Genomic DNA, 114,879 nt, shown 5'->3' with positions numbered 1-114,879 from the left:
CAGAGATATTCAGGATCACGCAAGCCATGTAGTAACGGATGTAAATGACATGCGTGAGCTGCTAAGCAGCGCGATGCACGTTAACCTGGCACTGGTTTCAGTGCAGCAAAACGAAGTCGTGAAGAAACTGGCCGGTTGGGGGGCCATCCTCGTGATCCCGACGGTAGTCTTTAGCATGTATGGTATGAACTTCGAACATATGCCGGAACTGAAGACGCTCTTCGGCTATCCGGCTACGGTCGCTGTCACGCTGGGAGCCTGTGTATTACTGTGGCTTCGGCTCAAACGCTCTCGCTGGCTTTGATTGATAAGCGATCTGATAGTTTTTGGTGTCGTGAAGTACAGTAAAGCCTCACGCTTATGTCGATTATGCCACGACACCATACCCTATCCGTTATTTCCCCTGCATATGTCGGTACATTCCTGTTCACCGGGACCCGGTTTCTCAATCCGGGATCGCCCGCTCCACCGTTTATAAAATCCTGAAAAACGAGGCTATCACAGGGCAAGGTCACTCGTTATTCTAAATTATCAAACCACATCGATAATTATTATATTTGTTTATGATTCATTGAGCTCAGATGTGAATTTATATTGACGGACGTAAACATTATTTTTTCACACAAGGATGGTTAATATGAAAAGGGTTTTTATGACGGCTGCATTAACGGGTTTATTTGTCAGTAATAATCCGTATGCAGGAGAAAGCTATCTGGTCTATAACCCACATAATATTGCGGTATTTGAAGTGCGTTTCTTTAATGTTGGCGACGGCCCCTTTATGCCGGACTGGCCGAATGCGTCTGAGTCAACCTGGGATCTTGGCCAGCAACAAAAAGAAAAAATACTCGATGCTATGCGTTACTGGGCTGAGGTTATTACCCCCAGCCCAGGGCAACTGCCTGCCATTATCAATGTGGGGACGTTTAACGACGAGAATGCCGCAGGTTCCAGCGATTCAGTTACCGACGGCATTATAAGTCTGACGCAGTTGCAAGGCGCATTGAACGGTATTGATACCGGAGAGCTGACCTTTGGCTCCCACGCCCAGTTCATCATGGGCAAACTGGATTTTGATAACGTTCCCTATGTGCCCGCGCAATTGCCGCGCACTGGAAAGGCCGATCTGGTCAGCGTCGCTGTTCATGAGCTGGCACATGGACTGGGAATATCCAATATGGTTACCGATCTGCAAGGAAGTGGCACATTCACGCCTGCTTTTGATACCGTGCCTTTTGGCTCCTGGACCAGCCATCTGCGCGATGACCGTGGCAATCCTGCCCGGCCAGGGCAAGTAATATTGTGTAATGGATGCAATAACAGATGGGATCCACAAGGCTTTGATGTACGGCTTGATAAAGGCTATTTCACCGGCAGGCATGTGGATGAAGTCCTTGCAGGCGCCATGCCTGGCGTGCCGGTGAAAATGTTAGCAGACGACGGCTCGGTCGATGATAACTACATGAGCCATATCGAGCTGAAAAACAGCATGATGAGCCATCAGAACTACCGCAATTACACCACGTTTATGGAAGCGGAACTGGCGTTGCTGCAGGATATGGGATATCAGATTGACCGGCGTAACTTTTTCGGTTTTTCGCTATATGGCAACGGGCAAACGCTCGTTAACCGCAATGGCTATTTTCAGCGTAATCAGCAGGCGGATGGCTATCTGGCTGGTCAATACAATACCGCTAATCTGGGAGTTGGCCTGCATGTGTATGGCAGTAATAACCATATCTTTCAACAAGCGGACCTGTTGACGTCAGGGGCTGGCGGCGCGGGCATCCGTATAGATGGGCAAAATAACACCCTGAGCATCGATCCCGGTGTACGGATATACGCCGATGGCGTTAATGGCCGTGGGGTGATGTTTGCCTACGGTAAACAGCACAGCCTTATTCAACGTGGCGACGTTCAGGCACTGGGAGCCAGTGGCGTCGGTATCAGTTTTGATTTTGGCAATAACCTCCTGGGTAACGAGGTGGACTATCGTGGATCCTGGCTTCATATCGTGGACGGCTATTACGATGCGTTATTACCCGAGTTGCAGGGAGCGCTGGTAGACAATGCCGACATCAGCGGACGGGTTGCCGGTAAAGGCGCGGCGATTTATATATCACCGAACGCGCTGGTCGGTAATATAAATATATTAACGGGTGCCCGGCTGGAGGGTGATATTTATTCGGACTACGCCCAGCGGGATGACTATGGCCAACAGCGGTTAACGCTGCTTACCTTCGGTCGGAAGGCAAATGCGTACGGGCAAGCGACGGAAGCTGCCGATGCTGATTTCAGCTTTACGTACCGCGGAAACATTGAAGGTATCAATAATCTGGCACTGGACGCGCACGGAGGGAAAACCTCGCTTAACGGCGATTTCCAGATTTACAGCATGACTATCGCGCCAGGTGCCAGCCTGTCCGGCAACGCCAGCTATACGCTTAATGAGGAAGGCCGCTTTGTAAATAACGGGATCCTTGCGCCGGGTAATTCACTTGGGCAAATCAATATATCCGGTGCTTATCAACAGGGGAATACCGGGCAGTTGTTGTTGGAAGTCGACGGGCGCGGCAGGCATGATACTCTGCAAGTGGACGGTCACGCACAATTTGACGGTCAACTGACGTTTGCGCCGCAGCCGGACTGGTACGCAACAAACTGGCGTCTGAATACGCAAGATTTGCTAAAAACGGACGCTTCCGACGGCAATTTCAGTGCGGTGAACAGCGTGCTCCGTTCACCCACGCTAACGCTGCAAACAACGCCACAGGGAAAGAATGGCTGGCAGCTCTCAATGCTGCGCGCTTCAAACGCATACAGCCGGTATGCGCAGGACGCTAATGCGCGGCAGGTAGGGCAAGCGCTGGATAAAATTGTGGCGGAAGCTAAGTCGGATATACAACCGCTGTACCGTACTCTGGATTTCTCAGCCACTGATGGCGGGAGTATCAGCAATGCCTTGCCGCAACTTTCTGCGGGCGCCTACAGCGCCATGTTCGCAAGTTCCCTTCAGCGTGAACAGCAGATAGCGCGGATCGTTGGCGGGCCAAATCCTGTGGTTATGCCGAAGCAACTGACGGAAGGCGAATGGCGCAGCTTTGCCATACCCTTTGGCGGCGGCTTCTGGCAACAGCGTCAGGGTGACAGTGTAGGGTACGACGCCAGCAGTTATGGCATTGTATTCGGTGCTGAAAAACAAAACGATGAGAATCACAACTGGATTTATGGCTTTCATGGTGCGGTCAGCGGTCAGTCGGTGACGGTGAAATCACCAGAAACCGCAACCGGGAAAACCACTGCTTTCGATCTGGGTATTCATGCTCGTTACGGCGCTGAAAGGTCCGAAGGAATGTATTTATTCGGCACTGGCCGATTGGGTATTGAAGACAGCTGGCTGGACAGAAACATTAATGTAGAAACTTACGGAGCAAGCCACCATGCCACCTGGACCGGATTGTCAGGTTCTGTTACGGCCGGCGGAGGCTATCGATGGGCGCTGAATAATAATGTGAACGCCGGACCGGTAACGTCATTGAATTACACCACATTACATCGTCCCGACGTGAAGGAAAGCGGCAATGACGGCAGCCGACTGATGCTGGGTTCGCAGACCTTCGATTCTCTGAGATCAAGTATCGGGGTGAATGGTAACTGGAATGTACCCCTCGCTTCAGGGGCATCGTTCGCAGCTGAGCTGCAGCTCAGCTGGGATCATGAACTGCTTGATGGCAACGTAGTGCAACAAGCCTCTTTCGCCAACTATCGAAGCACAGGGTTTAGTTCCAGGAATCAGGTGACTGGTCGTGACACTCTGGGTGTTAAGGCAGGTATGAGCTATAAAATCAACGCTGATGTCGAATTGGGCATCGGGGTTGAAAGCGAAATGTTTCGTTCTGGCTATGACTCGATTGCAGGTAATCTTTCAGCCACATGGCGTTTCTGATGCCTGAGGACGAGAAAATAATAGGACTGGCCCTATCCCCGGCGTTGCCGGGGTATTCCTGAAGGCTTTTGATATCAAAAATGGCTTGTGTCGCCCTGGCCATGCTCACCTGAACCTTTAACCCGCTTAAGCTGGATCTCTTCACCACGTTGCCAGGCATCCGCTCCCTTAGCAACTGGGTGCGCCACAATATCCTTACGTTCTTCTTTGATGGCTTGCGTGCTCACGTCAAAGCGTCGATCTCTGTCCGCCAGAAGTTTAGGGTCTAACTGCCCTTCCCCGGTAAAGCCCATCATCAGTGCCGGAATGCCGAGCGGCAGCTTTTTATCGCGGTCGGTGTGCCAGGTATGCCAGGTCTTGCCGTAGGTATTCACAATTTTGCTCATCAATGCTTTGTCAGCCACTGCAGGTAAACCTGGAGCAATCAGGCTGCCGGATTTCACTTCATATTGATGGCTGTGCCACAATTTTTTTTCTTCCGGCGGCAGTGTGTTAAACAAACGCTCACTAATGATGTACTCAACGCCCATTAAACGGGCATCTTTGGTGTTACCGTCGTAGATCACCGCCTGCATCACGTCTTCATTCAACACGGTTACATAATGATGGGCTTCCATCTGGCCATTTTTATCCCCGCTATAAAAATGGAAACCGTCAAGGTAGGCACTCATTGCATCAATGGGCGGACGGGACTGGATAAGCTGAGCACCGGCTTCAAGCGTGCTCGTCCCGACGGAGGTTTTTACACCCGGAAGAGGCGTATTTGAAGGGGTATTGTTCGCGCCACAACCCACTAACGTCAGGCTCGACAATAATAAAAGCGATAATGGTTTCATTGACCCTCCCTGTAAAAGTCACTTTACTGAAAGTAGTACATTCGCGCAGACACGCCAGGAGAGTTTTTATTAAACCATCCGGAAAACTGGCGTACGTTCCGTTTAAGAACACCATTTAAATACTGGCAGAAAGAGCATCAGAGATTTTTCAGCCGCGAAGGCCATTTTTCTGAAGATATGGAGTTGATCGCAGAAGAGTTTGAAGTGGTTGAGATCCTGTAGGACAAAGTAAAGGGGCTGGCGTTTGATCAATTGCCATTTATATCAATGTCCGCTTCTGGCACAAAACAGCCATTAACATTCATCGAATTCTCAGTAAATCTGAATACCGGGTCGTATACCGCGGCGAAAGCATTTCACGCTTCATCTGCCATTGCTGCTGTATGCCCTGCCCGGCAAAATAAAGCGTACCCTTTCCATCTTTCGCGTTCAGACGATCCAGCACTTCCATCAGCTTTTCACTTCCGGCACGCGGCGCGCTATTGTCAAACAAATTGAGCTGGGCAACGCCCTGGCTGAAGAAGTCCCCGAGCATAATGCCGGCTTTCTGGTAGCGGTGGCCCTCCTTCCAGATTTTGTCGAGGCACTTTACCGCGGCGTTGATAATGTCGCGGGAGTCCTGAGTGGGTGTGAGAAGCGTCATTGAGGCACTGTTGCCGTAATAGGGTTCGTTCAGAGCGAACGGAGAGGTCTTTACGAACGCCGAGATAAAGCGGCAATACTGGTGCTCGCCACGTAACTTCTCAGCGCCACGGGCCGCATAGCTGCATATAGCCTGGCGCACCTGCTCGTATTCTGTCACGCGCTCACCGAATGACCGACTACAGACGATCTCCTGCTTTGTCGGTGCAAACTCTTCCAGATCGAGGCACGGCTCGCCGCGCAGCTCCCGGACCGTTCGCTCCAGCACTACATTGAAGTGCTTGCGGATAATCCACGTGCTCTGCTCTGAGAGATCCAGCGCCGTTTTGATACCCATCGCATTGAGCTTCTTGCTGATGCGCCTGCCCACGCCCCATACGTCCTCTACAGGCACGATAGCCAACAACCGGCGCTGGCGGTCGATATTGGATAAATCAACCACCCCACCCGTCTGCTGCTGCCATTTCTTCGCCGCGTGATTTGCCAGCTTCGCCAGCGTCTTCGTCTGGGCTATGCCAACGCCGACCCTCAGGTGCGTACGCTTCAAAACCGTTTCGCGGATCTCCTTGCCAAAATCAGTCAGGTCCCGGCAATTACGAACCCCGGTGAGATCACAAAAGGCCTCATCAATGGAATATATTTCGACGCGAGGGCTTATTTCTTCCAGCGTGGTCATTACCCGGCTGGACATGTCAGCGTAAAGTTCGTAGTTACTGCTGAAGCAAACCACGCCGGCGCGCCGGAACAGGTCTTTCTGCTTAAAGTATGGCGCCCCCATGGTAACGCCAGCGGCTTTGGCCTCTGCGCTGCGCGCTATCACGCAACCGTCGTTATTTGAGAGGACAACCACCGGTCGGCCTCTCAAATCTGGCCTGAATACCGTCTCGCATGATGCATAGAATGAATTCACATCACAGAGCGCAAACATATCAGCTGGCCGATTTAACAATAAAAGTGACCACACCAAAAACGTCCAGTGAAGTGGTTTACTGAATTTGGCCACCTGAACAGAGGTGATATGCTCACCTCAGAACAACACAGGTGTCATAATGAAAAAAAGAAATTTCAGCGCAGAGTTTAAACGCGAATCCGCTCAACTGGTCGTTGACCAGAACTACACCGTGGCAGATGCAGCCAGCGCTATGGATGTCGGCCTTTCCACAATGACGCGATGGGTGAAACAATTACGTGATGAACGGCAGGGCAAAACACCAAAAGCCTCCCCCATTACCCCGGAACAAATTGAAATCCGTGAGCTCAGGAAAAAGCTACAACGTATTGAAATGGAAAATGAAATATTAAAAAAGGCTACCGCGCTCTTGATGTCAGACTCCCTGAACAGTTCTCGATAATCGGGAAACTCAGGGCGCGTTATCCTGTGGCCACTCTCTGCCATGTGTTCGGGGTTCATCGCAGCAGCTACAAATACTGGAAAAACCGTCCTGAAAAGCCAGACGGCAGACGGGCTGTATTACGCAGTCAGGTACTTGAACTGCATGGCATCAGCCACGGCTCTGCCGGAGCAAGAAGCATCGCCACAATGGCAACCCAGAGAGGCTACCAGATGGGGCGCTGGCTTGCTGGCAGACTCATGAAAGAGCTGGGGCTGGTCAGTTGCCAGCAGCCGACTCACCGGTATAAGCGTGGCGGTCATGAGCACGTTGCTATCCCGAATCATCTTGAGCGACAGTTCGCCGTAACGGAACCAAATCAGGTGTGGTGCGGTGATGTGACCTATATCTGGACGGGTAAGCGCTGGGCGTACCTCGCCGTTGTTCTCGACCTGTTCGCAAGAAAACCAGTGGGCTGGGCCATGTCGTTCTCGCCGGACAGCAGGCTCACCATGAAAGCACTGGAAATGGCATGGGAAACCCGTGGTAAGCCCGTCGGGGTGATGTTCCACAGCGATCAAGGCAGCCATTATACGAGCAGGCAGTTCCGGCAGTTACTGTGGCGATACCGGATCAGGCAGAGTATGAGTCGGCGTGGAAACTGCTGGGATAACAGCCCAATGGAGCGCTTCTTCAGGAGTCTGAAGAACGAATGGGTGCCGGCGACGGGCTATGTAAGCTTCAGCGATGCAGCTCACGCAATAACGGACTATATCGTTGGATATTACAGCGCACTAAGACCGCACGAATATAATGGTGGGTTACCGCCAAACGAATCAGAAAACCGATACTGGAAAAACTCTAACGCGGTGGCCAGTTTTTGTTGACCACTTCACAGCGTGTCTTCACTGCCAACGATAATCGGTGAATAAGCGCTGTTCATCGGATTGAGTTGAACATTAGGCCGCAGTTGCAGGCGCTTAACGGTGAATTCCCCTTCCACCGCGGCGATGACGATATCGCCGTGCTCAGCCGTTCGGGAACTATCGACCACCAGTAAATCGCCGTCGCTTATTCCCCCTTCAATCATTGAATCACCCGCGGCTTTAACGAAATACGTCGAGCTGGGGTGGGCAACCAGAAGTTCATTAAGATCAATGCGCTGCTCCACATAATCGGCAGCCGGGCTTGGGAATCCGCACTGAACTAAATCGCTGAAAAGTGGAAGCGCGATAATCTCACGCAGTTCTGTAGGTCTGATAAATTCCATTACGCATACCTCTAACACTGTTTTTATATACAGTAGTTTTGTTTTAAAGCACGCGCAAGGCAGCTGAACCGTAGCGACTGTTTAAACCTTCACCGTTTCGTTTGTAAGTTTCTCTCTGGCTTCAAATTATGGTTTTTGTAAATTTTACGATTAAACGCTTCGACTGCTCGTTTTAAAGGCTAAATGAATAGATTGTCATCAACATAAACAAGGTGAAGAGCGGCATGGCATTTCTTTAGCCGGAATGCCGTTTGACTGTACCCATATGGGTCTTCCCCGATCATGGTGGGAAGGCTCAGAACGCCATATTCAGCTTTCCGTAGTGGAACATCACCCCCAGTTTAAAGCGCTCCCGGTTTCGGTATCCCCTGGCTTTTATCCTCAGCAGCCTGATCTTGCTGTTAAGTGCCTCCGCATTTCCGTTTGAGACACTGTGTCGCATCGCATTCAGGATCCCGTACAGCCTTTTTCCTATCGTTTTCGCGGCATTTTTCATCATGGGAACGTCACTGTTAGCCGCCAGCGCCAACCATCTCTGCCAGTCACTCCGTCTTTCCTCGCTCCATGGCCTGTTCCAGATATCCTTTGCCAGCTCTTTCAGCGCCCAGCACTGGCTCGTCAGCTTCATCTGTGCACGCAGCCACATCAGCTTTTCCTGCCGGGATTCGGTCATCCACTTATCGCTGTACTGCCACAGGAAGCGGGTTCCTTTTGCCTGGTGTCGGCTTTCAACAGGGAGGTGCGGATGTTCATTCTGACGGGTTTTATCAACTACCTCGCCCAGTTGCTTCGCCACATGGAAGCGGTCAAAGGCGATTTTCTCAACCGCACTGGGTAAGTGGATACGCGCTGCTCTTATATAGCCCGCGTTCATGTCCATTGAGAGCGTTTTGATAGCCAGCAACTGCCCATCAGTGAGCGTGCGAAGATAGCCGGCAAGACTCTCTGTGCCGCGATCATCCGTTAAGGCCAGCGCCCGACCATCGCGATCGGAGATCACCGTTATGTAACGATGTCCTTTTTTAAAGGCGACCTCATCCACATTCATATGACGGGCGGATAATGGCTTTTTTATCCGGGCAAGACCTCGCTTAACTGCCCGGGTCATAATGCCGTCAACCGCATTCCAACTGAGCTTAAGTTGCTTCCTGACAGCATCAACGGTGCTGATTTTCAGCCATGAGAGAACGAACGATTCGAATAGCAACGTATACCGGCTTCCGGGGCCAGCCCACGGAACAGGCAACGTCAGGCAGCCATGCTCCGGACACATAATTCGTGGAACATCGGCTTCAACAATAGTGGTGAACTGGCAGGTATCAAGATGGCGCCATTTACGATGACGGTGATCGTGAACAGAACAGGATTTACCGCAGGTCGGACAGGCTAGCCGGGTGTTTTCAGCGATCTCAATAGTGACAGTAACAGAACCGGCATTTTCATCGAGAGAAAGGGACTTTACCTGCCACGGATCGGACAGGTTGAGAATATGAGCGTAGAGGGACTTTTCGTCCATGGCGGTGACCTCTGGCGATTAAATACACCATTATCATGCCTTCAGCCACCACAACAAGGGAAGACCCACCCATATACAGTAGTATTTTTACGTGCAGACAGAATCGCACAATTAATATTCATAGGGAAAAAATAATGTTTGTTGAACTGGTTTATGACAAGCGAAACGTACAGGGGCTGGAGGGAGCCAGGGAGATAATTCTGGCTGAACTGACAAAACGTGTGCACCGGATTTTTCCTGATGCCAGCGTGACGGTTAAGCCAATGCAGGCGAATGGCCTGAATAGCGATGCCAGCAAAAGCGACCGGGAAAAGCTGAACCGTATGCTTGAGGAAATGTTTGAAGAGTCGGACATGTGGCTGACGCACGAGTAACAAGGTTAACAAATACCAGCCCACCGGGGAAAAACCGGGCGCAATGCCCGGTTCTGTTTTCAGCCAGTAATGCCTTTAATCACTCACCCGCGGTTCTCCAGCATCGGTTCATTTCTCGGATCGTGCCCGCAAGATAAAAACGCCTCCCGGAATTTCTGCCCATTTTCTCGCGTTATCTTGTACAAAATACAGCTTTTGCATGTCGATCAAGTCATCTTATCCCTGCCCTATACTTTGAGTATGACATCCGACTGGAGGTTTCTATGTGTGGACGCTTTGCACAAGCCCAAACCCGTGAAGAATACCTGGCCTACCTTGCCGACGAAGGCGATCGCGACATCGCGTATGACCCGGCCCCCATTGGCCGGTACAACGTTGCGCCCGGTACCAAAGTCCTGCTGCTGAGCGAACGCGACGAACTACTGCACCTCGATCCGGTGTTCTGGGGCTACGCACCTGGATGGTGGGACAAAGCACCACTGATTAACGCACGTGTAGAAACCGCGGCCACCAGCAGAATGTTTAAACCTCTGTGGCAACATGGCCGGGCGATCTGTTTTGCCGATGGATGGTTCGAATGGAAGAAGTCAGGTGACAAGAAACAACCCTACTTCATCCACCGGGCCGACGGTCAGCCAATCTTTATGGCGGCGATCGGAAGCACACCGTTTGAGCGCGGCGATGAAGCCGAGGGATTTCTGATTGTGACGTCTGCGGCTGATAAAGGCCTCGTCGACATTCATGACCGCAGGCCACTGGTTTTGTCACCAGAAGCGGCACGCGAGTGGATGCGACAGCATGTTGGCGGGAAGGAAGCTGAAGAGATAGCTTCAGATGGTGCAGTGCCCGCCGATAAGTTCGTCTGGCATGCGGTAACGCGTACAGTAGGAAATGTAAAAAACCAGGGGAGGAATTTGATAGAGCAAATAGAAATCAAATCTGATCTTAGTTAGACCTGCACTTTTTAGATGGGATAATAAAACCCTTCCCTCTATTGAAGTCAAAACCTTTGACAACTCCTGTCATTTTACGGGACAAATTATTTCCTTGCTATAAATCAAATTTGACGACACAGGAAAAATTTGGATTGGCTAATCTGATCTGTATGGCCTCCCAGATGGCTAAAATAAGATTTGCTTAAAAGATCTACACGTGCCTTAATGATGCGGTTGGTTCGATGCAATGTGAATCTGACTTTTCCAAAGTAGTCCTCATAACCAGGTGCTATCTCTGATATCCCCTCCTCTTGAGTCCATACGTATGCCATCATGCGTTTCTTTTCATGAACTTGTAACTTTTAAGTGTTCAAGTGGAGTTTTTATGTCATCAAAAATGATAGGTCTTGTTAAGTGGTTTAACGATGATAAGGGCTTTGGCTTCATCTCCCCACTCGATGGAAGTAAAGATATCCTTGTTCACTCTTCTTCTCTACAGGGAGAGACATTCAAAACTCTTTTTGAAGGCCAAAAAGTTAAATTTGCTGTCATTGCCGGTACCAAAGGTCCGACAGCTGCAAATGTTACGCTTTGCGATAAATAACCCCTCAATGACCACTTAAGCTTCTGTGAATTAAATAATCAGAAGCGTCATTTATCGTTTGCGAATATCATTACAACAGGCCAGCATATTTACAGCACCGTCAAATTTGCTGACCGATGTGATGAAATGCAGGACTGCTGCATGAATAGTCTCAAAGCAGAAACTAACTGCTTATAAAATATTAAAGTGCGTAAGAGGTTAGGCAGCCTCCAAAAGCATCACTTCTTAGTTATTATATGAGATTTTTTAGTAATGCTGAGGGGATTTGAACAACGCGTTGCAGTAAGGGCAAACCAGTTGAGCTCCCTTTTGTACACGATTGTAACTATGCTCCGAGTCTCTTGTGCAGTTTGGACAAGGGCATTTGACTAAATAATTTCGGCGGAATTGCGTGTTTTTACGTGCAGACATAAGCTTCTCCAGTACAAATGGACTGCTACAGTACACGTTAAGGCAGAATATTGCTTGTTTTAATTTCGAAAGAGGTAACTAAACGTCAATAAATCAACCCCTTTCGAACAACCCCGGGCCATAAAACTCCCTGAAATACATGGTGATACATGAAAAAAGTAATTATTTTCTTTAATGGTAAACCAGGTAAAGTAATCACCGTACTTAAGGGCGTGACATCAATACGCGAACAATACCCTAATGGAGAAGGGATAAACCTTCCGATAATGTCAGCCGGTTTTCCCTCTTTAACAGGTGACCATGAAGTTATCTATGTTGCATCAGATCGAGAGCTTACATCTCAGGAAATATTAGATGCAGCCAGGAAGTATCTATAAGCTTCAATATCTTCTACCAACACTGCAGATAACCTTTAGTAACAAGCATTATTAAAACAATTAGGAATTATCAGTATTGCCTACCTGGCGTAGGCTTTTTTTTTCATTTAGCAGACGATACATTCCTGTCTAATGTCATATATTTTTTAGGACTCGGAACATTTTTTGATTCAAACAGTCTAAAAGATATACTCACAAAGGGGGCCTTTATGACAACGCTTATCATCTCTACTATCGTGGCAATGGTACTGGCATTGATGATTTTAAGTCTGATCAAGATCGGGATCAGCGTATCGAACAATCCTGATGAACTGTAATGTATTCAAGTTTCCATAACCTCTTTATTTACTGGGCAGCCTATTCACCTTTCCTCGCAGGCAGCGCCACTCCAGCCCCGGGTACGTTCCACAATTAATTCCCTCTCCATTGGCGCAGCAGGAAGCTGCCCAGTCGTTCGCCCTGATATATAGGGTCAGCCATAAGAAAGTTATCCTGCAAATTTCGCAGAATTTAAGGATTCATTTTGGGGAGGAATTTGGAGGAGTTTCGGGGAAGAAAAAATCGAACAAAAAACCGGGCATCGCGCCCGGTTCTGTTTCCACACTAAAAAGCCCTTAAACACTCAATCCACGATTCTCCAGCATCGGTTCGATCCTCGGATCGTGCCCGCGCCAGTTCCGGTAAAGTTCAGCTAAATCAGTACTGTTCCCGCGGGACAAAATCGCCTCGCGGAATGTCTGTCCGTTTTCGCGCGTCAAACCACCCTGCTCGACAAACCACTGGTGGCCATCGTCCGCCAGCATCTGCGTCCAGAGATAGGCGTAATAGCCCGCCGCGTAGCCGCCGCCGAAGATATGGGCAAAATAGCTGCTGCGATAGCGCGGCGGTACGGCTGGAAGATCCAGCCCTTCTTTTTTCAACGCGGCGGCTTCAAAGGTTTCCACGTCTTCAACGGGCTCCTGAATGCCGTGCCAGTTCATATCCAGCAGCGCGGCGCTCAGCAGTTCCGTCATGTCATAACCCTTATTAAACTGGGTCGCATTGAGCATTTTTTCCCGCAGCGCATCCGGCATCGGCTCGCCGGTTTGATAATGGCGGGCAAAGTGCGCAAACACCTGCGGATGGCTGGCCCAGTGTTCATTGATCTGCGACGGGAATTCAACGAAATCACGTGGCGTGTTGGTGCCTGAAAGCGTGGCATAGCGCTGGCTGGCAAACAGGCCATGTAGCGTATGGCCAAACTCGTGGAACAGGGTAATCACATCATCCCAGGAGATCAGCGCGGTCTGACCGTTCGCCGGTTTTTGATAGTTGCAGACGTTATAAATCACCGGACGCGCGGCAAACTCGTAAGACTGCTCAACAAAATTCCCCATCCACGCCCCGCCCGCTTTGGAATCACGCGCGAAAAAGTCGCCGTAGAACAGCGCCATGCCTTCACCCGTGTGGTCGAAAATCTCCCACACGCGAACGTCCGGGTGATAAACCGGAATATCGAAACGCTCGACAAAGCGGATACCGAACAACTGCGTGGCGGTCCAGAATACGCCATCTTCCAGCACGGTATTGAGCGCGAAATAGGGTTTGATCTGCGACTCATCCAGCGCATATTTCGCTGAACGCACGCGTTCGGCATAAAACGCCCAGTCCCAGGCCTGCACCGTAAAACCGCCCTGCTCGTCGTCAATGACCTTCTGAATATCCGCCTGCTCCAGCGCGGCCCTGCTGCGCGCCGCAGGAACTATCCCGCGCATGAATTCGAGCGCGGCATCCGGCGTTTTCGCCATTTGATCGGCAATGCTCCAGCTGGCATAGTTGTCAAAGCCGAGCAGCTGCGCCTGTCTTGCCCGCAACGCGGTAAGCCGAAGGATCAGGTCGCGCGTATCGTTTTCGTCGCCTTTTTGAGTGCGTTCCCAGCCCGCGCTAAACAACTTTTTACGGGTCTCGCGCAGAGACAGCGCCGCCAGCGCGGGCTGTTGCGTGGTATTCAGAAGCGGGATCAGCCAGCGATCCGTCAGCCCTTTTTCTGCGGCAGCATGAGCCGCGGCAGCCATCTCCTCCGCACTGAGTCCGTCAAGCTGGTGAACATCATCCACCACCAGCCCTCCCGCCTTATTCGCCGCCAGCAGGCGCTGGTTGAACTGGCTGGTCAGGGTGGCGGCTTCGGTATTCAGGGCTTTCAGCTCGGCTTTTTCATCGGCGTTCAGACGCGCGCCCGCAAGAACAAAGTGCTGATACGTCACCTCCGTCAGTCGGCGGGATTCGGCATCCAGCGTGTCGCGATCCTGCCAGACGGCTTCCACGCGGGCGAAAAGCGTATCGTTTAGCCAGATATCGTTCGCCAGCCCGGCCAGTTCGGTGGAGAACTGCTCGTCCAGTGCCTGAAGATAATCGTTGGTGTGTGCGGACGTCATGGCGAAGAACACGCTGCTGACGCGCGACAGCATGGCCCCGCTCTTTTCCAGCGCCAGCACGGTGTTGTTGAAGTCCGGCACGGCGCTCTGCGCGATAATCGCGTCAATATCTGCACGCTTGAGGCGCATTGCTTCATCAAACGCCGGGCGATAGTGGCTGTCTTCTATCACATCAAAACGCGGAGCCTGATAAGGCAGCAGGCTAACGTCAAAGAAAGGGTTGTTGACCGACATCGTTTACTCCTGAGCACGGTATTTCTCACCAGAGTAGGCCAGCCTGCTCCGGCCTGCAATGGCGTCATACAAATGTTGCCTTAACGATGTGCCCGAGTGCGTGCTATGGTAGTACAACACAAAAAGCGTTGAGGAACAGTGAGATGATTATATTAGTTACCGGGGCGACAGCAGGTTTTGGTGAAAGCATCACGCGTCGCTTCGTCGCCAACGGACATAAGGTGATTGCAACGGGTCGTCGTCAGGAGCGTCTCCAGGAGTTGAAAGACGAGCTGGGCGACAGCATCCTGACCGCACAGCTGGACGTGCGCAACCGCGCCGCCATTGAAGAGATGATTGCCAACCTGCCTGCCGAATGGCGTGAAATCGACGTGCTGGTCAATAACGCTGGCCTGGCGCTGGGCATGGAGCCTGCCCACAAAGCCAACGTGGAAGACTGGGAGAACATGATCGACACCAACAACAAAGGCCTGGTGTACATGACCCGCGCCGTGCTGCCGGGCATGGTTGAACGTAACCGTGGTCATATCATTAATATCGGTTCCACCGCAGGCAGCTGGCCTTACGCGGGCGGCAACGTCTATGGCGCAACCAAGGCCTTTGTACGCCAGTTCAGCCTGAACCTGCGCACCGACCTGCACGGTACCGCGATCCGCGTGACCGATGTTGAGCCGGGTCTGGTCGGTGGAACGGAATTCTCCAACGTGCGTTTCAAAGGTGATGACGCGAAAGCGGATAAAACCTATGAAAATGCGAATGCGCTGACGCCGGAAGATATCACCGAAACCGTCTGGTGGGTCGCGACGCTGCCGAAGCATGTCAACATCAACACGGTTGAGATGATGCCCGTCAGCCAGACCTATGCCGGACTCAGCGTGCATCGCGGGTAATTCACCCTTCCCGGCCTGCGGGCCGGGTATGTGATGACGGTTAAAAGAATGGTAGTATGTTCAGGTTAACTCTCTGAGAAATCACAACCCATGGCCGCTGAATCGCAACTTAATCCTACCCAGCCTGTAAATCAGCAAATTTATCGCATCTTACGCCGTGATATCGTTCGCTGCCTGATCCCACCGGGAACGCCACTCTCAGAAAAAGAGGTTTCGGTACGTTTTGACGTTTCCCGTCAGCCCGTGCGCGAGGCGTTTATTAAGCTCGCAGAAAACGGCCTTATCCAGATCCGCCCTCAGCGCGGCAGCTATGTAAATAAAATTTCGCTTTCGCAGGTACGGAATGGCTGTTTTGTTCGCCAGGCCATTGAGTGCGCCGTTGTGCGTCGCGCCGCGTCGCTCATCAACGATAACCAGTGCTACCTGCTGGAGCAAAACCTGCATCAGCAACGCATTGCCATCGACCGCAAACAGTTAAACGACTTTTTCCAGCTGGACGACGAATTTCACCAGAAACTGGCGCAGATCGCCGAGTGCCAGCTCGCGTGGGATACCGTCGAAAACATCAAAGCTACCATCGACCGCGTGCGCTACATGAGCCTCGACCATGTTTCTCCGCCAGAGATGTTGCTGCGCCAGCATCACGATATTTTCAGCGCACTGGAAAAACGCGACGTGGAAGCCGTAGATAAAGCGATGACGCTTCACCTTCAGGAAATTAGCGAGTCAGTTCAGTTAATTCGTCAGGAAAACCGCGAGTGGTTCAGCGAAGAATAAAACCTCGCCGCCCCCTTTCGGTTGCGGCGAAGTGATTAGCGGACCACTAATACCGGAATAGTGGCGTAGCGCAGGATAGTTTCAGCATTCGAGCCCAGCAGATGTGTTGTCATGCTCGGGTTTCTTGATCCGATAACAATAACGTCATATTTCCCCTCTTTGCTGAGCTGGATGATTTCATCGCGTACGTTGCCGAAACGTACTTCACAATCAATATTTTCTGGGGACATATCAAAGAGCCGTTTCAGTGCCTTCATCTTCTTATCCGACTCGGCGGTCATATACTCTTCGAACTTCTTAATATCGGCATTGAACCCCCGCAGTAACGAACGGCTGCTGTTAGGGAGAATGTTGACCAGGGTGATCGTTGCGCCTTCCGATTTCGCGAGGTTGACCGCGTGGCGTACCGCTTTATCGCTTAGATCCATTTCAAACACGTCAACAGGCATCAAAATTTTCTTATACATAAGCCTGACTCCTTTTCCGATGAAGGGTTATTTTCTGCCTCCAGAATGGCATTGTGGATATAAACAAAGCCTAAACGCTTGCGTCTGGAAACTATCAATTAAGGAAAATAACTGTCCGCTTTGTAAAGCGGTGTCCTGAACCGTCAACGCCATCAGGAAATAAGAAAAAAGTGTGAGCTTGATCAAAAGCAAATAATTTCGTTTAAGAGAAGCGTATTAATAGTGCCCCGTGAACGACAGCCGTTGAATTAGCGCCGTAACGGATAAGTGCGAGAGGAGAAAATACCATGATGACATACGACCGTAACCGAAATGCAATCACCACTGGCAGCCGCGTCATGATTAGCGGCACAGGTCAGTTCGGCGTGATTAAAGCGATCCACAGCGACGGCCTTAATGCCGAGCAGGTGCGTCGTGGTAAAACGGTTGAAGTGGAAGGATGCGAGGGTAAGTTCGAACCGATTGAGCTGATTCGCCTGGGGATGCACTAAGCTGTGCCCCGACATGCCGCCGCGAACGGCGGCATGTCAAAGCGTTAAAGCCGGGTGGCGTACTTAGCAACCGTGGCCTTCGCGCCTTTTTGCAGCAACGTTTGATAGGCCTGCATGACGGCAGCCACGAATACCGTGTCCTTCGGCAGCTCGTTACCGAAAATAGCCTCAATGCCCAACAGCGCGCTAACGCGGCTTTCACCTTCAGCGCTACCGTTTACCGCCGCCTGAATCACCGCCAGCTGCGGATCGCTCACCTCAATCGCGTTACCCTGCTCATCCACACCGCCGACATAACGCATCCAGCCCGCCACGCCGAGAGCCAGCAGCGGGAAGGGTTTCTGGTGGACAAGGTGCCAGCGCACGGAATCGAGCATGCGCTGCGGCAATTTCTGGCTACCGTCCATGGCGATTTGCCAGGTGCGGTGACGCAGGGCCGGATTGCTGTAACGCGCAATCAGCTGGTCGGCATAACGACCCAAATCCACGCCCCGCACTTTCAACGTCGGCGCCTGCTCTATCAGCATTAGCGCATGCGCGGCTGCGCGATAATGTTCATCTTCCATGCAGTCGTTAATGTGCTGATAACCGGCCAGATAGCCGAGATAGGCCAGGAACGAGTGGCTGCCGTTAAGCATTCGCAGCTTCATCTCTTCAAACGGAATGACATCAGAAACCAGCTCCGCACCGGCCTTTTCCCACTGGGGACGTCCGGCAACAAAATTATCTTCCACCACCCACTGGCGGAACGGCTCGCAGGCGACACCTGCCGGATCGCGTACACCAGTCAGCTGTTCGATTTTATCCAGCGTATCAGCCGTGACGGCGGGCACAATGCGGTCCACCATCGTTGACGGGAAGGTGACGTTCGCTTCGATCCAGTCCGCCAGTTCGCCGTCTACGGCGCGCGCGTAGGCACAGGTCACATTGCGCATCACGTGGCCGTTCTCCGGCATGTTATCGCATGACATCACGCTGAATGCCGGTAGCCCCGCCGCCTTGCGGCGCGCCAGCGCCTCAACCACCACGCCCGGCGCAGATTTAGGCTGATGCGGGTTTTGCAGGTCTGCAACGATAAACGGATGATCGAACATCAGTTGTCCGGTTGCCGGGGAGTGGCAATATCCTTTCTCGGTGATGGTGAGGGAAACAATGGCGACCTGCGGCTCGCACAGCGCCGCCAGCACGGTTTCCAGCCCGTCGATCTGCGCATGCAGCGCGTTTTTGACGACGCCGACCACGCGCGCCGTCCACGCATCGGCAGACATCTCTGCCACGGTATAAAGGTTATCCTGTGCCTTCAGATCGGCTATCTGCTGTTCGCCGCCAATCAGGTTAACTTCGCAGTAACCCCAGTCGCTGCCCTGTTCTGCGGCGAGTATATCGGTGTACACCGCCTGGTGCGCACGGTGAAACGCGCCAAACCCTAAATGAACAATGCGTGACTTGAGGCTGTCGCGATCGTATTGAGGATGCGTTGCCTTCGCCTGTAATAATCGGTTTTCCATGATTGAGACTCGTTAATTAATGAAAGCTGTGATCCACTGCCGCTTCCTTTTAAGAGCGGCAGCGCCTGCTGACTACACCAACTAGAATGGCAGTCGGAGTCAAAAAACGCTGCCATTAACCATACTGATACATCGTTTTCAGATCTTGATTTACATTAACTTTTCGCCATGTGGTGTGACATCAGTAAAAAGTTGTGTGACAGGTAACGCAAGATGTAAACCACTAGCGGCGTGAAGAGAGCGCGCCGTAGGCTACCGATTCCTTATGAGGAGCCTCCGCAGCATCTTCGGCTTCACTCAAATCGCGGTCGCGCACTTCCGGCATCAGCAACGCGGAGACCAGCCCAATCAGCGAATACGCTACCAGCATCGCCACAATCGGCCACCAGGACCCGGTCATGTTGCAGAAGATCCCCGCCAGCACCGGACCAAAGCCTACGGCTACCAGCCCGCCCGCCTCTTTCGAAATGGCCATGCGGGTAAAGCGGTTCCGCGAACCAAACATCTCTGCCATGGTGATGTTTTCCAGCGCGAACAGCCCGAGCACCGCAAAGTTATGAATAACAATGATAGAGAGCATAATCACGCCCGGCGCGTAACTCTTATCGACGATAATCGACAGCATCGGGTAAGCCAGAATAATGGCTGAAATGTTAAGGAGGATATACGGCAGACGGCGCCCCACTTTATCGGACAGCCAGCCCAGCAGCGGGATGGAAAGGAAGCCGAGAATCGAACTGATCATCAGCGCATCGGTTGGGATCGCCTTATCAAACAACAGCGTCTGCACCAGATATCCGGCAAGGAAAGTCTGAATCAAACCTGAGTTGCCGGCCTGACCAAAGCGCAGCCCCGTCGCCAGCCAGAACGATTTGCTCTTAAACATCGCACCTAATGAGGTATCCTGCGCAGCAACCGGCGCAATGGTTTCAGCGTCGTTAACCTTCTCAAACACCGGGCTCTCTTTAAGGTTCATACGCAGCCAGATGGCGAAGATCATCACCACCACGCTGGCGAGGAACGGCACGCGCCAGCCCCAGGCAATAAGCTCTTCACGATCGAGGGCAAAGAACATCACGGCCCAGATCGCCGTGGCGCTCAGCGTCCCGCAGTTGGTTCCCATGGCCACCAGCGAGGAGATGATGCCGCGTTTACCCTTCGGCGCGTACTCCGCCAGCATGGTACCTGCGCCGGAGATTTCTGCCCCCGCGCCCAGCCCCTGAATAATACGCAGCGTCACCAGCAGCACCGGTGCGAAAATCCCGATCTGCGCGTAGGTTGGCAGGACGCCGATTAAGGTGGTGCAGATCCCCATCATGGTGATGGTGATAAACAGCACCTTTTTGCGGCCAATTCTGTCGCCCATTCTGCCGAAGATAAATGCCCCGACGATACGCGCGATGTAGCCTGCCCCATAGGTCCCCATCGCCAGGATCAGCGCCATGGCCGCGGATTGTTCAGGGAAGAAAATTTCATGGAATACCAGCGCGGCGCCAAGGGAGTAAAGCTGAAAATCCATAAACTCCAGGGCGGTGCCCAGCCAGCCGGATACGGCGGCTTTCACCAGGTCTGACGTACTTCTTTGAGGTTGTGCTTGAGTCATAATGGCTATCTCTGCAAGGTAAGATGCGTACCACTGAGAGCCTGTCTTCGCAGGCTCTTAACCGCGTGAATTATTATTGGTCGAACGTGAGCAAGACTTTGCAGCACTGCCGCCGGTCTTTTTCAAACAGTTCGATGGCGTCTGTAACGTGGTGATAGTCAAATGTATGGGTGACCAGTTTTTCAGGGTCGATCAGCCCTTTTTCCAGCCAGTCAATGATCACCGGAAATTTGTTGGCATTCAGGCGCGAAGAGAAGATCGACAGCTCTTTGCCGGTGATCCCCTGCTGCACGATCTGACTCGGGTCGCTGGAGAAGCCCATCAGCACGATGCGCGCCGCCGGAGACGCCAGCGTAATCGCCTCCTGCAAAATGGATGGATGACAGGCAGCATCGATGATTAACGTCGGCTTGATGCCTTTTTCATCCAGCGCGGCCTGTAATGAGTGCTCGCTGTTGTTGAAGACCCAGTCTGCGCCGCTGCGTTGCGCCATCCCCAGCCGCTCATCAATCCGATCCACCACGATGACCTGCTTCACCTTGTAAACGCCCTTTAGCGCCTGCACGGTGACCAGCCCCATCGGGCCTGCGCCGTAGATCAGCGCCACGTCCTGTTCGGTGGGTTTCGCCTGCCCCGTCACGTTGGCGGCAATGGTGAAGGGCTCAACCATCACCGCGTGTTTGTCAGGGATCGCATCCGGAATGTGCCAGGCATTTTTCGCCGGCACGACGGCGTATTCGCTGAAGCCGCCGTCACGGTGGACGCCCAGCACCACCAGCGAGGTGCAAACGTTCGGTTTTCCGACGGAACACGGGTAGCAGTGTCCGCAGTTGATCACCGGATCAACAGACACGCGCTGGCCCAGTCGGGTGCTCTCCACGCCTTCGCCAACCGCGTCTATTTCGCCAAAGAACTCGTGACCGATTACCCGCGGGTATTTCGCAAACGGGTTATGCCCGCGATAGATATGGCTGTCTGAACCGCAGATACCGGCGAGTTTAATTCTGACGCGGACGTCGCCTGCGTCCGGCAACGGGAGAGGACGCTCCTCAATCACCAGCGCATTCGGCTGTTGGATCACTACGCTTTTCATCATTCGCTCCTCGTTTACCAGTTCCAGAGGGTGCCGTCTTCCAGACGGGCCACCGGCAGACAGGCCGGTTCGTACGGGTATTTCGCTGCCAGCTTCTCATCAAACTCAATGCCCAGCCCTGGCTTGTCGCCCGGGTGCATATAGCCGTTATCGAAGCGCCAGCTGTGCGGGAACACTTCCAGCATCTGCTCTGAATACCCCATATACTCCTGCACGCCAAAGTTCGGTACCCACAGGTCAAAATGCAGCGCCGCGGCGTGGCAAATCGGCGACAGATCCGACGGGCCGTGTGAGCCGGTGCACACCTGGTAGAGTGAGGCAAAGTCAGCAATGCGACGCATCCCGGTGATGCCGCCCGCATGGGTTATGGTGGCGCGGATATAGTCAATGAGCTGCTCTTCAATCAGCTGCTTGCAGTCCCAGATGCTGTTGAACACTTCCCCCACCGCAATGGGCGTGACGGTGTGCTGGCGGATCAGGCGGAAACACTCCTGGTTTTCAGCGGGAGTCGGGTCTTCCATCCAGAACAGGCGGTACTCTTCAATGCTTTTGCCGAATCGCGCCGCTTCGATGGGCGTCAGACGATGGTGCATGTCGTGAAGGAGATGTTCGTTGAAGCCGAACTGACTGCGCACTGCGTCGAACAGTTTCGGCGTGAAGTCGAGGTATTTCTCGGTGGACCAAAGCTGCTCGTCCGGCCAGTCGCCCTTGGTTGCAGGCTCATACGCCAGCCCTTTTCCTTTAGACATACCATAGGTGGTTTTCATCCCCGGCACGCCGCACTGCACGCGAATAGCCTTGAAGCCCATCTCTTTATGACGGGCATAATCTTCCAGTACGTCGTCAATCGTGTGCCCGGTGGTATGACAATAAACCATCACCCCTTCCCGGGAGGCTCCGCCCAGAAGTTGATAGAGCGGCATGTTCGCGGCTTTCGCTTTGATGTCCCACAGCGCCATATCCACGGCAGAAATCGCTGACATGGTGACCGGGCCACGACGCCAGTACGCGCCTTTATAGAAGAATTGCCAGATATCTTCGATGCGGTGCGCATCGCGGCCAATCAGCTGAGGGCACAGGTGATCTTTCAGGTAAGAGGCAACGGAAAGTTCGCGTCCGTTCAGCGTGGCATCACCCAGGCCGACAATGCCTTCATCGGTCGTAATTTTAAGGGTGACAAAGTTACGCCCCGGGCAGGTGACAAATACTTCAGCCCCGACAATCTTCATAATCCATTTCCTTACATCGCTCGTTGTGATGCAGGAAATTTACGCAACTACACTACTACCATACAAGTATAATGATCGTAAAATCAGCGGGCGATCACACTATAAGGACGCTTATGCGCGTCCCCAACCGGCCACGATGATCAACATGCCGCACAGGGCAATCAGCGCGCCTGCCCAGTCATACAGGCTTAGCCTGACGCCATCGACAACGCGCAGCCACAGCAGCGCGGTACAGACGTACACTCCGCCGTAGGCCGCATATACCCTCCCGCTGGCGGCCGGATGCAGGGTGAGCAGCCAGACAAAAAGGACCAGGGACACACCCGCCGGGATCAGCAGCAGCGCGGAAGCGCCCCGCTTTAGCCAGAGCCACGGCAAAAAGCATCCGATGATTTCACACAGCGCGGTCGCGAAAAAAAGCAGCGTCGTTTTGAACATTTTTCTCGTTTCGTGAGGATTGATTTAGACATCATACGCGATAATGCTCTCATCGTTCCCATACCTGCCGCGCGGGTATGACACCCTTTCGGATTGGTGTAGAATCCAACGGGGTAACCCGATTGTCTGCACCCGTTTAAAGGAAACGCTATGACTACATTAAGCAAACGCCTTTGTCTGACAGCCGCACTGGCGCTGTCCTCGTTCGCCTTCACCGCAACGGCATCAGCCGAAACCAGCAAACTCATCATTGAGTCTGGTGACAGCGCGCAAAGCCGCCAGAACGCCGCCATGGACAAAGAACAATGGAATGACACCCGCAGCCTGCGTCAGAAAGTGAATAAGCGCGTGGAAAAAGAGTGGGATAAAGAAGACGTCGCGTTTGATGCCCGCGACAAATGCCAGCAAAGTGCCAACGTCAACGCTTACTGGGAGCCTAACACCCTGCGCTGTCTGGATCGTCGCACTGGCCGCACGGTAGCACCGTAATGTCGATGCCGTGTGACGTAAAGCTCCGTCCGCTGGAGCGCGAAGATTTACGCTTTGTCCACCAGCTCGACAACAATGCCAGCGTGATGCGCTACTGGTTTGAAGAGCCTTACGAGGCCTTCGTCGAGCTGTCCGATCTCTACGATAAGCATATCCACGATCAGAGTGAACGCCGGTTTGTGGTGGAGTGCGAAGGTGAGAAAGCCGGGCTGGTTGAGCTGGTTGAGATCAACCATGTTCACCGTCGGGCGGAATTTCAGATCATTATTTCACCGGAGCACCAGGGGAAAGGTCTTGCGTCGCGGGCGGCAAAGCTGGCGATGGATTATGGGTTTAACGTCCTGAATCTCTACAAGCTTTACCTTATCGTCGACAAAGAGAACGAAAAAGCGATTCATATCTACCGTAAGCTCGGCTTTATGGTGGAAGGTGAACTGATCCATGAGTTCTTTATTAATGGCGAATACCGTAACACCATCCGCATGTGCATTTTCCAGCATCAGCATCTGGCCGGGCATAAATCCTCCTCCGCCAACCTGCTTAAACCCACCGCGCAGTAACCTGCGCGGTTTTATTCTTAATAATATTCAATGCTGTTTTTGATGGTGTACTTGCGCTCAATGGCAGGTTTAACGCTGTCATCGACGATAACCAGCTCGCAGCTCACCGGGTTGTTGTGGCGATCGTAATCGCAACTCTGCTTTACATTGCCCATCGGTTTATCGTTCAACAGGCTTACCGCCGTATAATCCATGCGCTTACGCAGATCTTTCGACGGCATCGATTTGACCGATAAACGCTGGTCGCCGGAGACCGTGGTTTTACCGAGCGGGTAGCCGTCGGTATCATACTGGTACTTCACTTCCATCTCTTTGCTGTGCGCGGCAACCACAAACCCGTTATCGTCGGTGTCCCACGTCAGGCCGGCAGACGGCAGTTCCGCCAGCTGACATTTTCCCTGCAACTTCACCTTCTGCTGCTGGGTTTCCGCATCGACGTAGTAGTTAGCATCCAGCACCAGCGCAACGCCCGTGTTAGCCTCCAGATCGTGCAGTTCAAGGGTATCGAAACACCCCTCCGACGACATCGTTCCGGTCACGCGTTTAGAGACTTCACCCTTATCGTTCAACAGCGTCTGGGTAAAATCTTTCACCGGCCCGCGCAGAGGGTCAAAGTCAAACTCGTTCGAAAAGCTCGCCATCTCCGGCGTAAATGACAGCGGCGCGGTGTTGTTGTCACATCCCACCAGTACCGTTGCCAGTAGCGTTATCGCTGCGTATTTATTCACATCATTTACCGTTCAGAGAGAGATACAATCATATTAGCAAATACAGCAACTTACATAACAGCACTTCATTTGACTCTTTACGCTGTATAAATCCGTCATTTGCATTGACGAGACCTGCCAAAGTGGCTACTTTGGGCGCGGAAAATTCCACATTATTATAAAATTAGATTCTTAAATTTTCGGGTTAACATCATGATTTACGACTGTTTTTTGTACTATGACGAAGATATGTTGCTCGACATCAGATTACATACGCTCGCTGATGTCGTTGACCGTTTTGTCATTGTAGAAGCAACACACTCTTTTACGGGCATACCGCGAGAATTACATTTCGATATTACGAAGTTTGCCAAATTCAGAGACAAAATTATTTACGTGCCTTTTGACGCGCAGCCTATTTTAAACAGTGCTGACAATAACCAGGTTGATGCCTGGGCAAATGAAGCAGCGCTTCGCAACTCCATTATGAATGGGTTAAAAGACGCGGCAGACGACGATCTGATTCTGGTGTCAGACGTTGATGAAATTTTCTCTCCCGAGACGGTCAGGGCCATTAATCCACGCGCGCTCTGCACGACTATTCATCAAAACGTGTTCAACTATCAGTTTAATCTTCAGGTTCACAACATGGATGGTACGCCGAGAAAATGTACCTTGCCCCGCGCGACGTCCTATTACAACCTTAAGCATTTCTTCCACGGTGAGCCTGAATCTTTCAGAAACTGGAAGCGGGCACGCAAAGATAAAAACTGGTCATGGTTTAAATGGAACTGGCTAAAAATCAATAATAAGGTTGTGAAAGATGGCGGCTGGCATTTCTCCTGGGTAATGACCCCAGAAAGAATTTCCGAAAAAATGTCTACCATTTCTCATACCGAATACGATCTGCCGGAATTTAATAACCCGGAACATATTATGAAGGTTATCACCAACGCCGAAGATATCTGGGGACGAGACCGAAAACTGGTCAGGCAAGAGGTATCAAAACGCACCCTGCCTTCTTATCTGGTAGACAATCAGCACCATTATTCGCAATTTATTTTATGACGCAGGCGGGGCTCCAGGACAATTCAGAAAGAGAGACACAAAAACAAAAGCTTACCCTAACCCTGCTATGCTTACAGTCTACACAGTGAAAAGGAGCTACAGATGAAACGGTTACCCTGGATTACCGCCCTGCTGTTAATGAGTGCTTCACCTGCTATTCTTGCGGCCCCGGACTCCTGCGAGCGCGTGAAAAGCGACATTCAGCAGAAGATTATCAACAACGGCGTACCGGAGTCTGGCTTTACCCTGAACATCGTGCCGAACGATCAGGCCGACCAGCCGGATGCGCAGGTCGTTGGGCATTGCGCCAACGATACTTTCAAAATTTTGTACACTCGTACCAGTAGCGGAAACTACCCGGTAAGCGGTGCAGGTACGCAGGAGAATGCACCCGCTGAGCCGCAATGATTTTCCCACTCAATTCCCCTGAGTTGACGAGGATTAATATTTAATACCTCTAAATAAGTAACACTCCCCCCATCATTAGCCCGGTTGTAGTCACGGGTGAAAATAATTATTAACAATGATGGGGTGAGTTATGTCCGAAGTTGAACATCACGACGGGATAAGCCGTCGAACTCTGGTTAAATCTACTGCCATAGGATCTCTGGCGCTTGCCGCCGGTGGGATCGCATTGCCTTTTGGTCTGAAAAGCGCCGCCGCCGCAGTGCAGACCGCTATTCAGCCAGCGGAAGATAAAGTCGTCTGGGGCGCCTGCTCGGTAAACTGCGGTAGCCGCTGCGCGCTGCGTCTGCACGTTCGCGATGACGAAGTCTATTGGGTTGAAACGGATAATACCGGCGAGGATGTTTACGGCAACCATCAGGTTCGCGCCTGCCTGCGAGGCCGTTCAATTCGCCGTCGCATTAATCATCCAGACCGTCTGAACTATCCGATGAAACGCGTGGGCAAACGCGGAGAAGGCAAGTTTGAACGTATCACCTGGGAAGAAGCGCTGGACACCATCGCCGCGAGCCTGAAAAGCGTGGTCGAAAAATACGGCAACGAAGCGGTCTACATTAACTACTCCTCCGGAATTGTCGGCGGCAATATCACCCGCTCCTCCCCTTACGCCTCGCTGGTGGCACGCCTGATGAACTGCTACGGCGGCTTCCTCAGCCACTACGGCACCTACAGCACCGCGCAGATCGCCTGCGCAATGCCCTACACCTACGGCAGCAACGACGGCAACAGTACATCAGATATCGAAAACACCAAACTGGTGGTGATGTTCGGCAATAATCCGGCAGAAACGCGCATGAGCGGCGGCGGGATCACTTACTACCTTGAACAGGCACGCGAACGCTCTAACGCACAGATGATCGTTATCGATCCGCGCTACACCGACACCGCCGCAGGCCGCGAAGACGAGTGGATCCCGATTCGTCCGGGCACCGATGCCGCACTGGTGGCAGGTATTGCGTGGGTGCTGATTAATGAAAACCTCGTCGATCAGCCCTTCCTCGATAAATACTTCGTAGGTTATGACGAAAAAACCCTGCCGGAAGGCGCACCTGTTAACGGTCATTACAAAGCCTATATTCTCGGCCAGGGTGATGACAAAACTGCGAAAACCCCGGAATGGGCGTCGCGCATTACAGGCATTCCTGCCGATCGCATCATTAAGCTGGCCCGTGAAATCGGTTCGGCAAAACCGGCCTACATTTGCCAGGGTTGGGGCCCGCAGCGTCAGGCCAACGGCGAGCAGACATCCCGCGCCATCGCCATGCTGCCGATCCTGACCGGCAACGTCGGCATTAACGGCGGCAACAGCGGCGCGCGCGAATCGACCTACACCATCACCATCGAACGTATGCCGCTGCCGGAAAATCCTGTGAAAACGCAAATCTCCTGCTTCAGCTGGACGGATGCCATCGTGCGTGGACCGGAGATGACCGCCCTGCGCGACGGCGTACGCGGTAAGGATAAGCTGGATGTGCCGATCAAGTTCATCTGGAACTATGCGGGTAATACCATCATCAACCAGCACTCTGATATCAACAAAACTCACGACATTTTGCAGGATGAGAGTAAGTGCGAAACGATCGTCGTTATCGACAACTTCATGACCTCGTCCGCGAAGTATGCCGATATTGTCCTGCCGGACCTGATGACCGTTGAGCAGGAAGATATCATCCCCAACGATTACGCCGGCAACATGGGATACCTGATTTTCCTCCAGCCGGTAACCGCCCCGAAGTTTGAGCGCAAACCCATCTACTGGATCATGAGCGAAGTAGCGAAACGTCTCGGACCGGATGTCTATCAGAAATTCACCGAAGGCCGTACGCAGGAGCAGTGGCTGCGCTACCTTTACGCCAAAATGGTTGCCAAAGATCCGCTGCTGCCGTCCTACGACGCGCTGAAAAAAATGGGTATTTATAAGCGCAAAGATCCAAATGGACATTTTGTGGCCTATAAAAAATTCCGTGACGATCCGGATGCCAATCCGCTGAAAACCCCGTCGGGGAAAATCGAGATCTACTCCAGCAAGCTGGCGAATATTGCAGCAACCTGGGAACTGCAAAAAGACGAAACCATCACCCCGCTACCGGTCTATACCTCAACCTTTGAAGGCTGGGACGCGCCCGAGCGCAGCAAATTCCCGTTGCAACTGTTCGGTTTCCACTTTAAAGCCCGTACCCACTCCAGCTACGGCAACGTGGATGTGCTCCAGGCCGCCTGTCGCCAGGAGGTGTGGCTTAACCCTGTAGACGCCGAGAAGCGCGGCATTAAAAACGGTGACACGGTGCGCGTGTTTAACGATCGCGGCGAAGTGCGCATTGCCGCCAAAGTCACCCCGCGCATCATGCCTGGTGTGAGCGCGATGGGCCAGGGCGCCTGGCATGACGCCAACATGAACGGCGATCGTGTCGATCACGGCTCCTGCATCAATACCCTGACCACACACCGCCCGTCACCGCTGGCGAAAGGCAATCCGCAGCACACGAACCTGGTGCAGATCGAGAAGGCATAAGGATTAACCGATGACAACCCAGTATGGATTTTTTATTGATTCCAGCCGCTGCACCGGGTGTAAAACCTGCGAGCTGGCCTGCAAGGATTACAAAGATCTGACCCCGGACGTCAGCTTCCGTCGTATTTATGAATACGCGGGCGGCGACTGGCAGGAGGATAACGGCGTCTGGCATCAGAACGTCTTCGCCTATTACCTGTCGATTGCCTGCAACCACTGCGAAGATCCGGCCTGCACTAAGGTCTGCCCGAGCGGGGCAATGCACAAGCGAGACGACGGTTTTGTGGTGGTGAACGAGGATGTCTGCATCGGCTGTCGCTACTGCCACATGGCCTGCCCGTACGGTGCGCCGCAGTATAACGCGGCTAAAGGCCACATGACCAAGTGCGACGGCTGCCACAGCCGCGTGGCGGACGGCAAAAAGCCCATCTGCGTCGAGTCCTGCCCGCTGCGCGCGCTGGACTTTGGCCCGATTGAAGAGCTGCGCAAAAAACACGGCCAGCTTGCTGCGGTCGCGCCGCTGCCGTCTGCGCACTTCACGAAGCCGAGTATTGTGATTAAACCTAACGCCAACAGCCGTCCGACGGGTGACACCACCGGCTACCTGGCAAACCCGAAGGAGGTGTGAGATGGGAAGTGGATGGCATGAATGGCCGCTGGTGATCTTCACCGTTTTCGGGCAGTGCGTGGCTGGCGCATTAATCGTGATGGGCTTCGCCTGGCTGAATGAACGTGATGACAAGGCCAGAATACGCATCGTGCGCAGCCTGTTTTTTCTCTGGCTGGTAATGGGTATTGGGTTTATGGCCTCGGTACTGCATCTTGGCTCCCCGCTGCGCGCCTTCAACTCGCTTAACCGCGTGGGAGCGTCAGCGCTGAGTAATGAGATCGCGGCGGGTTCGATCTTCTTTGCCGTGGGCGGTTTCTGGTGGCTGGTGTCGGTTATCGGTAAAATGCCCCCAGCTTTAGGCAAAATCTGGATGGTTGTCAGCCAGCTCCTGGGTGTCGTTTTTGTCTGGGCGATGACCCGGGTCTATCAGATCGATACCGTTCCGACCTGGTATACGGGCTACACCACGTTGGCCTTCTTCCTGACGATGGCTCTTACTGGCCCGATGCTGGCCGCGCTGCTGCTGCGGGTCGCAAACGTGACATACAAAGGTACCCTTGCCGCGTCTGTCAGCGTACTGGCACTCATCGCCTGCGTGGCGGTCGTCGTGTTGCAAAGCAATACGCTGGGGACGATCCAGAGTTCTATCCAGCAGGCTAACGCCCTGCTGCCGGATTATGGTTCGCTTCAGGTATGGCGCATCGCGCTGCTGGCGGCGGGTTTAGGCTGCTGGATCTGTCCACTTATTCGTCGTCAGGAACCGAAAACGCTCGGCCTGTTTGCAGGTTTCGTGCTGGTGGCTGTGGGTGAAATGATTGGCCGTGGGCTATTTTATGGTTTGCATATGACCGCAGGGTTAGCAATTGCAGGTTAACACAGGTGCGCGGGCTACCCCCGCGCACAAGTAAGGAAAGTTGTAATGAATGACGTCTCACACCGCGAATCGTTCGCGTTCAGCGCCCGGGTACTGGGCGCGCTGTTTTATTTTGCCCCTGACAGCGAGCAGACCGCACCGCTGGTGAGTGCCCTGACCGCAGGTGACTGGGTGCAGGACTGGCCGCTGGCGCAGGAAAGCCTGCAGCCCGTGGCCAGTATGTTTAAGAACCCGTCGGACGAAGCGTTGAAAGACGCCTGGCAGCGTCTGTTTATTGGCCCGTATGCCCTGCCCGCCCCCCCGTGGGGCTCCGTCTGGCTCGATCGCGAGTCCGTGCTGTTTGGCGATTCGACCCTTGCATTGCGCCAGTGGATGCGTGAAAACCATATCGCCTTTGAGATGCAGCAGAATGAGCCGGAAGATCACTTCGGAACGTTGCTGATGCTGGCGGCATGGCTTGCCGAGAACGGTCGCGACACAGAACGCGACCAGCTTATGGCCTGGCATCTGCTGCCGTGGAGCACGCGTTTCCTTAGCGTATTCGTTGAAAACGCGGCCCATCCGTTCTATACGGCGCTGGGTAAACTTGCCCAGCTGACGCTGGCAGAATGGCAGTCCACTTTGCTGATCCCGATTGCAGAAAAAACGCTGTACCGTTAGCAGCTCCTGGCTTGTACATCCGTTGTGTAAGCCAGGTTCGGACATTTTTGCTGCAACGCAGATCCGGAACTGCTATACTGTATATAATTACAGTGCTGGAGGTGCAAATGGCTGTTGAAACAAAATTCGTGGTCGTAAGAAAAGGTGAAGAGAAAATGACTTTTGCCAGTAAGAAAGAGGCTGACGCTCACGACAAACTGCTCGACATGGCAGAAGCGTTCACCGACTGGCTGCTGCAAAGCGGAATGCAGATGGATGAAACGCAGGCGGAAAACCTTGGTCTGTATCTTGCCGAACAGAAAGAGTCCGTGCAGCATATCCTGCGTACCAGCAAGCTTCCCGAGCTCAATGCTGCAACGGATAAAACAGCGCCAGAGGCGGATAGCAGCAAAAAAATCCGGGCCGTCAAAGCCGCCTGATCGTCAGAACGACTCATCACCTGTCCTGCTGCCGCGGGCCGGAAACGGCTCGCGGCTTAATAGTGCGGTAAATTATCACACAACTCTTGCAACTCGTTGATTAGTCTGGCCACATGGAAACCATCACAGACAGAATGATGAACCTGAACGGCGAAAGGCAACAAGACTTTTCCATCCTGGTTAAAGTATTTTCCAAACGTGAACATGGGCGCAAAAAAGTTCTGCATGTTAGCCACGTTGATATTAAAACTGGTAAAACTGACCCACGGAATATCCGATATGAAGAATATATTTTCCCGGTACTCTTCTTTAGGCCAGTAGGCAAGATTATCACCATAGCGAGAAACGTCTTCTGCATAAACGTTCTGAAAGTGATGAATATTCCCGTCGAAGTGACTCCATAATGATGAAAACGTCTCCGTCTCTTTATGGAAAAGGGTATAGCTGGGATGCACCTCATTCCATATTACAAGCTCATTATCCTTCATAGCCATACGGAACTCAGAATGGCGGTTAACGACTGTCGAAATAAGGGAAATAATCGAAGGATAAAATTTCCAGCCAACCTGTTTGATATGTTTCAGCAGCGCAGTGATATCCAGCTGAACCGTTTGGTTAATCGTGCATTGAGCAAAGCTCTGAAAGACTTCAAAATGTTCTTTCCTTGCCCAACTCGATAAGTCTACAGCCGTATATTCTGGCGTTATTTTTGTCATTTCTTTGCCTTAATTAAGCAGCGCTATATAAAATAGTAGCGTACCACAAACCCAGGAGCTGTATAGACCGTCGAGCAGAGGCTGCCTTAAATTTTCAACGTATCAATAACCGCTCTCAGCGCCGGGGACACGTTGCGGTGCGGATAATAGAGGTAAAGCCCTTCCATCCGCAGGCTGTAGCGCTGTAAGACGCGTATAAGCGTGCCACGCTCCAGATCGTCAGACACCAGCTCAACCGGGACATAGGCCAGCCCGAGTTCCAACCGGGCCGCTTCGGCCTCCATGTAGCTGTCGGAAAAGGCCCATTGCCCCTCAGGCCGGTGCGTAACTCGCTTCCCGTCCTGAACAAGCTCCCATTGATAGTGGTTACCGTCGGCAAACTGGTAGGCAATGCAGGGATGAGCATCCAGATCGGCGGGCGTCTGCGGGAAACCATAGCGCCGAAAATGCGCCGGGGCGGCAACCACAGCCATCTCCATATCGGGCGTGATGCGCACCGCAATCATTCCTTGTCCCACCTCCGGCCCCAGCCGGACGCCCGCGTCGAATCGCTCGGCAATGATATCCACGAACCGGCTCTCATTCATCAATTCCAGACGGATATCCGGGTAACGCTGTTTGAAGATAGCGAGCTTTGGCAGCAGACATTTCTCGATGGCGTGCTGGCTGGCATTAATGCGCACCGTGCCGGACGGCGTCTGGCGATAATGCGCCAGTCTGGCCAACCCGGTATCAAGCGCATCAAAGGCGGAGCCGGCGGTCTGGTAAAGCTGTTCCCCGGCGTGTGTCAGCGACAGCTTGCGCGTAGTGCGCACCAGAAGCTGAACGCCCAGCCGCTCCTCCAGCTCGCGAACCGATCGGCTGATCCCGGATTGCGCCAGCCCGAGCCGCTGTGCGGCTGCCGTGAAGCTTCCCTCCCGCACCACCTGGATAAAGAGATACAGCTCATTATAGTTTTCCCGCTTCGCCATCATGCCTCGTCAATTCATAACAAAATGATATTAATCCTAGCAGCTTTTGGCCTCTAATCAGCACTATTTCTGCTAACTATAATGGCCTCATTACAACAACACACGGTACCTCTTATGAAAACATTCACCCAAAAACTGCCCGTTGCGCTGCTGTTATGCGCATCATTAAGTGGAGTGACAACAATGAGTTATGCAGAAACGCTAAATCCTAACGCCCCCGTTTCGATGGTGACAACCTGGGATAAAACCTTCGCCGAGAGCAATAAAGTCAACCACCGCAAAGTGACGTTCCAGAACCGGTACGGGATCACTCTGGTGGGCGATCTGTACATTCCCAGGAACCACGGCGACCAGAAACTGGCGGCGATAGCCGTCAGTGGGCCGTTCGGTGCGGTTAAAGAACAATCCAGCGGTCTGTACGCCCAGACTCTGGCTGAGCAGGGGTTCGTGGCCCTGGCCTTCGATCCATCCTACACGGGGGAAAGTGGCGGCCAGCCGCGTAACGTTGCCTCCCCTGACATCAACACCGAAGACTTTAGCGCCGCTGTGGATTTCCTGGGGTTACAGAAAGAAGTCGACCGTAACCGTATCGGCATTCTTGGTATCTGCGGCTGGGGCGGTATGGCGCTGAACGCGGCATCCATGGATACCCGCGTGAAGGCGGTCGCCACCAGCGTAATGTACGATATGAGCCGCGCGATGGGTCACGGCGTGGGCAACGGGAAAGATCGCTATTCAGCGGCCGATCGTCGGGCCGTGTTGCAGTATTTGAACGCGCAGCGCTGGAAAGATGCTGAAAGCGGCACTTTCGCCCATGGCGGCCACGATATTAATGTCGATGAGAATGGCAAGGTGACGGCGGCCGAGCGCATTCTGCCGGAAGCACTGCCCACCGATCCGCATCCGGTACTGAAAGAGTTCTATGATTACTACCGTATGCCGCGCGGTTTCCATGCCCGTTCCGTAAACTCCACCGGCGCGTGGACTGCGACCATGCCGTTATCCTTTATGAATATGCCGCTGTTGAGCTATGCCGGGGAGATCACTATCCCAACGCTGATTGTGACCGGTGAAAACGCACACTCTCGTTATTTTGCGGAGGATGCGTTCAAGGCCGTCGGCAGCAAAGAGAAAGAGCTGGTGATTGTTCCCGGTGCAAACCATGTTGATCTCTACGATAACGTCGCAGGAAAAATCCCGTTCGCGCAGTTTGAGCAGTTCTTCAAAACCAGTCTGAAATAACACTCTAAGCCCCCGGAAATCACGGGGGCATCTCTTCTCATCGTCGTGAATGACACCTATGTCTACACTGAATCAAATCCCATCCCGCTACAGCGAGCATGCACACTGGGACAGTATTTTTGCCCGTCAGTCTGCTCGTGGCATCTGCAATAAGGCATTATATTAACAGGGTTATTTTATTTAATTACAAAACCTCGAATACCTCCCGTTGAAATAATAATTAAGCAATATCCTGGTCAGTCGGCGACATCGCTTTGTTAGCTTGAGAAGTCAGGCAAAGCTCAAACTGGAGGTATTCTTTGCTGATTAAATTAAAGAAAGAACGAACGCATCTGGAGGATCGTCGTCTTGCACTCTGGCTGGCGACCTCCGCGGGACTGCTGAATGCCATTGCGCTGGGCGCGTTCGGCTTTTTCCCCTCTCATATGACGGGTAATACATCGCAGTTATCCAGCGAAGTTTCCTCCACCGATCTCAGTGATATTCTTTTTTTTGGCGCCATTATTCTGTCGTTTGTCACTGGCGCCATTGTTGCGCGGATTATTGTTATCTGGGGAATTATCCATAACGTCAGGCTGATATTCAGCCAGGTTTTATTTGTTGAAGGGCTATTACTTGCGGGGGTATCCCTTTATGAAATGTATTTTCACTCCTTCGCCACGAATCAGGAGATTATTCTTTTCCTGTGCGGTTTGATGGGAATTCATAACTCCACCTCAACTCAGCTTTCCGGCGGTCGGGTGAGATCCACGCACATTACCGGTACGCTGACCGATGCCGGCATTTCGCTGGCCTCCGTTATGGTCGCCATGCTGCGCCGGGATTATTCCAAAGACACGGCCGCGCAAAAGAGCCAGCTCAAAACCCATTTAACCACCGTTTTCTCGTTTATTACCGGCGGGATTGCGGGGCTGATCCTCTTCAGAGAGTTTGGATTCCACGCGATGCTGGCACTGGGCCTGATGCTGGTGTTTATCGCCGCCTTTTCAATCGTTCGTATCTCGTGGCGCGTTCGAAAGGTACGCGCCGCGCTTAGTCGATAGGGTGATCAGCACGCCTCAAGTGACGTTGTCACTTGAGGCGTGCTTCTTTAAGACTATTCTGCCTTCCCACTGACAGCCCTTACGCCATAAGGCTTAACTCAGGTTGTCACTAATTTCATAGGGTTACTGTTTTACCCCCTTTGCTGGAACCCTTCCGTTTCGCTTGCTATAGGTGAAGTACCCCTGCCGAAACATGGCATAACAACAGGCAACCGCAACAGGTGGTTGCTATAACGCATGCGCACAGGGAGACACACCGCAATGCACCCATTACTTAAACGTTCGCTGCTTTTTGTCGGCGCGATTATCGTGGTCCTCGCTCTCCTCACCTGGGGAATTGGACTGGAGACGATTAAGGCGCGCCAGGTTGACCTGCTCTACCTCGGTCAACAACACCTGATTCTGGTCTTTTCATCAATGTTCTTTGCCCTGCTGGTGGGCATTCCAAGCGGTATTCTGCTGAGCCGTCCAGCGGCACGGGGTATCGCCGAATACGTGATGCAAATCTTTAACGTGGGCAACACCCTGCCGCCGCTGGCCGTTCTGGCGCTGGCGATGGTGGTGATTGGCATCGGTGATAAACCGGCCATTATCGCCCTCTTTCTCGCTTCTTTGCTGCCAATTGTGCGTAACACCTATGCCGGGCTGTGCTCTGTTCCCGCGTCGTTGCTGGAAGCGGCAAACGGCATCGGCATGACCAAATGGCAGCGCCTGCATCAGGTCGAAATTCCTAACGCCTGGCCGGTGATGCTTTCCGGTATTCGCATTGCCACTGCGATTAACGTCGGTACCGCACCGCTGGCATTCCTGATTGGCGCCAGCAGCTACGGCGAGCTGATTTTCCCGGGGATCTATCTGAATGACTTCCCGACGCTGATCCTGGGCGCGGCGGCCACCGCCCTGTTCGCCCTGATTCTGGATACGCTGCTGGCGGCACTGGGTCGACTACTGAGCCCGCATCTCGCGCGATAATTATAACAAGGAGCTTCTATGAGACTGTTTTCCGGCCTGACGGCGCTGTGCGCCGCCGCGCTCTTCACCAGCCAGGCGCTCGCCGCGCCGCTGATCCTGGCAACAAAGAGCTTTACCGAGCAGCACATTCTCTCGGCCATGACCGTACAGTATCTGCAAAAGAAAGGATTTCAGGTGCAGCCGCAGACTAATATTGCGACGGTGATTTCTCGTAACGCGATGATCAACAAGCAGATTGATATGACCTGGGAGTACACCGGCACGTCGCTGATCATCTTCAACCATATCAACAAACGCATGTCGCCGCAGGAGTCATACGAGACGGTGAAACGCCTCGACGCAAAGCACGGTCTGGTGTGGCTTAAACCTGCCGATATGAACAATACCTATGCCTTTGCCATGCAGCGCAAGCGCGCCGAGGCTGAACATATCAATACCATGTCTGAGATGGTGGCAAAGATTGAGCAGATCCGTAAAACCGATCCAGATAACAACTGGCTGCTGGGCCTTGACCTGGAATTTGCCGGGCGTAGCGACGGGATGAAACCGTTGCAGGCGGCCTACAACATGGAGCTGGACCGCCCGCAGATCCGCCAGATGGATCCGGGGCTGGTCTATAACGCGGTGCGCGACGGGTTTGTCGATGCCGGGCTGATCTACACCACCGACGGGCGCGTGAAGGGCTTCGATCTTAAAGTGCTGGAAGACGATAAAGGCTTCTTCCCGAGTTACGCCGTGACGCCAGTTGTTCGAAAAGACACGCTGGAGGCTAACCCGGGGCTGGAGGAGGCGCTGAACACCCTCTCAGCCCAGCTCAACAACGACGTTATCACCGAACTGAATAAAAAGGTGGATATCGACCATCAGTCACCGCAGCAGGTCGCCCGTGATTTCCTGCGTAGCAAACAGTTGCTGTAGGAGGCGCTATGGAGACGATTCACTATATTCTCGACAACTGGGACTATCTCTTAACCCTGACGCTGCAACACCTCTGGCTGGTGGCACTCGCCGTGGGCCTGGCGATTGTTATTGGCGTGCCGCTGGGTATTTTAATTGTCCGCCATAAATGGCTGGCAACGCCGGTGCTGGGGATTGCCACCATTGTGCTCACCATCCCGTCAATTGCGCTTTTCGGCCTGATGATCCCGCTCTTTTCGCTGATCGGTCAGGGCATTGGCGCCCTGCCCGCGATTACGGCGGTGTTCCTCTATTCACTGCTGCCGATTGTGCGCAACACCCACACGGCGCTCGACAGCCTGCCACCCGGCCTGCGCGAAGCGGGACGCGGCATCGGCATGACCTTCTGGCAGCGTCTGCGCTGGGTGGAGATCCCGATGGCGCTGCCGGTCATTTTTGGCGGCATCCGCACCGCCGTGGTGATGAACATCGGCGTCATGGCGATTGCTGCCGTGATTGGCGCGGGCGGTCTGGGCCTGCTGCTGCTTAACGGTATTGGCGGGAGTGATATTCGTATGTTAATTGCGGGCGCGCTGATGATTTGTCTTTTAGCGATTGTGCTCGACTGGTTGCTGCACCGTTTGCAGGTGGTACTGACTCCGAAGGGGATTCGATAATGATAAAACTGGAAAACCTCACCAAACAATTTTCACAGAAGCACGGCCAGACGTTTAAGGCCGTCGACAACGTCAATCTGAACGTGCCTGAAGGGGAAATGTGCGTGCTGCTCGGCCCGTCCGGCTGCGGGAAAACCACTACCCTGAAGATGATTAACCGTCTCATTACGCCAAGCAGCGGGACGATCCTGATTAACGGCGAAGACACCAGCGGGATGGACACCGTGACCCTGCGCCGCAACATTGGCTACGTGATCCAGCAGATTGGCCTGTTCCCGAACATGACTATCGAAGAGAACATTACCGTCGTGCCGCGCATGCTGGGCTGGGACAAAGCGCGCTGTAAATCCCGTGCCGAGGAGCTGATGGATATGGTGGCAATGGATCCACATAAATTCCTTCACCGCTATCCGCGCGAAATGTCCGGCGGTCAGCAGCAGCGTATCGGCGTCATCCGCGCGCTGGCAGCGGATCCTCCAGTCCTGCTGATGGATGAACCATTCGGCGCGGTTGACCCGATTAACCGTGAGGTGATCCAGAACCAGTTCCTGGAGATGCAGCGCAAGCTGAAAAAGACCGTGATGCTGGTGAGCCACGATATTGACGAAGCGCTGAAGCTGGGCGACCGTATTGCCGTCTTCCGTCAGGGGCGTATTGTTCAGTGCGCCAGCCCGGACGAGCTGCTGGCGAAACCCGCCAATGAGTTTGTCGGCTCGTTTGTTGGTCAGGACCGGACGTTGAAACGCCTGCTGCTGGTATCCGCGGGCGACGTCACCGACCAGCAGCCGACGATTACGGTACGCGAATCGACGCCGCTGCCAGAGGCCTTCGCCACCATGGATGACAACGATATTCGCGCCATTACCGTGGTTGATGATCTCGGCAAACCGCTGGGCTTTGTGAAGCGCCGCGAAGCGCGTAATGCCAGCGGCAGCTGCGGTGATATTCTGCATCCGTTCCGCATGACAGGTAAGGCCGAGGATAACCTGCGCGTGGTGCTTTCTCGCCTGTATGAGAGCAACACCAGCTGGATGCCGATTGTGGACGAGGACGGACGCTATAACGGCGAGATATCCCAGGATTATATTGCGGAGTATTTGAGTTCCGGGCGTACGCGCCGGGCGTTGAATATTCATAGCGAGAGTTAAGCATTCAGGCCGGGTACTGCCCGGCCTTTTTCCGCACGCATACCTTTTGCTAACCTCACGTTTTCCCGCCACAATATCGTATCGTCCCCGTTAATCACGACTTCATGCAACGTCTTCACGCATACCCCGACATCCGCGCGATGTTTCGCCGTCTCCTGATTGCTACCGTCACCGGCGTGCTGGCAGCGCTGGCCGTTGCGGTGTTCCGCCACAGCATGTATCTGCTGGAGTGGTTGTTTCTCAGCAACGAAAGCGGAAGCCTGGTGAACGCCGCTGCCGCGTTATCGCCCTGGCGGCGGGCGCTGACGCCTGCGCTGGGTGGTCTGGCCGCGGGAGTGCTGCTGTGGGGATGGCAACGCATGACGGCACAACGTCCCCACGCCCCGACCGATTATATGGAGGCGCTGGAGACGGGTGATGGCCAGTTTGATTACGGCGCCAGCCTGGTGAAATCCCTCGCCTCGTTGCTGGTGGTCGCCAGCGGCAGCGCCATCGGCCGGGAAGGCGCCATGATCCTGCTTGCCGCCCTCGCTGCCTCCTTTTTTGCACAACGTTGTACGCCGAAATCCGAATGGAAACTGTGGATCGCCTGCGGTGCTGCCGCCGGGATGGCCAGCGCCTATCATGCGCCGCTGGCGGGCAGCCTGTTTATCGCAGAGATCCTGTTTGGCACGCTGATGCTGGCCTCCCTCGGCCCGGTGGTGATTGCCGCTGTGGTGGCCCTGCTAACCACGCGCCTGTTAAGTCCCGGCGCGAATACACTTTATGATGTCCATCTCAGCGAGATGCTTACGGCGGTGGATTATTTCCTGATCGTTGGCGTGGGTCTGCCGGCTGGCGTTTGCGGCCCGCTGCTGATGTGGCTGATGGCGGCCAGCCACAGGCTGTTTCTGCGTCTCAAACTTTCACCGCCGTGGCAGCTGGCGCTGGGGGGTCTGATCGTCGGGCTGCTGTCGCTGCTGACGCCGAAGGTATGGGGGAATGGCTACAGCGTGGTTCAGGCGTTTTTGCAGTCGCCGCCGTTGCTGTCGGTAATTGCCGGCGTCTTTTTCTGCAAGCTCCTGGCGGTGCTGGCAAGCAGCGGGTCCGGCGCACCGGGAGGCGTGTTTACGCCAACCTTGTTCGTTGGTATGGCAACGGGAATGCTGTTTGCGCAGATCTTTGCGCTGTGGTTTCCTGGCTCTGAGACGGCGATCCTGCTTGGGCTGGCAGGAATGGCGACGCTGCTCGCCGCCACAACGCATGCGCCAATCATGTCGGCCTTGATGGTATGTGAGATGACCGGGCAGTATTTTTTACTTCCCGGTTTGCTGGTTGCCTGTGTTGTGGCGTCGGTATTGTCGAGAACGCTACGCCACGACTCGATCTACGGCCAGCATACCGCCGAAAGCCGAGAGATCGATATAGTGCGCTAATTCGCGCTGCTCGGCGCGGGGCAGATAAGGCAGTTCGCCTGCCAACGGGCCAGGCAGCTTTTTGCTCAGCACGTCGATGATTTCTGCGTAGTGCGCAAGGCCCGGGTTAATACGGTTCGCCACCCAACCAATCAGTGGCAGGCCGTCATTAGCGATAGCCTGCGCCGTCAGCAAGGCATGGTTGATGCACCCTTCCTGAATGCCCACGACCATAATCACCGGCAGCTGCTCCTGCACCACCCACTCGGAAAGGGGACGTAAATCGTTCATCAGGCTGCGCCAGCCACCGGTCCCTTCAACGACAACGTGATCAACCTTTTCACTCAGATTTGCCAGGCCATCAGAAAGCAGACTGTAGTTGATAAGCCCACTGTGAGCGACGCTGCTTTCCTCTTCGCTTAACGCGATGGGATTGACGGCATCATAAGGCAGTTCCAGAGACGAGACGCTTTGCAGAACCAGGGCGTCCTTATTGCGCAGCCCTTCTGGCGTCTCTTTACTGCCTTTTGCTACCGGCTTGTATCCTGCAACGCGTTTACCGCTTGCCGCCAGGGCCTGAAGTAACGCGCGGGATACGACGGTCTTCCCGACAGACGTATCCGTACCAGTAATAAAGAAACGCTTAAGCATGACTCATTCCACCTCTTGGGTATGCTTCAAAAAATATAAACCAGGTAAATAATTCAGTGGGGAAAGTCTACGGGAAGCGTGCGCTACCCGGCTTGAGATAGCGCAATTTTTCGTACATCTATGGAAAAGAGTTAGCCCTGAAGCAAACGAATCAGTAACGAGCCGTTGTACATCGCATCTTTTACCAGCGCGGCGCCAGCCATCGTACCCTGGTTGGAAAATTGCGTACTTTCGACCACGATGTTTTTACTGTACGCGGGAAGCGCCTGCTGGTTGATGCAGGCGGAAATTGCCGGAAAGAGGATATCCGCCGCCTGGCTGAGCGGGGAGCCGATCAGTATTTTTTGCGGGTTAAACAGGTTCACCATAATGGCCAGAATGCGCCCGACATTATTGCCCACGCCGGTAATGATGTCCTTCGCCAGCAGATCGCCCTGCCTTGCCGCAGTGCACAATGCCTCGACGCTCAACGGTTGACCGTGCAGCGTGGAGCTCATTGACTGGCTGAGCCGCACCTGCGCCAGCTCCAGCACGCTTTCAACGCTGGCAATTGTCTCCAGACAGCCATGGTTACCGCAGTAGCAGCGTTTTCCGTACGGATCGACCTGCGTATGGCCAATCTCCACCAGGCTACTGCTGCCAGCATGCAACAGACGCCCGTCGGTGATCACACCTGCGCCAACGTTATGATCAATCACCACCTGAATCACGTCGCGCGCGCCCCGGGAAGCGCCAAACAACGCCTCCGCCATCGTCCAGGCGCTGATATCATGCTGAATGTAGACCGGCACACCGGTGTGGTTTTCCAGCACGTCGCCCAGCGGCATCTCTTTGACGTTTTCATAAAACGGCATGCGGTGCACAATGCCATTTTCGGTATCAATAATTCCCGGCAGGGTGATCGCAATCGCCGTTAAACGTTCAAGGCGCTGCTGGTGACGAATAAAGAACTGGTCGATGTGGGTCAGAATGGCATCGAGAAGTGGTTGCTCTGCATCGAGCGGGAGGTCCAGCCGGTCTTCCACCACCAGCTTGCTGCTGAGGTCGCGCAGCGCGAGGAAGATTTCCCCGCGGCTAATTCGCAGCGACAGGTAGTGCCAGGCTTCCGTTTCCACCACCAGCCCTACCGCCGGACGGCCACGGCTGCCCGGCTCCTGAATTTCTGTCTCCTGAACCAGATGGGCTTCCAGCATTTCGCGGACAATCTTGGTAATACTGGCGGGTGCCAGTTGTGCCAGGCGCGAAAGATCGATACGCGAAACCGGACCCAGCTGATCAATCAGGCGATAAACGGCGCCCGCGTTGGTCTGCTTGATCTGATCGATATGCCCTGGCTGACTATCAGCAACCACCTCGTACTCCCTTATTTTCGAGCTTCGAAATAAACTGAGGGCTATGGTGAAGCACTTCAATGGCTGACGTCAAATTTTTACTTAGCCATGTGATTTACTGCACATTTTCGCCCGCTTTTCCCTATAAATAACGCCCGTGAGAAGCGGTAATTAATTGTTCTTTGAAACGCTGTGCCGCATGGCTCTGTTCATGATGTTTAGACCACACCAGCCACATCTCCGAGATCGCATCCTGCTCGGCAATATTCACCCAGCGCATTTCCGGCAGTTGTACCCGTTTAAACGAGGCCGGAAGAATCGACACGCCAAGTCCTGCGGCAACGAGACCAATGATCGTCATGGCTTCCCCCACTTCCTGCGCGATAGTCGGGACAAGGCCATATCGCCGCATCAGACCAAGAATATCGTCATACAATCCGGTACCCACCTGTGGGTCAAAAAAGACAAAGGGTTCTTTCGCCAGTTCAGCCAGCGTGACGCTATGCTGCGCGGCGAGCGGGTGATCCCGGGGGATCATCGCCATCAGCGGTTCGCGGAGGATCACCTGCCACGCCAGGGTATCAGGCAACTGCGTGTTACGCATTAGCCCCAGGTCGAGCGATCCTTCATTAAGCGGCGATATTTGCTCCCGGGTATTGATTTCGCGCGTCTGAATATGCACATCCGGAAAGTTACTGCGAAACGAGGATAGCGTTTGTGAAACAGCGCTGATGAAGGGGGCCGACGAGGTAAACCCGATGCGCAGCTCTCCCGTCTCCCCGAGATGAAGCCGTTCCGCTCTGGCGGCGGCGTCCACCACCATACTCAGGATCTGTCGGCTATCGGCGAGAAACTGTTTTCCCGCCGCCGTCAGGCTCACGCTGCGGTTGGTTCGCGCCAGCAAACGCGCCCCAACCTGCTGCTCAAGGATCTGGATCTGTTGGCTCAGCGGTGGCTGGCAGATATTCAGCCTTGCCGCAGCACGACCAAAATGGAGCTCTTCAGCGACGGCGACAAAATAGCGCAGATGGCGCAGCTCGATATTCATATTTTTAAAGTATCATTTCAGATTATTAATATATTAGACAGATTATTTACATTTTCCTACCCTAATCTTGTGGTCATACCCGTCACCAGAAACCACGGGGAAGTTTAAGCAAGGATTATGTGTGAGCCGTACAACGACCGTTGATATCGCGCCGGCCAGCGACATTGATGATTTACCCGCAGTACCGCAGCCGGTTCAGTTTATAAAACGTGGTACCCCCCAGTTTATGCGCGTCACGCTGGCGCTCTTTTCAGCGGGTCTCGCCACTTTCGCCCTGCTCTACTGCGTTCAGCCGATCCTGCCGGTCCTGTCGCATGAATTTGGCGTGTCGCCAGCCAGCAGCAGTATTTCGCTCTCCATTTCAACCGGGATGCTGGCGATCGGTCTGCTGTTCACCGGGCCACTTTCAGATGCCATCGGGCGTAAGCAGGTCATGGTAACGGCGTTAATGCTGGCCTCCGTGTGTACCTTGCTGTCCACCATGATGACCAGCTGGCACGGCATTCTGGTCATGCGCGCGCTGATTGGGTTATCTCTCAGCGGCGTGGCGGCGGTCGGGATGACCTATCTCAGCGAGGAGATCCACCCGAGTTTCGTGGCCTTCTCCATGGGGCTGTACATCAGCGGGAACTCTATCGGCGGGATGAGCGGACGCCTGCTCAGCGGTGTGTTTACCGATTTCTTTAACTGGCGCATTGCGCTGGCCGTAATCGGCTGCTTCGCCCTCGCTTCGGCGCTAATGTTCTGGAAAATCCTGCCGGAATCGCGCCATTTCCGCCCGACTTCCCTGCGTCCGAAAACACTGTTTATCAACTTCCGTCTGCACTGGCGCGACAAAGGTTTGCCGCGACTGTTTCTGATGGGATTCCTGCTGATGGGGTCATTTGTCACGCTGTTTAACTATATTGGCTACCGGCTGATGCTTTCACCTTGGCATCTTAGCCAGGCATTGGTGGGTTTGCTCTCTGTGGCGTATCTCACCGGAACATGGAGTTCGCCAAAAGCGGGCGCCATGACCGCGCGCTTCGGCCGTGGTCCGGTGATGCTGGTGTCCACAGCCGTGATGCTGTTCGGACTGCTGATGACGCTTGTCTCTTCCCTGTGGCTGATTTTTGCCGGAATGCTGCTCTTCTCTGCGGGATTCTTTGCCGCGCATTCTGTTGCCAGCAGCTGGATTGGCCCACGCGCTCGCCGCGCCAAAGGTCAGGCTTCGTCTCTGTATCTGTTCAGTTACTATCTCGGTTCCAGCATTGCCGGGACTCTCGGCGGGGTGTTCTGGCATAACTACGGCTGGAACGGCGTGGGCGGATTTATCGCGCTGATGTTGTGTGCGGCACTGCTGGTGGGCGCGAGCCTGCATAAACGACTGCATTAACATTCAGCCCTCTTCGTGTTTAAATCGAGCCGATGCTAATTTTTGTCATCGGCTGATTCAGACACGAGGACTTCATGAAAAACAATAACTATCAACAACTCACCCGCACCTTCCAGCGTCTCTCCCGCTTCTCTCACCTCTCCTCCATCGCCAGCTGGGACATGTTTACCATGATGCCGCCCGGCGGCAGCGCCGCGCGCGGTGAAGCGCTGGCGGAGATGAGCGTCCTGCAACATCAGATCCTGACCGATAAAAAAGTGGGTGAATGGCTGGCGGCGGCGGCAGAAGAAGATCTGAACGACGTTGAGCAGGCCAACCTGCGTGAAATGACGCGCCACTACCAGCAGGCCACTTTACTGCCGGAATCGCTGGTGGAGGCCAAATCGCTGGCGGGCAGCAGGTGTGAACACGCCTGGCGTACTCAGCGTCCGGCCAACGACTGGCAGGGCTTTTCAGCCAACCTGAAAGAGGTGGTGAAGCTCAGTCGTGAAGAGGCCCGCCTGCGCGCCGAGGCTAAAGGCTGCACGCCTTACGACGCGCTGCTGGATATCTTTGAACCCGACATGACCAGCGCTCGCCTGGATGTGCTGTTCGGCGATCTGAAGTCCTGGCTGCCGGAGCTGCTGGCAAAGGTTGTGGAAAAACAGGCTCAGCGATCGTTCGTTCCGCCACAGGGTCCCTTCCCCACCGCCACCCAGCGCGAGCTGGGCCTGGAAGCGATGAAAATGCTTGGCTTCGATTTTAACGGCGGTCGTCTGGACGTTAGCGCCCACCCGTTTTGCGGCGGCGTGCCGGAAGATGTGCGTATCACCACGCGTTACGATGAAGATGAACTGCTCAGCGCGCTTTTCGGTGTGATCCACGAAACCGGACATGCCCGCTACGAGCAAAACCTTCCGCGAGCGTGGGCCGGCCAGCCCGTTGCGTTGGCGCGCTCTACGGCGATCCATGAATCCCAAAGTCTGTTCTTTGAAATGCAGCTGGGCCGCAGTGAAGCTTTCCTGAAGCATCTGCTTCCGGTGGTCCATGCCCGTTTCGGCAGCCAGGCGGCATTCAGTGAAGAGAATTTTATTGCCTGGAACCAGCGCGTGAAGCCGGGCTACATCCGCGTTGATGCAGATGAAGTGAGCTATCCGGCGCATGTGGTGCTGCGCTATGAGATTGAGCGCGCGCTGATCAATGGCGAAATTGAAGTGGATGATATCCCCGCGTTATGGGATGAGAAAATGCAGGCCTGGCTTGGATTATCCACCAAAGATAACTACCGCAACGGCTGTATGCAGGACATCCACTGGACCGACGGCGGTTTTGGCTACTTCCCGTCTTACACGCTGGGGGCTATGTATGCGGCACAGCTGTTCCATGCCGCCAAAACTGCGCTGCCCGGGTTGCAGGCATCCATTGCCGGGGGCGACTTCTCGGCGCTGTTTGACTGGCTGCGTCAGAATATCTGGCAGCACGGCAGCCGTTTCAGCACGTCGCAGCTCATCACCCAGGCCACAGGTGAAGATCTGAATATCCGCTACTTCCGCGAACACCTGACGTCCCGCTACCTGTAAACGAACGCGCCGGGGGCCACCCCGGCGTTGTACATATGGTTACACGCCGATACCAATCACTCACGGAAACCCCGAATTTACAGGGATATAGTTATTTCAACGGCCCCGCAGTGGGGTTAAATGAAAAACCAAATTCGAGGGTATGAAAATGAAAAAAGTATTAGCTCTGGTTGTTGCCGCTGCTATGGGTCTTTCTTCCGCTGCATTCGCGGCTGAAACTACCGCCACCGCAGCGCCTGCGGCATCCACCGCTGCTCCGGCCAAAACGGTTCACCATAAAAAACATCACAAAGCGGCTAAACCAGCGGCAGAACAGAAAGCGCAGGCCGCGAAAAAGCATCACAAAAAAGCGGCAAAACCTGCGGTAGAGCAGAAAGCCCAGGCGGCTAAAAAGCATCACAAAAAAGCGGCAAAACACGAAGCGGCTAAACCTGCTGCACAGCCAGCAGCGTAAGAGTACAAGCTTAACCGTGCCCTTCGGGGCACGTTGGTAAACCGGCGCTGAACGGGATTGCGGTCAGCGCCGTTTTTTTATCCGGAGGGCGTATGCTGCGGCGCTATCGGTTTGAGTTCATTCTTATCCTGCTAATTTTATGCGCGCTCATCGCCAGCCACTTTTATCTTTCCTGAATGTAGCACGCTGATTTTACTCCCACTTTCTCGCCGTCGCGTCTATAGTATTTTCATAGGGTTCACTTTTAATAATCATAATTACCCCCACCAGAGTGTGATATGCGTAAATCTGTTGTGTTGTTACTGGGAACGTTTAGCCTTTTTGCTGGCTTTTCACATGCGGATGAGGGCGACGATGACGCCATCAGCGCCAAAGAGGTAAAGACGCTGTTTTTTGGTCATGACGATCGTACGCGTGTCACCGATCCTACCGAAGCGCCCTGGGATGCCATCGGGCAACTGGAAACCGCCAGCGGCAATCTATGTACCGCAACTCTCATAACGCCACGCCTTGCGCTGACGGCGGGTCATTGCCTGTTAATGCCGCCCGAAGGCAAACCGGATAAAGCGATCGCCCTGCGCTTTGTCTCGCAGAAAGGGATTTGGCGCTACGAAATTCACGGTATTGAGGGGCGGGTGGATCCGTCGCTCGGGAAACGCCTGAAACCGGATGGCGATGGCTGGATTGTGCCGCCCGGGGCGGCCTCCTGGGATTTCGGGCTGATCGTTTTACGTTATCCGCCGTCCGGGATCGCTCCGCTACCGCTCTTTGATGGTGACAAAGACGCGCTCACCGCCGCCCTGAAAGCCGCCGATCGTAAAGTGACGCAGTCAGGCTACCCTGTTGATCACCTCGATTCGCTGTACACCCATACGGACTGCGTGGTGACGGGCTGGGCGCAAAACAGCGTGCTTTCGCATCAGTGCGATACGCTACCGGGTGATAGCGGATCGCCCCTGATGTTAAAAACCGTTAACGGCTGGCAACTGATTGGCGTTCAGAGTTCTGCTCCGGCAGCGAAAGACCGCTGGCGCGCCGATAACCGAGCGTTGGCGGTGACCGGTTTTCGCGACCGGCTGGAAGCCCTGGCGCAGCAGTAGGCCACTCAGGCCAGTTTAATCATGATCATGCCAGCGAGCAGTAATACCAGCCCTATCCAGCCTTTATGGTTTAAACGCTGCCCGAACATAATCCAGCCTGCCGCCAGGGTGGCGGCAATACCGAAGCCGCCCCACAGCGCGTAGGCCACGGAAAGATCGATGCCTTTCACCGCCTGTGACAGAGCGCTAAACGCCCCCAGAACCGCGGCAATCGATAACAAGCCGTAGGCTTTGCGACGAAAGCCGTCGGAGAACTTCAAAAAGACGTTCGCAATAATTTCCAGAACGATGGCGAAAGCCAGCCAGGCCGCGTGGATCCATTCAAACTGCTGCATGGGTCTGCTCCTTCTGCTGTTTGGCTGGTTTGCGCGTACCCGATTTAATCAGCACGATACCTGCGACCAGGGTCGTCAGCCCGGCAATTTTCATTGTCGTCAGGGTTTCATCAAATATCATGACGCTGAACAGCGTAATCAATAAAATACCAACACCTTCCCACAAAGCGTATGCCACGCCCAGCGCGATTTTTTTAACCGCGAAAGAGAGGAATATATAGGAAAGCGTAATCATGACCAGCATCAAAATAAATCCGGTGCTGCCGTCACTCACGCTCGCCCATTTCATCGACAAGGTGCCGGTAATTTCAGCAACGATAGCCAGAGCTAATAAAATCCAGTAAAACATGTTTTTCTCCTGCTTGAGAATATAATCCATCGAGGCTCGCTGCGAACAGCAAACCAAAAAAGTGGGAATTAAATCAGTTAGCTAAGCGCATAGCGCCAGCTCAGGCAGAAGACGTGACTATAGCGCGGAACGCCAGTGTTGTTCACCGGAAAGCGTGCAGAGGGAGGTAGAAAACAGAGCAGAGTTGTTTGAAAAATACGTCCTGAACAAATTGTCCATAAAATTACAATTATCCGCGGTGTTGCTTCTCGTCTTTGCGGATGAAAATTGTCCTCAGTAGTTGAACACGCCTGATTTGTATCATAAGCCAGGAATTTACTCAAAGCCTTTTCATTTCTTTACCCAGTCTGTTTGATTTTGGTTAGTTTTTTTAATCCGCTTTCCCCTCTATTATAAATAAAAAACTGTTCAGGAACGTCCATGGCCAAACCCATTATCACCCTCAACGGGCTTAAGATCGTCATCATGCTGGGCATGCTGGTGATCATTCTGACCGGCGTTCGTTTTGCGGCCGATATCATCGTGCCCTTTATCCTGGCGCTTTTTATCGCGGTGATTCTCAATCCACTGGTGCAGCGAATGGTGCGGCTGCGCATCCCGCGTGTGCTGGCGATAAGCCTGCTTATCAGTATTATTATCGTTGCGATGGTGCTGTTAGTCGCCTATCTGGGAACCTCCCTGAACGAGCTGGCGCGGACGCTGCCGACATACCGCTCTTCCCTGGCGACCCCGCTGCTGCAAATTGAACCCTGGCTGCAACGCGCGGGTATCGAAGTCTCGGTTGAGGAACTGCTTAAATACATCGATCCGAATGCCGCCATGACGATTGTCACCAGCCTGCTGGCACAGCTCTCCAACGCCATGACCTCGATTTTCCTGCTGTTCCTGACGGTTGTGTTTATGCTGCTGGAAGTTCCACAGCTGCCTGCAAAACTCCAGCACATCATGGTGCGTCCGGTAGAGGGAATGGGTGCTATTCAGCGCGCGCTCGACAGCGTTTCACGCTATCTGGTGCTGAAAACGGCCATCAGCCTCGTGACGGGATTAGTGGTCTGGGGGATGCTCGCCGCGCTGGATGTGCGTTTTGCCTTCGTCTGGGGGCTGCTGGCCTTTGCGCTCAACTATATTCCTAACATTGGCTCCGTGCTGGCGGCGATCCCCCCTATCCTTCAGGTGCTGGTTTTCAGCGGTTTGTATGATGCCCTGATTCTGCTGGCAGGCTATCTGGTGATTAACCTTGTCTTCGGGAACATTCTCGAACCACGGATAATGGGACGCGGGCTGGGGCTTTCAACTCTTGTTGTGTTCCTGTCCCTGATTTTCTGGGGCTGGCTGCTCGGGCCTGTCGGCATGCTGCTCTCCGTTCCGCTGACAATTATTGTCAAAATTGGCCTGGAGCAGACCGCCGGTGGACAAAGTATCGCTGTACTGCTGAGCGACATGAGTCATAAGGCCGATTAATTGTCCATCGACAGCATAGGCTTGCCCGTTCTTCCCGCTTCGCGGTAGTTGCCCACTGCCCGCTGCCATTCCGACAGCGGGTAGAGGGTAGCATCGCTGCACTGGCTGGCGCGCAGTTTAGGCCAGATGCGCCGAAACTCCGCCTGCCACGCCTCAGCGCTCAGCGCGTCCAGATAGTTACGAATGTGAAACCACGCCACGCGCGGCAACGGCCGCTGCTGCCGGAAGGTCTGCCCGGAGAGTAGCCCGTAGCAGACAAAGGTACCGGTTTCGGGCATCACGCTCAGGATCGCCTCCGCCAGGCTGCCGCCCGTGGCGTCGTACACCACCTCCGCTTGCGCGGCGGCAGCGTTGACGGCGGCCGTATCATCTTGCGCAATCGGGACGATCCCCATTTCAGCCAGACGTTGAGCGTGCACGGGCGAGCGATGGATCCCGTAAACCGCCTCTGCACCCGCCTGGCGTGCCCATTGCCCGAGCAGAACGGCGCAGTCAGAACCGGCAGCGGTGAGCAGCACCGTTTTCCCGATCGGAGGATAGCGGTCCAGCATCATCTGAGCGGCAAGCGGGTTGATATACGCCCGCGCGGCAAGAAGCGAGTCGATGTCGTCCGGGACGGGAACCGCATACGCCACCGGGCAGTCGACATAGCGCTGCCAGGTTCCCTGCCCCCGTAACGGCAGAACCCGCTTGCCCAGCAGCGCCGGGTAAGCGGCGGGCGTTTCGGTCACTATTCCGACCCCTTCATAACCGGCTATTGCGGGCAGCGGCGTGCGATGGCGATATGCCCCGGTGATGGGGATGAGATCGGAGGCGTTCACCGGAGAAAAAAGCATGCGCACACGTATCTCTCCCGGCTGTCGCGGTGACAATGGTGTGGTTTCCGCTTGCAGTACCGATTCAGGCTCACCAAACCGGCGATACCAGAGGGCCAGATTACGCATTGCGATCGCGCCATCCCATTTCCGGTGCGACATGTTTCAGGATGGACTCGATCACATGTGCGTTGTATTCCACGCCCAGCTGATTCGGCACGGTAAGCAACAGCGTATCCGCTTCCGCGATCGCTTCATCCTTTCTCAACTGTTCAATCAGCTTGTCTGGCTCTGCGGCATAGCTGCGTCCGAAAATGGCCCGCGTTTTCTCATCCAGATAGCCAACGCTGTCGCTCTCATTGCGGCTTGAACCGAAATACATCCGGTCGCGATCGTCCATCAGGGCAAAAATACTGCGGCTGACCGAAACGCGTGGCTGACGGGTATGCCCTGCCTCGGCCCAGACCTGTCGGTAGGCACGGATCTGTTTTGCCTGCTGAATATGGAACGGCTCGCCGGTTTCATCATCTTTCAGCGTTGAGCTTTGCAGGTTCATCCCCAGTTTTGCCGCCCATACTGCCGTTGCATTGGAGCCAGCCCCCCACCAGATACGATCGCGTAAGCCCTCTGAATGCGGCTCCAGACGCAACAATCCCGGCGGGTTTGGGAACATCGGCTGTGGGTTAGGCTTCGCAAACCCTTCACCGCGTAATACATCAAGCAGTACCTCAGTGTGACGGCGCGCCATATCAGATTCGTTTTCCCCGTCCTGCGGCACGTAACCAAAATAACGCCAACCATCAATCACCTGCTCCGGGGAGCCCCGGCTGATACCAAGCTGTAATCGCCCGCCGGAGATGAGATCTGCCGCGCCAGCATCTTCCGCCATATACAGCGGATTCTCGTACCGCATGTCGATCACGCCCGTACCGATTTCGATGCGTTTGGTTTTCGCGCCTATCGCAGCCAGCAAGGGGAATGGCGAACTGAGCTGGCGGGCAAAGTGGTGCACGCGGAAATAAGCCCCGTCCGCGCCCAGCTCTTCAGCGGCGACAGCCAGATCGATGGACTGTAGCAGCGTGTCAGCTGCGGTTTGCGTGCCGGACTGGGAAGACGGCGTCCAGTGACCAAACGACAAAAATCCGATCTTTTTCATAGTGGAGTATCCTGATAAAGCATTGCGTTATCCCTACTCTACGCATTAACCGATGAGAATAAATGGTGATTATTTAACGGAATGCTTCAAATAAACTGACAGAAATACGCAAATCGCACGCTGCCTTCCCGCAGAGGAGGCATTCTCCTGGCATCTCAAAATGGGATATAGTGTGAACTGTTCTCTTTTTTAACAGGTAACATCAGCAATGGCTCTGATCCCCAAAAACTACGCACGGCTGGAAAGCGGCTACCGTGAAAAAGCGCTAAAAATTTACCCGTGGGTCTGTGGACGCTGCTCGCGGGAGTTTGTGTATTCGAATCTTCGTGAACTCACGGTCCACCATATCGACCACGATCACACCAATAATCCGGAAGATGGCAGTAACTGGGAGTTGTTGTGCCTGTTTTGCCATGACCACGAACACTCAAAGTACACCGAAGCGGATCAGTATGGCACCACCGTTGTCGCAGGTGAGGATGCGCAAAAAGACGTGGGTGTCGCCACGTTTAACCCCTTTGCCGATCTCAAGGCGATGATGAACAAGAAGACGTAATATCTGCAGCTTTACTGCCCATACCTGCCGTATGGGCAGTCAGAAAGATAAAGGTAATGTATTCCAGTCACAGATTTAACAAGGAGACGGCCTTAATATCGGCTTCAGGATTCACGCGTTTTACAACCTCTAAAAACGCAGCAAAGTTTTGATTAAACACCGTCAGATTATTATAAAACTGCACCTGTTTTTCACGGGTTCCCTCAAGATAGCTCACAGACCAGATCCGCCTGTTATTTACCACTGTCGAGCCCGGCTTAATTTTTACGATAGCCGCCAGCTCAATTTTACGGGTGACGCTATTTATGACCTCGTATAAATACTGCTCATCATAAAAGTAGGTTTTACCTGACGATCCGCCAAACCAGGAAGGATGGGTAGAGATTTTTTTCATTCCCCGGCTGTCGGCAACGATGCGCGTTGGATGCCGAATACGCCTGATGAAAAAGCGCATCAGCATAATCAGTGCCGTGAAAGACAGCACTACGAAAAGAAAATTAATGCTCTCCCGCATATTTCGTTACCTGCCACGCATAACTCAAAGTGGCGAAGTATAGCGTAGCCCTGTAGCTCAGGGAACGTACGCGATGCAATCGCAGATGGAACGGGAAATGCTCTTATCTCGCCACGCAATATGATGTGCGGATCTCCTCAGGGTTAAGCGTTATTAACAATTGCTGCTAAGTTGTAAGTTTCTCCTTGCCGGACAGGACAAATCAGTTATCGTGCCAGGCAACTTTTTCAGCAATAAAAAACAGTGGGATGCGCTATGGCGATTTTTGATGGTCACAATGACCTGTTGCTTAATTTATGGCTTCACCATCGCCAGGATCCGGTAACGGCCTTCTTCTCCGGCATTGAGAACGGACACCTCGATTATCCGCGCATGCAGCAAGGCGGATTTTCCGGCGGGCTGTTCGCGCTGTTCGTGCCGCCGCAGGAGTATATCGCCCGCATGGCGCCGCACTACGCCAGCGAGCCGTGGCAACCGATCGACATTCTCTGGCAGCAGTTGACGATCCTCAAGCAGCTTGTCGCACACTCCGATGGGCGGGCGCGATTGTGCCTGAGCGCGGCAGATATCGAACGCTGCCGTCAGGATAAGGTGCTGGCGATGGTGGCGCATATTGAGGGTGCGGGCGGTTTTGACGGCGAGGGTGGCGATCTACAGGCTTTCTATGCCGCTGGCGTGCGCAGCATTGGGCCTTTCTGGAACATTGCTAACCGTTTTGGCACCGGCGTTAACGGGGCTTTTCCCGGCAGCCCGGACAGCGGCCCAGGGCTTACAGCAGAAGGTATCGCCCTTATTAAGCACGCTAACGCCCTGAACATGCTGATTGACGTTTCTCATATGAATGAAAAGGCGTTCTGGGATACTGCTCGTCATTCCTCTTCACCGCTGGTCGCCACCCATTCCAACGCCCATACGCTGTGCCCGCAACCGCGTAATCTGACCGATCGGCAACTGCTGGCTATCCGCGACAGCGGCGGCGTGGCAGGGGTCAATTTCGGCAACGCCTTTCTGCGCGCCGACGGTAAACGCGATAGCGATACCCCGCTGAGCACAATCGTTCGCCATATCGACTATCTTATTAACATCATGGGCGAAGATCATGTTGCGCTGGGCTCCGATTTTGACGGCATCACGTTACCTGATGATTTGCATGATGTGAGTGGTTTACCGCGGCTAATCAGCGCGTTGCGTGACAGCGGCTATGATCAATTTGTGCTGAATAAGCTGCTGTGGGGCAACTGGCAAAAGGTATTGCAAAATGTTTGGCAACAATAGGTTACGTTGTAAACATTACGTTAATTCCTTACATCTTTCGGGTTGAGCTTTGCCCCACTGTGACGCATTATTTGATGACCATCACAAAACTGGCACAAACAATGGTGTTGGTGCTGCATTTTTAAAGAGGAAAATACGATGTGGAAGAAACCTGCTTTTATTGATTTACGTCTTGGCCTGGAAGTGACGCTGTACATTTCCAACCGCTAATCGCTCAGCCCGCCATCCGTGCGGGCATTTTTGTTTTACTACCTGGCCTATCTTCATGTTTATTAAAGTCCTCGGTTCCGCCGCCGGCGGCGGTTTCCCTCAGTGGAACTGTAATTGCGCCAACTGTCAGGGTTTGCGCAACGGTACCCTTCAGGCGACCCCCCGCACCCAGTCGTCGATCATCGTCAGCGATAACGGCGAAGAGTGGATACTGTGTAACGCCTCGCCCGATATCAGCCAGCAGATTGCCCATACGCCAGAATTGAATAAGAAAGAGGTTCTGCGCGGCACGCATATTGGCGGCATTATTCTCACCGACAGCCAGATTGACCACACCACCGGGCTGCTCAGCCTGCGCGAGGGGTGTCCGCATCAGGTATGGTGTACGCCGGAGGTGCATGAAGACCTTTCCAGCGGATTCCCGATTTTTACCATGCTCCGGCACTGGAACGGCGGCCTGATTCATCATCCGATCGCACCGCTCGCCGCCTTTAGCGTGGAAGCCTGCCCTGATTTGCAGTTTACCGCTGTCCCCATCGCCAGTAACGCACCGCCCTATTCGCCGTGGCGCGACCGCCCGCTGCCGGGGCATAACGTGGCGCTGTTTATCGAAAACCGCCGCAACGGTCAGACGCTGTTCTACGCGCCGGGTCTCGGTGAACCCGATGACGACATCCTGCCGTGGCTTAAAAAAGCGGACTGTCTGCTGATTGACGGCACCGTCTGGCAGGACGATGAACTGCAGGCCGCTGGCGTCGGGCGCAATACCGGCCGCGATATGGGCCATCTGGCGCTCGGCGATGAACACGGCATGATGGCGCTGCTGGCCTCACTGCCGGCAAAGCGCAAGATTCTGATTCACATTAATAACACTAACCCGATCCTTAACGAGCAGTCGCCGCAGCGTCACGCCCTCACGCAGCAGGGAATTGAAGTGAGCTGGGACGGGATGACCATCACGCTTCAGGACTAACTATGCACATTCGTGAAACGCTCTCGCCGCAAGAGTTTGAACACGCCCTCCGGGCGAAAGGCGCCTACTATCATATTCACCATCCGTACCATATCGCGATGCATAACGGCGAGGCCAGCCGCGAGCAGATCCAGGGCTGGGTGGCGAACCGGTTTTACTACCAGACGACGATCCCGCTGAAAGACGCGGCCATTATGGCGAACTGCCCGGATCCGCACACGCGTCGAAAATGGGTGCAGCGGATCCTCGATCACGACGGCAGCAACGGTCATGACGGCGGGATCGAAGCCTGGCTACAGCTGGGCGAAGCCGTAGGGCTTAGCCGCGACGACTTAATCAGCGAACGCCACGTGCTGCCCGGCGTCCGTTTCGCCGTGGACGCTTACGTTAACTTCGCCCGCCGCGCCAACTGGCAGGAGGCGGCATGCAGTTCGCTCACCGAACTGTTTGCCCCGCAAATTCATCAGTCGCGTCTCGACAGCTGGCCGCAGCACTATCCGTGGATCAAAGAGGAAGGCTATTTTTATTTCCGCAGCCGCCTCAGCCAGGCCAGCCGCGACGTTGAACACGGTCTGGAGCTGGCGAAGAGTTACTGCGATAGCGCAGAAAAGCAGAATCGGATGCTGGAGATCCTTCAGTTCAAACTCGATATCCTGTGGTCGATGCTCGACGCGATGACCATGGCCTACGCGCTACAGCGTCCGCCTTATCACACGGTCACCGACAAAGCGGCCTGGCACACAACCCGACTGGTATAAGCATGCAAAAAAACTCCATCGTCGCCTTTCGTCGCGGCTATCGCCTGCAATGGGAAGCCGCTCAGGACAGCCATGTCATCCTTTATCCGGAAGGCATGGCTAAACTCAATGAGACCGCGGCCGCAATCCTCGAACTGGTCGATGGCCAACGCGACGCGGCGGCCATCATTGCCATACTCAACGAACGGTTCCCGGAAGCCGGCGGCGTGGATGACGACGTCGTAGAATTCCTGCAAATCGCTTATCAACAGAAGTGGATTATTTTCCGTGAGCCAGAATAAACCCGCCGTCAATCCACCGCTGTGGCTGCTGGCGGAGCTGACCTATCGCTGTCCGCTACAGTGTCCTTACTGCTCTAACCCGCTGGACTTTGCCCGGCAGGATCAGGAGCTGACCACTGAACAGTGGATTGAGGTTTTCCGCCAGGCGCGGGCGATGGGCAGCGTGCAGATAGGTTTTTCCGGCGGCGAACCGTTGACGCGTAAAGATCTGCCGGAGCTGATCCGCGCCGCCCGCAATCTCGGTTTTTATACCAACCTGATCACCTCGGGAATTGGCCTGACGGAAAGCAAGCTCGACGCGTTCAGCGAGGCCGGTCTGGACCATATCCAGATTAGCTTCCAGGCCAGCGATGAAGTGCTCAACGCCGCGCTGGCGGGGAATAAAAAAGCCTTCCAGCAGAAGCTGGCGATGGCCAAAGCGGTCAAAGCGCGCGATTACCCGATGGTGCTGAATTTCGTCCTGCACCGGCACAACATCGACCAGATCGATAAAATCATCGAGCTGTGCATTGAACTGGACGCCGACGACGTCGAACTTGCCACCTGCCAGTTCTACGGTTGGGCGTTCCTTAATCGTCAGGGCCTTTTGCCGACGCGAGAACAGATCGCCCGCGCGGAACGCGTGGTTGCCGACTATCGGCAAAAAATGGCCGCCAGCGGCAATCTGACCAACCTGCTGTTCGTCACCCCTGATTATTACGAAGAGCGACCAAAAGGCTGTATGGGCGGCTGGGGGTCGATTTTCCTCAGCGTGACCCCGGAAGGCACGGCGCTGCCCTGCCACAGCGCGCGCCAGCTACCGATGGAGTTCCCCTCGGTGCTTGATCAGAGTCTGGAATCCATCTGGTATGACTCTTTCGGCTTCAACCGCTATCGCGGGTTTGACTGGATGCCGGAGCCGTGCCGCTCCTGCGATGAAAAGGAGAAGGACTTCGGCGGCTGCCGCTGTCAGGCCTTTATGCTCACCGGGAATGCGGATAACGCCGATCCGGTGTGCAGCAAATCGCCGCATCATCATAAAATTCTGGACGCGCGACGCGAAGCAGCCTGTAGTGATATGAAGATCGGCCAGCTTCAGTTCCGCAACCGTACCCGTTCGCAGCTTATCTATAAAACCCGGGAACTGTAGCGATAATGACCCCCCGCATCGTGGAGCTGGCAGGCGGTTTACGCGCAACGCTGGTGCATCAGCCGCAGGCGACACGCGCGGCGGCGCTTGCGCGCGTGAGTGCCGGAAGCCATCACGAGCCACCGCGCTTCGCCGGTCTTGCGCATTTACTTGAGCACCTGCTGTTCCGCGGTAGCCAGCGCTATCAGGGCGACGATCGACTCATGGCGTGGGTCCAGCGTCAGGGCGGTAGCGTCAATGCCACCACGCTGGCTCGCCACAGCGCATTTTTCTTCGATGTGGCCGCCGATAACCTGTCCGACGGCGTCGCACGACTGCGGGATATGTTGCAGGCGCCGCTGCTTTCATGCGATGACATACAGCGAGAAGTGGCGGTCATTGATGCGGAAAACCGGCTCATCCAGCAGCATGATTCCGCCAGGCGCGAAGCAGCGGCACGCCACGCGATGGAAGAACCCACAGTTTTTCGCCGTTTTCAGGTGGGTTGCAAGGATTCTCTGGGGCAGGACCCGGGATCGCTGCAAACCGCGTTGCGCGACTTTCATCGGCGCTATTATGTGGCCGGACACCTGCAATTGTGGCTGCAAGGGCCGCAAACGCTGGATGCGCTGGCCGAGCTTGCCCATACGTTTGCGTCCGGTTTTGCTTCTGGTGGCATGCCTGAAACCGCTCCCCCGTTGCGTCTTAGCGCTGAGGGAGATTTTCAGCTGGCAGTGACGGAGCGACCCGCACTGTGGCGTTGTCCGTTAATTCGAAAAAGTGACAACGTCACCTTATTTCGGGAGTTTTTACTGGACGACGCCCCCGGAAGCCTGATTGCCGGGCTGCGGGCGCGAGGGCTGGCAGAAGATATCACACTGAACTGGCTTTATCAGGATAACGATAACGGCTGGCTGGCGCTAACGGTTGATAGCGAACGACCCGAGGAGAGTGACCCGCATATTACCCACTGGCTACGGGCGCTACAGCAAACGACGGATGAGCAGCAGCGGCATTATTATCGGCTGGCACAGCAGCGTTTCAGCGCCCTGCCGACGCTGGAGCAGCTGCGCCAGCGGGCGTTCGGTTTTGCGCCCGGTGCGGCGCCCGTAAGTTTTTCTGCCTTTTGTGCCGATTTACTGGCGGCGCCCACCTCGTATCTGGCCTGCAAAAAAATTGAAACCGCTGAAATTATCGCCAGTCAGGGGTTTGCTCTGCCGCTTAGCCATTGGCGTCGCCAGCCGGTTGCAGATGATAGCCCCATCGCGTTTTCCTTCTACCCGCAGACTGCCAGGTATGTTACGCCAGCCCCGACGTCAGAAGCCGCTCCGCTGCTGCATTTGTCGGCGCAGACACAACCGCCAACGCTGATCCTGCGCAGGCCTTTTTATTCGTGCCTGGAACGGGCGCAGGGGGTGGCGATGGGCAAACAGTTACGCCCTCTTCTTGCTGAACTGCGCCATATTGACGGCAGCGGCGAGTGGCAAACGGTTGACGGTAGCTGGCAGCTCACCCTGCGGCTTCCTGACGCCGTGGTGACGGCGGAACACATCATCGGGGCGATAATCGATCGCCTCTCCCACCCCGCCCCGGCTCTTACGCCAGTGCCAGAAGGTATTGCCATCCGTGAGCTGCTTCAGCAATTGCCTGAACGTCTGGCATCGGATCCGCCACGAGACGGCTGGCTGGCGGCGCTAGTTGGCGGCAGCGTCGCGCACGCGCACGGGTTAGCCCGGCAGCTTGGCCTGCTCCGGGCGCCGGTTAACGCTAAGCCGACGCCATTAAGCGGTTGTCCCGGCGGGATCGAACACATTCCGCACGCCAGCGCGGATTCGGCGCTGCTGGTGTTTATTCCCCTGCCGCCGGGCGCATCGCTCGCCGCGCTGCGGCTGCTGGCATTATGCTGCGAACCGCAATTTTTCCAGCGCCTGCGCGTGGAACAGCAGATTGGCTACGTGGTCAGCTGTCGTTATCAGCGTATTGCCGATCGCGATGGCCTGCTGCTGGCGTTACAGTCGCCTGACCGCTCTCCCGTGAACCTGTTGGGTTGCTGCAAACAATTTTTGCGTGAGCTGACTCTGTGCGATGAGACGGCGTTCAGCGTATTGCGACAGCAGCTGGCGATGCAAATCCGGTCACCGATGAATGCCAGCGCCACGGCAGTAGCCGCCCTGCGCCAGCGCTATGGTTTACCGGTGTTAACGCCGCAGGCTGTTGATGCCCTGCAACATGACGAGATAATCGCACTATGGCGCGAGATGACTCGCCATCGCCGTCGCTGGCGGGTGCTTTTAACGGGCTGACCGGACCCGCCGCTTTCTTCATATCCGTGTTTTTAGTCAAAAAAAAGCCCCGTACTTCGACGGGGCCAGGTTGCTTATTTTGCTGTTATTTATCCAGCGCGTAGGCAATCACGTAGTCACCACGAACCGGCGACTGGCGTGCACCACCAGCAGAGATCAGAATGTACTGTTTGCCGGTTTTCGGTGATACATAGCTGATAGGTCCGCCCTGGCTACCCACCGGGAGACGCGCTTTCCACACTTCTTCCCCCGTAGAGGAATCAAAGGCGCGCAGGTAGTAATCCTGGGTTCCCGCAATGAAGACCAGACCGCCCTGCGTGGCCAGCGTACCGCCCAGCGTCGGCATACCGACAGGCATTGGCATACGCATTTTTACCCCAAACGGACCGGTATCCTGTACGGTACCGACCGGCACCTGCCAGACGATTTTCTGCGTTTTCAGGTCAATGGCGGAGAGAGAGCCAAACGGTGGTTTCTGGCACGGAATGCCCAGCGGTGACATGAAACGGTTTTTGTTGACCGAATACGGCGTTCCTTTCATCGGAACGGCGCCCATCCCGGCGTTCACGGCTTCACCGCCCGTGTTTGCCACCGCGCTCTGCGGATCTTGCTTAATCAGCTGAACCCACAGGCCCAGACGCATGTCATTGACGAAGATATACTGGTTGTTCGGATCGGTGGACAAACTGCCCCAGTTCATTCCCCCCAGCGAGCCCGGGAAGCTCAGGGAAATATCGGTTCCCGGCATCGTGTACAGACCGTCATAACGCATTGATTTGAAGCTGATACGACAGGCCAACTGGTCAAACGGCGTCGCCCCCCACATATCCGATTCTTTCAGGGTTTCAGCGCCAATCTGCGGCATCCCCACAGAGCGAGGCTGCGTTGCCGGGTACTGTTCACGTGGAATATCCGCTGGTTTTACCGGAACCTCTTTCACTTCAGTGAGCGGTTTACCCGTCAGGCGATCAAGAACGTAAATTTGCCCCGCTTTAGTGCCCACCACCACCGCGGGCTTGTTGCCCTCTTTCGTTGGGAAATCAACCAGGCTCGGCTGCATCGGGATATCGAAATCCCAGAGGTCGTTATGCACGGTCTGGTATACCCACTTCTCTTTCCCGGTAGTCGCATCCAGCGCGAGGATTGAGGTGGCGTATTTGTGATCTTCCGGAATACGGTCAGCGCCCCACAGGTCGACAGAGGAACTTCCCATCGGGATAAACACGGTATTCATCGACGCATCCCAGGACATAGGGGCCCAGGAGTTTGCGGAGCTGCGTTTGTAGTGTTCGCCCGGCTTCAGAACATAGTTCGGATCCGGATTACGCGGATCGAACGCCCAGCGCAGCTGGCCGGTGATCACGTCATAACCACGTATTACGCCGCCCGGCATATCGGTGCTGACGTTATCCGCAATGCGGCCGCCAACCACGACCGTGGTACCCGCCAGCGTCGGGGCCGACGTCAACACATAGGTTGGATCTGACGCGTCGCCCATTCCTTCATGCAGGTTAACGCTGCCGTCAGTGCCGAAATCCGGGCAGAATTTGCCGTTATCGGCGTCTAACGCGATCAGCTTACCGTCAATGGTATTCATCAGGATACGGCGCTGGCATGCCGCGCCCGGTGCGACCTGCGCTGGCAGAACCGGTGTGGAGCCGGCTACCGTTGGCTGTGCCAGCGGTTTGGTGGCATCAAAGTACGCCAGGCCACGGCAGCGCATCCAGATGGCAGACTTAGCGTTGATTTCCGCTTTCCAGATCTCTTTCCCGCTATCGGCATCCACGGCGATCACGTTGTTATGCGGCGTACAGAGGAAGACACGATCGTCTACCTGTAGCGGCGTTTGCTGATCTTCTGCGCCATTGCCATCCGGACTTTGCGGAATATCACCGGTATGGTAGGTCCAGACCGGTTTCAGGTTTTTCACGTTGTCACGGGTTATCTGGTCCAGCGCCACAAAGCGACTACCGCCAGCCGTATTACCGTAGTGATCCCAGTTCTGCTGTTTCGCCTCTTCTTTTACCGGCACCAGCGGGCGCTTTTCGCCGCTAAACGGCACGGTCGGATGGGGTTGAAACATCTGAACAAAGGTGACGCCCATGCCGATAATAAGGACCGCGCAGACCGCCATCGCCCCTTTCGTGGAGGACGGTTTTCCTTCACGCTTACGCAATGCAGGCCAGGTGGCTGCTGCCAGCACCATCAGCCCGGCGGGTACCATTAATCGGGAAACCAGGGGCCAGAAGTCGAGTCCGGCATCGAAAAATGCCCAAATAAGGGTGCCAAGAAACACCAGAGCAAACAGCCCTACGGCAGAGGACTTGCGGCGGAAAAACTGAATAGCAGAGAGCAGCGTGAAAACCCCGGCAATGAGAAAGTACCAACTCCCCCCCAGGGAAGCCAGTTTAAAACCGCCGATGGCAAAAAACAGCCCCGTCACAAGAAGTACCACACCCACCAGCAGGCACCACGGGCCTAACCAGCCCAATGGGCGGGGATTATTGTCTGACATAAAAATGAATCTCCTGATTACTTTATATAAAGCAGGGTTTTATTAACTGCCACGATGTTAAAACCCTGCACAACGCTAATTGTTCGTATGCGAAGCATAAATTAAAAAGAGAACGTAGACAAAACCTATTATGTCGGAAGAAATGAAAACCAGCGCAATTGCATGGGTTTAACAGGGTTAAAATAGCGAATATCGCTAACTACGTCACCGATGCTGGAATATATGACCAGCCGGAAGCTGCTTAAAGGATTAATATCAGGATTCCCCCAAGGCCGGTCTTATAGCGTCAGATTTTTACAGCTGAGCCTTCAAACAGAAGATTTAATTAAGCAATAACCATGAATAAGCACAGGGATAAACCTGAGTTAAGTTTCAGGAAGAAATTATCAATAATTTTAGAGCGTCTGGTGCGTTGAACATTCCGTCATTATCAGCACTGAAAATGTGACTTTCCGCATCAAAGCGGACTCACAGCGTGACAATACAAACACTATCAAATCACTTAATGAAGTCTTTAATCGCAGAAAAGCCAAACAGTAATTCACTATTCTTTCACTACACGTTGACTTTACACCAAGACTAGCGCATATTTTACAGCACAAATTAACAAGACAATTTTTGGAGGACGTTTTCTATGCCAGCCCGTGATTATCCCGACAAGCGTGTTGCTCGCGGTGTAGCAAAGGAGGCCGATCTCAGGATGTTAAGTGCGCGCATCGATCCAGCGCTGATGGAGTACATCCGCATTACTGCGTATGAAACACGGAAAAGTAAGCAGGAAATCGTGGCGGAAGCGTTAGCACTTCACCGCCAAAGGAATCAGATTTTGTCATAAACACCAAAAGCCCGAAAAATCCCCCGGGCTTTTGCTGCTGTCTGGATTACTCCACCAGCGTATTTAACGTCTCCAGCGCCTCAGGCGGCAATACCAGATCGGCTGCCGCCAGGTTTTCACGCAGATGCGCCACCGAAGAAGTACCCGGGATCAAGAGGATATTTGGCGAGCGTTGCAGAAGCCATGCCAGCGCCACCTGCATAGGCGTCGCATCCAGTGAATCCGCCACCGCCTGTAGCCCGGAAGATTGCAGTGGCGTGAAACCACCCAGTGGGAAGAACGGCACCCAGGCAATCCCCTGCTGCGCCAGCGAATCTACCAGCGCATCGTCACCGCGATTCACCACGTTGTACATGTTCTGTACGCATACCACGGAAACCATCTTCTGCGCTTCAGCCACCTGCGAAGCGGTGACGTTGCTCAGCCCAATATGGCGAACCAGCCCCTGTTGTTGCAGCTCCGCGAGGGTGCTTAGCGGCGCGGCAATCGAGCCTTCCGCTGGCCCGTGGGCGCTAAACATGATCCGCAGGTTAACCACGTCCAGCACATCTCGCTTCAGGTTGCGCAGGTTGTCATGCACCGCCTGCGTCAGCTCCTGGGCGGAAAACGCCGCAGCCAGGAGGCGTCCTCGCCGCGTCGGGCTCCGATCTTGGTCACAATCGTAAGGTCATCCCGGTACGGATGAAGCGCCTCGCAGATAAGCTGGTTGGTCACATGGGGGCCGTAAAAATCGCTGGTATCAATGTGATTTACCCCCGACTCTACCGCTTCACGCAACACCGCCAGCGCCGCATTTTTGTCTTTTGGCGGACCAAAAACGCAAGGTCCGGCAAGCTGCATCGCGCCATAGCCAAACCGTTTAACCGTACGCGTTCCGAGCGTGAATGTTCCGCATTTATCTATGCTGCTCATGCTGACCTTCCTCATAAAAATGATCCGGGTTTACAACAGGTTCCGCAACGAAACCATTAGTTAAGCAATAGTAAAATTAAAGTTTAAATTCGCTACGACGATAGTATTGATGTAACCCTGCCTCTTCTATTACGGATGACCGCCATGCTGAAAAATCTGCACGTGATTACCGGTATTATCTTTGCCCTCACCATATTCTGTCTGCTGCAAGTTGTCACGGGAGGGTTGTTCTACTCTGCCGTTAACAACGATCGTCACAACTTTCAGAACTCCGGGTTGCTCAATGCCCAGCAGGAGAGCCTGAGCGACAGTGTGAACACCCTGGTGAAAACGCGCGTTACCGTCACCCGCGTGGCGATCCGCTACCTGAAAAACCAGCGCGACCCGGCCTCTCTCGCAGCGATCAACACGCTGCTGGGCACCGCCAATGGTTCGCTGGCCAAAGCCGAAGACTATTACAAAAACTGGCAGGCGATTCCGCAGGTGAAGGGGCAAAATGCCGCGCTCACCGAAGAGATGCAGAAAGCCTGGAAGAACATGCACGAGGTAATGCGCTTGTCCATTGCGTACTTGCGCGCCGATAACTATCAGGCCTATGGCGACCTGGACGCCCAGCAGGCGCAGGATGAGATGGAGGCGGTCTATACCCGCTGGCGCGCGGAAAACAACGTCCTGCTGAAAGCCGCCGCCGAAGAGAACCAGAACAGCTTTACCCAGATGCAGTGGACGCTGGCGGCGATCTTCCTGACCGTTATCGCCGTGCTGGTGGTGATCTGGCAGGGTTTACAGCACCTGCTCCTGAGACCGCTCAACGCCATCATGAACCATATTCGCACCATCGCGAGCGGCGATCTGACGCAAAACGTCGCGATTACCGGGCGCAACGAAATGGGCCAGCTGGCCGCCGGTCTGCATGAGATGCAACAGTCGCTGGTCAGCACCGTCAGCGCCGTGCGCGGCAGCACAGATTCTATCTACACGGGCGCAGGAGAAATTGCCGCCGGGAGTAACGACCTTTCCGCCCGAACCGAGCAGCAGGCAGCCTCGCTGGAAGAGACCGCCGCCAGCATGGAAGAGCTGACGGCCACGGTGAAACAGAACTCGGATAACGCTCGTCAGGCGACGCTGCTGGCAAAGAATGCGTCTGAAACCGCCGCACGCGGCGGCCAGGTGGTGAATAATGTAGTGCGTACCATGAATGACATTGCCGACAGTTCTCAGCAAATTGCGCATATCACCGGCGTTATCGATAGCATTGCCTTCCAGACCAACATTCTGGCGCTCAACGCGGCGGTTGAAGCCGCCCGTGCCGGCGAACAAGGCCGCGGCTTTGCGGTGGTGGCAGGCGAAGTACGGACGCTGGCCAGCCGCAGCGCGCAGGCGGCAAAAGAGATCAAAGGGCTTATTGAAAACTCCGTCAGCCGGGTGAATACCGGCTCGGAACAGGTGAGCGAGGCGGGTGCGACCATGAAAGAGATCGTCGCGGCCGTGACACGCGTAACCGATATTATGGCTGAAATCTCGTCGGCGTCTGACGAGCAAAGCCGCGGTATTGAACAGGTCAGCCTGGCGGTCTCGCAGATGGACAGCGTAACGCAGCAAAACGCCGCGCTGGTACAGGAGTCGGCAACGGCGGCGGCGGCGCTGGAAGATCAGTCTGAACAGCTGCGCCAGGCCGTGGCGGCTTTCCGGCTGAACATGCAGGAAAACACCGCTCCGCGGCCAAAAAATACAAAAGCACCGCAACTGTTGCGTCCCGCCACGGTCAGTGCCTCAGGTGACACAAACTGGGAGACGTTCTAAGCCTTACCGTTAACGGCTGCGCTTGGCGTGACGTTCCCAGTTCTCCTGTTTCGCCTCATCGGATTTTCGGAGTGAAACATAACATGCCCCGCTGCCGCCGTGATGCGGCAGCGCCACGCAGAAAGCCTGCACGTCCTCGAACTCAGTTAACCAGCGGGCAAGATAACTGCGCACCACGTTCGGGTGCGAATTCTGCTCGCGGCCCTTCCCGTGAATGATAATCAGGTTACGTAAACCGTCGCGGCTGGCCTGGCGAATGAAGGCGTACAGCATCTGGCGGCAGCGTTCGGCGGGCTGACGCAACAGATTTAAGCTGGCCTGTCGGGCGTATTTACCCGAGCGCAGCTTGTCAATAACGCCCTGCTGAACGCCCTCGCGCTGGAACATCAGCGGCTCTTCAAGCGGCAAGAGTTCCAGGAAACCCAGTGTGAGAAAGTTGTCGAGCTGCTCGGTATCGATCTCCTGGCGAACCCGGGTATTACGGCTTTGCTGCCAGTGGATATCGGTGCAGCGTTTCAGGGGCTGGACATCCTCCATGGCGTCAAGAAAAAGTGATTTGTCGTCAGGGTTCATGGAAATCCTCCGGGCACATCGGGGCTTGTACTATACCTGCACCGGGCAGGGGCCTCAATAACCCTTACCGCAAGGGGCAAGATAAATATTAATCTGATGAATATATATAGCTACCATTAAAGTTATTTAAATATTACTTAACTAAAACTACAGCAGAGTTAAAATAAGGGATTTGCGTTGAAATTTTGTAAAACCAATGGCATGCCGCCTTTCTTTTTTCAGGAAAGATGTTATACCTAAATATACCTGCCTCATGGATATAATACCCAGGATTTGCGAAAGGACGCACTGCTGTGTGTACTGTAGGGTCTGTCTGATGTCGGACAGGCTCTATTTTTTCTTTGGCAATTTCACGATAAAACTATTTTTCTCGCTTCCCTTCTGAATTGTGTAATTAATGATTCAGCCAGGGGCGTCTGGCGTGCATCACGGCGCTGAATTAAATAATAGGCCGCTCTGGGAAGTGTTTCCACAACCGGCAGCATGACCAGCCGGTGCGCCAGCAGCGGGTCGCAGCCCAGCTCCTGCGGCAGCACGCTCAGGAAGTCACTTTGTGCGACAAGGCTAATACAGGACGAAAAGGTTTCGCAAACGACGCCAATACGCGGTATCTGCGAGCGATGATGAAATATATCCTCAAGCTGCTTATAATAACTTCCCCGCGGCGTTGGCATTGTCCAGTTATAATGAAGAAGTTCATTAATAGAGGTAGCCCCCAACGCCGGATGTCCTTCCCGACAAAATACCGCAAAAGGTTTCTCAAAGAGTTTTTCAAACGTAAATTCGTGATCGTAAGGCCCCTGATAATAGGTGTTGATGGTAAAGTCCAGCTCACCCTGGCGTAATTCATTGATCATTGATACCAGCTGACCTTCCATAATCCGCACCTTGATCTGAGGCTGCTGCGCATGAAAACGGGAGATAACCGCGGGCATCAGGCTGCGCGCCACGCTGGCACCCATCCCAATATTGATCTGCCCGGTCAGCTCCCCCTGACGCTGACGGATATCATCCTGCGCTGCGCGAAGCTCTTCCAGAATCAAATTAGCGCGGTGATAAAACCCTTCCCCGCACTCGGTCAGGGCGACACCTTTACTCCGGCGCACAAACAGCTGTGCCGCCATGCCCTCTTCCAGCTCTTTAATGGATTTAGTCAGCGCGGGCTGCGAAAGATTCAGCACCCGGCTGGCTCCGCGAATACTGCCCTGGCGCGCCACTTCGACAAAAGCCCGAATTTGATGAAATTTAATCTGAAATGACATAGCCCGACCGATAACCGTTGTTTATCAGAGTAAAGAAACTGTCATCTACTTTAATGGAATCGGATGTGCGAGGGTAATTCCTGAACGGTTAAAACTGTGAAAAATCGCTTAGTGATAAGTAAAAACTATCACAGCGTGAAGCAGTTCACATATTTTAATGATGACAGGAAAAGATATGAACGCACTGGCGCAGTACATCCACACATTAGCCCCCCAACTGAGCGCATGGCGTCGCGATTTTCACCATTTCGCGGAATCCGGCTGGGTGGAGTTTCGCACTGCCGCGAAAGTCTCGGAGATCCTGGACTCGCTGGGTTACGAGCTGGCGATGGGTCGCGATGTCGTGGATGCCGAAAGCCGGATGGGGTTGCCCGATGACGCAACCCTGGCGCGGGAATTTGCCCGCGCCCGCGCGCAAGGCGCACCGGAAAAATGGCTCGCGCCGTTCGAAGGCGGGTTCACCGGCATTGTCGCGACCCTGAATACCGGTCGCCCCGGCCCGACGCTGGCCTTTCGCGTGGACATGGATGCGCTTGATCTGAGCGAAGCGCATGACGACAGCCACCGGCCGTACCGCGACGGTTTTGCCTCCTGCAACCCGGGCATGATGCACGCCTGCGCGCACGACGGCCACACCACCATTGGTCTGGGGCTGGCGCAGGTGCTTAAGCAGCATGAAGCCCAGCTCAACGGCACCATCAAACTGATCTTCCAGCCTGCCGAAGAGGGTACGCGCGGCGCCCGCGCTATGGTCGCTGCAGGGGCGCTGGACGACGTGGACTACTTTACCGCCATTCATATTGGAACCGGCGTTCCGGAAGGGACGGTGATCTGCGGCAGCGATAACTTCATGGCGACCACCAAATTTGACGTGCGCTTTACCGGCGTTGCCGCACACGCTGGCGGTAAACCGGAAGAGGGCCGTAACGCCCTGCTCGCGGCGGCCCAGGCCGCTATCGCGCTGCATGGCATCGCGCCCCACAGCGAAGGCGCGTCCCGGGTTAACGTCGGAGTCATGCAGGCGGGCAGCGGACGCAACGTGGTTCCGGCTAATGCGTTACTTAAGGTTGAAACCCGCGGTGAAAGCGAGGCCATTAATCAGTATGTCTTCGATCGCGCGCAGGCGGTGATTACCGGCGCGGCAGCGCTCTACGGCGTAACAGCCGGGATAAACCTGATGGGGGCGGCGACCTCCAGTGCCCCCTCCCCGGCCTGGGTCGATTATCTGCGCGAACAGGCAAGCCAGGTGCACGGCGTGACTCATGCCATTAATAAGGTCAAAGCGCCTGCGGGCTCCGAAGATGCCACGCTAATGATGGCCCGCGTGCAGCAGAACGGCGGCATGGCCTCGTATATGGTCTTCGGCACCGAACTGAGCGCCGGACATCACAACGAAAAATTCGATTTTGATGAGCAGGTGATGAACGTTGCCATCGAAACACTGGCGCGAACTGCGCTTAATTTCCCGTGGACGCGAGGTGTGTAATGCAGGAGAACTACGCTTTTATCGCTGATGCCATCGACACGCGATGTCAGACGTTTACCGATATTGCCGACGACATCTGGGATCATCCCGAAACGCGCTTTGAAGAGTTCTGGTCCGCCGAACGGCTTGCCAGCGCGCTGGAAGCCGAGGGCTTTACCCTGATGCGGGAAGCCGGAGGCATTCCCAACGCCTTTATTGCCAGCTACGGCAGCGGCAAGCCCGTTATCGCCCTTCTGGGCGAATACGACGCCCTGGCCGGGTTGAGCCAGCAGGCGCACTGCGCGACGGCGCAATCCGCCACCCCGGGGGCTAACGGCCATGGCTGCGGGCATAACCTGTTGGGTACTGCTGCCTTTGCCGGTGCGGTGGCGGTGAAAAGCTGGCTGGAACAGCACGGCGGCAGCGGAACGGTACGATTTTACGGCTGCCCCGGCGAGGAAGGCGGCTCTGGTAAAACCTTTATGGTGCGTGAAGGATTATTTGACGATGTGGACGCTGCCGTGACCTGGCATCCGGAAGCCTTTGCCGGGATGTTTAACGTCAGCACGCTGGCCAATATTCAGGCCGCCTGGCGGTTTAAGGGGATCGCCGCCCACGCCGCAAACTCCCCACATCTGGGACGTAGCGCGCTAGATGCCGTGACGTTGATGACCACCGGCACAAACTTCCTCAACGAACACATCATTGAAAAAGCGCGCGTTCATTACGCCATCACCGATACCGGCGGAATTTCGCCTAACGTGGTGCAGGCTCAGGCAGAAGTGCTGTACCTGATCCGCGCTCCGGAGATGGCCGATGCGCAGCAGATCTACGCGCGCATCGAGAAAATCGCCCAGGGCGCGGCGATGATGACCGAAACCACAGTCGAGTGTCGCTTTGATAAAGCCTGCTCCAGCTATCTGCCGAACCGTACGCTCGAAGGGGCCATGTACCGCGCATTGCTGCATTACGGCACGCCGGACTGGACGGAAGAAGAACGCGAATTTGCCCGTGAAATCCGCGCCACGCTCACGGCAAACGACCTGCAAAACAGCCTGAAAAACATAGCCGCAACGGGGGCCGAAGAGGGAAAAGCCTTTGCCCGACGCCATCACGAAACGCTACTGGTGGATGAAGTTGCCCCTTACGCCATCACCGATAACGTGCTGGCAGGCTCCACCGACGTGGGGGATGTCAGCTGGAAGATGCCTGTCGCACAGTGCTTTAGCCCCTGTTTTACCGTCGGCACCCCGCTGCATACCTGGCAATTGGTGGCGCAGGGGCGTACCTCTATTGCCCATAAAGGCATGCTGCTGGCCGGAAAAGTGATGGGCGCGACCGCGCTGCATCTGCTTCAGGATGCCGACCTGCTGCGAAAATGTCGGGAAGAATTCGAACAACACATAACAGAAAAACCGTACGAGTGTCCGATCCCGCAGGACGTGACACCGTCACCTTTAAAATAAAAAAACACAACACAACACAACACAACAACAGTCCCGAGGAACGCCCATGAGTATGTCTTCCATACCTTCGCATTCCCCATCCGGTAAGCTCTATGGCTGGGTTGAAAGGATCGGCAATAAAGTGCCGCACCCTTTCCTGCTTTTTATCTATTTAATTGTCATCCTGATGGTCGCGACAGCCGTGCTGTCCGCCTTTGATGTGAGCGTGCGCAGCCCGGCCGACGGCAGCATGGTGGCCGTAAAAAATCTGCTCAGCGTGGAGGGGTTGCACTGGTTTTTGCCGAACGTGATTAAAAACTTCAGCGGTTTTGCGCCGCTGGGCGCCATCCTGGCGCTGGTGTTAGGCGCGGGTCTGGCCGAACGTGTGGGTCTGCTGCCCGCGCTGATGGTGAAAATGGCCTCGCACGTCAGCGCGCGTTATGCCAGCTATATGGTGCTGTTTATTGCCTTCTTCAGCCATATCTCGTCCGACGCGGCGCTGGTGATCATGCCGCCGATGGGGGCGCTGATTTTCCTCGCCGTTGGCCGTCATCCTGTTGCGGGCCTGCTGTCGGCGATCGCAGGCGTCGGCTGTGGGTTTACTGCTAACCTGCTTATCGTGACCACCGATGTGCTGCTCTCCGGCATCAGCACGGAGGCAGCCAGCACCATCGATGCGGCCATGCACGTCAGCGTGATCGACAACTGGTACTTTATGGCCAGTTCGGTGATTGTCCTGACGATTGTCGGGGGGCTGATTACCGATAAGATCGTTGAGCCGCGCCTGGGTAAATGGGAAGGCCGGAGCGATGAAAAGCTGGAGACGCTGAGCAAAGAGCAGCAATTCGGCCTGCGCGTCGCCGGGATCGTCTCGCTGGCGTTCATTGCGGCTGTGGCGCTGATGGTGGTGCCGGAGAATGGCGTGTTGCGCGATCCAATCAAACACACCGTACTTCCCTCGCCGTTTATTCAGGGTATTGTGCCGCTGATAATTCTCTTCTTTTTCGTCGTTTCGCTCGCCTACGGCATCGCTACCGGTATAATCCGCCGTCAGGGAGATCTGCCGCACCTGATGATCGAGCCGATGAAGGAGATGGCGGGTTTTATCGTGATGGTGTTCCCGCTGGCGCAGTTTGTGGCCATGTTTAACTGGAGCAACATGGGCAAGTTTATGGCCGTGAGCCTGACGGACGCGCTGGAGGCGGCGGGGTTGAGCGGGGTTCCGGCGTTTGTCGGCCTGGCGCTGCTGTCGTCCCTGCTGTGCATGTTTATTGCCAGCGGGTCGGCCATCTGGTCGATTCTGGCCCCCATCTTTGTACCCATGTTTATGATGCTCGGCTTTCATCCGGCATTCGCCCAGATCCTGTTCCGTGTCGCCGATTCTTCGGTGATCCCGCTGGCGCCCGTGTCACCTTTCGTTCCGCTGTTTTTAGGCTTCCTGCAACGCTACAGACCGGAGGCTAAGCTGGGTACCTACTATTCGTTGGTCTTGCCCTATCCGCTTATCTTCTTAGGGGTATGGCTGGTGATGCTGGTGGCGTGGTATCTTCTCGGTCTGCCGATTGGACCGGGTATTTACCCGAGGCTGAACTAAGGAATACTGATGCTGAGATTACTCGAAGACAAGATTGCGACACCGCTGGGGCCGCTGTGGGTTATCGCGGATGAAGCGTTCAATCTTCGCGCTGTTGAGTGGGAAGAGCACAGCGACCGGATGGTTGAGCTGCTCAACATTCATTATCGCGCCGAGGGTTACGAGCGTATTACAGCCCGTAATCCTGGCGGGCTGAGCGATAAACTGGCGGCCTACTTCGAGGGCGATCTCAGCATTATTAATACCCTGCCAACCGCCACGGCGGGTACCCCTTTTCAGCGCGAGGTGTGGCAGGCGCTACGTAACATTCCCTGCGGGCAGGTGATGCACTACGGTCAGCTGGCAGAGCAGCTTGGCCGTACCGGCGCGGCGCGCGCAGTCGGTGCGGCGAATGGCTCAAATCCCGTCAGCATTGTGGTGCCTTGCCATCGCGTGATCGGGCGCAACGGCACCCTCACGGGCTATGCCGGGGGCGTACAGCGTAAAGAGTGGCTGCTGCGTCACGAAGGGTATTTTCTGCTGTAATTCCCAGGCTTTTTGTGCTTAATTTTCTTCCTGTTAGGCTAATAATCCTTAATCATTCTGTGGAATTTCAAGGAGATGGCAACTCGCTGCCGTCTCTTGCCTTTATTGGGGGTTTGCCAGACTTACGTCCTTACCAAAAAGATGTTAAAATTGACCAATATCAATTAAGGCTTGAGCAAACCTATGATCCCGGAAAAGCGAATTATACGACGCATTCAGTCTGGCGGTTGTGCTATCCATTGCCAGGATTGCAGCATCAGCCAGCTCTGTATCCCGTTTACTCTGAATGAGCATGAACTCGATCAGCTTGACAATATCATCGAGCGCAAAAAGCCTATTCAGAAAGGGCAGACGCTGTTTAAAGCGGGAGACGAACTGAAATCGCTCTATGCTATCCGTTCTGGCACCATCAAAAGCTACACCATTACCGAACAGGGCGACGAGCAGATCACTGGCTTCCATCTGGCGGGCGATTTAGTCGGCTTTGACGCCATCGGCAGTGGCCATCACCCGAGCTTTGCTCAGGCGCTGGAAACCTCTATGGTTTGTGAAATCCCGTTTGAAACGCTGGACGATCTGTCCGGTAAGATGCCGAACCTGCGTCAGCAGATGATGCGTCTGATGAGCGGTGAGATCAAAGGCGATCAGGATATGATCCTGCTGCTTTCCAAAAAGAATGCCGAAGAGCGTCTGGCCGCCTTTATCTATAACCTCTCCCGCCGTTTCGCGGAACGTGGCTTCTCCCCACGCGAATTCCGTCTGACCATGACGCGTGGCGATATTGGTAACTATCTGGGCCTGACCGTGGAAACCATCAGCCGTCTGCTGGGTCGTTTCCAGAAGAGCGGAATGCTGGCGGTTAAAGGTAAGTACATCACCATTGAAAACGGTGAAGCGCTGGCCATTCTGGCGGGTCACTCACGTAACGTGGCATAACTCTCCCGGATATCTTATGCCAGGTCGATAAATTTTCATGATTATTGATCTGGCAAAAACTTCCCCCCTGTTTCATTCAAGATATATAGGTTACTCTTTTACTTACAGACTGTGGTGACAGTAGTAAGGAGACCTGTATGGCAAAGTATCAATATATGCTGGTGGCTATCGATCCGAATCAGGACGATCAGCCAGCATTACGACGTGCTGTGTATTTACATCAACGGATTGGTGGCAAAATTAAAGCCTTTTTGCCGATTTATGACTTCTCATACGAGATGACCACCCTTCTGTCGCCTGACGAGCGCACCGCTATGCGTCAGGGAGTGATCAGCCAGCGTACCGCGTGGATCCGCGAGCAGGCGAAGTATTATCTGGAAGCGGGCGTACCTATCGATATCAAGGTGGTCTGGCACAACCGTCCTTTCGAAGCCATTATTCAGGAAGTGGTGGCCGGTGGGCATGACCTGCTGCTGAAAATGGCGCACCAGCATGACAAACTGGAATCCGTGATTTTCACCCCGACCGACTGGCACCTGCTGCGCAAATGCCCTTGTCCGGTATGGATGGTGAAAGATCAGCCGTGGCCTGAGGGCGGGAAAGCCGTCGTGGCGGTCAATCTGGCCAGCGAAGAGGATTATCACAATTCGCTGAACGAGAAGCTGGTGAACGAGACCCTTCAGCTTGCCGACCAGGTTAACCATACCGAAGTCCATCTGGTGGGAGCCTATCCGGTTACGCCAATCAATATCGCCATCGAGCTGCCTGAATTTGACCCGAGCGTGTATAACGATGCGATTCGCGGTCAGCATCTGCTGGCCATGAAAGCGCTGCGCCAGAAATTCAGTATCGATGAGAACATGACCCACGTAGAAAAAGGGTTACCGGAAGAGGTTATTCCGGATCTGGCGGAGCATTTGCAGGCCGGGATTGTGGTGCTGGGCACCATTGGCCGGACCGGTATTTCTGCCGCGTTCCTGGGTAATACCGCCGAGCAGGTGATCGACCATCTTCGCTGCGACCTTCTGGTTATCAAACCGGATCAGTATCAGACGCCGGTTGAACTGGACGATGAGGAAGACGATTGACCCCAAAATGAAAGCCCGCCGGTAACGGCGGGCTTTTTTTATTGCGCTTCGCTCAACCGTTGCGCCGGTGCCTCGTCGCCAGCATTCATCCAGGGCGCGTGCAGAACCATGCTCGGCAGCGCCAGCTTGATCTCCTGCTGGTTCAGCCCCTCCAGAATACGAATATTGATCTCCTGCTGAATATCCATGTACTTGTTGTAATCCGCCGTATTAACGATATGGACCACCTCGAAGGTCAGGCGATCGCGATCGAAGCCCAGGAAATGGGCGCGGTCAAACTTCGTTTCCCCGACGTCGGTAATGATCTGTTTGACCATATCACCCACTGAACGCAGTTTTTCCGGCGCCGTGTCGCTGGCGACCCCGAAGGTAAAGACGATCCGGCGCGTTTGCATCCGCTTGTAGTTATGCAGCGTCTGTTGCAGCAGGATGGCGTTCCCACAGACAATTTGCTCCCCGCTCAGGCTACGGATACGAGTGGTTTTCAGGCCGATGTGCTCTACCGTCCCGGCGACATCGTTAAACACCACAAAATCGCCGATTTCGAACGGCTTATCAAAACCGATGGAGAGCGATGCAAACACGTCGCTCAGGATCGTTTGCACCGCGAGGGCGATAGCAATACCCCCTACCCCAAGGCTGGCAACCAGAGCAGTGATGTTGACGCCCGCGTTAGCAAGAATAGACAGCAGCATCACTGACCAGACAATGGCACGGAGGATAAGCCCCGTGATCACCAACGTCACCGGGTTTTTATGGCTTCCCGGCGCCAGCATGACGTGACGAAGCCACGACACCACCCCCTGATCCATCCACAGCGCCACCTGGATAGCGAAGACCAGGAACCAGGCGTGGCTCACGGTACCAAAGAGATGATCCGGTAAGTCGACGAAACGCAGGCTGAACAGCAGCGCCACGACAAAAAGCAGGAAGCGGCTGGTGCGGTTAAGCATATCCGTCAGGATAAAACGCATCCGGTTGGTGGTGGGATGCTTGTCGCCCCAGGTGGTGATCCCTTTCTTAACAAAGGCGATCAGGCGCGTCAGCAGCCAGTACACCAGCAGAGTTACAAAGACTACCGTGGCGACGCCAATCCAGAATGATGGCGTCATCATCAGCGCGATGATGTCAAAGCGGGACAGAAATTGCATTACACCTCCTCGTATTACACAAAGGGTAAAGTATAGACAGAGGAGAATGGCTGACCGCAGAAATAAGAAAACCGCCCCCAGGGGCGGTTTGACAGGATGAAGCGGAATTAAAGAGATTTCAGAATCGCATCCACGCTGGCCTTGGCGTCGCCAAACAGCATGTGGGTGTTATCTTTAAAGAACAGCGGGTTCTGCACGCCAGCATAGCCGGTGTTCATAGAGCGTTTGAAGACAATGACGTTCTGCGCCTTCCACACTTCGAGAACAGGCATACCCGCAATCGGGCTGCGCGGATCATCCTGCGCCGCCGGGTTAACGGTGTCGTTGGCGCCAATCACCAGTACGGTGTCGGTGTCGGCGAAATCATCGTTGATCTCGTCCATTTCCAGCACGATGTCGTAAGGCACCTTCGCTTCCGCCAGCAGCACGTTCATGTGGCCTGGCAGACGCCCCGCCACCGGGTGAATACCAAAGCGAACCTTGATACCGCGCGCGCGCAGTTTCTCGGTGATTTCCGCCACCGGATACTGCGCCTGCGCCACCGCCATGCCATAGCCCGGGGTGATGATAACGGAATGCGAGTTTTTCAGCATCTCTGCGGTGTCTTCCGCACTGATTTCACGGTGTTCACCCACTTCCTCATCAGAACCGGTTGATGAACCGTCAGAACCGAAGCCACCCGCGATGACGCTAATAAACGAGCGGTTCATCGCCTTACACATGATGTAAGACAGGATCGCACCGGAAGAACCGACCAGCGCACCGGTGACAATCAGCAGGTCGTTGCTCAGCATGAAGCCTGCTGCCGCCGCTGCCCAACCGGAATAGGAGTTCAGCATGGAGACGACTACCGGCATATCTGCCCCGCCGATAGACGCCACCAAATGCCAGCCGAAGGCCAGCGCGATAATGGTCATCACCAATAACGCCAGCACCTGCAAGCCTACGCTTTCGGTACGCACGAAGACCACCAGCAGCACAAAGGAAACGACCAGCGCCGCCAGATTCAGCTTGTGGCGGTTAGGCAGCATCAGCGGTTTGGAAGAGATCTTCCCGCGCAGTTTGCCGAACGCCACGATTGAGCCGGTGAAGGTCACCGCGCCAATGAAGATGCCGAGGAACACTTCGGTCAGGTGGATGTTCACCAGAATCGGTTCCAGACCCGGTTCGTGGTACAGATAGCTGTTGAAGCCCACCAGCACCGCGGCCAGACCCACGAAGCTGTGCAGAATAGCAACCAGCTCCGGCATCTCGGTCATTTCAACGCGTTTCGCCAGACGAATACCAATCGCACCACCGATGATCATCGCCACCAGGATCCACGCCACGTTGCCGGTGTCCGGCCCAAAGATGGTGGCAATCAGCGCAATCGCCATCCCGGCGATACCAAAGTTATTTCCCTGCTGAGACGTTTCGTGTTTGGAAAGCCCCGCCAGACTGAAAATAAACAGGATTGCAGCAACAATGTATGCGGCTGTAACTAATCCTCCAGACATATGCTACCCCTTAGCCTTTACGAAACATTTTCAGCATGCGCTGAGTCACGGTGAAACCACCGAAAATATTGATACTGGCGATCAGCACTGCAATGAAGCTCAGGAAGCTGATCCAGCCGCCATGACCAATTTGCAGCAATGCCCCAACCACGATAATCCCGGAGATGGCATTGGTAACCGACATCAGCGGGGTATGCAGCGCATGGGAAACGTTCCACACGACGTAGTAACCCACCACGCAGGAGAGCGCGAAGACGGTGAAGTGGCCAAGGAACTCTTTTGGCGCGACGTCCGCCAGCCAGCCAAACAGGATAATGACCAGCGCCATGATGGCGTATTTGCGCCACGGCGACGCAGGTTTCGCTGGTTCTGCAGGCTCAGGCGCCGCTTTCGGCGCAGCCTGAGGCTGAGCGGAAACCTGTATCGGCGGTGCAGGCCAGGTGATCTCCCCTTCACGCACCACGGTCACGCCGCGCACCACCACATCATCAAAATCAACGGTGATGTTGCCGTCTTTCTCTTTGCAGAGCAGCTTCAGCAGATTAACGAGGTTCGTGCCGTACAGCTGAGAGGACTGGGTTGGCAGACGTCCTGGCAGGTCGGTATAACCGATCACCTTCACGCCGTTCGCGGTCGTCGTGACCTGATTTGGCACGGTATACTCACAGTTACCGCCGTTTTGCGCCGCCAGATCGACAATCACGCTGCCCGGCTGCATGGAATCCACCATCTCACGGGTGATCAGCTTCGGCGCCGGTTTACCCGGAATAAGCGCGGTGGTGACAATGATGTCCACCTCTTTTGCCTGCGCCGCAAAGAGCGCCATTTCCGCCTTAATAAAGGCTTCAGACATGACCTTCGCGTAACCATCACCGCTGCCCGCTTCTTCCTTGAAGTCCAGCTCAAGGAATTCGGCGCCCATACTCTGCACCTGCTCCTTCACTTCCGGCCGGGTATCAAACGCACGAACAATAGCGCCCAGGCTGTTTGCGGCCCCAATGGCGGCAAGACCTGCCACACCGGCACCAATTACCATCACCTTCGCGGGTGGTACTTTGCCTGCGGCCGTAATTTGACCGGTAAAGAAGCGACCAAACTCATGAGCAGCTTCGACAATGGCGCGATAGCCGGCAATGTTTGCCATAGAACTCAGCGCATCCAGAGACTGCGCGCGCGAAATACGCGGCACGGAATCCATCGCCATCACGGTGACACCGCGTGCCGCCAGCTTCTCCATCAGCTCCGGGTTTTGGGCTGGCCAGACAAAGCTCACAAGCGTCGTGCCCGCGTTCAGCAGTTCAATTTCACTCTCTTCCGGTGCGTTTACCTTCAGAATAATGGGTGATTGCCAGACCTCAGCACCGTCCACTACGTCCGCGCCAGCCTGAGTAAAGGCCTCGTCATCGAAACTCGCCAGTTTGCCCGCGCCGCTTTCAATCGCGACGGTAAAACCCAGTTTAAGCAGTTGCTCCACCGTTTTTGGTGTTGCCGCTACGCGGGTTTCATTGGCTAACCGTTCTTTTGGTACCCCAATACGCATAGTTTTCCCTTCCATCGGTTTGTGATGATGGTTTGTCGATAATTGCCCGCGGTTCGTATCAATTTTCACCATCGCGATAACGACGGAGAATGATTAACCCCGGAAAATAAAACAGTAACAAACTTTCTATAACCTACTGAAAATAGCGCCCGTGATCTACCGCCAGAAAACACTATTTCTTATTTTATCTGTGAAAAATAAGCGATCGGGGTCACTGACAGAGATATTTACCTTAAATTCGCCTTCAGGACCGATAAATCGCGCAAGCGAAGCGGTAAAAACATGATATAGCGCCATAAAAGAACAACTCATTAACATTAAATTAACTTGTAAAAGTCATATGCTTAATCAGTTTTTCTTGTGAAACGCCTGTTTTTTCCACATATCACAAAATGTTATCGAATCAGGTCCTTTGCTGAGCACAGGCTGTGAAAAATGCCGCAGACAGCGACGGGTGTTAAATGCCATAATCGGGACCGTCTCAAATTAACAACAACACCAGTACATGGTTTGCGCAAGGCGAAGGATTATTTTTATGAAGCTTAAGAACACACTCCTGGCGTCCGCACTTCTTTCCGCGACCGCCCTGTCAGCGAATGCTGCGACAGAGTTGACGCCGGAGCAAGCGGCAGCGTTAAAACCTTTTGACCATACGGTCATTGTGGGTCGGTATAATTCCATTGGCGATGCCGTCGCCGCCGCATCAAAAGCCGCCGATAAAAACGGCGCTGCCTCGTTTTACGTCGTTGACCAGTCCGATCAGGGCAACAGCGGTAACCAGCGCGTGACTGTTGCGCTGTACAAAGAGAATGCCCCAAAGGCAGATGAACAGAAAAACCGCGTGATTAACGGCATTGTTGAACTGCCGAAAGATCAGGCTGTTCAGCTGGAACCGTATGACACCGTGACCGTTCAGGGCTTCTACCGCAGCCAGCCTGAAGTTAACGATGCCATCACCAAAGCCGCGAGAGAAAAAGGCGCTTACGCGTTTTATATCGTGCGTCAGGTTGATGCCAACCAGGGCGGAAACCAGCGCATTACCGCCTTCATCTATAAGCAAGATGCGAAAAAACGCGTAGTGCAAAGCCCGGATGCGATTCCAGCGGATTCAGAAGCCGGTCGTGCTGCGTTAGCAAAAGGCGGTGAAGAAGCGAAGAAAGTTGAAATTCCGGGCGTAGCAACGTCTGCGGCACCAAGCGCTGAAGTGGGTCGTTTCTTTGAAACCCAATCCACCAAAGGCGGTCGTTATACCGTTACGTTACCAGACGGCACGAAAATTGAAGAGCTGAACAAAGCCACTGCCGCGCAGATGGTGCCGTTCGACAGCATCAAGTTTACGGGCAACTATGGCAACATGACAGAAATCTCCTATCAGGTGGCGAAGCGTGCTGCGAAGAAAGGCGCGAAGTATTACCACATCACCCGCCAGTGGCAGGAACGTGGCAACAACCTGACCATCAGTGCCGATCTGTACAAGTAACAAAACGGTTTCATAAAGGCGGCGCAGTGCCGCCTTTTTTGTTACTTTTTTTCTGATTTCTGCCCCATGTCATTGCATGCATCCGTCACACTCCGTAAAATCCCGCGCCTTAGCGTGATCCACCATTTTTATGCGCCTTAGCGAAATAATTATTCTGGATTTGGACTTTTCATAACAGGAAGCCAATGGAAAAGAAACTTGGCCTGAGTGCGTTAACTGCACTTGTATTGAGCTCAATGCTGGGCGCGGGCGTATTCAGTTTGCCGCAGAACATGGCGGCCGTCGCCAGCCCGGCCGCATTACTGATTGGCTGGGGCATCACCGGCGTCGGGATTTTGCTGCTGGCGTTCGCCATGCTGCTGCTGACCCGTATCCGACCGGATCTGGACGGCGGAATATTCACTTACGCCCGTGAAGGTTTTGGCGAGCTGATTGGCTTCTGCTCCGCCTGGGGCTACTGGCTGTGCGCGGTGATCGCCAACGTCTCCTATCTGGTTATCGTCTTCTCGGCGCTCAGTTTCTTTACCGATACGCCCGAACTGCGCCTGTTTGGTGACGGCAATACCTGGCAGTCCATCGTCGGCGCCTCGGTGCTGCTGTGGATTGTTCACTGGTTGATTTTGCGCGGTGTTCAGACCGCGGCCAGCATTAACCTGGTGGCGACGCTGGCCAAGCTGGTGCCGCTTGGCCTGTTCGTCGTGCTGGCCTTCCTCGCCTTCCGTCTCGATGTCTTTACGCTCGATTTCAGCGGTATTGCGTTGGGCGTTCCCGTCTGGGAGCAGGTGAAAAATACCATGCTGATTACCCTGTGGGTGTTCATCGGTGTTGAAGGTGCCGTCGTGGTCTCTGCCCGCGCGCGTAACAAACGCGACGTGGGACGCGCCACACTGCTGGCCGTCCTGGCGGCGCTGGGCGTTTATCTGCTGGTGACGCTGCTGTCGCTCGGTGTGGTGGCCCGCCCTGAACTGGCGGAGATGCGTAATCCGTCCATGGCCGGGCTGATGGTGAAAATGCTCGGTCCCTGGGGTGATGTGGTTATCGCGGCAGGTTTGATTGTCTCCGTCTGCGGCGCGTACCTGAGCTGGACCATTATGGCGGCGGAAGTACCGTTCCTGGCCGCCACGCACAAAGCGTTCCCGCGCCTGTTTGCCCGTCAGAATAAAAACAGTGCGCCATCGGCTTCTCTGTGGCTCACCAACATCAGCGTGCAGGTCTGTCTGGTGCTGATCTGGCTCACAGGTTCGGACTATAACACGCTGCTGACCATCGCCTCCGAGATGATTCTGGTACCCTATTTCTTAGTGGGCGCATATCTGTTAAAAATTGCGACCCGCCCGGCACACTATGCGGTAGGCGTAGGTGCCTGTATTTACGGTCTATGGTTATTGTATGCTTCCGGCCCGATGCATCTGCTGCTGTCCGTGGTGCTCTACGCGCCAGGCCTGCTGGTGTTTATCTACGCTCGCCGTACGCATCAGCTTGATAATGCCCTTAAGCGCCGCGAAATGGCGTTGATAGGTTTGCTGTTAGTCGCTGCCGTACCGGCAACGTGGATGTTAATGGGATAGCGCCGCCTGTCCCATTGTTGAACTGAAAAGGAGATTACGATGGGACACACGCAGCAACGCCCAATATTGATCACTGGCGCAGGCCGTCGCATCGGCCTCGCCCTCGCCCATCACTTTCTCAATCTTCGCCATCCGGTTATCGTCAGTTACCGCACGGAATATCCCTCCATTGAAGGGCTACGACATGCCGGAGCCGTCTGCATTCAGGCGGATTTCTCCACGGATGAAGGTATTCTTGCTTTCGCGGAAAAAGTGAAATCGACCACCCCCGGGCTGCGGGCGGTTATTCACAACGCCAGTACCTGGCTTCCTGAAAAAGCAGGACATTCGCTCAGCGAAACGCTCGCCTGCATGATGCAGATCCACGTTAATGCGCCTTATCTGCTCAACCATGCCCTACAGGATCTGCTACGCGGACACGGCCATGCCGCAGGCGACATTATCCATTTCACCGATTACGTGGTGGAGCGAGGCAGCGATAAACACATCGCCTACGCGGCCAGCAAAGCCGCGCTGGATAATATGACTCGCTCGTTCGCGCGCAAGCTGGCCCCCGAGGTAAAAGTCAACGCGATTGCCCCGGCGATGATTTTATTTAACGAGGGCGATGATGCCGAGTATCGTCAGCAGGCGCTTAACAAGTCGTTGATGAAAATTGCGCCCGGCGAGAAAGAGGTGATCGACCTGATCGATTATCTGCTGACCAGCTGTTACGTCACGGGAAGGACGTTTGCCGTGGACGGTGGCCGCCCGCTGCGCTAGTGAAAGCGGCTCCAGAAGAAGATGAGCACCCAGGCGCTGAGGCTCCAGCAGACCACCGCCCCGCCCAGCGCCAGGGGCAGACGCAGAAAACCGGTGAAGTACCACAGCGACAGCAGATAGATGAAATACGGGATGATTGACCACATCCCGAATACAATGGTGGCCCGCAGCGCCTCTATACCCCGCTCAGAGGCCACAATATAGTGCGCGATTAACGCAAAGGTGGGAAACAGCGGGATAAGCCCGGCAATGTAGTAGTTCTTCGTTTTAGCCAGCACCCCAATCAGCAGCACGACCAGCGCACCCAGCGCGGCTTTGATCAACAGCCCCATTCTTTTCCCTTAACAATCAAATAACATTCCCGTGCAGGATAACGGAACTCCGGCTAATTATGAAAGATTAATGGAAGGTTAAGGTTGTGCGGTGTATGTTGACGTTTTTCGCGATGACAGACGTAGTATGAATAAGATTGTTTATGTTGAAGATGAACCCGAAGTGGGACAATTGATCGCCGCTTATCTGGGTAAACATGATATTGAAGTGGTTGTCGAACCTCGTGGCGATCGCGCTGAAGACGTCGTCACCCGCGAAAATCCGGACCTGGTGTTGCTGGACATTATGCTGCCCGGAAAAGATGGCATGACGCTTTGCCGGGATCTACGCGCGAAGTGGGACGGCCCGATCGTGCTGCTGACCTCTCTCGACAGCGATATGAATCATATTCTGTCCCTTGAGATGGGCGCGAATGACTACATCCTGAAAACCACGCCGCCGGCGGTCCTGCTTGCCCGTTTGCGCCTTCATCTGCGTCAGCGTGCCAGCGCTGAGCGTGAAGCGCCTGCGCCCTCTTTAACGCCGCATAAGGCGATGCGGTTCGGCACGCTTTCTATCGACCCGGTCAACCGACAGGTTATGCTTTCCGGGGAGCTGATTGCGCTCTCAACCGCAGATTTTGACCTGCTGTGGGAGCTGGCAACTCATGCCGGGCAAATTATGGACCGGGATGCATTGCTGAAAAATCTGCGCGGCGTAAGTTACGACGGAATGGATCGTAGCGTTGATGTGGCGATTTCTCGCCTGCGAAAAAAACTGCAGGACAGCGCCACCGAGCCCTACCGCATTAAAACCGTACGTAATAAGGGCTACCTGTTTGCCCCGCACGCATGGGAAACCTGAAAAAAAACTACACAGTAAATTTCGAAAAATAACTTGCGATGCATCAGGAATGTTATCGGTATACGTCGTAAGTTTTCGATTATATGCATCGTTAGTCATGAAATATCCCTTGATCACATTCCTCTTACCTGTTCAATTTCGATGTGCATTTTTCGCGTAAACAAAAGTAGCTCTAATGTATTTCATTGCTATAGTACAATATATATTCAGCAGTTCAGGAACCATCATCGATCAAAAATCCGTCACTTAAATGCACATTGTGTTAAAAATGAACTTTACAATTGACTAAATTATTATCTTATCCTTATGAAAACAAAGGGGATATAGTTAGCACATAAATAATATCGATCTTTTTCAATAGCTTACGCGTTTGCAGAAATCTAATTCTCATGCTAAACCTTATACTCTCTCAATTATTTAATGAACGAGGTATAGCAATGTCATGGAGAGTCATTAGCTCGGTAATTTGTCCTAACACGGGGATCGTTTATTCAAGCATCTTGGGACTCAAGTTCTTGAAACTCATCATTTGGTATGAAAGCGATGTCTATTTGTACCCCGGCGATAGGATATATCCGACAAAGAATGGCGTCTTCATTAATGGTGTTTTCAAGCCAATATCGATATACAACATCTCCCCTTACAACGAGATGTTATGGAGTGAAATTAAAAACAAGATGGCCTGCCCATACAATCGAAACCAGGAAGAGGAGATATGTACCTACGCGGTGCATTGCAACGCGCGTAAGTGTCCGCATGGGTTTGCCACGCATCCACTGATTGTCAGCACAGTCAAATCCAGACATTAACGAATGTTGGTAATGTTCAGGTTACAAAGATAAGTCTCTTTGTCGCACCGTTTGCGCCGGATACCTCTCACTGGTAAACGCCATAAATAAAGCCACCCGCAGGTGGCCTTTGTCATTGTTATTCTGATTCACAAATACTCTTAATCGTAAATAAACTCGTATAGCGAAGCGTAAACGGATTACCCGGGCATTGATGGAATAAAGCGATGCCGTGTTTTATTACCTTTCGACGAATACCCCTTTTCAACGCATCATGCCTGACTTGCGCCCATAGCGACCCTGCTGGTAAAAGACGTGTAGTGAAGCCCCTGTTTCGGTGAAATTAATGAAGAAGCTGTTTGTTCAGTTTTATTTACTGCTGTTTGTCTGCTTTCTGGTGATGACCATGCTGGTCGGGCTGGTCTATAAGTTCACCGCAGAGCGTGCGGGCAGACAATCCCTGGACGATCTGATGAAAAGCTCGCTCTACCTGATGCGTAGCGAGCTGCGCGAAATTCCTCCGCATGACTGGGCACGTACGTTAAAAGAGCTGGATCTGAATCTGTCGTTTGATCTGCGTATCGAACCCCTGAAGGATTTTGATTTAGCGCCGCCGGCGATGCAGCGTTTGCGCGATGGAGACATCGTCGCCCTGGACGAGAAATATACCTTCATTCAGCGTATTCCGCGCAGCCACTATGTCCTGGCCGTCGGGCCAGTGCCCTATCTCTATTACCTGCACCAGATGCGCCTGCTGGATCTCGCCCTGCTGGGCTTTATTGCCATCTCGCTCGCTTTCCCTGTATTCATCTGGATGCGACCGCACTGGCAGGACATGCTGAAACTGGAATCCGCCGCACAGCGTTTTGGGGAGGGTCATTTAACTGAACGCATACATTTCGACAGTGGTTCCAGTTTTGACCGTCTCGGTATTGCCTTTAACCAGATGGCCGATAACATCAACGCCCTGATTGCCAGCAAGAAGCAGCTTATCGACGGCATTGCGCATGAACTGCGCACTCCGCTGGTACGCCTGCGTTATCGCCTGGAGATGAGCGAGAACCTCACCGCCGCGGAATCGCAGGCCCTCAATCGGGATATTGGCCAGCTTGAAGCGCTGATTGAAGAGCTGCTGACCTATGCCCGCCTCGATCGGCCTCAGACGGAGTTGCACCTCAGTACGCCGGATCTTCCCGTCTGGCTACAGACGCATATTAACGATGTGCAGAGCGTTAACCCTCAGCGAAAACTGCTGACAGCCATTACCCCCGGCGCGTACGGCGCGCTGGACATGCGCCTGATGGAACGCGTGCTGGATAATCTGATGAACAACGCCATGCGCTACAGCGAAACCACGCTGCGCATAGGTTTAGATTTGCAGGGGAGCCAGGCAATTCTGTGTGTGGAAGACGATGGCCCCGGTATTGAGCCAGCGGAGCGTGAAAAAGTTTTCGAGCCGTTTGTGCGCCTCGACCCCAGCCGCGACCGTGCTACCGGCGGCTGTGGTCTGGGGCTGGCTATTGTCCGTTCTATTGCCCAGGCGATGGGCGGTTCGGTTCGCTGCGAAGCGAGCGAGCTGGGCGGGGCCCGGTTCGTCTTTAGCTGGCCGATCTATCACAACATTCCTCTTCCCGTACCTGCCTGAACTAAACCGCACGCTGGCCTGACCCGGCGTGTTGTGCTATATCAGTAGTATGTTGTAACTAATTAAGGGCTATTATGGCGACTTACGATCTCATCGAAAGGCTTAACACCACATTTCGGGAAATAGAGCAGGCGTTACTGACCCTGACGGCGCAACTACAGGGCTGCCGCCTGCTGGCCGCCCGCGTCTTTTCCCTGCCCGAGGTGGCGAAAGGCGCGGAACACGACCCGCTGAACACCATTGAGGTAACGCAGCATATCGGTAAAGTGGCGCTGGAACTGACGTTGCAGCACTATCGCCGCCTTTTCATCCAGCAGCAGTCCGAAAATCGCAGCAGTAAGGCCGCCGTTCGCCTGCCCGGCGTCATCTGTCTGCAAACGGATACCGCAACGCGTGAAGCCATTGAGGCGCAAATTACGCATATTAATACGCTGAAAGCCGCCTTCGAGAAAATCGTGACCGTTGAGTCCGGGCTGGCACCGGCTGCCCGTTTTGAATGGGTGCATCGCCAGCTTCCGGGGCTGATCACCCTGAATGCTTACCGCACGCTGACGGTACTGCACCACCCCGCCACGCTGCGCTTCGGCTGGGCCAACAAGCACATCATTAAAAACTTCACGCGCGACGAGATCCTGGCTCAGCTGGAGAAAAGCCTGAAATCGCCGCGAACGGTCGCCCCGTGGTCGCGGGAACAGTGGATTGAACGGCTGGAGCAGGAGTACCACAGCATTGCCTCCCTGCCGGCTGATACCCGTCTTAAAATAAAGCGTCCGGTCAAGGTGCAGCCTATCGCTCGTGTCTGGTATGCCGGACAGCAAAAGCAGGTGCAATACGCCTGCCCGACACCGCTGATTGCGCTCTACGATGCCGATCAGGGTGCGGTGGTGCCGGATATAGGAGAACTGCTGAACTACGATGCTGAAAACGTTCAGCATCGCTATAAACCCCAGGCACAGCCGCTACAGCTGATTATCCCGCGGCTGCACCTGTATGTGGCGCAGTGATTACCTGATGCTGCCCACCATCGCTTCCGGGCGGACCCAGGCATCAAACTCGGCGTCCGTCAGGTAGCCCAGCGCCAGCGCAGAGGCTTTCAGGGTAAGCCCCTCTTTGTGCGCTTTTTTAGCGATTTCGGCCGCTTTATCATAACCAATATGGGTGTTTAGCGCCGTGACCAGCATCAGGGACTCATTCAGCAGCTGGCTGATTCGCTCGCGATTAGGCTCAATGCCCACCGCGCAGTGCTCGTTAAAGCTCTCCATGCCATCGGCCAGCAGACGAATCGATTGCAGTACGTTGTGGATCACCATCGGGCGATAGACGTTAAGCTCGAAGTTACCCGACGCGCCGCCCATGTTGACCGCAACGTCATTACCCATCACCTGACAGCACAGCATGGTCATGGCTTCGCACTGCGTCGGGTTTACTTTACCCGGCATAATGGAGCTGCCCGGCTCGTTTTCCGGAATGCTGATTTCGCCGATGCCGCAGCGCGGGCCGGAGGCCAGCCAGCGCACGTCGTTGGCGATTTTCATCAGCGAGGCTGCCAGCCCTTTCAGCGCGCCATGGGTATGGACCAGCGCATCACAGGTCGCCAGCGCTTCGAATTTATTCGGGGCGGTAACAAACGGCTGCCCGGTGATCTTCGCCAGCTCTTCGGCCACGCGCACCGCGTACTCGGGATGGGTGTTTAACCCGGTGCCAACCGCCGTTCCGCCGAGCGCCAGCTCCGCCAGATGCGGCAGGCTGTTGTCTATATGCTTAAGATTGTGCTCCAGCATCGCCACCCAGCCGGAGATCTCCTGGCCAAGCGTCAGCGGCGTGGCGTCCTGCAGGTGCGTACGACCAATTTTTACAATGTCGCCGAAAGCCTGCGCTTTCTCGTTAAGCGTAGATTTGAGCGCGTTGAGCTGCGGGATAAGCTGCTCGCGGATAGCGATGACGGCCGCCACGTGCATGGCCGTCGGGAACACGTCGTTGGAACTCTGGCTTTTATTCACGTCATCGTTCGGGTGAACTTTCCGCTCCATGCCTCGCACGCCGCCAAGCAGCTCGCTTGCGCGGTTCGCCAGCACCTCGTTCATGTTCATGTTGCTCTGGGTGCCTGAGCCGGTCTGCCAGATGGCAAGGGGGAATTCGTCGGGATGTTTGCCCGCCAGCACTTCGTCGGCGGCATTGATGATGGCCGAGGCTTTATCGGCATCCAGCAGGCCCAGATCCTGATTAACTTTGGCGGCAGCGCGTTTGGTCAACGCCAGCGCCTGGATTAGCGAGACGGGCATTTTCTCTGTCGAAATGCGGAAATGCTCCAGCGAACGCTGGGTTTGCGCGCCCCATAGCTTGTCGGCCGGGACGTCGATGGCGCCCATGGAGTCTTTCTCGCGGCGATGCATTGTCATTACTTACTCCTTGATAACAAAGATGGGATTGCTCACATGCTTAAGAGATAAGTATTGATGACTTCTGAGAAACGTTATGGCGCTTTGTGCGCTCTTTTTGATGTCGGGTGGCGGCTGCGCCTTACCCGACCTACGAGGATGTAGGCCGGGTAAGCGTCAGCGCCACCCGGCAATTTACAGAATTACTTCACACATGCCGAACACTGGGAAGACTGGATCTGTTTGAAGAAGTCGTTACCTTTGTCATCCACGAGGATAAACGCCGGGAAGTCTTCCACTTCAATTTTCCAGATCGCTTCCATACCCAGTTCCGGGTACTCCACGCACTCCAGGCTCTTGATACTGCCCTGCGCCAGCACCGCTGCCGGGCCGCCGATGCTGCCGAGGTAGAAGCCGCCGTGCTTGTGGCACGCGTCCGTCACCTGCTGGCTGCGGTTGCCTTTCGCCAGCATGATCATGCTGCCACCGTTGGCCTGCAGCTGGTCGACGTAGGAGTCCATACGGCCCGCCGTGGTTGGGCCTAACGAGCCGGAAGCATACCCATCAGGCGTTTTTGCAGGGCCTGCGTAGTAGATCGGGTGATCTTTAATGTACTGCGGCAGCCCTTCACCGTTGTCCAGGCGCTCTTTCAGCTTCGCATGGGCGATGTCGCGGCCCACGATAATCGTCCCGTTCAGGGAAAGGCGCGTTGAAACCGGATACTGCGAAAGCTGCGCCAGGATCTCCTTCATCGGGCGATTCAGGTCAACGCGTACCGCTTCGCCCTCACCCGCTTTTCGCAGTTCTTCAGGGATGTATTTGCCCGTGTTGTTCTCCAGCTTTTCGATCCAGATGCCGTCGCGGTTGATCTTCGCTTTGATGTTACGATCCGCAGAGCACGACACGCCCATCCCCACTGGACAGGATGCACCGTGGCGCGGGAGGCGGATCACGCGAATGTCATGCGCGAAGTATTTGCCGCCAAACTGCGCGCCCAGCCCCAGATTCTGCGCTTCGGCCAGCAGTTCCTGCTCAAGCTGCACGTCGCGGAACGCCTGACCATGTTCGTTACCTTCCGTTGGCAGGCCATCGTAGTATTTGGTTGAGGCCAGCTTAACGGTTTTCAGGGTGCTTTCAGCAGACGTACCGCCAATCACAAACGCGATATGGTACGGCGGGCAGGCCGCAGTGCCAAGGGTGCGCATCTTCTCAACCAGATAGTTCTTCAGCTTGCCCGGGGTAAGCAGCGCTTTGGTTTCCTGGTAAAGATAGGTTTTGTTGGCTGAACCGCCGCCTTTGGCAATGCAGAGGAATTTGTACTCGTCACCGTCGACGCTATAGAGGTCAATCTGCGCAGGCAGGTTGGTGCCGGTGTTCACCTCTTTGTACATATCCAGCGCCGCGTTTTGCGAATAGCGCAGGTTATCTTCGGTGTAGGTATTGTAGACGCCGCGCGCCAGCGCCGCTTCGTCACCGCCGCCGGTCCAGACGCGCTGGCCTTTTTTACCGGTGATAATCGCCGTGCCGGTGTCCTGGCAGGTTGGCAGAATGCCTTTCGCCGCGATATCAGAGTTACGCAGGAATTGCAGGGCAACGTACTTGTCGTTCTCGCTGGCTTCCGGGTCGCTCAGAATATCGGCAACCTGCTGCTGATGCGCCGGACGGAGCATAAAGGAAGCATCGTGGAAGGCTTGCTGCGCCAGCAGCGTCAGCGCCTGCGGGTCAACTTTGAGGATCTCCTGCCCTTCAAACTCAGAGACAGAAACGTAATCGCGGGTTAACAGGTAATACTCGGTCCGATCCTGACTGAGGGGGAAAGGATCCTGATAATGGAAGGGTTTATTCGACATTGTTCTCTCACTTACTGCTTCGGTCTGTTTATTCAGGGCAGATGTTCCGCTGCCCGGCTTAAAAGCGAGTCAGCTTATCCTACACAATTTTTTAACAAAAACTGAGACTAGTACGACTTTTTACATCCGCAGGTTACTTCCATTCGGTTTATTGCTTTAATACGCGAAGTTAATTCCACATATGAATCAGGGCTTGATAATGCAAAAACTCATCAACTCAGTGCAAAACTACGCCTGGGGAAGTAAAACTGCGTTAACGGATCTCTACGGTATCGCCAACCCGGACAACCTGCCGATGGCAGAGCTGTGGATGGGCGCGCACCCGAAGAGCAGCTCAAAAATTGAAGATGCCAGCGGCCAGGTGCGCAGCCTGCGTGATGTCATCGATGCCGACAAAGCCGCGCTGCTCGGCGATAAAGTGGCGAATCGTTTTGGTGAGCTGCCTTTTCTGTTCAAGGTATTGTGCGCCGACCAGCCGCTCTCCATTCAGGTTCACCCGAACAAAAAAGCCTCTGAGCTGGGCTTTGCCAAAGAAAATGCCGCCGGTATTCCGTTAGACGCCGCAGAGCGTAACTACAAAGATCCTAACCACAAGCCGGAACTGGTTTTCGCCCTTACCCCTTTCCTGGCGATGAATGCCTTCCGCGAGTTTTCCGAGATCATCTCCCTGCTGCAACCGGTCGCTGGGGCTCACAACGCGATCGCCCACTTCCTGGAAAACCCGAACGCAGAAGCCCTGAGCGCGTTGTTTGCCAGCCTGCTGAATATGCAGGGCGAGGAAAAATCCCACGCGCTGGCGGTGCTGAAAGCCGCGCTGAACGACCAGCAGGGTGAGCCATGGGACACCATTCGCGTAATTTCCGCGTTTTATCCGGACGACAGCGGCCTCTTCTCTCCGCTGCTGCTGAACGTGGTGAAGCTCAACCCGGGCGAAGCGATGTTCCTGTTCGCTGAAACCCCGCACGCCTACCTGAACGGCGTGGCGCTGGAGGTGATGGCTAACTCCGATAACGTACTGCGCGCGGGCCTGACGCCAAAATACATCGACATCCCTGAGCTGGTTGCCAACGTGAAGTTCGTGGCGAAACCTGCTGCGGAGCTGCTTACTCAGCCGGTGAAAAACGGCGCAGAGCTGGACTTCCCGATTCCGGTTGACGATTTTGCCTTCTCCCTGCATGACCTCAGCGCAGACGAAACCGCCATTGCACAGGAGAGCGCCGCGATCCTGTTCTGTGTGGAAGGCGAAGCGACGTTGCATAACGGTAGCGAGCGTCTGCTGCTTAAACCGGGGGAGTCCGCTTTTGTCCCGGCAAACGAGTCGCCTGTCTTCGTGAGCGGCACTGGTCGCCTGGCGCGCGTTTTTAATAAGCTTTAGGGACTTACTGAATTTTTTAACAACTCTTGCTAAGCTAGTAACAGGCGTTGTAACACCAGGCGGTTTTAACCGCCTGGTTTCATTTTAGGGATAATCGCAATGAAAAAATCGGTCGTAGCGGTAGGAGTGATTGTTGCTTTAGGCGTGATCTGGACGGGTGCTTCCTGGTATACCGGGAAACAGCTGGAAAGCCGTCTGGCAGAGATGATGGCACAGGCAAACAGCGAAATTAAGCGCAGCGCGCCTGAAGCAGGTCTGGAGCTGAGCTACCAGAACTACCAGCGTGGCGTCTTTACCAGCCATATGCAGGTGGTGGTGAAGCCGGTAGCGGGCAATCAGAACGCCTGGCTGAAACCGGGCCAGAGCGTGGTACTGGATGAAGTGGTCAGCCACGGTCCGTTCCCGCTGGCACAGTTGAAAAAGTTTAACCTGATCCCCTCTATGGCATCCGCCAGAACCGTACTGGTAAATAACGAGGTGACGAAGCCAATTTTCGATATGGCGAAAAATGAGTCGCCGTTCGAGATCAATACCCGCATCAGCTATGCCGGTGATACGCGTTCCGACATCGACCTGAAAGCGCTGAATTACGAACAAGGCACCGATAAAGCCGCCTTCAGCGGCGGTAATTTCCAGCTTGATGCCGATCGCGACGGCAAGAATGTCTCTCTGACCGGCGATGCCGCCAGCGGCCTGGTGAATTCAGTCAATGAATATAACCAGAAGGTCCAGCTTACCTTCAACAACCTGAAAGCCAGCGGCAATAGCCGTATGACCGATTTTGACGAGCGTATTGGCGATCAGAAGCTGAGCCTCGATAAGATCGCCATTGCGATTGAAGGTAAAGAGATGGCAGTGCTGGAAGGCATGGATCTGGACGGCAAGTCTGACGTTTCCAAAGACGGTAAAAGCATCAACACCCAGCTGGATTACAGCCTGAAAAGCCTGAAAGTACAGAATCAGGACCTGGGTACCGGCAAGCTGTCACTGAAAATTGGCAACATTGACGGCCAGGCATGGCACGAATTTAGCCAGAAATACAGCAAAGAGAGTCAGGCTCTGCTGACCGATGCCGCCCTGCAACAGAACCCGCAGGCATACCAGCAGCAGGCGATGGCCGTGCTGTTTAATAACCTGCCGATCCTGCTGAAAGGCGAGCCGGTAATTACCGTTGCGCCACTGAGCTGGAAAAACGACAAAGGCGAAACCAACTTCAACCTGTCGCTGTTCCTGAAGGATCCGGCGGCCGCGACCGGCGAGCCGCAGACCCTGGCGCAGGAAGTTGACCGCAGCGTGAAATCGCTCGACAGCAAGCTGACCATCCCGATGGATATGGCAACCGAGTTCATGACGCAGATTGCGAAACTCGAAGGGTATGGTGAAGAAGATGCAGGTAAACTGGCAAACCAACAGGTGAAAGGCCTGGCGGCGATGGGCCAGATGTTCCGCATCACGAAGGTGGAAGACAACACCATTTCCACCAGCCTGCAATATGCTAATGGCCAGGTAACGCTCAACGGCGACAAAATGCCGCTGGAAGATTTTGTCGGCATGTTTGGTATGCCGACGCTTGGCATTCCGGCACCGGCTGAACCGGCAGCGCCGCCAGCAGTACCGCAGCAGTAAACGAAAAACCCCTCGCATGAGGGGTTTTTTTATTGCCAGGCGATGTGCAGCGGAGATTACTTCACCGTCACTAACCGCGCCGCCACAATCTGATGCCCGGCCTGCACGTCCGTATTTTCAATACGCTGCATAATTCGGTCTGCCAGGGTGTACCCCATTTCACGAGCCGGCGTCGTCGCCCAGACGATGGGGAGATCGTCTAGCGCATTTTCACCGACATCCGCAAATGCCCCCAGCGCCACCTGATGGCCGAAGAACGTTTCTACCCCGCCCTCACCGCTCTGGCGTCCGGCGCGGATCAAGCCGAACCACGCCCCCATCGCAATCACATCGTTATAGCAAATCACCGCGCTGATTGTCGGGCTGTTGCGAAGCAACGTGCCGATGGCTTCGGCGGCTTTTTTCTGGCTGGACTCACACTCCACCACCCATTCGCTGTGAAACGGCAGGCCGTATTTGATGAGCGTGGAGCAGTAACCGCCCACCCGCTCCGCACGCGTCAGGGACGAGCTTTTACCGCCGAGCCAGGCGATGCGCTGATGGCCGCGATGAATAAGATGCTCGGTCAGCATTTGCGCGGCCTGCATGTTATCCGGCCGAAGGGTATCGGCTTCGTCGAGATAGCTGGCGCGTGACGCAACCACCAGCGGTACGCCTTTCTGCGCCGCGCGCTCACACAATTCACTGCCCACACCGGACGCGCCGGCCACGATCACCCCATCCACCCCTTGCGTCAGCAGCATATCCAGCCTGGAGAGCAGTTGCTCCGGTTCGCGCCCACCGTGGAGCAGGAAAACCATTCGTCCCTGCGCTTCAAGCGCCTCGGTAAGCCCGGCGGTCAGTTCTGCATAAAACGGCGACGCGAGGTCGCGAACAATCAGCCCTATCACCCCGCTTTGCCCACCGCGCAGCGCCGACGCCTGGCGATTACGCACAAAGCCCAGTTGCTCAACGGCCTCGTTGACGCGCTGACCCGTAGCAGGAGAGATGCGCCCCTTCCCGCTCAATACCAGCGAAACGGTGCTAACGGAAACCCCCGCCGCCAGCGCGACATCGTTGATGGTGATCTTTTTCGCTACAGCCATGTGGTGGCGTGACTCCTTGATAATGAGATCGCTAAAACGTTTTATCAATACGTTATCTTTATACTACCAGTAAAAGCCTGAGAATGTGATTTAGCGCGCACTAAAGTTTGATAAAACGTTTTATCTTTTCGCTCCATCGCGGTCGTTAAATCTCTTTCTACCATTTAAGGAGTCGTTTTATGACGACGAAAGCAGCACAAAAAATATCGCTGTGGGAGTTTTTCCAGCAACTGGGCAAAACCTTTATGCTGCCCGTGGCGCTTCTCTCTTTTTGCGGGATCATGCTGGGGATCGGCAGCTCGTTAAGCAGCCATGACGTCATTACTCTAATCCCTTTCCTCGGAAATCCGGTACTGCAGGCGATCTTCATCTGGATGAGCAAGGTCGGCTCTTTTGCCTTTAGCTTCCTGCCGGTAATGTTCTGTATCGCCATTCCTCTGGGTCTGGCGCGCGAAAACAAAGGCGTGGCGGCGTTTGCGGGCTTCGTTGGCTATGCGGTCATGAACCTTGCGGTTAACTTCTGGCTGACCGCCAAAGGGATCCTGCCCACGACCGACGCGGTGGTACTGAAAGCCAATAACATTCAGAGCGTGATTGGAATTCAGTCCATCGATACCGGGATCCTTGGAGCCGTGATCGCGGGAGTGATCATCTGGATGCTGCACGAGCGCTTTCATAACATCCGCCTGCCCGATGCGCTGGCCTTCTTCGGCGGCACCCGCTTTGTGCCAATCATTACGCTGGTTGTGATGGGTCTGTTGGGTCTGATCATCCCTCTGATTTGGCCGGTTTTTGCCATGGGGATCACCGGTATTGGCCGCATTATCAACGGCGCGGGTGATTTCGGCCCGATGATTTTCGGTACGGGTGAACGTCTGCTGCTGCCATTTGGTTTACAGCACATCCTGGTTGCCCTGATCCGTTTTACTGAAGCAGGCGGTACTATGGACGTTTGCGGTCATTCCGTTAGCGGCGCGCTGACCATCTTCCAGGCCCAGCTGAGCTGCCCGACCACGCACGGCTTCTCTGAAAGTGCGACGCGTTTCCTCTCTCAGGGGAAAATGCCTGCCTTCCTCGGCGGCCTGCCGGGCGCTGCGCTGGCGATGTACCACTGCGCCCGCCCGGAAAATCGTCATAAAATTAAAGGCCTGCTGATCTCCGGCGTTATTGCCTGCGTGGTGGGCGGTACGACAGAACCTATTGAGTTCCTGTTCCTGTTCGTGGCACCGGTGCTGTACCTCATCCACGCCGTACTGACAGGCCTGGGCTTTACCGTGATGGCTGTGCTCGGTGTGACCATCGGTAACACCGACGGTAACGTGATTGACTTCGTGGTATTCGGTATCCTGCATGGCCTGTCCACCAAGTGGTACCTGGTGCCGGTTGTGGCCGCCATCTGGTTCGCGGTTTACTACGGGATCTTCCGCTTCGCCATCACCCGCTTTAACCTGAAAACGCCTGGCCGCGATACCGATACGGCCACCAGCGTTGAACAGGCAGTGGCCGGTACCGTTGGGAAATCCGGATATAACACGCCGGCTATTCTGGCGGCGCTGGGCGGTGCGGATAACATTACCTCTCTGGATAACTGCATCACCCGCCTGCGTTTGTCGGTGGCGGACATGTCCAAAGTGGATACCAACGCACTTAAAGCTAACCGGGCTATCGGCGTGGTACAGTTAAATCAACACAATTTGCAGGTCGTCATTGGCCCGCAGGTACAGTCAGTGAAGGATGAGCTGGCAACCCTGATGCGAACCGTCGAAGCCTGATGCCTCGCCCCCCTCGTCATGAGGGGGTTTTACTTTACGGAGCACCGTCATGTTTGATTTTTCTACCGTCGTGGATCGACACGGCACCTGGTGTACCCAGTGGGATTATGTCGCTGACCGTTTTGGGGCTGCCGACCTGCTGCCCTTCACCATCTCTGATATGGATTTCGCTACCGCTCCCTGTATTACCGATGCGCTGCACCAGCGCATCAACCACGGCGTGTTTGGCTACAGCCGCTGGAAAAATAACGAATTTCTGGCTGCCGTGGCGCACTGGTTCCGGCAACGCTTTAACAGTCAGATTGATACCGAAACCGTAGTGTATGGGCCGTCGGTCATTTATATGGTCTCGGAGCTGATCCGCATATGGTCCGCGCCTGGCGACGGCGTGGTGGTTCATACCCCGGCTTACGATGCCTTTTATAAAGCCATTGAAGGCAACCAGCGTACCGTTGTTTCCGTGCCGATGCAGAAAACGGCGCGTGGCTGGGACGGCAATATGGCCGCGCTGGAAGCGGCGCTGGCAAAACCGGAAAACACAGTTCTGCTGCTGTGTAGCCCGCAAAATCCGACCGGCAAAGTCTGGACGCGGGAAGAGCTGGCCACAATTACAACGCTTTGCAGCCGTCATGATGTGGCGGTAATCAGCGACGAAATTCATATGGACATGGTATGGGGCACGCATCGCCATACCCCGTGGAATGAGGTTGCGGACGGTAAATGGGCGCTGCTGACCTCGGGCTCCAAAAGCTTCAATATTCCGGCACTGACGGGCGCTTGGGGGCTTATCGCCGATGACGACAGCCGTAACGCCTATCTGAATGCCTTAAAAGGGCGGGACGGACTCTCTTCCCCTTCCGTGCTGGCGCTGACCGCGCACATTGCTGCTTACCGGCAGGGCGAACCCTGGCTAGACGCGCTGCGGACCTATCTCGAAGAAAACCTGCGCTACATTGCTGACGAACTGAATGCTGCATTTCCGACACTCAACTGGCAACCGCCAGAGGCCACCTATCTGGCCTGGATTGATCTCAGCCCACTCGGTATTGATGACAATACGCTGCAAAACGTGCTGATTGAACAGCAAAAAGTGGCCATCATGCCGGGATATACTTATGGGGATGAAGGTAAAGGCTATGTGCGACTGAACGCTGGCTGTCCGCGTAGTAAGCTTGAACAGGGCGTTCAACGCCTTATCGCTGGCATCAACACTCTGCTGTAAATAATTTGCGCAACGGAATATTCCCTTGCGCAAATAGCTTTTTCCCCCGTTTTGTTTTTATAATATGGCGCACTTTAACCAGCAAAGAGTGCGACCATGATTGATACACGCCTGCCTTTAACTGATATTCACCGCCACCTCGACGGGAACATTCGTGCCCAAACTATTCTCGATCTTGGTCGCCAGTTCAATTTAACGCTTCCTGCCGAAACGCTTGAAACCCTGATCCCCCATGTCCAGGTGACATCGAACGAGCCGGATCTGGTAAGTTTTCTGAGCAAGCTTGACTGGGGTGTGAAGATGCTGGCCTCGCTCGATGCCTGTCGCCGTGTCGCCTTTGAAAACATCGAAGATGCCGCTCGCAACGGCCTGCACTATGTCGAACTGCGTTTCTCTCCGGGCTATATGGCGATGACCCACAGTCTCCCCGTAGCGGGCGTGGTTGAAGCGGTCATTGAAGGCGTGCGTGAAGGCTGCAAAACCTTTGACGTTCAGGCGCGTTTGATCGGCATTATGAGCCGTACCTTCGGTGAAGCGGCCTGTCTTCAGGAGCTGGAAGCGTTACTGGCGCATCGCGACCAGATCACCGCCATCGACCTGGCCGGTGATGAGTTGGGCTTCCCGGGCAGCCTGTTCCTGTCTCATTTCAACCGCGCACGTGATGCAGGATGGCATATAACTGTTCATGCGGGCGAAGCCGCGGGGCCGGAAAGCATCTGGCAGGCCATTCGTGAACTGGGTGCGGAACGTATTGGTCACGGTGTGAAAGCCATTGAAGATCGCGCGCTGATGGATTTCCTCGCCGAACAACGTATTGGAATCGAATCCTGCCTGACCTCCAATATTCAGACCAGTACAGTGGCGTCGCTGGCGCAACACCCACTGAAAACCTTCCTTGAACACGGGGTGCTGGCTTCACTGAACACGGACGATCCGGCGGTTCAGGGCGTGGATATTATTCACGAATACAACATCGCCGCGCCGCAGGCCGGGCTGAGCCGCGAGCAGATCCGTCAGGCGCAAATCAACGGGCTGGAGATCGCCTTCCTGACGCCTGAAGAGAAACAGGCGCTGCGCGATAAAGTTGCTCAGTAGTCCTCTTTACTGCCGGGTGGCGCTGCGCTTACCCGGCCTATGAAAGCGTTTGGCACCTATGCCAGACAGAGCGTTGCGCGATGTTTGGCAGATTCGATCCCCAGCTCGATGAGCTCCATAATCTGGATTGCCTGGCTCGCCGGAACCGGATTTTCACCTGAACCGTTCAGCGCGTCACGAATTGCGGCGTAATACGCCGGATAGTTCCCAGGCTGGGTCAACACCGTCTCTTCAACCAGTACCTCACCCTCCGCACGCGTCACCACCCCGTCCCGCATGTCGTAGCCCCAGTCCTCCTGCGGTAAGCGTTCGCCATTTTTGAGGCGTTCTTCCTGCGGATCCAGGCCGAACTTCACATAGCTGCCGCGCGCCCCGTGAAGGATATAACGGGCCGATTCCGCCGCCGCAAGCATTGTCCCGTGCAGCACAATGCGCCGCTGCGGATAACTCAAAACGGCGTGGAAATAGTCGGTGGTCTGCGCCCCCGGCCTGAGCTGCGCTAAATCGACCGTCATGCTTACGGGCAGACCAAACAGATGAACGGCCTGATCGAGAAGATGCGGCGCTAAGTCATACCAGATGCCGCTGCCCGGTCCCGCCTGCTCGCGCCAGCGATCTCGCACCTGCGGACGATAACGATCGAAGTGAGACTCAAAAAAAGCAATTTCGCCGAGCGTGCCTTCGTTTATCAGCGCTTTGATCGTCAGGAAATCACTATCCCAGCGCCGGTTGTGAAAGACCGACAATAACCGACCCAGGCTTCGCGCCAGCGCATCCAGCTCGCGCGCCTGTGACAACGTCACGGTAAAAGGCTTATCGACAACGACATGTTTGCCAGCCTCCAGCGCCGCTTTCGCCAGGGGGAAATGGGTGTCGTTAGGGGTGGGAATGACAATAAGGTCAATATTAGGATCGTTAAACAGATGCTTAGGCTCCGTTACCACCGGCACGGCTGGCCAGTCGGCATGGACTTTGGTTTCATCGCTGCTTGTGATAGCCGCCAGTTCCATTCCCGGCGTGCCGGCAACCAGCGGCGCATGAAAGGTTTTGCTTGCGTACCCGTAGCCAATAAGACCGACGCGGATGTTTTCACTCATCGTATGCCCCCTCGCTGTGCGCTTATTTATCACTGGCCTTGTGCTTAACGCACAGATTAATAATGTGCCCTGTGAGTTAAAATAGCATCTCGCGACAGCTTTTTTTGTTACCTCGCATTAAAGTGTGTATATGGGGCCCGGGAATCGTTCCCAAAGCGCTTGCTCTGTCGAAAAGGCCGCTGTAACATTTGTAATCTGTATTTATGGATAAATTACAAACACAAAATATGTCATCAATAATTAATCGAATCATTGAATTAGCGGGATGGATTGTCCTTGGCGTTTCAGTCGTGTTGCTCGGCATTGCCAGCCATATCGATAACTACCAGCCGCCGGAGCCTGTTACTGTTGCTCAACAAAAGTAAGCCGCATCGTCATAAAGCGTGACACATTACGTCATGGAACGTATTGCCAGCCGTAATGAACGGGGTTACCCTTCTCTTCCAGGCATCTGCTGATGCCTGAATCTTCGCAAAGAAAACTCCTAATTTCGTCGCGTTACCCGAGTGGACAGTTTACGTCTTTATTAATCCGTTTATTATTCGAACGCATTACCTTTATGGGTATTACCCTTTTATATGGAAACTTATTAATATGACAGTTCAGGACTATTTATTAAAATTTCGCAAGATCAATTCCCTCGAAAGCCTGGAAAAACTGTTTGACCATCTGAACTACACGCTGTCGGATAATCAGGACATCATCAATATGTACCGCGCGGCTGACCATCGTCGCGCCGAACTCGTCTCTGGCGGTCGTCTGTTCAACGTGGGGGAAGTACCTAAATCTGTCTGGCGTTACGTTGTATAAGAAAGTAGCCTTCGGCGTGAAATGTTATATACTCTCCGCCCTGCAAATTTCTGTATAACATTTCGCGCAGACTATGGGAGAGCGTATGACCGCATTGCCTGGAGAGAGAATTGGGGGCTGGTTAATCGCCCCGCTGGCATGGCTGCTGGTGGCTTTATTAAGCGCTTCGCTGGCGCTGTTGCTTTACACCACTGCACTGGTTACTCCTCATGCTATCCAGACACTGATGTCTCAGAGCGCGCTCAATATTGCGACGTGGTTTGTGTCGTTCGTTTTCGCAATCGCGATGTGGTACTACACGCTTTGGCTGACCATCGCCTTCTTCAAACGCCGCAAAAGCGTGCCGAAACATTACATTATCTGGCTGCTGGTCTCCGTGCTGCTTGCCGTCAAAGCGTTCGCTTTTTCGCCAGTTTCTGACGCACTGGCGGTTCGCCAGCTACTCTTTCCGTTGCTTGCAACGGCGCTTCTGGTGCCCTATTTCAAGCGGTCGACGCGCGTTAAGAAGACCTTCGTTAACCCGTAATAACCTTACAGTTAACCTGTTGTGGCCTGTTGTCGTTTATCCGATAATAGGCGGCTCTTTTATTTCAGGCTAAATAATGACCGATTACTTACTGCTCTTTGTCGGAACTGTGCTGGTTAATAACTTCGTACTGGTGAAGTTCCTTGGCCTGTGCCCGTTTATGGGGGTCTCCAAAAAGCTGGAGACGGCAATGGGCATGGGGCTGGCCACCACCTTCGTGATGACGATGGCCTCCATTTGCGCATGGCTGATTGATACCTGGATCCTGATCCCGCTGGACATGCTCTACCTGCGCACCTTGTCCTTTATTCTGGTCATTGCGGTGGTGGTGCAATTTACCGAAATGGTAGTGCGTAAAACCAGCCCTGCCCTGTATCGCCTGTTGGGTATTTTTCTGCCCCTCATCACCACCAACTGTGCTGTGCTGGGCGTGGCGCTGCTCAACATCAACCTTGGGCATAATTTCATGCAGTCGGCGCTGTACGGTTTTTCCGCGGCGGTCGGTTTCTCTTTTGTTATGGTCCTGTTCGCGTCGATTCGCGAGCGTCTGGCAGCGGCGGATATTCCCGCGCCGTTTCGCGGTAACGCCATCGCTCTGGTGACCGCAGGTTTAATGTCTCTGGCCTTTATGGGCTTTAGTGGTCTGGTGAAGTTGTAATGAGTGCTATCTGGATTGCCATCGCGTCCATCAGCGTACTGGGACTCGTCTTTGGCATCATTCTGGGTTATGCCTCCCGCCGGTTTGCGGTAGAGGACGATCCGGTGGTTGAAAAAATTGATGAGCTTTTGCCGCAGAGCCAGTGTGGGCAGTGCGGCTACCCTGGCTGCCGTCCTTACGCTGAGGCTGTGGGCGTGCAGGGAGAAAAGATCAACCGCTGCGCGCCGGGTGGCGAAGCGGTCATGCTTAAAATAGCTGCCCTGCTGAACGTCGATCCGCAGCCTGTCGACGGCGATGAACAGGCGCAGGAGCCCGTTCGTGCCCTTGCTGTTATCGACGAAGCCAACTGCATCGGCTGCACCAAATGTATTCAGGCGTGCCCTGTCGACGCCATTGTAGGCACAACCCGCGCCATGCACACCGTTGTGGCGGACCTGTGCACCGGCTGTAACCTCTGCGTGGCCCCCTGCCCGACGCAGTGTATAGAACTCCGCCCGGTTGAAACGACGACCGAAAGCTGGAAATGGGATCTTCAGACCATTCCGGTTCGCAATATTCCTGTGGAACAACATGCTTAAGTTATTTTCTGCTTTCAGAAAAGAGAAGATCTGGGACTTCGACGGCGGTATCCATCCCCCGGAAATGAAAACCCAGTCAAACGGTACGCCGCTGCGTCAAATCCCGCTGGCGACCCGCTACGTGATGCCATTGAAACAGCACATCGGCGCGGAAGGCGAGCTGTGCGTGAAAGAAGGCGATACCGTCCTTCGCGGCCAGCCGCTGACCTTTGGTCGTGGACGTATGTTGCCGATACATGCCCCGACTTCGGGCAAGGTGGTGGCTGTTGCCCCCCATACCGTTGCCCATCCCTCGGCGTTGTCTGAGCTGAGCGTCATCATTGAAGCCGACGGGGAAGATCTCTGGATCGATCGTGACGGCTGGAGCGACTACCGTTCCCGCAGCCGTGAAGCGCTGATTGAACGCATTCATCAGTTTGGCGTAGCAGGTCTTGGAGGCGCTGGCTTCCCGACCGGCGCCAAACTTCACGGCGGCGGCGATAAAATCGAAACGCTGATTATTAACGCCGCCGAGTGCGAACCGTACATCACCGCCGATGATCGTCTGATGCAGGACTGTGCCGCGCAGGTGGTGGAAGGTATTCGCATTCTTGCGCATATCCTGCAACCCCGCGAAGTGCTGATCGGTATTGAAGACAATAAACCGCAGGCCATTTCGATGCTGCGTGCGGTACTGGCGGACAGCCATGATATCGCCCTGCGCGTGATCCCGACCAAATACCCGTCCGGCGGGGCGAAGCAGCTGACGCAGATCCTGACCGGAAAACAGGTCCCCCACGGGGGCCGTTCGTCCGACATCGGCGTGCTGATGCAAAACGTGGGTACTGCCTACGCGGTAAAACGTGCGGTGATTGACGGCGAGCCATTGACCGAACGCGTCGTCACGCTGACCGGCGAGTCCGTCTCCCGTCCCGGCAACGTCTGGGCGCGTCTGGGTACGCCGGTGCATCATCTGCTGGAACAGGCTGGCTTCTGCCCGGGGAGCGAGCAGATGGTCATTATGGGCGGCCCGCTGATGGGCTTTACCCTGCCGTGGCTGGATGTGCCAGTGGTGAAGATTACCAACTGCCTGCTCGCCCCTTCCCCAACGGAGATGGGCGAAACGCAGGAAGAGAAAGGTTGTATACGCTGTAGCGCCTGCGCGGATGCGTGTCCGGCAGACTTGCTGCCGCAGCAGTTGTACTGGTACAGCAAAGGCCAGCTGCACGATAAAGCCCAGGCGCATAACCTGGCTGACTGTATTGAATGCGGTGCCTGTGCCTGGGTCTGCCCAAGCAATATTCCGCTGGTGCAGTACTTCCGTCAGGAGAAAGCCGAAATCTACGCTATCTCCATGGAAGAAAAACGTGCCGCTGAGGCGAAGGCCCGCTTTGAAGCGCGCCAGGCGCGACTGGAGCGCGAGAAACAAGCCCGTCAGGAACGCCATAAGCAGGCTGCCGTGCAGCCTGCGGCGAAAGATCAGGATGCGATTAACGCTGCCCTCGCCCGCGTGCGGGAGAAGAACGCGACTGCCGCTCAGCCGGTAGCGATCGTGGCTGGCCAAAAGCCGGACAATAGCGAAGCGATTGCCGCCCGCGAAGCGCGTAAAGCCGAAGCGCGCGCACGTCAGGCGGAGAAGGCGCAAAACGCCAAACCGGAAGCCAACACAGACCCGCGTAAATCGGCGGTGGAAGCGGCTATCGCCAGGGCAAAAGCCCGTAAAGCCGGTCAGCAGACAGTGGTGGTTGAACAGGAAGCGACCGATCCGCGCAAGGCGGCCGTTGAAGCCGCTATCGCCCGCGCCAAAGCACGTAAAGCGGCACAGCTTCAGCCTGCCGAAGAGAGTGAAGCGCCTGTCGACCCACGTAAAGCCGCCGTTGAAGCGGCCATCGCCCGTGCCAAAGCACGAAAAGCGGCACAGCAGGACGAACGGCCTGCGGCGGCCAACGACGATCCACGCAAAGCCGCAGTCGCCGCCGCGATTGCGCGTGTTCAGGCAAAGAAAGCCGCGCAGCAAGCCGTTAACGAGGATTAAATGGTTTTCAGAATTGCAAGTTCCCCTTACACCCATAACCAGCGCCAGACATCGCGTATTATGATGCTGGTGTGCCTGGCCGCGTTGCCAGGTATTGCCGTACAGTGTTGGTTTTTCGGCTGGGGTACGCTTTTCCAGTTAGTTCTGGGTTGCGCCAGTGCCGTCGCAGCGGAAGCAGCGATCCTGAAGCTGCGCAAAATGGAGGTGACTCGCATCCTGAGCGATAACTCCGCCCTGTTGACCGGCCTATTGCTGGCCATCAGCATTCCCCCGTTCGCCCCGTGGTGGATGGTAGTATTGGGAACGGTATTTGCGGTGATCATCGCCAAGCAGCTGTACGGTGGGCTGGGCCATAACCCGTTTAACCCGGCAATGATTGGTTACGTGGTGCTACTGATCTCCTTCCCGGTACAGATGACCAGCTGGCTGCCGCCGCATGAGATCGCCGCCACGATGCCCGGCTTTATGGATGCCCTGAACGTTATCTTTACTGGCCACACCGCGATGGGCGCGGATATGAACGCGCTTCGCATGGGCGTGGATGGCATCAGCCAGGCCACCCCGCTCGATACCTTCAAAACCTCCCTGCGTGCCGGCCACAGCGTCGAGCAGGTGATGAAATCGTCTATTTACAGCGGCGTACTGGCGGGTGCGGGCTGGCAGTGTGTCAATCTGGCCTACCTGTTGGGCGGTGCCTTCCTGCTGCAACAAAAAGCGATCCGCTGGCATATTCCAGTGAGCTTCCTGGTGACGCTGGCCGTCTGTTCAACGCTCGGCTGGGTCATCTCACCTGAGTCACTGGCCAGCCCGCAGCTCCATCTGCTCTCCGGCGCGACCATGCTCGGGGCATTCTTTATTCTGACCGATCCGGTCACCGCCTCTACCACCAACCGAGGTCGTCTGATTTTCGGCGCGCTGGCGGGCTTGCTGGTCTGGCTTATTCGCAGCTTTGGTGGCTATCCGGACGGCGTGGCATTTGCCGTACTGCTGGCTAACATCACCGTTCCGCTCATCGACTACTACACGCGTCCACGCGTGTACGGTCATCGCTAAGGGTTACGCCATGCTAAAGACTATGCAAAAACACGGCGTCACGCTGGCGATCTTCGCCGCCGCCCTCACCGGGCTGACCGCGCTGGTAAATGAACTGACGAAAAGCACCATTGAAGAGCAGGCAATGAAGCAGCAAAAGGCGTTGTTCGATCAGGTGATCCCATCAGACTTCTATGATAATAACCTGCAAAAAAGCTGCTTTGTCGTGCAGGCCCCGCAGCTCGGTAAAGGAACACACCGCGTTTATATTGCCCGTAAGGGCGAGAACCCGGTGGGTGCCATCATGGAAGCCACCGCGCCGGACGGTTACTCTGGCGCAATTCAGCTGCTGGTAGGCAGCGATTTTTCCGGCACCGTGCTGGGTACGCGCGTGACGGAACATCACGAAACGCCGGGCCTTGGCGACAAAATTGAAACACGCCTGAGCGACTGGATTTTACACTTTGCCGGTAAGATGATTCATGGCGAGGACGATCCTGCTTTCGCGGTGAAAAAAGATGGCGGTGAGTTTGACCAGTTCACGGGCGCCACGATTACGCCCCGCGCGGTCGTCAACGCCGTCAAACGCGCCGGTCTGTATGCCGAAACGCTGCCCGCGCAGATCAATCATCTTTCCGCCTGTGAGGAGTGACCATGAGCCAGGTTAAAGAGGTTATCGTCCAGGGACTCTGGAAGAACAACTCGGCATTGGTACAGCTGTTGGGATTGTGCCCGCTGCTGGCGGTGACGTCTACCGCCACCAACGCGCTCGGGCTGGGGCTGGCGACCACGCTGGTGCTGACCCTGACCAACTTCTCCATTTCTGTTTTGCGCCGCTGGACGCCATCGGAAATCCGTATTCCGATTTATGTCATGATCATTGCATCGGTGGTCAGCGTCGTGCAAATGCTGATTAACGCCTACGCATTTGGCCTGTACCAGTCGCTCGGGATCTTCATTCCGCTTATCGTGACTAACTGTATAGTCGTGGGCCGCGCTGAAGCCTTCGCGGTGAAAAACAACCCGGCAATTTCCGCGCTGGATGGGTTTTCCATCGGCATGGGCGCGACTGCCGCCATGTTCGTCCTCGGCTCTCTGCGTGAAATTCTGGGCAACGGTACGCTCTTCGACGGTGCGGACGCGCTGCTTGGCGGCTGGGCGAAATCGCTGCGTATCGAGGTGTTCCATACGGACACCCCATTCCTGCTGGCCATGCTACCGCCAGGCGCCTTCATTGGCCTTGGGATGATGCTGGCGTTAAAATACCTGATTGATGAAAAACGTAAACGCCGCGCCGCTGAACGCAGCGTACAGGAAGGGATCCCCGAGAAAGCAGTATGAATAAAGAGAAACGCATTGCGATCCTGACGCGCCTGCGCGATGAGAATCCTCATCCAACGACAGAGCTGAATTTTAACTCGCCGTTTGAACTGTTGATCGCGGTGCTGCTCTCTGCGCAGGCCACTGACGTGAGCGTCAACAAAGCCACGGCCCTGCTCTACCCTGTCGCCAATACGCCGCAGGCTATGCTGGAGCTGGGGGTTGAAGGGGTAAAATCCTATATCAAGACCATCGGCCTGTTTAACAGTAAGGCCGAAAACGTCATTAAGACCTGCCGGATCCTGCTTGAGCAGCACGGCGGTGAAGTCCCGGAAGATCGCGCAGCGCTGGAAGCGTTGCCAGGCGTCGGGCGTAAAACGGCAAATGTCGTGCTCAACACGGCGTTTGGCTGGCCGACGATCGCCGTGGACACTCACATCTTCCGCGTTTCTAATCGCACCCGGTTCGCGCCGGGTAAAAACGTGGAAGAGGTGGAAGAAAAGCTTTTAAAAGTGGTCCCTGCGGAATTTAAGGTGGATTGCCATCACTGGCTAATCCTTCACGGGCGCTATACCTGTATTGCACGTAAGCCACGCTGCGGCTCCTGCATTATCGAAGATCTCTGTGAATACAAAGAAAAAGTCTATCCCTGAAGGTACATCCACTTGTTACTGTTCAAGCCCTTAGATTAAACAAGGGCTCTGATATCTTCTCCCTTGGCCGTAATTTTCCCTCTCATTGTCAATAAAGTGTTGTCGATTCTGCGGATATTTAACACTCAAACAGGTTAATAGTTTTTTCATCACCAAAAATTTCTATACATCTGTGATCGCGATCACTCTGATAACTTGATGTTGGATTTTTGTTGTTAAAAGCCTCTCCACGCCTTTGCCAGACAAGATCTCATCCTTTACTCACCGCATATAAGACCAGTCATTTTTCAGAATATGGGCTATATCACTGCCTTTCACCCAAAATAGCAGAACATATCGCCATACAGCCATTCATCAGGTTCATTTACAGTGAAAAAAACCACCAATTCTCAACGGATGAAATTTAACGCTGCATAACATTTGCGTGAACCGATGATTATACCACCACAGTTATATGTAACAGATTATTACAAACGTATTGCCAGATGGGGCTGGATAGTGAACATTACCCGCCGTTTCCCCTCCCAATATAACTATAAAGCGGATGGACTACGGTCATCACGCTATGAACACCCCCGTTAATATGGGATGTAAAAAAAGAGGTATATGTGTCTACTGCAAACAATAAACCAACAGATGAGAGCGTAAGTCTTAACGCTTTCAAACAGCCTAAAGCGTTCTATCTCATTTTCTCTATCGAATTATGGGAGCGTTTTGGCTACTACGGCCTGCAAGGGATTATGGCCGTTTACCTGGTTAAGCAACTGGGTATGTCCGAAGCCGATTCCATCACGCTGTTCTCGTCCTTCAGCGCTCTGGTCTATGGCCTGGTCGCCATCGGCGGCTGGTTAGGCGATAAAGTCCTCGGTACGAAACGTGTCATTATGCTGGGCGCCGTGGTTCTGGCGATTGGCTATGGCCTGGTTGCATGGTCCGGGCACGATGCGGGCGTGGTATACATGGGCATGGCTACCATCGCGGTAGGTAACGGCCTCTTTAAGGCTAACCCGTCCTCCCTGCTTTCTACCTGCTACAACAAAGATGATCCGCGTCTGGACGGTGCATTTACCATGTACTACATGTCCATCAACATCGGTTCATTCTTCTCTATGCTGGCAACTCCATGGCTGGCCGCGAAATTCGGCTGGAGCGTAGCGTTTGCGCTGAGCTTCGTGGGTATGCTGATCACCGTTGTGAACTTCCTGTTCTGTCGCAGCTGGGTTAAAGATTATGGTTCTAAACCAGACTTCGAACCCGTGCATATGGGCAAACTGCTGGCAACCATCGTCGGCATTGTGATCCTGGCCGCTGTCGCGACCTGGCTGCTGCACAACCAGGGTATTGCACGTGCCGTACTGGCCGTGGTTGCGTTGGGTATCGTGATTATCTTCGCTAAAGAAGCCTTCGCGATGCAGGGTGCGGCACGTCGTAAGATGATTGTGGCGTTCATCCTGATGCTGGAAGCGATTATCTTCTTCGTCCTGTACAGCCAGATGCCGACGTCTCTGAACTTCTTCGCAATCCGCAACGTTGAGCACTCCATCCTGGGTATCGCGTTCGAGCCGGAGCAGTACCAGGCACTGAACCCGTTCTGGATCATGATTGGTAGCCCGATTCTGGCCGCTATCTATAACAAGATGGGCGACCGTCTGCCGATGCCGCACAAGTTCGCTATCGGTATGGTGCTGTGCTCTGGCGCATTCCTGGTGCTGCCGCTGGGGACGAAATTCGCGACCGACGCGGGTATCGTGTCTGTTAACTGGCTGATCCTGAGCTATGCGCTGCAATCCATCGGTGAACTGATGATCTCCGGTCTGGGCCTGGCGATGGTTGCACAGCTGGTCCCTCAGCGTCTGATGGGCTTCATCATGGGTAGCTGGTTCCTGACGACCGCTGGCGCAGCCATCATTGCAGGTAAGATTGCGAACCTGATGGCGGTACCGGACAACGTTACCGACCCGCTGGTCTCCCTGAACGTCTACGGCACCGTGTTCATGCAAATTGGTATCGCGACAGCCGTAATTGCCGTGCTGATGCTGCTCACCGCACCAAAACTCAATCGTATGACGCAGGACGACGACAAATCCGCTAAAGCGATCAACACCGCGAACGCGTAATGTCATCCGGAAACGACTGAACAGAAGCCGCTAATTGATTAGCGGCTTTTTTTTTATCTGAACGCGCACTAACATAGCGGGAACCTCAGCAAAAAGGAGTTACCGATGAAACTGTTCTATAAACCGGGCGCCTGCTCTCTTGCTTCGCATATCACCCTTCGCGAGAGCGGTAAGGATTTCACGCTGGACGGCGTTGACCTGATGAAAAAGCGCCTGGAAAACGGGGATGACTTTTTTGCGATTAACCCAAAAGGGCAGGTTCCGGCCCTGCTGCTGGATGATGGTACGCTGCTGACCGAAGGCGTGGCGATTATGCAGTACCTGGCCGACAACGTGCCTGATCGTCAGCTGCTGGCACCAACAGGCAGTATCTCTCGCTATAAAACCCTTGAGTGGCTTAACTACATCGCGACCGAGCTGCACAAAGGCTTTACGCCGCTGTTCCGCCCGGATACTCCGGAAGAGTACAAACCGACCGTACGTGCGTTACTTGAGAAAAAGATGCAGTACATTAATGAATCACTGAAAGACGATCAGTGGATCTGCGGTGCGCGTTTCACCATTGCTGATGCGTATCTGTTTACCGTTCTGCGCTGGGCGCGCACGGTGAAGCTGAACCTGGAAGGATTAGATCATATTGCGTCGTATATGGAACGCGTAGCGGCACGCCCTGCGGTTGCAGCGGCGCTGAAGGCAGAAGGGTTGAATTAATCCGAGCGCGCTGTATTGCCGGGTGGCGCTGCGCTTACCCGGCCTACACTATCCCTGCTCTTACAATTGGGTTGCGCTGAAATAATGCTCGGGCTTCGCGATGCGATCCTGCGCCGCGACCACCTGGAGCTCATATTCCTGCATCGTCTTCGTCGCAATCATGATTTCATAAACGGCTGCGGTGACGTGCTCCAGCGCATCGCGCAGGCTTGCGCCCTGCAATAGCTTCACCAGCAGCAAACCGCTGGTCACATCCCCGACCCCGACAGGCTGACGTGTACCGAAATCCACCAGCGGTCGACTGATGTGCCAGGCTTCATCCTTCGTCACCAACAGCATTTCAAAACGGTCCTGGCTCAACCCTGCGCGTGCCAGGTGCTTAACCAGTACAATCTCTGGCCCCTGGGCGATGAGCTCGCGAGAGGCGCGTACAGCCTCTTCTACGCTGTTGACTGGATGCTCGCACAGGATCTCAAGTTCAATAAGGTTGGGCGCAATAATATCGCTGGCAGGCAATGCATGACGGACATGAAACTCCGCAACGCCCGGCGCGACGATGCAGCCTTTTTCCGGATGTCCCATCACCGGATCGCAGAAATATTTCGCCGCGGGGTTTGCCGCTTTCACCTGGCGCACAATGCCGAGGATATGTTCCCCCTGCTCCGCCGAACCCAGATAACCGCTCAGTACGGCATCGCAGCGTTTAAGCTGGTCGATATCCGCAATCCCCTGAACGATCTCCGTCAGATGCGACGGCGGCATCACGCAGCCGGTCCATTTACCGTACTGGGTGTGATTCGAGAACTGAACGGTATTGAGGGGCCAGACGTTGGCCCCGAGGCGGCGCATCGGGAATTCCGCAGCGCTGTTGCCAGCATGTCCAAAAACAACGTGGGACTGAATGGCGAGGATGTTCTTCATGTTGTACTTACCAAACCCTGTCAAAACAAAAGGGGCGTGGTTTCCCACGCCCCTGCGTACTTTTAATTACTTCCAGCAGACCAGGCAGTAATTTTTCTTACCGCGACGCAGCAGCGTGTAGCGACCATAGAGACGGTCGTTCTCGGTAAAGGTGTATTCCGGATCGGCCTGTTTTTCGCCATTAATGGTGATCGCGTTAGAGGCGATGGTTTTACGCGCCTGACCGCGAGACGGCTGGAGCTCGGAGTCCACCAGCGCCTGCATCAGATCGGCGCCTTTTTCCATCTCCACCATCGGCACGCCATCCTGAGCAAGCTGTTCGAAGTCCTCTTCGCTTAAATCGCTCAGGGTCCCGTTGAACAGGCTCGCCGTAATGCGTTTCGCCGCTGCCAGACCTTCTTCACCATGAACCAGTTTAGTCACTTCGTCGGCCAGCACATACTGGGCGCGCGGTGCTTTACCGCTGTTCTTGTCTTCTTCTTCCAGCGCATTGATTTCTTCGATATCCATAAAGGTGAAGAATTTCAGGAAGCGATAAACATCGGCATCCGCCGTGTTGATCCAGAACTGGTAGAATTTGTACGGGCTGGTTTTCTTCGGATCCAGCCATACTGCGCCGCCTTCGGTTTTACCAAACTTGGTACCGTCTGCTTTGGTGATCAGCGGCACGGTCAGACCAAACACCTGATTCTGGTGAAGACGACGGGTCAGATCGATACCGGAGGTGATGTTACCCCACTGGTCAGAACCGCCAATTTGCAGCGACACGCCGTGCAGCTTGTTCAGGCAGGCGAAGTCATACCCCTGCAACAGGTTGTAGGAGAACTCGGTGAAAGAGATACCCTGATCGTCACGGTTAAGACGCTGCTTGACCGCTTCTTTGTTAATCATCTGGTTAACAGAGAAGTGTTTGCCGATGTCACGCAGGAACGTCAGCACGTTCATGCCACCAAACCAGTCGTAGTTGTTCGCCGCAATCGCAGCGTTGTCACCACAGTTGAAATCCAGGAACGGTGCAACCTGTTTACGGATCTTATCCACCCACTCCTGCACGGTGTCTTCGGTATTCAGCTTACGCTCAGCGGCTTTGAAACTTGGGTCGCCAATCAGACCAGTCGCACCGCCAACCAGGGCAACAGGCTTATGACCCGCCATCTGGAAGCGTTTCAGGCATAACAATGGAACAAGATGCCCCAAATGCAAGCTGTCAGCGGTGGGATCGAAGCCGCAATAGAGCGCGATCGGGCCTTGCGCCAGTCGCTCTGCTAACGCTTCCTCATCCGTCACCTGGGCCACCAGGCCCCGCTCTTGCAATTGTTTAATCAAGTTACTGCTTGCCATCAAATTCTCCATGTATAAACGACTGCACCTTTGCCGGTACACGACTTTTCGCCTGATGCGAAAGGACCATAGAATAAAGCGCCAGCGCGGTGTGCGCTAGCGCTTAAATCAACAAATTTTGGGGATTACGGTGCCAGTCGGTCTATTTTCCAGCCACCGTTGTCGCGCTGGTATAAAAAGCGATCGTGCAGGCGGTGCTCACCGCCCTGCCAGAATTCCATCTGCTCAATGGGGATGCGGAACCCGCCCCAGAAACTCGGCAGCGGCACTTCACCCTGCTGAAACTTCTGTTTGAGTTCGAGGAATTTACTTTCAAGTACGCCGCGGGCCGAGATTCGGCTGGACTGTTTAGAAACCCAGGCGCCAATCTGACTGTCGCGCGGTCGGCTGTGGAAATATTTCACCACTTCGAGCGTAGAGAGGCGCTCTGCCTTGCCGGTAACCATCACCTGGCGCTCAAGCATATGCCACGGGAAGAGCAGGCTAATACGCGGATTATTTTCCAGGTGATGCGCTTTACGACTACCAAGGTTGGTGTAGAACACCAGCCCTTTCTCGTCATAATGCTTAAGAAGAACGATGCGTTGATACGGCTGACCGTTTTCATCAACCGTGGCAACGACCATCGCCGTCGGGTCGGCCAGTTTCGCTTCGCAGGCCTGTTTCAGCCAGCGTTCAAAAAGCACCAGCGGTTCGGCGGGAAGATCCTGGCGGCGCAGACCGCCTTTGGTGTATTCACGGCGCAGATGCGCAATTTGCTGTAGTTCGTCGTTATCTGACATGGCGTTAGCTGAAAGTAAGGTTGGGTGGCGCTATTGTGCGCGCCCCCTTCAAAAATCTCAACGCTTCGGATTTTCCAGCTGACAATTGTTCAGCACAATGCGGTCTCGCTTATAGACGGTGGCGCTGTCACCTTTTGACCAGAAGACGTAGATCCCATCCGTGTAACGCGCCCCGGAGGCGGACATCCCCTGCTTCAGCGTCAACAACTTATTGTCATAAACAAAGCTGGCTTCCTGGCGAGTGTTGTTCAGCTTCACCGTCAGCGGTTTTTCATCACAACGATATTCCAGCGTATCGGTTTGCATACGCTCAACGAACTGGTTATAGACGCTGCATCCGGTCATAAGAAAAGGTACAGCAATGAGAAGAAGTTTTTTCATGGGCAGATTCCGAAGACTATCCTGGTCCTGGAGGGCCTAACCGCCCTCCTGTTTTTCCCTATTTTACGGGTTATGCCTCCCGCTGAATTTCAGTTAACTCTGATTATGGCGCGGATTTGCCGGGAAAATAGCACCGAGGACGCTCGCCTCCCGCGCACCGGTTACGGAGGGTAAATTCCCGGGCAGACCGGCAACCGTACGCCAGGCAAGCCAGGCGAAGGCCAGCGCTTCCATGTCGTCTCCGCTGATCCCGGCTTCGTCAGTGGTCGTGACTTCGGTGCCCGGCAGCAGGGCGGCGAGGCGTGCCATCAGGAGGGGGTTGCGGCTTCCGCCTCCGCATACCAGCAGACGCTCGCACCCGCCGCTGAGCAACACCTGTTCAGAAATCGACACGGCGGTAAGCTCAGTCAGCGTAGCCTGCACATCCTGAGGCGCAAGGCCGGGGAAGCGTGCCAGATGACGTTCAAGCCAGCCGTAGTTGAAATACTCTCGCCCCGTGCTTTTCGGCGCGGGCAGGGCAAAGAATGGATCGCTTAACAGGGCTTGCAGCAAGG

At 54.6% G+C, this 114,879-nt stretch carries 112 protein-coding genes and 2 pseudogenes (2 of these 114 only partly in view); 74 read left to right on the top strand and 40 right to left on the bottom strand.

The window, feature by feature from the left end; all coding sequences use genetic code 11:
• Nucleotides 1–304, top strand: partial view of a magnesium and cobalt transport protein CorA gene (locus L3069_RS10225; protein ID WP_022648001.1) — the end only. The gene continues 662 nt to the left of window position 1, outside the view; 304 of the gene's 966 nt are visible here — the last part of the coding sequence; its start codon lies off the left edge, out of view; it ends in the stop codon at nt 302–304.
• A 333-nt stretch (nt 305–637) separates the two neighbouring features.
• A complete protein-coding gene (locus L3069_RS10220) occupies nt 638–3,946 on the top strand; it encodes an autotransporter domain-containing protein (RefSeq protein ID WP_038415996.1) in 3,309 nt (1,102 codons plus the stop codon).
• A gap of 74 nt (nt 3,947–4,020) precedes the next feature.
• On the opposite strand, the gene L3069_RS10215 is transcribed toward L3069_RS10220, so the two are convergent.
• On the bottom strand, nt 4,021–4,782 hold the full coding sequence (locus tag L3069_RS10215) for an OBAP family protein (RefSeq protein ID WP_038415995.1): 762 nt from the start codon (nt 4,780–4,782) through the stop codon (nt 4,021–4,023).
• A gap of 117 nt (nt 4,783–4,899) precedes the next feature.
• Here L3069_RS10215 and L3069_RS10210 point away from each other — a divergent pair.
• Nucleotides 4,900–5,004, top strand: a pseudogene (locus L3069_RS10210) (ASCH domain-containing protein); the annotation flags it as partial.
• Nucleotides 5,005–5,083: 79 nt separating this feature from the next.
• Here L3069_RS10210 and L3069_RS10205 read toward each other — a convergent pair.
• A complete protein-coding gene (locus L3069_RS10205) occupies nt 5,084–6,352 on the bottom strand; it encodes a Y-family DNA polymerase (protein WP_032671166.1) in 1,269 nt (422 codons plus the stop codon).
• A 121-nt stretch (nt 6,353–6,473) separates the two neighbouring features.
• On the opposite strand from L3069_RS10205, the gene L3069_RS10200 reads away from it, so the two are divergent.
• Nucleotides 6,474–7,642, top strand: a protein-coding gene (locus tag L3069_RS10200) for an IS3-like element ISEc52 family transposase (protein ID WP_085929673.1) whose coding sequence is annotated in 2 segments (ribosomal slippage) — nt 6,474–6,723 and nt 6,723–7,642 — 1,170 coding nt in all. Because the reading frame shifts where the segments join, the coding sequence is not laid out codon by codon here.
• Between the two features lie 5 nt (nt 7,643–7,647).
• Here L3069_RS10200 and L3069_RS10195 read toward each other — a convergent pair.
• A complete protein-coding gene (locus L3069_RS10195) occupies nt 7,648–8,025 on the bottom strand; it encodes a translesion error-prone DNA polymerase V autoproteolytic subunit (RefSeq protein WP_038417032.1) in 378 nt (125 codons plus the stop codon).
• Between the two features lie 295 nt (nt 8,026–8,320).
• Entirely contained in the window at nt 8,321–9,541 is a 1,221-nt protein-coding gene (locus L3069_RS10190) for an ISL3-like element ISKox3 family transposase (RefSeq protein ID WP_000343760.1), read from the bottom strand.
• 134 nt (nt 9,542–9,675) lie between these two features.
• On the opposite strand from L3069_RS10190, the gene L3069_RS10185 reads away from it, so the two are divergent.
• The 3 genes from L3069_RS10185 (at nt 9,676) to L3069_RS10175 (ending at nt 11,454) form a co-directional block, all read left to right on the top strand.
• Entirely contained in the window at nt 9,676–9,915 is a 240-nt protein-coding gene (locus L3069_RS10185; RefSeq protein ID WP_038415994.1) for a DinI family protein, read from the top strand.
• Nucleotides 9,916–10,178: 263 nt separating this feature from the next.
• Nucleotides 10,179–10,868, top strand: coding sequence for an SOS response-associated peptidase (locus L3069_RS10180; protein WP_038415993.1), 690 nt, complete (start codon nt 10,179–10,181; stop codon nt 10,866–10,868).
• Between the two features lie 367 nt (nt 10,869–11,235).
• Entirely contained in the window at nt 11,236–11,454 is a 219-nt protein-coding gene (locus tag L3069_RS10175) for a cold shock domain-containing protein (RefSeq protein ID WP_022647994.1), read from the top strand.
• Nucleotides 11,455–11,700: 246 nt separating this feature from the next.
• On the opposite strand, the gene L3069_RS10170 is transcribed toward L3069_RS10175, so the two are convergent.
• Entirely contained in the window at nt 11,701–11,865 is a 165-nt protein-coding gene (locus L3069_RS10170) for a YnfU family zinc-binding protein (protein WP_213083702.1), read from the bottom strand.
• Nucleotides 11,866–12,014: 149 nt separating this feature from the next.
• Between L3069_RS10170 and L3069_RS10165 the strand changes: the two genes are divergently transcribed.
• Complete coding sequence (locus L3069_RS10165; RefSeq protein WP_071881491.1) at nt 12,015–12,242, top strand: hypothetical protein; 228 nt, start codon at nt 12,015–12,017, stop codon at nt 12,240–12,242.
• Between the two features lie 209 nt (nt 12,243–12,451).
• Nucleotides 12,452–12,559 carry a YnaM/YnfT family protein gene (locus L3069_RS27420; protein ID WP_022647993.1) on the top strand — a complete coding sequence of 36 codons (108 nt, stop codon included), beginning with the start codon at nt 12,452–12,454 and terminating at the stop codon, nt 12,557–12,559.
• Nucleotides 12,560–12,856: 297 nt separating this feature from the next.
• On the opposite strand, the gene dcp is transcribed toward L3069_RS27420, so the two are convergent.
• Nucleotides 12,857–14,890: a peptidyl-dipeptidase Dcp gene (gene dcp, locus L3069_RS10160; protein ID WP_038415991.1), complete on the bottom strand. Its 2,034-nt coding sequence runs from the start codon at nt 14,888–14,890 to the stop codon at nt 12,857–12,859.
• A 143-nt stretch (nt 14,891–15,033) separates the two neighbouring features.
• On the opposite strand from dcp, the gene ydfG reads away from it, so the two are divergent.
• Nucleotides 15,034–15,780: a bifunctional NADP-dependent 3-hydroxy acid dehydrogenase/3-hydroxypropionate dehydrogenase YdfG gene (ydfG, locus tag L3069_RS10155; RefSeq protein WP_038415990.1), complete on the top strand. Its 747-nt coding sequence runs from the start codon at nt 15,034–15,036 to the stop codon at nt 15,778–15,780.
• A gap of 90 nt (nt 15,781–15,870) precedes the next feature.
• Complete coding sequence (locus L3069_RS10150; RefSeq protein WP_003857403.1) at nt 15,871–16,557, top strand: GntR family transcriptional regulator; 687 nt, start codon at nt 15,871–15,873, stop codon at nt 16,555–16,557.
• A gap of 35 nt (nt 16,558–16,592) precedes the next feature.
• Here the strand turns inward: L3069_RS10150 and L3069_RS10145 are convergent, their stop codons facing one another.
• Complete coding sequence (locus L3069_RS10145) at nt 16,593–17,024, bottom strand: universal stress protein (protein WP_023300013.1); 432 nt, start codon at nt 17,022–17,024, stop codon at nt 16,593–16,595.
• Nucleotides 17,025–17,311: 287 nt separating this feature from the next.
• Here L3069_RS10145 and ydfZ point away from each other — a divergent pair, with 287 nt between their 5' ends.
• Nucleotides 17,312–17,515, top strand: a complete 204-nt coding sequence (gene ydfZ, locus L3069_RS10140; protein WP_003857405.1) for a putative selenium delivery protein YdfZ — start codon at nt 17,312–17,314, stop codon at nt 17,513–17,515.
• A gap of 44 nt (nt 17,516–17,559) precedes the next feature.
• On the opposite strand, the gene L3069_RS10135 is transcribed toward ydfZ, so the two are convergent.
• The 5 genes from L3069_RS10135 to L3069_RS10115 all read right to left on the bottom strand — a co-directional run bounded on the left by L3069_RS10135 (nt 17,560) and on the right by L3069_RS10115 (nt 23,386).
• Nucleotides 17,560–19,023: a mannitol dehydrogenase family protein gene (locus tag L3069_RS10135; RefSeq protein WP_038415989.1), complete on the bottom strand. Its 1,464-nt coding sequence runs from the start codon at nt 19,021–19,023 to the stop codon at nt 17,560–17,562.
• A 223-nt stretch (nt 19,024–19,246) separates the two neighbouring features.
• Nucleotides 19,247–20,626: an MFS transporter gene (locus tag L3069_RS10130; protein WP_038415988.1), complete on the bottom strand. Its 1,380-nt coding sequence runs from the start codon at nt 20,624–20,626 to the stop codon at nt 19,247–19,249.
• Between the two features lie 73 nt (nt 20,627–20,699).
• Nucleotides 20,700–21,719 (bottom strand): Zn-dependent oxidoreductase, encoded by a 1,020-nt coding sequence (locus tag L3069_RS10125; protein ID WP_038421477.1) that lies wholly within the window; start codon nt 21,717–21,719, stop codon nt 20,700–20,702.
• Nucleotides 21,720–21,733: 14 nt separating this feature from the next.
• A complete protein-coding gene (manD, locus tag L3069_RS10120) occupies nt 21,734–22,948 on the bottom strand; it encodes a D-mannonate dehydratase ManD (protein ID WP_236901915.1) in 1,215 nt (404 codons plus the stop codon).
• A 111-nt stretch (nt 22,949–23,059) separates the two neighbouring features.
• Nucleotides 23,060–23,386: a YnfA family protein gene (locus L3069_RS10115; protein ID WP_022647985.1), complete on the bottom strand. Its 327-nt coding sequence runs from the start codon at nt 23,384–23,386 to the stop codon at nt 23,060–23,062.
• Nucleotides 23,387–23,536: 150 nt separating this feature from the next.
• Here L3069_RS10115 and L3069_RS10110 point away from each other — a divergent pair, with 150 nt between their 5' ends.
• Entirely contained in the window at nt 23,537–23,875 is a 339-nt protein-coding gene (locus tag L3069_RS10110; RefSeq protein ID WP_022647984.1) for a DUF1283 family protein, read from the top strand.
• Nucleotides 23,875–24,435: a spermidine N1-acetyltransferase gene (speG, locus tag L3069_RS10105; protein ID WP_023300006.1), complete on the top strand. Its 561-nt coding sequence runs from the start codon at nt 23,875–23,877 to the stop codon at nt 24,433–24,435. The genes L3069_RS10110 and speG overlap by 1 nt, the downstream gene beginning before the upstream one ends.
• A gap of 17 nt (nt 24,436–24,452) precedes the next feature.
• On the opposite strand, the gene L3069_RS10100 is transcribed toward speG, so the two are convergent.
• Nucleotides 24,453–25,163, bottom strand: a complete 711-nt coding sequence (locus tag L3069_RS10100; RefSeq protein WP_032622202.1) for a YnfC family lipoprotein — start codon at nt 25,161–25,163, stop codon at nt 24,453–24,455.
• A gap of 192 nt (nt 25,164–25,355) precedes the next feature.
• On the opposite strand from L3069_RS10100, the gene L3069_RS10095 reads away from it, so the two are divergent.
• The 7 genes from L3069_RS10095 to L3069_RS10065 all read left to right on the top strand — a co-directional run bounded on the left by L3069_RS10095 (nt 25,356) and on the right by L3069_RS10065 (nt 31,750).
• Nucleotides 25,356–26,210: a beta-1,4-mannosyl-glycoprotein beta-1,4-N-acetylglucosaminyltransferase gene (locus tag L3069_RS10095; RefSeq protein ID WP_023306114.1), complete on the top strand. Its 855-nt coding sequence runs from the start codon at nt 25,356–25,358 to the stop codon at nt 26,208–26,210.
• Between the two features lie 102 nt (nt 26,211–26,312).
• Nucleotides 26,313–26,618, top strand: coding sequence for a DUF1161 domain-containing protein (locus L3069_RS10090; RefSeq protein WP_006808860.1), 306 nt, complete (start codon nt 26,313–26,315; stop codon nt 26,616–26,618).
• A 130-nt stretch (nt 26,619–26,748) separates the two neighbouring features.
• Nucleotides 26,749–29,187 (top strand): selenate/tellurate reductase subunit YnfE, encoded by a 2,439-nt coding sequence (gene ynfE, locus L3069_RS10085; protein WP_100167858.1) that lies wholly within the window; start codon nt 26,749–26,751, stop codon nt 29,185–29,187.
• A 10-nt stretch (nt 29,188–29,197) separates the two neighbouring features.
• The gene (locus tag L3069_RS10080; protein ID WP_022647979.1) at nt 29,198–29,815 is read left to right on the top strand and encodes a DMSO/selenate family reductase complex B subunit; all 618 of its coding nucleotides are present in this window, start codon (nt 29,198–29,200) and stop codon (nt 29,813–29,815) included.
• 1 nt (nt 29,816) lies between these two features.
• The gene (locus L3069_RS10075) at nt 29,817–30,671 is read left to right on the top strand and encodes a dimethyl sulfoxide reductase anchor subunit family protein (RefSeq protein ID WP_038415986.1); all 855 of its coding nucleotides are present in this window, start codon (nt 29,817–29,819) and stop codon (nt 30,669–30,671) included.
• A gap of 45 nt (nt 30,672–30,716) precedes the next feature.
• Entirely contained in the window at nt 30,717–31,331 is a 615-nt protein-coding gene (gene dmsD, locus L3069_RS10070; RefSeq protein ID WP_032624331.1) for a Tat proofreading chaperone DmsD, read from the top strand.
• Nucleotides 31,332–31,438: 107 nt separating this feature from the next.
• Nucleotides 31,439–31,750 (top strand): YebG family protein, encoded by a 312-nt coding sequence (locus tag L3069_RS10065; protein ID WP_022647976.1) that lies wholly within the window; start codon nt 31,439–31,441, stop codon nt 31,748–31,750.
• Between the two features lie 56 nt (nt 31,751–31,806).
• Here L3069_RS10065 and catA read toward each other — a convergent pair whose 3' ends face one another.
• Complete coding sequence (gene catA / locus L3069_RS10060) at nt 31,807–32,466, bottom strand: type A chloramphenicol O-acetyltransferase (protein ID WP_023300000.1); 660 nt, start codon at nt 32,464–32,466, stop codon at nt 31,807–31,809.
• Between the two features lie 86 nt (nt 32,467–32,552).
• Complete coding sequence (locus L3069_RS10055; protein WP_100167738.1) at nt 32,553–33,437, bottom strand: LysR family transcriptional regulator; 885 nt, start codon at nt 33,435–33,437, stop codon at nt 32,553–32,555.
• Between the two features lie 114 nt (nt 33,438–33,551).
• Between L3069_RS10055 and L3069_RS10050 the strand changes: the two genes are divergently transcribed.
• From L3069_RS10050 to clcB, 7 genes are all read left to right on the top strand, one after another.
• A complete protein-coding gene (locus L3069_RS10050) occupies nt 33,552–34,679 on the top strand; it encodes an alpha/beta hydrolase (RefSeq protein ID WP_071881490.1) in 1,128 nt (375 codons plus the stop codon).
• Between the two features lie 299 nt (nt 34,680–34,978).
• Nucleotides 34,979–35,722 carry a YoaK family protein gene (locus L3069_RS10045; RefSeq protein ID WP_038415984.1) on the top strand — a complete coding sequence of 248 codons (744 nt, stop codon included), beginning with the start codon at nt 34,979–34,981 and terminating at the stop codon, nt 35,720–35,722.
• Nucleotides 35,723–35,983: 261 nt separating this feature from the next.
• Complete coding sequence (osmY, locus tag L3069_RS10040; protein ID WP_022647971.1) at nt 35,984–36,694, top strand: osmoprotectant ABC transporter permease OsmY; 711 nt, start codon at nt 35,984–35,986, stop codon at nt 36,692–36,694.
• A gap of 18 nt (nt 36,695–36,712) precedes the next feature.
• Entirely contained in the window at nt 36,713–37,612 is a 900-nt protein-coding gene (osmX, locus tag L3069_RS10035) for an osmoprotectant ABC transporter substrate-binding protein OsmX (RefSeq protein WP_017694085.1), read from the top strand.
• 8 nt (nt 37,613–37,620) lie between these two features.
• Nucleotides 37,621–38,268 carry an osmoprotectant ABC transporter permease OsmW gene (gene osmW, locus L3069_RS10030; protein WP_022647970.1) on the top strand — a complete coding sequence of 216 codons (648 nt, stop codon included), beginning with the start codon at nt 37,621–37,623 and terminating at the stop codon, nt 38,266–38,268.
• Nucleotides 38,268–39,416 (top strand): osmoprotectant ABC transporter ATP-binding protein OsmV, encoded by a 1,149-nt coding sequence (osmV, locus tag L3069_RS10025; RefSeq protein ID WP_022647969.1) that lies wholly within the window; start codon nt 38,268–38,270, stop codon nt 39,414–39,416. The genes osmW and osmV overlap by 1 nt, the downstream gene beginning before the upstream one ends.
• A 104-nt stretch (nt 39,417–39,520) precedes the next feature.
• Nucleotides 39,521–40,831, top strand: coding sequence for a voltage-gated ClC-type chloride channel ClcB (clcB, locus tag L3069_RS10020; RefSeq protein WP_038415983.1), 1,311 nt, complete (start codon nt 39,521–39,523; stop codon nt 40,829–40,831).
• Here clcB and bioD read toward each other — a convergent pair.
• The 3 genes from bioD to L3069_RS10005 form a co-directional block, all read right to left on the bottom strand.
• Nucleotides 40,766–41,461, bottom strand: coding sequence for a dethiobiotin synthase (bioD, locus tag L3069_RS10015; protein WP_038415982.1), 696 nt, complete (start codon nt 41,459–41,461; stop codon nt 40,766–40,768). The two genes, clcB and bioD, sit on opposite strands and share 66 nt — an antisense overlap.
• A 131-nt stretch (nt 41,462–41,592) precedes the next feature.
• Entirely contained in the window at nt 41,593–42,813 is a 1,221-nt protein-coding gene (gene mlc / locus L3069_RS10010; protein WP_023306104.1) for a sugar metabolism global transcriptional regulator Mlc, read from the bottom strand.
• A gap of 121 nt (nt 42,814–42,934) precedes the next feature.
• A complete protein-coding gene (locus L3069_RS10005; RefSeq protein ID WP_038415981.1) occupies nt 42,935–43,840 on the bottom strand; it encodes a LysR family transcriptional regulator in 906 nt (301 codons plus the stop codon).
• Nucleotides 43,841–43,961: 121 nt separating this feature from the next.
• Between L3069_RS10005 and L3069_RS10000 the strand changes: the two genes are divergently transcribed.
• The 5 genes from L3069_RS10000 (at nt 43,962) to L3069_RS09985 (ending at nt 48,328) form a co-directional block, all read left to right on the top strand.
• Entirely contained in the window at nt 43,962–45,215 is a 1,254-nt protein-coding gene (locus tag L3069_RS10000; RefSeq protein WP_022647964.1) for an MFS transporter, read from the top strand.
• A gap of 74 nt (nt 45,216–45,289) precedes the next feature.
• The gene (locus L3069_RS09995; protein WP_038415980.1) at nt 45,290–46,774 is read left to right on the top strand and encodes a carboxypeptidase M32; all 1,485 of its coding nucleotides are present in this window, start codon (nt 45,290–45,292) and stop codon (nt 46,772–46,774) included.
• A 148-nt stretch (nt 46,775–46,922) separates the two neighbouring features.
• Complete coding sequence (gene asr, locus L3069_RS09990) at nt 46,923–47,228, top strand: acid resistance repetitive basic protein Asr (RefSeq protein ID WP_003857459.1); 306 nt, start codon at nt 46,923–46,925, stop codon at nt 47,226–47,228.
• 92 nt (nt 47,229–47,320) lie between these two features.
• Nucleotides 47,321–47,404: a hypothetical protein gene (locus tag L3069_RS27445; protein WP_057979992.1), complete on the top strand. Its 84-nt coding sequence runs from the start codon at nt 47,321–47,323 to the stop codon at nt 47,402–47,404.
• A 102-nt stretch (nt 47,405–47,506) separates the two neighbouring features.
• Nucleotides 47,507–48,328: a serine protease gene (locus L3069_RS09985; RefSeq protein WP_023299991.1), complete on the top strand. Its 822-nt coding sequence runs from the start codon at nt 47,507–47,509 to the stop codon at nt 48,326–48,328.
• A gap of 5 nt (nt 48,329–48,333) precedes the next feature.
• Here the strand turns inward: L3069_RS09985 and mdtI are convergent, their stop codons facing one another.
• Entirely contained in the window at nt 48,334–48,663 is a 330-nt protein-coding gene (mdtI, locus tag L3069_RS09980; protein WP_022647960.1) for a multidrug/spermidine efflux SMR transporter subunit MdtI, read from the bottom strand.
• Entirely contained in the window at nt 48,650–49,012 is a 363-nt protein-coding gene (mdtJ, locus tag L3069_RS09975; protein ID WP_032624865.1) for a multidrug/spermidine efflux SMR transporter subunit MdtJ, read from the bottom strand. The genes mdtI and mdtJ overlap by 14 nt, the downstream gene beginning before the upstream one ends.
• Nucleotides 49,013–49,432: 420 nt before the next feature.
• Between mdtJ and L3069_RS09970 the strand changes: the two genes are divergently transcribed.
• Nucleotides 49,433–50,473, top strand: coding sequence for an AI-2E family transporter (locus L3069_RS09970; protein WP_003857467.1), 1,041 nt, complete (start codon nt 49,433–49,435; stop codon nt 50,471–50,473).
• Here L3069_RS09970 and L3069_RS09965 read toward each other — a convergent pair.
• On the bottom strand, nt 50,470–51,417 hold the full coding sequence (locus L3069_RS09965; protein WP_038415978.1) for a zinc-dependent alcohol dehydrogenase family protein: 948 nt from the start codon (nt 51,415–51,417) through the stop codon (nt 50,470–50,472). The genes L3069_RS09970 and L3069_RS09965 overlap by 4 nt on opposite strands.
• A complete protein-coding gene (locus L3069_RS09960; RefSeq protein ID WP_038415977.1) occupies nt 51,410–52,444 on the bottom strand; it encodes an LLM class flavin-dependent oxidoreductase in 1,035 nt (344 codons plus the stop codon). The genes L3069_RS09965 and L3069_RS09960 overlap by 8 nt, the downstream gene beginning before the upstream one ends.
• 208 nt (nt 52,445–52,652) lie before the next feature.
• On the opposite strand from L3069_RS09960, the gene yajD reads away from it, so the two are divergent.
• The gene (yajD, locus tag L3069_RS09955) at nt 52,653–53,000 is read left to right on the top strand and encodes an HNH nuclease YajD (protein ID WP_038415976.1); all 348 of its coding nucleotides are present in this window, start codon (nt 52,653–52,655) and stop codon (nt 52,998–53,000) included.
• Nucleotides 53,001–53,067: 67 nt separating this feature from the next.
• Here the strand turns inward: yajD and L3069_RS09950 are convergent, their stop codons facing one another.
• Entirely contained in the window at nt 53,068–53,514 is a 447-nt protein-coding gene (locus L3069_RS09950; protein WP_038415975.1) for a hypothetical protein, read from the bottom strand.
• A 255-nt stretch (nt 53,515–53,769) separates the two neighbouring features.
• Between L3069_RS09950 and L3069_RS09945 the strand changes: the two genes are divergently transcribed.
• From L3069_RS09945 to pqqF, 7 genes are all read left to right on the top strand, one after another.
• Complete coding sequence (locus L3069_RS09945; protein WP_038415974.1) at nt 53,770–54,789, top strand: dipeptidase; 1,020 nt, start codon at nt 53,770–53,772, stop codon at nt 54,787–54,789.
• 138 nt (nt 54,790–54,927) lie between these two features.
• Nucleotides 54,928–54,999, top strand: coding sequence for a pyrroloquinoline quinone precursor peptide PqqA (gene pqqA / locus L3069_RS09940; RefSeq protein WP_002905689.1), 72 nt, complete (start codon nt 54,928–54,930; stop codon nt 54,997–54,999).
• A gap of 55 nt (nt 55,000–55,054) precedes the next feature.
• Nucleotides 55,055–55,972, top strand: a complete 918-nt coding sequence (pqqB, locus tag L3069_RS09935) for a pyrroloquinoline quinone biosynthesis protein PqqB (protein WP_038415973.1) — start codon at nt 55,055–55,057, stop codon at nt 55,970–55,972.
• 2 nt (nt 55,973–55,974) lie between these two features.
• Nucleotides 55,975–56,730 carry a pyrroloquinoline-quinone synthase PqqC gene (gene pqqC, locus L3069_RS09930; protein WP_023306095.1) on the top strand — a complete coding sequence of 252 codons (756 nt, stop codon included), beginning with the start codon at nt 55,975–55,977 and terminating at the stop codon, nt 56,728–56,730.
• Between the two features lie 2 nt (nt 56,731–56,732).
• The gene (gene pqqD, locus L3069_RS09925; protein ID WP_003857508.1) at nt 56,733–57,011 is read left to right on the top strand and encodes a pyrroloquinoline quinone biosynthesis peptide chaperone PqqD; all 279 of its coding nucleotides are present in this window, start codon (nt 56,733–56,735) and stop codon (nt 57,009–57,011) included.
• Nucleotides 56,998–58,140, top strand: coding sequence for a pyrroloquinoline quinone biosynthesis protein PqqE (pqqE, locus tag L3069_RS09920; protein WP_038415972.1), 1,143 nt, complete (start codon nt 56,998–57,000; stop codon nt 58,138–58,140). Before pqqD ends, pqqE begins: the two co-directional genes overlap by 14 nt.
• Nucleotides 58,141–58,145: 5 nt before the next feature.
• The gene (pqqF, locus tag L3069_RS09915) at nt 58,146–60,422 is read left to right on the top strand and encodes a pyrroloquinoline quinone biosynthesis protein PqqF (protein WP_038415971.1); all 2,277 of its coding nucleotides are present in this window, start codon (nt 58,146–58,148) and stop codon (nt 60,420–60,422) included.
• 85 nt (nt 60,423–60,507) lie between these two features.
• On the opposite strand, the gene L3069_RS09910 is transcribed toward pqqF, so the two are convergent.
• On the bottom strand, nt 60,508–62,937 hold the full coding sequence (locus tag L3069_RS09910; protein ID WP_100167736.1) for a glucose/quinate/shikimate family membrane-bound PQQ-dependent dehydrogenase: 2,430 nt from the start codon (nt 62,935–62,937) through the stop codon (nt 60,508–60,510).
• Nucleotides 62,938–63,571: 634 nt separating this feature from the next.
• Here L3069_RS09910 and L3069_RS09905 point away from each other — a divergent pair.
• On the top strand, nt 63,572–63,772 hold the full coding sequence (locus tag L3069_RS09905; RefSeq protein ID WP_038415969.1) for a hypothetical protein: 201 nt from the start codon (nt 63,572–63,574) through the stop codon (nt 63,770–63,772).
• 46 nt (nt 63,773–63,818) lie between these two features.
• Here L3069_RS09905 and L3069_RS09900 read toward each other — a convergent pair.
• Nucleotides 63,819–64,684, bottom strand: a pseudogene (locus tag L3069_RS09900) (aldo/keto reductase family oxidoreductase).
• 144 nt (nt 64,685–64,828) lie between these two features.
• Between L3069_RS09900 and L3069_RS09895 the strand changes: the two are divergent.
• Nucleotides 64,829–66,487 carry a methyl-accepting chemotaxis protein gene (locus L3069_RS09895; protein WP_023299980.1) on the top strand — a complete coding sequence of 553 codons (1,659 nt, stop codon included), beginning with the start codon at nt 64,829–64,831 and terminating at the stop codon, nt 66,485–66,487.
• 9 nt (nt 66,488–66,496) lie between these two features.
• On the opposite strand, the gene smrA is transcribed toward L3069_RS09895, so the two are convergent.
• Nucleotides 66,497–67,060 (bottom strand): DNA endonuclease SmrA, encoded by a 564-nt coding sequence (smrA, locus tag L3069_RS09890; protein WP_023299979.1) that lies wholly within the window; start codon nt 67,058–67,060, stop codon nt 66,497–66,499.
• A gap of 350 nt (nt 67,061–67,410) precedes the next feature.
• Nucleotides 67,411–68,322 (bottom strand): LysR family transcriptional regulator, encoded by a 912-nt coding sequence (locus tag L3069_RS09885; RefSeq protein WP_038415967.1) that lies wholly within the window; start codon nt 68,320–68,322, stop codon nt 67,411–67,413.
• Nucleotides 68,323–68,497: 175 nt separating this feature from the next.
• On the opposite strand from L3069_RS09885, the gene L3069_RS09880 reads away from it, so the two are divergent.
• The 6 genes from L3069_RS09880 to uspE all read left to right on the top strand — a co-directional run bounded on the left by L3069_RS09880 (nt 68,498) and on the right by uspE (nt 75,375).
• Complete coding sequence (locus L3069_RS09880; protein WP_038415966.1) at nt 68,498–69,808, top strand: M20 family metallo-hydrolase; 1,311 nt, start codon at nt 68,498–68,500, stop codon at nt 69,806–69,808.
• Nucleotides 69,808–71,253, top strand: coding sequence for a M20 family metallopeptidase (locus L3069_RS09875; RefSeq protein ID WP_038415965.1), 1,446 nt, complete (start codon nt 69,808–69,810; stop codon nt 71,251–71,253). Before L3069_RS09880 ends, L3069_RS09875 begins: the two co-directional genes overlap by 1 nt.
• 46 nt (nt 71,254–71,299) lie before the next feature.
• Nucleotides 71,300–72,826 carry a p-aminobenzoyl-glutamate transporter gene (gene abgT, locus L3069_RS09870; protein WP_038415964.1) on the top strand — a complete coding sequence of 509 codons (1,527 nt, stop codon included), beginning with the start codon at nt 71,300–71,302 and terminating at the stop codon, nt 72,824–72,826.
• A gap of 9 nt (nt 72,827–72,835) precedes the next feature.
• Nucleotides 72,836–73,351, top strand: a complete 516-nt coding sequence (gene ogt, locus L3069_RS09865; RefSeq protein ID WP_023306088.1) for a methylated-DNA--[protein]-cysteine S-methyltransferase — start codon at nt 72,836–72,838, stop codon at nt 73,349–73,351.
• Between the two features lie 183 nt (nt 73,352–73,534).
• Nucleotides 73,535–74,287: a fumarate/nitrate reduction transcriptional regulator Fnr gene (fnr, locus tag L3069_RS09860; RefSeq protein WP_000611906.1), complete on the top strand. Its 753-nt coding sequence runs from the start codon at nt 73,535–73,537 to the stop codon at nt 74,285–74,287.
• 137 nt (nt 74,288–74,424) lie between these two features.
• A complete protein-coding gene (uspE, locus tag L3069_RS09855; RefSeq protein ID WP_038415963.1) occupies nt 74,425–75,375 on the top strand; it encodes a universal stress protein UspE in 951 nt (316 codons plus the stop codon).
• Between the two features lie 38 nt (nt 75,376–75,413).
• On the opposite strand, the gene L3069_RS09850 is transcribed toward uspE, so the two are convergent.
• The 3 genes from L3069_RS09850 to pntA all read right to left on the bottom strand — a co-directional run bounded on the left by L3069_RS09850 (nt 75,414) and on the right by pntA (nt 79,562).
• Nucleotides 75,414–76,526, bottom strand: coding sequence for a mechanosensitive ion channel family protein (locus L3069_RS09850; protein ID WP_022647940.1), 1,113 nt, complete (start codon nt 76,524–76,526; stop codon nt 75,414–75,416).
• Between the two features lie 107 nt (nt 76,527–76,633).
• Nucleotides 76,634–78,022, bottom strand: coding sequence for a Re/Si-specific NAD(P)(+) transhydrogenase subunit beta (gene pntB / locus L3069_RS09845; RefSeq protein WP_022647939.1), 1,389 nt, complete (start codon nt 78,020–78,022; stop codon nt 76,634–76,636).
• A 10-nt stretch (nt 78,023–78,032) separates the two neighbouring features.
• Nucleotides 78,033–79,562, bottom strand: coding sequence for a Re/Si-specific NAD(P)(+) transhydrogenase subunit alpha (pntA, locus tag L3069_RS09840; protein ID WP_017384575.1), 1,530 nt, complete (start codon nt 79,560–79,562; stop codon nt 78,033–78,035).
• Nucleotides 79,563–80,097: 535 nt separating this feature from the next.
• Between pntA and ydgH the strand changes: the two genes are divergently transcribed.
• From ydgH to folM, 3 genes are all read left to right on the top strand, one after another.
• Nucleotides 80,098–81,042 carry a DUF1471 family protein YdgH gene (ydgH, locus tag L3069_RS09835; protein ID WP_022647937.1) on the top strand — a complete coding sequence of 315 codons (945 nt, stop codon included), beginning with the start codon at nt 80,098–80,100 and terminating at the stop codon, nt 81,040–81,042.
• Between the two features lie 185 nt (nt 81,043–81,227).
• Nucleotides 81,228–82,610: an amino acid permease gene (locus tag L3069_RS09830; RefSeq protein WP_023306086.1), complete on the top strand. Its 1,383-nt coding sequence runs from the start codon at nt 81,228–81,230 to the stop codon at nt 82,608–82,610.
• Between the two features lie 39 nt (nt 82,611–82,649).
• Nucleotides 82,650–83,372: a dihydromonapterin reductase gene (folM, locus tag L3069_RS09825; protein WP_022647935.1), complete on the top strand. Its 723-nt coding sequence runs from the start codon at nt 82,650–82,652 to the stop codon at nt 83,370–83,372.
• Here folM and L3069_RS09820 read toward each other — a convergent pair.
• Nucleotides 83,369–83,704: a GlpM family protein gene (locus L3069_RS09820; RefSeq protein WP_022647934.1), complete on the bottom strand. Its 336-nt coding sequence runs from the start codon at nt 83,702–83,704 to the stop codon at nt 83,369–83,371. The genes folM and L3069_RS09820 overlap by 4 nt on opposite strands.
• 127 nt (nt 83,705–83,831) lie before the next feature.
• Here L3069_RS09820 and rstA point away from each other — a divergent pair, with 127 nt between their 5' ends.
• From rstA to tus, 4 genes are all read left to right on the top strand, one after another.
• On the top strand, nt 83,832–84,548 hold the full coding sequence (rstA, locus tag L3069_RS09815; RefSeq protein ID WP_032671147.1) for a two-component system response regulator RstA: 717 nt from the start codon (nt 83,832–83,834) through the stop codon (nt 84,546–84,548).
• A gap of 389 nt (nt 84,549–84,937) precedes the next feature.
• Nucleotides 84,938–85,357, top strand: a complete 420-nt coding sequence (iraM, locus tag L3069_RS09810) for an anti-adapter protein IraM (RefSeq protein WP_051979823.1) — start codon at nt 84,938–84,940, stop codon at nt 85,355–85,357.
• A gap of 325 nt (nt 85,358–85,682) precedes the next feature.
• The gene (rstB, locus tag L3069_RS09805; protein ID WP_038415962.1) at nt 85,683–86,981 is read left to right on the top strand and encodes a two-component system sensor histidine kinase RstB; all 1,299 of its coding nucleotides are present in this window, start codon (nt 85,683–85,685) and stop codon (nt 86,979–86,981) included.
• 74 nt (nt 86,982–87,055) lie between these two features.
• Nucleotides 87,056–87,985: a DNA replication terminus site-binding protein gene (tus, locus tag L3069_RS09800; RefSeq protein WP_038415961.1), complete on the top strand. Its 930-nt coding sequence runs from the start codon at nt 87,056–87,058 to the stop codon at nt 87,983–87,985.
• Here the strand turns inward: tus and fumC are convergent, their stop codons facing one another.
• Together fumC and fumA are read right to left on the bottom strand one after the other, a co-directional pair.
• Nucleotides 87,986–89,380 (bottom strand): class II fumarate hydratase, encoded by a 1,395-nt coding sequence (fumC, locus tag L3069_RS09795; protein ID WP_038415960.1) that lies wholly within the window; start codon nt 89,378–89,380, stop codon nt 87,986–87,988.
• 182 nt (nt 89,381–89,562) lie between these two features.
• Entirely contained in the window at nt 89,563–91,209 is a 1,647-nt protein-coding gene (gene fumA / locus L3069_RS09790; RefSeq protein WP_038415959.1) for a class I fumarate hydratase FumA, read from the bottom strand.
• Nucleotides 91,210–91,408: 199 nt separating this feature from the next.
• On the opposite strand from fumA, the gene manA reads away from it, so the two are divergent.
• Together manA and L3069_RS09780 are read left to right on the top strand one after the other, a co-directional pair.
• Entirely contained in the window at nt 91,409–92,584 is a 1,176-nt protein-coding gene (manA, locus tag L3069_RS09785; RefSeq protein ID WP_032624354.1) for a mannose-6-phosphate isomerase, read from the top strand.
• Between the two features lie 99 nt (nt 92,585–92,683).
• A complete protein-coding gene (locus tag L3069_RS09780) occupies nt 92,684–94,210 on the top strand; it encodes a YdgA family protein (RefSeq protein ID WP_038415958.1) in 1,527 nt (508 codons plus the stop codon).
• Nucleotides 94,211–94,266: 56 nt separating this feature from the next.
• Here L3069_RS09780 and L3069_RS09775 read toward each other — a convergent pair whose 3' ends face one another.
• Nucleotides 94,267–95,295 carry a Mal regulon transcriptional regulator MalI gene (locus L3069_RS09775; RefSeq protein ID WP_023299968.1) on the bottom strand — a complete coding sequence of 343 codons (1,029 nt, stop codon included), beginning with the start codon at nt 95,293–95,295 and terminating at the stop codon, nt 94,267–94,269.
• Nucleotides 95,296–95,474: 179 nt separating this feature from the next.
• On the opposite strand from L3069_RS09775, the gene malX reads away from it, so the two are divergent.
• The 3 genes from malX to add all read left to right on the top strand — a co-directional run bounded on the left by malX (nt 95,475) and on the right by add (nt 99,384).
• Complete coding sequence (gene malX, locus L3069_RS09770; protein WP_038415957.1) at nt 95,475–97,067, top strand: maltose/glucose-specific PTS transporter subunit IIBC; 1,593 nt, start codon at nt 95,475–95,477, stop codon at nt 97,065–97,067.
• Nucleotides 97,068–97,116: 49 nt separating this feature from the next.
• On the top strand, nt 97,117–98,289 hold the full coding sequence (locus L3069_RS09765; RefSeq protein ID WP_038415956.1) for a MalY/PatB family protein: 1,173 nt from the start codon (nt 97,117–97,119) through the stop codon (nt 98,287–98,289).
• 96 nt (nt 98,290–98,385) lie between these two features.
• Nucleotides 98,386–99,384, top strand: coding sequence for an adenosine deaminase (gene add, locus L3069_RS09760; protein ID WP_022647922.1), 999 nt, complete (start codon nt 98,386–98,388; stop codon nt 99,382–99,384).
• A gap of 56 nt (nt 99,385–99,440) precedes the next feature.
• Here the strand turns inward: add and L3069_RS09755 are convergent, their stop codons facing one another.
• Nucleotides 99,441–100,481, bottom strand: coding sequence for an oxidoreductase (locus L3069_RS09755; protein WP_023306015.1), 1,041 nt, complete (start codon nt 100,479–100,481; stop codon nt 99,441–99,443).
• A 239-nt stretch (nt 100,482–100,720) separates the two neighbouring features.
• Here L3069_RS09755 and blr point away from each other — a divergent pair, with 239 nt between their 5' ends.
• The 12 genes from blr (at nt 100,721) to gstA (ending at nt 110,900) form a co-directional block, all read left to right on the top strand.
• A complete protein-coding gene (blr, locus tag L3069_RS09750; RefSeq protein WP_151884424.1) occupies nt 100,721–100,846 on the top strand; it encodes a division septum protein Blr in 126 nt (41 codons plus the stop codon).
• 229 nt (nt 100,847–101,075) lie between these two features.
• Nucleotides 101,076–101,291 (top strand): transcription modulator YdgT, encoded by a 216-nt coding sequence (gene ydgT / locus L3069_RS09745; RefSeq protein WP_000217941.1) that lies wholly within the window; start codon nt 101,076–101,078, stop codon nt 101,289–101,291.
• An 85-nt stretch (nt 101,292–101,376) separates the two neighbouring features.
• Complete coding sequence (locus L3069_RS09740) at nt 101,377–101,817, top strand: DUF2569 domain-containing protein (RefSeq protein WP_015570663.1); 441 nt, start codon at nt 101,377–101,379, stop codon at nt 101,815–101,817.
• Nucleotides 101,818–101,893: 76 nt separating this feature from the next.
• Nucleotides 101,894–102,475: an electron transport complex subunit RsxA gene (gene rsxA / locus L3069_RS09735; protein WP_022647920.1), complete on the top strand. Its 582-nt coding sequence runs from the start codon at nt 101,894–101,896 to the stop codon at nt 102,473–102,475.
• On the top strand, nt 102,475–103,053 hold the full coding sequence (rsxB, locus tag L3069_RS09730; protein ID WP_038415955.1) for an electron transport complex subunit RsxB: 579 nt from the start codon (nt 102,475–102,477) through the stop codon (nt 103,051–103,053). Before rsxA ends, rsxB begins: the two co-directional genes overlap by 1 nt.
• Nucleotides 103,046–105,067, top strand: a complete 2,022-nt coding sequence (gene rsxC / locus L3069_RS09725) for an electron transport complex subunit RsxC (protein ID WP_038415954.1) — start codon at nt 103,046–103,048, stop codon at nt 105,065–105,067. The genes rsxB and rsxC overlap by 8 nt, the downstream gene beginning before the upstream one ends.
• A complete protein-coding gene (gene rsxD, locus L3069_RS09720; RefSeq protein ID WP_038415953.1) occupies nt 105,068–106,120 on the top strand; it encodes an electron transport complex subunit RsxD in 1,053 nt (350 codons plus the stop codon).
• Nucleotides 106,121–106,130: 10 nt separating this feature from the next.
• Nucleotides 106,131–106,751 carry an electron transport complex subunit RsxG gene (gene rsxG / locus L3069_RS09715; RefSeq protein WP_038415952.1) on the top strand — a complete coding sequence of 207 codons (621 nt, stop codon included), beginning with the start codon at nt 106,131–106,133 and terminating at the stop codon, nt 106,749–106,751.
• A gap of 2 nt (nt 106,752–106,753) precedes the next feature.
• Entirely contained in the window at nt 106,754–107,440 is a 687-nt protein-coding gene (locus tag L3069_RS09710; RefSeq protein ID WP_003857592.1) for an electron transport complex subunit E, read from the top strand.
• Entirely contained in the window at nt 107,437–108,072 is a 636-nt protein-coding gene (nth, locus tag L3069_RS09705; protein ID WP_015570668.1) for an endonuclease III, read from the top strand. Before L3069_RS09710 ends, nth begins: the two co-directional genes overlap by 4 nt.
• Before the next feature lie 608 nt (nt 108,073–108,680).
• Entirely contained in the window at nt 108,681–110,189 is a 1,509-nt protein-coding gene (gene dtpA, locus L3069_RS09700) for a dipeptide/tripeptide permease DtpA (RefSeq protein ID WP_022647916.1), read from the top strand.
• Nucleotides 110,190–110,294: 105 nt separating this feature from the next.
• Entirely contained in the window at nt 110,295–110,900 is a 606-nt protein-coding gene (gene gstA / locus L3069_RS09695; protein ID WP_038415950.1) for a glutathione transferase GstA, read from the top strand.
• Nucleotides 110,901–110,960: 60 nt separating this feature from the next.
• Here the strand turns inward: gstA and pdxY are convergent, their stop codons facing one another.
• The 5 genes from pdxY to anmK all read right to left on the bottom strand — a co-directional run.
• Entirely contained in the window at nt 110,961–111,821 is an 861-nt protein-coding gene (gene pdxY, locus L3069_RS09690; protein ID WP_022647914.1) for a pyridoxal kinase PdxY, read from the bottom strand.
• 66 nt (nt 111,822–111,887) lie between these two features.
• Entirely contained in the window at nt 111,888–113,162 is a 1,275-nt protein-coding gene (gene tyrS / locus L3069_RS09685; RefSeq protein ID WP_038415949.1) for a tyrosine--tRNA ligase, read from the bottom strand.
• A 125-nt stretch (nt 113,163–113,287) separates the two neighbouring features.
• Nucleotides 113,288–113,944, bottom strand: a complete 657-nt coding sequence (gene pdxH, locus L3069_RS09680) for a pyridoxamine 5'-phosphate oxidase (RefSeq protein WP_003857601.1) — start codon at nt 113,942–113,944, stop codon at nt 113,288–113,290.
• A gap of 57 nt (nt 113,945–114,001) precedes the next feature.
• Complete coding sequence (gene mliC, locus L3069_RS09675; RefSeq protein ID WP_022647912.1) at nt 114,002–114,325, bottom strand: C-type lysozyme inhibitor; 324 nt, start codon at nt 114,323–114,325, stop codon at nt 114,002–114,004.
• 93 nt (nt 114,326–114,418) lie between these two features.
• Nucleotides 114,419–114,879, bottom strand: partial view of an anhydro-N-acetylmuramic acid kinase gene (anmK, locus tag L3069_RS09670; RefSeq protein WP_032624364.1) — the 3' end only. The gene runs 664 nt beyond the window's last position; the window shows 461 of its 1,125 coding nt (coding positions 665–1,125); its start codon lies beyond the right edge, outside the window — the gene reads right to left on this strand; its stop codon occupies nt 114,419–114,421.

The organism is Enterobacter cloacae complex sp. ECL411, from assembly GCF_021869665.1.
In the GTDB taxonomy this organism is placed as follows: Bacteria; Pseudomonadota; Gammaproteobacteria; order Enterobacterales; family Enterobacteriaceae; genus Enterobacter; species Enterobacter intestinihominis.
This window is presented reverse-complemented; position numbering and strand designations above follow the sequence as displayed.

Coding starts and splice junctions, on each gene's coding strand:
- L3069_RS10220 (WP_038415996.1), top strand. CDS start 638: ATGAAAAGGGTTTTTATGACGGCTGCATTAACGGGTTTATTTGTCAGT.
- L3069_RS10215 (WP_038415995.1), bottom strand. CDS start 4,782: ATGAAACCATTATCGCTTTTATTATTGTCGAGCCTGACGTTAGTGGGT.
- L3069_RS10205 (WP_032671166.1), bottom strand. CDS start 6,352: ATGTTTGCGCTCTGTGATGTGAATTCATTCTATGCATCATGCGAGACG.
- L3069_RS10195 (WP_038417032.1), bottom strand. CDS start 8,025: ATGGAATTTATCAGACCTACAGAACTGCGTGAGATTATCGCGCTTCCA.
- L3069_RS10190 (WP_000343760.1), bottom strand. CDS start 9,541: ATGGACGAAAAGTCCCTCTACGCTCATATTCTCAACCTGTCCGATCCG.
- L3069_RS10185 (WP_038415994.1), top strand. CDS start 9,676: ATGTTTGTTGAACTGGTTTATGACAAGCGAAACGTACAGGGGCTGGAG.
- L3069_RS10180 (WP_038415993.1), top strand. CDS start 10,179: ATGTGTGGACGCTTTGCACAAGCCCAAACCCGTGAAGAATACCTGGCC.
- L3069_RS10175 (WP_022647994.1), top strand. CDS start 11,236: ATGTCATCAAAAATGATAGGTCTTGTTAAGTGGTTTAACGATGATAAG.
- L3069_RS10170 (WP_213083702.1), bottom strand. CDS start 11,865: ATGTCTGCACGTAAAAACACGCAATTCCGCCGAAATTATTTAGTCAAA.
- L3069_RS10165 (WP_071881491.1), top strand. CDS start 12,015: ATGAAAAAAGTAATTATTTTCTTTAATGGTAAACCAGGTAAAGTAATC.
- L3069_RS27420 (WP_022647993.1), top strand. CDS start 12,452: ATGACAACGCTTATCATCTCTACTATCGTGGCAATGGTACTGGCATTG.
- dcp (WP_038415991.1), bottom strand. CDS start 14,890: ATGTCGGTCAACAACCCTTTCTTTGACGTTAGCCTGCTGCCTTATCAG.
- ydfG (WP_038415990.1), top strand. CDS start 15,034: ATGATTATATTAGTTACCGGGGCGACAGCAGGTTTTGGTGAAAGCATC.
- L3069_RS10150 (WP_003857403.1), top strand. CDS start 15,871: ATGGCCGCTGAATCGCAACTTAATCCTACCCAGCCTGTAAATCAGCAA.
- L3069_RS10145 (WP_023300013.1), bottom strand. CDS start 17,024: ATGTATAAGAAAATTTTGATGCCTGTTGACGTGTTTGAAATGGATCTA.
- ydfZ (WP_003857405.1), top strand. CDS start 17,312: ATGATGACATACGACCGTAACCGAAATGCAATCACCACTGGCAGCCGC.
- L3069_RS10135 (WP_038415989.1), bottom strand. CDS start 19,023: ATGGAAAACCGATTATTACAGGCGAAGGCAACGCATCCTCAATACGAT.
- L3069_RS10130 (WP_038415988.1), bottom strand. CDS start 20,626: ATGACTCAAGCACAACCTCAAAGAAGTACGTCAGACCTGGTGAAAGCC.
- L3069_RS10125 (WP_038421477.1), bottom strand. CDS start 21,719: ATGAAAAGCGTAGTGATCCAACAGCCGAATGCGCTGGTGATTGAGGAG.
- manD (WP_236901915.1), bottom strand. CDS start 22,948: ATGAAGATTGTCGGGGCTGAAGTATTTGTCACCTGCCCGGGGCGTAAC.
- L3069_RS10115 (WP_022647985.1), bottom strand. CDS start 23,386: ATGTTCAAAACGACGCTGCTTTTTTTCGCGACCGCGCTGTGTGAAATC.
- L3069_RS10110 (WP_022647984.1), top strand. CDS start 23,537: ATGACTACATTAAGCAAACGCCTTTGTCTGACAGCCGCACTGGCGCTG.
- speG (WP_023300006.1), top strand. CDS start 23,875: ATGTCGATGCCGTGTGACGTAAAGCTCCGTCCGCTGGAGCGCGAAGAT.
- L3069_RS10095 (WP_023306114.1), top strand. CDS start 25,356: ATGATTTACGACTGTTTTTTGTACTATGACGAAGATATGTTGCTCGAC.
- L3069_RS10090 (WP_006808860.1), top strand. CDS start 26,313: ATGAAACGGTTACCCTGGATTACCGCCCTGCTGTTAATGAGTGCTTCA.
- ynfE (WP_100167858.1), top strand. CDS start 26,749: ATGTCCGAAGTTGAACATCACGACGGGATAAGCCGTCGAACTCTGGTT.
- L3069_RS10080 (WP_022647979.1), top strand. CDS start 29,198: ATGACAACCCAGTATGGATTTTTTATTGATTCCAGCCGCTGCACCGGG.
- L3069_RS10075 (WP_038415986.1), top strand. CDS start 29,817: ATGGGAAGTGGATGGCATGAATGGCCGCTGGTGATCTTCACCGTTTTC.
- dmsD (WP_032624331.1), top strand. CDS start 30,717: ATGAATGACGTCTCACACCGCGAATCGTTCGCGTTCAGCGCCCGGGTA.
- L3069_RS10065 (WP_022647976.1), top strand. CDS start 31,439: ATGGCTGTTGAAACAAAATTCGTGGTCGTAAGAAAAGGTGAAGAGAAA.
- catA (WP_023300000.1), bottom strand. CDS start 32,466: ATGACAAAAATAACGCCAGAATATACGGCTGTAGACTTATCGAGTTGG.
- L3069_RS10055 (WP_100167738.1), bottom strand. CDS start 33,437: ATGGCGAAGCGGGAAAACTATAATGAGCTGTATCTCTTTATCCAGGTG.
- L3069_RS10050 (WP_071881490.1), top strand. CDS start 33,552: ATGAAAACATTCACCCAAAAACTGCCCGTTGCGCTGCTGTTATGCGCA.
- osmY (WP_022647971.1), top strand. CDS start 35,984: ATGCACCCATTACTTAAACGTTCGCTGCTTTTTGTCGGCGCGATTATC.
- osmX (WP_017694085.1), top strand. CDS start 36,713: ATGAGACTGTTTTCCGGCCTGACGGCGCTGTGCGCCGCCGCGCTCTTC.
- osmW (WP_022647970.1), top strand. CDS start 37,621: ATGGAGACGATTCACTATATTCTCGACAACTGGGACTATCTCTTAACC.
- osmV (WP_022647969.1), top strand. CDS start 38,268: ATGATAAAACTGGAAAACCTCACCAAACAATTTTCACAGAAGCACGGC.
- clcB (WP_038415983.1), top strand. CDS start 39,521: ATGCAACGTCTTCACGCATACCCCGACATCCGCGCGATGTTTCGCCGT.
- bioD (WP_038415982.1), bottom strand. CDS start 41,461: ATGCTTAAGCGTTTCTTTATTACTGGTACGGATACGTCTGTCGGGAAG.
- L3069_RS10005 (WP_038415981.1), bottom strand. CDS start 43,840: ATGAATATCGAGCTGCGCCATCTGCGCTATTTTGTCGCCGTCGCTGAA.
- L3069_RS09995 (WP_038415980.1), top strand. CDS start 45,290: ATGAAAAACAATAACTATCAACAACTCACCCGCACCTTCCAGCGTCTC.
- asr (WP_003857459.1), top strand. CDS start 46,923: ATGAAAAAAGTATTAGCTCTGGTTGTTGCCGCTGCTATGGGTCTTTCT.
- L3069_RS27445 (WP_057979992.1), top strand. CDS start 47,321: ATGCTGCGGCGCTATCGGTTTGAGTTCATTCTTATCCTGCTAATTTTA.
- L3069_RS09985 (WP_023299991.1), top strand. CDS start 47,507: ATGCGTAAATCTGTTGTGTTGTTACTGGGAACGTTTAGCCTTTTTGCT.
- mdtI (WP_022647960.1), bottom strand. CDS start 48,663: ATGCAGCAGTTTGAATGGATCCACGCGGCCTGGCTGGCTTTCGCCATC.
- mdtJ (WP_032624865.1), bottom strand. CDS start 49,012: ATGTTTTACTGGATTTTATTAGCTCTGGCTATCGTTGCTGAAATTACC.
- L3069_RS09970 (WP_003857467.1), top strand. CDS start 49,433: ATGGCCAAACCCATTATCACCCTCAACGGGCTTAAGATCGTCATCATG.
- L3069_RS09965 (WP_038415978.1), bottom strand. CDS start 51,417: ATGCGTAATCTGGCCCTCTGGTATCGCCGGTTTGGTGAGCCTGAATCG.
- L3069_RS09960 (WP_038415977.1), bottom strand. CDS start 52,444: ATGAAAAAGATCGGATTTTTGTCGTTTGGTCACTGGACGCCGTCTTCC.
- yajD (WP_038415976.1), top strand. CDS start 52,653: ATGGCTCTGATCCCCAAAAACTACGCACGGCTGGAAAGCGGCTACCGT.
- L3069_RS09950 (WP_038415975.1), bottom strand. CDS start 53,514: ATGCGGGAGAGCATTAATTTTCTTTTCGTAGTGCTGTCTTTCACGGCA.
- L3069_RS09945 (WP_038415974.1), top strand. CDS start 53,770: ATGGCGATTTTTGATGGTCACAATGACCTGTTGCTTAATTTATGGCTT.
- pqqB (WP_038415973.1), top strand. CDS start 55,055: ATGTTTATTAAAGTCCTCGGTTCCGCCGCCGGCGGCGGTTTCCCTCAG.
- pqqC (WP_023306095.1), top strand. CDS start 55,975: ATGCACATTCGTGAAACGCTCTCGCCGCAAGAGTTTGAACACGCCCTC.
- pqqD (WP_003857508.1), top strand. CDS start 56,733: ATGCAAAAAAACTCCATCGTCGCCTTTCGTCGCGGCTATCGCCTGCAA.
- pqqF (WP_038415971.1), top strand. CDS start 58,146: ATGACCCCCCGCATCGTGGAGCTGGCAGGCGGTTTACGCGCAACGCTG.
- L3069_RS09910 (WP_100167736.1), bottom strand. CDS start 62,937: ATGTCAGACAATAATCCCCGCCCATTGGGCTGGTTAGGCCCGTGGTGC.
- L3069_RS09905 (WP_038415969.1), top strand. CDS start 63,572: ATGCCAGCCCGTGATTATCCCGACAAGCGTGTTGCTCGCGGTGTAGCA.
- L3069_RS09895 (WP_023299980.1), top strand. CDS start 64,829: ATGCTGAAAAATCTGCACGTGATTACCGGTATTATCTTTGCCCTCACC.
- smrA (WP_023299979.1), bottom strand. CDS start 67,060: ATGAACCCTGACGACAAATCACTTTTTCTTGACGCCATGGAGGATGTC.
- L3069_RS09885 (WP_038415967.1), bottom strand. CDS start 68,322: ATGTCATTTCAGATTAAATTTCATCAAATTCGGGCTTTTGTCGAAGTG.
- L3069_RS09880 (WP_038415966.1), top strand. CDS start 68,498: ATGAACGCACTGGCGCAGTACATCCACACATTAGCCCCCCAACTGAGC.
- L3069_RS09875 (WP_038415965.1), top strand. CDS start 69,808: ATGCAGGAGAACTACGCTTTTATCGCTGATGCCATCGACACGCGATGT.
- abgT (WP_038415964.1), top strand. CDS start 71,300: ATGAGTATGTCTTCCATACCTTCGCATTCCCCATCCGGTAAGCTCTAT.
- ogt (WP_023306088.1), top strand. CDS start 72,836: ATGCTGAGATTACTCGAAGACAAGATTGCGACACCGCTGGGGCCGCTG.
- fnr (WP_000611906.1), top strand. CDS start 73,535: ATGATCCCGGAAAAGCGAATTATACGACGCATTCAGTCTGGCGGTTGT.
- uspE (WP_038415963.1), top strand. CDS start 74,425: ATGGCAAAGTATCAATATATGCTGGTGGCTATCGATCCGAATCAGGAC.
- L3069_RS09850 (WP_022647940.1), bottom strand. CDS start 76,526: ATGCAATTTCTGTCCCGCTTTGACATCATCGCGCTGATGATGACGCCA.
- pntB (WP_022647939.1), bottom strand. CDS start 78,022: ATGTCTGGAGGATTAGTTACAGCCGCATACATTGTTGCTGCAATCCTG.
- pntA (WP_017384575.1), bottom strand. CDS start 79,562: ATGCGTATTGGGGTACCAAAAGAACGGTTAGCCAATGAAACCCGCGTA.
- ydgH (WP_022647937.1), top strand. CDS start 80,098: ATGAAGCTTAAGAACACACTCCTGGCGTCCGCACTTCTTTCCGCGACC.
- L3069_RS09830 (WP_023306086.1), top strand. CDS start 81,228: ATGGAAAAGAAACTTGGCCTGAGTGCGTTAACTGCACTTGTATTGAGC.
- folM (WP_022647935.1), top strand. CDS start 82,650: ATGGGACACACGCAGCAACGCCCAATATTGATCACTGGCGCAGGCCGT.
- L3069_RS09820 (WP_022647934.1), bottom strand. CDS start 83,704: ATGGGGCTGTTGATCAAAGCCGCGCTGGGTGCGCTGGTCGTGCTGCTG.
- rstA (WP_032671147.1), top strand. CDS start 83,832: ATGAATAAGATTGTTTATGTTGAAGATGAACCCGAAGTGGGACAATTG.
- iraM (WP_051979823.1), top strand. CDS start 84,938: ATGCTAAACCTTATACTCTCTCAATTATTTAATGAACGAGGTATAGCA.
- rstB (WP_038415962.1), top strand. CDS start 85,683: ATGAAGAAGCTGTTTGTTCAGTTTTATTTACTGCTGTTTGTCTGCTTT.
- tus (WP_038415961.1), top strand. CDS start 87,056: ATGGCGACTTACGATCTCATCGAAAGGCTTAACACCACATTTCGGGAA.
- fumC (WP_038415960.1), bottom strand. CDS start 89,380: ATGACAATGCATCGCCGCGAGAAAGACTCCATGGGCGCCATCGACGTC.
- fumA (WP_038415959.1), bottom strand. CDS start 91,209: ATGTCGAATAAACCCTTCCATTATCAGGATCCTTTCCCCCTCAGTCAG.
- manA (WP_032624354.1), top strand. CDS start 91,409: ATGCAAAAACTCATCAACTCAGTGCAAAACTACGCCTGGGGAAGTAAA.
- L3069_RS09780 (WP_038415958.1), top strand. CDS start 92,684: ATGAAAAAATCGGTCGTAGCGGTAGGAGTGATTGTTGCTTTAGGCGTG.
- L3069_RS09775 (WP_023299968.1), bottom strand. CDS start 95,295: ATGGCTGTAGCGAAAAAGATCACCATCAACGATGTCGCGCTGGCGGCG.
- malX (WP_038415957.1), top strand. CDS start 95,475: ATGACGACGAAAGCAGCACAAAAAATATCGCTGTGGGAGTTTTTCCAG.
- L3069_RS09765 (WP_038415956.1), top strand. CDS start 97,117: ATGTTTGATTTTTCTACCGTCGTGGATCGACACGGCACCTGGTGTACC.
- add (WP_022647922.1), top strand. CDS start 98,386: ATGATTGATACACGCCTGCCTTTAACTGATATTCACCGCCACCTCGAC.
- L3069_RS09755 (WP_023306015.1), bottom strand. CDS start 100,481: ATGAGTGAAAACATCCGCGTCGGTCTTATTGGCTACGGGTACGCAAGC.
- ydgT (WP_000217941.1), top strand. CDS start 101,076: ATGACAGTTCAGGACTATTTATTAAAATTTCGCAAGATCAATTCCCTC.
- L3069_RS09740 (WP_015570663.1), top strand. CDS start 101,377: ATGACCGCATTGCCTGGAGAGAGAATTGGGGGCTGGTTAATCGCCCCG.
- rsxA (WP_022647920.1), top strand. CDS start 101,894: ATGACCGATTACTTACTGCTCTTTGTCGGAACTGTGCTGGTTAATAAC.
- rsxB (WP_038415955.1), top strand. CDS start 102,475: ATGAGTGCTATCTGGATTGCCATCGCGTCCATCAGCGTACTGGGACTC.
- rsxC (WP_038415954.1), top strand. CDS start 103,046: ATGCTTAAGTTATTTTCTGCTTTCAGAAAAGAGAAGATCTGGGACTTC.
- rsxD (WP_038415953.1), top strand. CDS start 105,068: ATGGTTTTCAGAATTGCAAGTTCCCCTTACACCCATAACCAGCGCCAG.
- rsxG (WP_038415952.1), top strand. CDS start 106,131: ATGCTAAAGACTATGCAAAAACACGGCGTCACGCTGGCGATCTTCGCC.
- L3069_RS09710 (WP_003857592.1), top strand. CDS start 106,754: ATGAGCCAGGTTAAAGAGGTTATCGTCCAGGGACTCTGGAAGAACAAC.
- nth (WP_015570668.1), top strand. CDS start 107,437: ATGAATAAAGAGAAACGCATTGCGATCCTGACGCGCCTGCGCGATGAG.
- gstA (WP_038415950.1), top strand. CDS start 110,295: ATGAAACTGTTCTATAAACCGGGCGCCTGCTCTCTTGCTTCGCATATC.
- pdxY (WP_022647914.1), bottom strand. CDS start 111,821: ATGAAGAACATCCTCGCCATTCAGTCCCACGTTGTTTTTGGACATGCT.
- tyrS (WP_038415949.1), bottom strand. CDS start 113,162: ATGGCAAGCAGTAACTTGATTAAACAATTGCAAGAGCGGGGCCTGGTG.
- pdxH (WP_003857601.1), bottom strand. CDS start 113,944: ATGTCAGATAACGACGAACTACAGCAAATTGCGCATCTGCGCCGTGAA.
- mliC (WP_022647912.1), bottom strand. CDS start 114,325: ATGAAAAAACTTCTTCTCATTGCTGTACCTTTTCTTATGACCGGATGC.